Genomic DNA, 115,343 nt, shown 5'->3' with positions numbered 1-115,343 from the left:
TCAACGGCGTCGTCTTCCTGGTCACCGCCGTGCTGGCGCTCACCCTGATCCGCAACCGGCCGCACCAGCAGTAGCTACGAAGCCAAGGCGTCCAGCTTCTCGATGGCGTCGGTAGGCAGTTTCAGGTCGGCCGCCGCCATGTTCTCCCGCAGGTGCGCCAGGCTGGAGGTGCCGGGGATCAGCACCGTGGTGGGGGAGCGCTGGAGCAGCCAGGCGAGGGCGACCTGCTGCGGCGAGGCGCCCAGTCGGAGGGCCACGTCGTCGAGCGTGTCGGACTGCAATGGCGTGAACCCGCCGAGCGGGAAGAACGACGCGAACGCGATGTTCTCGGCCGCGCACCTGTCGACCAGGGCGTCGTCCTGCCGGTTGGCGAGGTTGTAGAGGTTCTGTACGGTGACCACCGGCGCGATGGCCTGGGCCTCGGTGAGCTGGTCGAGCGTGACGTTGCTGAGCCCGAGGTGCCGGATCAGGCCCTCCTGCCGCAGCTCCGCCAGGGCGGTGAACTGCGCACCGAGCGGCGCGTCGCCCGTGCCCTCCGCCACGCCTACCCGCAGGTTGACCACGTCGAGCACGTCCAGGCCGAGGTGTTCCAGGTTCTCCCGTACCTGGGCCTTGAGGTCGTCCGGCTCCAGAGCCGGGATCCAGGAGCGGTCGGCGCCGCGGCGCGCGCCGACCTTGGTGACCAGGTGCAAACCCTGGGGGTACGGGTGGAGCGCCTCGCGGATCAGCTCGTTGACCACGACGGGCCCGTAGAAGTCGCTGGTGTCGATGTGCCGGACGCCCAGCTCGACGGCCTCCCGGAGCACGGCGAGCGCCTGCTCGCGGTCGCGGGGCGGGCCGAAGACACCCGGGCCGGCCAACTGCATCGCCCCGTAGCCCATCCGGCTCAGGGTAAGGCCGTCAGCGGGGGTGAGGGCACCGCCGGGAAGGTTCTCGCTCATCTCATCCTCTTGTCAGTCGTCGTTGTGACATCTGGGCCGCTTGGAACCGGCCCTGCGACGACTGTCCGCCGGGAGCGGGCCGGGCGGCAGGGCGAGCTGTTCCTGGTAGTGACACAGCCAGTCACCGGGCCGCCCGGCGATCTACCGTCGGTGGCATGGACGCAACGAACCCGCTCGGCGACTTCCTGCGCGCCCGCCGGGAGCAGACCCGGCCCGAGGACGTCGGGCTCGGCCCGGGCGTTGGCCTGCGCCGGGTGCCGGGGCTGCGGCGCGAAGAGGTGGCGATGCTGGCCGGCATCAGCGCCGATTACTACCTCCGGCTGGAGCAGGGTCGCGAGCGGCACCCTTCGGTGCAGGTCCTCGACGCCCTCGCCGGAGTGCTGCGACTGGATCCGGAGGCGACCGCGTACATGATCGGGTTGAGCCGTGCGCGGTCGCGGCGGGCGGCCCGACCGGCCGCCGAGCGAGTGCCGGCCAGCATCTTGCACCTGCTGCGGCAGCTCTCCATGCCGGCCTTCGTGCAGAATCGCTACCTCGACATCCTGGCCTCGAACCCGATGGCGAGGGCGCTGTCGCCGAATCTCGCCCCGGGCGCCAACCGACTCCTCGCGGTGTTCCTGGACCAGGCCGAGCGGGAGCTGTTCCGCGACTGGCGGCAGGCGATGCAGAGCGTGGTGGGGCAGATGCGTGCCGACTCGGGCGGGGCCACCGACGACCCACGGTTGACAGCGCTGGTGGGGGAGCTGTCACTCAAGAGCGACTGCTTTCGGCAGCTGTGGGCGCGCCACGAGGTCCGTCGACGGGAGGGCATCGTCAGTCGGCTGCACCACCCCGAGGTGGGCGACCTCGACCTGTACTGCGACAAGCTCGCCGTGGCTGGCGCCGACGGGCAGTTGCTGGTGATCTACCACGCCGAGCCCGGTACGGAGTCCGCCCGCTCGTTGGCGCTGCTCGGCTCGATCGCCGCCAGCAGCGCCGACGACGTGCCGGACAGCCTCCGACCCGGCGACCCGGCCCGCCTCTATCCGCTGGAGTGAGCCGGTCACTGTCGCTGCGGGGCCACCTGGGTGGGGATGTGCTCGTAGCGTTTGCGCATGGTCTCGCTGGCGGCCGGGCCGGTGGCGAACACGAAGGCGGCGTCGTTACCCCAGGCGGCGAGGGATGACAGGGTGGCGGACTTGACGACACTTGTTTGTGAGTGCACACTTACAAACATGCGATCCACCGCCGAGGCCCGCCGGGTCACCGTTCTGAACACCGCGGTGTCGGTGTTCGCCCGCGCGGGCTTCCACGCCACACCGGTCACCGCCGTGGCCGCCGCCGCCGGCATCTCCGAGGCGTACGTCTTCCGGCTCTTCTCCGGGAAGCTCGGCTTGTTCGCGGCGGCAGCCGGGGCGTGTTTCGACCGGATCGCCGACGCGATCGAGGCGGGCGCGGAGCGCGCCGCGGGTGACAGCCCCGAGGAGATCCTCGACGCCATGGGCGGCGCCTACGCGGAGCTGATCGCCGATCGCGATCTGCTGCTCTTCCAGGTGCAGGCGCAGGCCGTCACGGACATCCCGGAGGTCGCCGAGGCGGTGCGGGCCGGCTACCGGCGGGTCGCGACCTTCGTGCAGAGTCGGGCACAGGCCAGCGACGCGCAGGTGCAGCAGTTCTTCGCGTACGGCCAGTTGTGCCACCTGATCGTGACCGCCGGCCTGGAGCAGGTCCCGGAGCCCTGGGCTCGCGCCCTGACCGCCGGCATTCGCCACCCCTGACCGACCCGATGCTGGGCCGCTTCGGCGGCCCACTCTTTTAGGCCGATAAGTGTGTGAGTGCACACTTACAAACAAAGGAGAACTCCGATGACCACCGAAACGACGATCACCGAAGTGGTACTGCCCGGCGTGGTGGAGCCCGACGGCCTCCTGCTGCACCGACGCGCGATGCCCGCCCCCGCCCGAGGGCAGGCGCTCGTCCAGGTCGAGGCCACCGGCATCTCGTTCGCCGAGCAGCAGATGCGCCACGCGCTCTACCCCGGCCAGCCGAAGTTCCCGTTCGTGCCCGGCTACGACCTCGTCGGCACCGTCCGGGCGGTCGGTCCCGGCGGCGACGACGCGCTGGTCGGCACCCGGGTGGCGGCGGTCACCAAGACCGGCGCCTGGGCCACACACGCGCTCGTCGACATCGACGCCCTGGCCGCGGTGCCCGTGGGTCTGGACCCCGCCGCGGCCGAGACCGTCGTCGTCAACGGCGTGACCGCCTGGCAGATGCTGCGGGACGCCGACCTGACGACCGGACAGACGATCCTCGTGCACGGCGCGAACGGCGGGGTCGGGAGTGTGCTCGTCCAACTCGGCCGACACCTCGGCCTGCGGGTCATCGGCACCGCCGCCGAACGACACCACGTCGGCCTGCGCGAACTCGGCGTCGAACCGCTCGACTACCGCGACCCGGACATGGCCGCGCGGGTCCGCGAGCTGTCGCCGGGCGGCGTCGACGCCGTCTTCGATCCGGTCGCCGGCCCGGGCGTACGCACCTCGTACGCCCTGCTCGCCCCCGGCGGCAAGCTGGTCGTCTACGGCAACGCCGCCGCCGTGGGCACCGGGCAGTCGGTCGCGTGGGTCTTCGTGAAGCTGCTGACCCGCCTCTACACCTGGAACGCGCTGCCAAACGGCCACCGGGCCGGCTTCTACAACTTCTGGGCCGGTCAGCTCACCAGGCGTGCCGCGTTCCGCCGTCGCCTGCGTACCGACCTCGGCATCGTGCTCGACCTGCTGCGGCAGGGAGTGATAGTGCCGCAGATCGCCGCCCGCTACCCGCTCAGCGAGGTCTCCGCGGCGCTGGTGTTCGCCGAGAACCGCAGCCGGGCCGGCAAGGTAGTGCTGGAGCCCTGACCTCCGGCCCGTCCAGGGCGCTGGTGCGGCGGGACGCCGCGAGGGCGTACGGTGAACATGTCGCCCGGGGGACCCCGGTGGTCGCCAGACGCCGTCGCCACCAGCCCGCCAGGGGCGTTACCGCTCATCTTCTCCATCGCCGCGACGTAACGGTCGTGTCGGCTGATCGCAGACCGCGTCCCGACCGACCGGCGCCGCGTCGCCGGTGTCCGGCGGTCGGTTGCCCGACGCGCGCACTTGGGTACACCCTCCGTGCGAATTGTTCCGAACGCCTTAACTAGGGAGTACCAGATGAGGATCGCCAGGGATCGGATCGTCACCGCACTTCGCGACCGGGGCCAGCAGGCCCGGGCCGACTGGGTCGAGCGCGAGCTGCCGGAGCGCGTGGACCCGGCCAAGCACTCGGGGCTGCTCGCCACCCTGAACCTCAACCCAGCTGATCTCGTCGACGCGTCCTCCCCTTGAGGGTTGCGCTGCTCGGACCGGTCGCCTGGCGTACGCCCCCACACCACTACGGCCCGTGGGAGCAGGTGACCGGCTTGCTCGCCGAGGGGCTGGTCAGCCGCGGGATCGACGTGACGCTCTTCGCGACACTGGACTCCGTCACGTCCGCCCAGCTCGACGGAGTCTGCCCACGGGGGTACGCGGACGACCCGGACCTGGACGGGCGGGTGTGGGAGGCGATGCACGTCTCCCACGCGATGGCCCGCTCGGCGCAGTTCGACCTGGTGCACAGTCACCTGGACTGGCTGCCGTTGGCGTTCGCGGAACACTGCCGCGCGCCGCTGCTGACCACAGTGCACGGTTTCTCCGGCGCGGGGATCCTGCCCGCCTATGGCCGAGCCCGCTCGTCGTACGTGTCGATCTCCGACGCCGACCGGGCGCCGGAGCTGGACTACGTGGCCACGGTCTACCACGGCGTCGATGTCGCCGGACTGCCGTTCACCAACGAAGCCGGTCCTGGGCTGGCCGCCTTCGGCCGGATCCACCCGGACAAGGGCACCCATACCGCTATCGAGATCGCCCGCCGCGCCGGCCGGCCCCTCACCATCTGCGGGATCGTGCAGGACGAGCGGTACTTCGCCGAACAGGTTGCCCCTCACATCGACGGCGACCAGGTCGTCTTCCTCGGGTCGGTGGGTCCGCGGCGGCGTGCCGAGGTACTGGGTGACAGCACCGCACTGCTGCACCCGATCGCCTTCGACGAGCCGTTCGGGCTGTCGGTAGTGGAATCGATGGTCTGTGGCACCCCGGTCGTCGCCTACAAGCGAGGGTCCATGCCCGAGGTCGTCGACGAGGGGATGACGGGTCTCCTCGTCTCCACCGTCGACCAGGCCGTCGAGGCGATCACCCGGGTCGCCGGCCTCGATCGGGTGCAGTGTCGGGCGCAGGCGTTGAAGCGCTTCAGCGCGGACCGGATGGTCACCGACTATCTCGCCGTCTACGACAACCTCGTCCGCAACTGACTGAACTGCACAGCTCTCCGTTCCGCCGGTCACACACGCTGACCGGCGTGCGCCGTCCCCGCGTGAGGCTCACCCGTACTCCTGCGGTGGCCGACAACCGGAAGGCCCGACGTTCATGCTCAGCTACGGATTCCTCAGCACCCACCCACCGACCCGGTGCGGACTGGCCACCTTCAACGCGGCCCTCGCCGCCCAGTTGACCGCCGACGGCACCCGCGGCGGCATCGTCCGGGTCACCGACCACGGCGACGACCAGCGGCCCGTACCCGGGGTGGTGCACACCTGGTCGGCGCGTGACCCGGCCGGCTGGCGGGAGGCGGCGGCCGCTCTGAACGCGTACGACGTGGCGATCGTCCAGCACGAGTACGGCATCTACCCCGGCACCGACGGCGAGGAGGTCCTGCCGTTGCTGCGGCGGCTCAGCGTGCCGAGCATCGTGGTGCTGCACACAGTGCTCAGCCAGCCCTCGGCCCGGCAGAAGTCCCTGTTGGAGCAGATCGTGGCGACTGCCGGGGCGGTCGTCACGATGACCGACACGGCCCGCGACCGGCTGCTCGTCGGGTACGCCGTGCCAGCGGGCAAGGTGACAGTGATCCCGCACGGCGTGGCCGAGCTTGCCGGTGTACCAGTCGACCGGCGTACCCGCCCGCACCTGTTGACCTGGGGGCTGCTCGGGCCGGGCAAGGGCATCGAGTGGTCGTTGCGGGCCCTCGCGCGTTTGCAGGATCTGGAACCGACTCCGACCTACACCGTGGCGGGGCGGACCCACCCGAAGGTGATCGAGCACCACGGTGAGGCGTACCGGGCGGGGCTGCACCAGCTCGGTGCCCAGTTGGGCGTCGCGCACGCCGTCGACTACCAGGACGTCTACCACGACCAGGAGGCGCTGGGCCGGTTGATCCGCTCCGCCGACGTGGTCGTCCTGCCCTACGACTCCCGCGAACAGGTCACCTCAGGGGTGCTCATCGAAGCGGTGGCCGCCGGAGTGCCCGTCGTGGCGACGGCGTTTCCGCACGCCGTCGAGCTGCTGACCGGTGGGCCCGGCCTGGTCGTACCCCACCAGAACCCGGCGGCACTGGCCAAGGCGATCCGGCGGGTCCTGATCGAACCGGGCCTGACCGCCCGGTTGGCCGGACGGGTTCGTCCGCTGGCCGCGCACCTGCGTTGGCCTGCGGTGGCGGCCCGCTACGGCGCTCTCGCCGAAGAGCTCGTCGACGCCCGTAAACCCGCCGTCAGCGCCGTGCCGGCGTGACGGCGACCACCGGACGCCCCCGGACGTCGACGGGTGGGCGCTGGGTGACGGCACCCGCGCCGAGCTTCGCGCACCTGGCTCGGCTCAGCGATGACACCGGTCTGTTCGAGCACGCACGGCACGCCATCGTCCGGCGTGAGCACGGTTACTGCACCGACGACGTGGCCCGTGGCCTGCTGGTCGTTAGCCGCGAGCCGGAGCCGAGCGAGGAACTGCTCCGGCTGGCGGAGGGGTACCTGGCGTTCCTGACCCACGCGCAGGACGCCGGCGGAGCGTTCCACAACCGGCTCGGGCACGACCGGCGCTGGGGCGACGAGCCGGGGCTCGGCGACTGGTGGGGTCGAGCTCTGTGGGGCCTGGGCACTGCCGTCGCCCGCAGCCCCGCCCCATGGGTACGCGAGGAGGCGCTGGTCGCCTTCAGCCGAGGCGCCACCCGCCGGGCCAAGGCCCCGCACACGATGGCCTTCGCCGGTTTGGGCGCGGCCGAGGTGCTTCGCCGTCACCCGGGCCACGTCGCCGCCGCGTCCCTGCTGGCGGACGCGGCCAGCACGATCGGCCCGCCGGCCTCCGACGCGGGCTGGCAGTGGCCACGGCAGGAGCTGACGTACGCCAGTGCCGCCCTCGCCGAAGTGGTCATCGCCGCGAGTCAGCTTCGCGAGGGTGGCCCACCTCTCGACGATGGCCTACGCATGTTGACCTGGCTGCGCGATGTCCAGCTCCGTGACGGGCACTTGTCGGTCGTACCGACCGGGGGTTGGCGGCGCGGCGCCGTACGGCTGCACCACGACCAGCAACCGATCGAGGTCGCCGCCCTCGCCGATGCCTGCGCCACGGCGGCCACCGTCACCGGTGACCCGGAGTGGGACAACGGGGTACGGCAGGCGGTCGGGTGGTTCCTCGGCGACAACGACCTCGGCACGCCGATGTGGGATCCGGCGACCGGCGGTGGCTACGACGGGCTGACCGCGCACGGGCCCAACCTCAACCAGGGCGCCGAGTCCACCCTTGCGCTCATCTCCACGCTGCAGCACGCCAGGCGGTGGTCGTGACATTGAGTCTGGCCGTCCGGCAGGACGTCACTCTCACCCCGGATCCGCGCCGCGTCATCGTCAAGCTCTTCGTACCGGGTGAGGACGCCGCCGTGGTACGGACCCGCGCGCAGGCGCTGATCGACCGGGTCGGGCACCTCGACGACGAGGAGACCGCACGGCTGCTGCGGGAAACCCTCGACCGGTTCGGCGCCCGGCACCGCGACCTGATCGGCACCTTCCACCACCACTACGAGCTGGTCCGGCACCGCGCCGCGCGGGCCCGGGACCTCTCACCGAACAGCCGGCTACTTGTCGGTGCCTACTTCAGCCACGAGTACGCCGTCGAGGCCGCCGCCCTGTGCAACCCGTCGATGGTGGTCCACCCGGACCAGAGCGGTCTCGGCCCGGGGCAGCTGCGCGTCGCCCTCAGCCTGCGCCAGGTCGGGGAGGGCCACGTGTCCTCGATCGGTTTCGCCACCGGAATCGTCGGACCAGGGGAACAGCTCACGATCGCCGACCGGGCCGGACCGTTGGCCGTCGGGCAGCGGATGGGTGTCCGGCATCGTCGGGACCTGCTCGTTGCCGGCCTGGCCGAGGAGGGCTGCGACAACGAGGTAGCGGCCACGGTGCTGGACGCGTTGCCCGAGTGGTACGACGGGGCCGCCTTCGAGCGGGTGCTCGGGAACCTTCCACACGATCTGCTCTCGCGCAGCACCGGGTTGGCGACAGTCGAACAACTGCGTCGTACCAACGCCGGTAGCTACGCCACTGCCTTCCCCGCCGACACGGTCCTGCACCAACGGGTGCTGTGGCCGGCGACCCCGGCGGAGAGCAACGGCATGGAGGACGCCCGGTTCGTCCGCTTCGTCGACGATTCCGGGCCGGTGTACCGGGCCACCTACACCGCCTACGACGGCCGGAACATCGCCACCCGCGCGCTGGCCAGCGACGACCTGCGCCGGTTCGAGATGACCCCGATGCGCGGACCGGGTGCCCGCAACAAGGGGCTCGCGCTGTTCCCGCGTACCGTCGGCGGCCGGCACCTGGCACTGTGCCGCGCCGACGGCGAGACCATCGGCCTGACCGCCCTGGACGGCGAGAGTCGCTGGCAGGCCCCGACCCCGCTGCACGCGCCGGGCGAGAGCTGGGAACTGATCCAGGTCGGCAACTGCGGATCACCGATCGAGACCGACGCCGGCTGGCTCGTGCTCACCCACGGCGTCGGGCCGATGCGCCGGTACGCGATCGGTGCGCTCCTGCTCGACCTGCACACACCGGAGCGGGTGGTCGCCCACCTGCCTGGTGCGCTTCTCGCACCCGACGAGGACGATCGGGACGGGTACGTGCCGAACGTCGTCTACTCCTGCGGTGCGCTCGTGCACGACGGTGCGCTGTGGGTGCCGTACGGGGCGAGTGACGCGCGAGTGGGATTCGCCACCGTGCCGTTGTCCGCGCTCCTCAGCGCGATGGTCGAGGCGGGCGGAGAATGCGCTGGGGCGAGGTAGCCTCACGCTCGCACTACGTGCTCCTGCGATCGGGGAGGACAGGGGGAGGTGGAGCATGGCCGATATCGGCGAGGTGGTGCGTTGGTTGCAGCTCAACGCGCCTCGGGGCGGCCCGGACGAGGTGTCGCAACTGGTTGCCCGTGCGGCGCCCGGTATCGATGCCAGCGAGATCGTGATCTATCTGGCCGACTACACGCAGACCCTTCTCGTGCCGCTGCTCGGCGCGGGACTCGACCGGGACCAGTTGCCGATCGAGACGACGCTCGCCGGCCGAGCCTTCACCACCCTCGACATCCAGCGCGCGCCCGACAACCCGGACCGGCTGTGGGTGCCACTGCTGCTCGGGTGTGAGCGGATGGGCGTACTGGAGATCGTCTCCCCGGCCGCCGCCGACGAGACGATGGACGCCCCGGCCTGGGAGGTGGCGGTCAACGTCGCCCAGATCCTGGTCAACCGCCGGCTCTACGGTGACGTGGTCGAGCGGATGCGGCGGCGGATGCCGATGCAGGTCGCGGCCGAGATCGTGTGGGGCCTGCTCCCGCCGCTGACCTTCGCCACCGACGACCTGGTGGTCACCGCAATCCTCGAACCGTGTTACGACGTCGGCGGAGACATCTTCGACTACGCGTTGAACGACGACGTGCTCAGCGTCGGGCTCTTCGACACCTGCGGGCACGGCATCAAGGCGAGCACCCTGGCCTCGCTGGTGGTCAGCGCGTACCGCAATGCCCGTCGGTGTGGCCTCGACCTGGTCGACACGGCGATCAGCATCGACCGGTGGGTGCGCTCCGAGCACCCGAACTTCTTCGCCACCGGGTTGCTCATCGAGTTGGACCGCCAGACCGGCCAGCTCAGCATGATCAACGCGGGGCATCCCGGTGCGATGTTGCTGCGTGACGGCAAGGCCGTCCGGGAGCTGCCCGGGCCGACCATGTTGCCGCTCGGGCTGGGCCACATGTCACCTCGTCGACCGCAGGTGCACGTGGAGAATCTGCACCCGGGCGACCGCATCCTCGCCTACACCGACGGCATCACCGACGCCCGTAGCGCGGAGGGGGAGCAGTTCGGGCTGGACCGGCTCGTCGACTTCGTCAACCGCGCCCTGAACGACGGGTTGCCCAGCCCGGAGACGATGCGTCGCCTGGTCCGCGCGGTCGTCGGCTACCAGGACGACCAGCTCGAGGACGACGCTACTGCCCTCTTCGTGGAGTGGCAGCCACCGCACCTGCCGCTCGCGCACCTCCGCGACCTCGCCGCGCTCCGACACTGAGTGCGTGCAGTGGGATTTTGCACTCCCAGTGCACTTGTCTCCGGTTGCGAGGCTGTCTAGCGTCACCTCATGGCTGACTCATGGACCTTCGCCGTGGCGCGTGACGACCTCGGGCAGACCACGCTCGTCGATGGCTCCACCCCCGCCCTGGCCGACGGCGAGGCCCTGCTGCGCGTGGACCGCGTCGGCCTCACCGCCAACAACGTGACCTACGCGGTGCTCGGCGACTCGATGCGGTACTGGCAGTTCTTTCCGCCGGCGGCCCAGGGCCTCGGGCCGCAGTGGGGCCTACCGCCGCTCTGGGGCTTCGCGGAGGTGGTCGGTTCGGCGGTGGCCGGTGTCGAGGTGGGGCAACGGGTCTACGGCTACCTCCCGCCCGCCGGTCACCTCCTGGTGCGGCCGGACCGGGTGGACGCGTCCGGGTTCCGCGAGGCGAGCCCGCACCGGGCCGAGCTGCCGTCGCCGTACAACGCCTACCGGTCGACCACCGGCGACCCGGCGTACCAGCGCGACCAGGAGGATCTGCTGATCCTGTTCCGTCCGCTGTTCTTCACCTCGTTCATGCTGGCCGATCAGGTCGTCGACAACGACTTCTACGGTGCCGAGACGCTGCTGGTGTCATCGGCGTCGAGCAAGACCGCGTACGCCGCCGCGTTCGAGCTGTACCGGCGCGGGCCGCGCCTGGTCGGTCTCACCTCACCGGGCAACGTGGAGTTCACCCGGTCGCTCGGCTGCTACGACGAGGTCGTGTCGTACGACGACATCGACGCCCTCGACGTGGTCCCGACCGTCTACCTCGACCTGTCCGGGGCGCCCTCGACCCGTGCCGCAGTGCGTCGACGCCTCGGCGATCGGCTCGTCCGGGACATAGCGGTCGGGCTCACCAACCAGACGCCGAACGCCGACGCCGCCGAGGAGGTGTTCTTCGCGCCGGTGCAGATGCGCAAGCGCGGCCACGACTGGGGCCGAGACGGCCTCGACGAGCGATTCACCGAGGCCTGGCAACGCTTCGCCGCAGTGGTGAGCGGGTGGCTGGACGTTCGGGTGGGTGCCGGGCCGGAGGCGCTGCAACACGCGTGGCTGGATGTTCTCGCCGGTCGTACGCCGCCACGGGTGGGCCACGTCATCCAACTCTGATCGGGCTCAGGCTGCGATGTCCGGGTTGAGCTGGTGACGCAGCGCGGCCAGCGAGCGGGTGATCAGCCGGGACACGTGCATCTGTGAGACGCCGATCCGGTCGGCGATCTGCGCCTGGGTCAGGTTGCCGTGGAAGCGCAGGCTCAGGATCTCGCGCTCGCGTGCAGGCAGCGTGGCGAGGGCCGGGCCGAGGGCGACGCGGATCTCCACGAGGTCGAACGCGACGTCGTCACCGCCGAGGGTGTCCCCGAGCTCGCGGCTGCCGTCAGCGCCGGTCGGGGTGGACAGCGACGTGGCCCGGTAGGCGCGCGCACCCTCCAGCCCCTCCAGGACGGTCTCCTCGGTCACGTCGAGGTGGGTCGCGATGTCGGCGACGGTCGGCGAGCGGCCGAGGGTCTGGGTCAGGGCGCTGTTCGCCGCGCTGATCGACAGGCGCAGTTCCTGGAGGCGGCGGGGTACGCGCACCGCCCAGGTGCGGTCCCGGAAGTACCGCTTGATCTCGCCGATGATGGTGGGAATGGCGTACCCGCTGAAGTCGACACCTCGGTCGTGGTCGAAGTTGTCAACGGCCTTGATGAGCCCGACGAAGGCGGTCTGGGCCAGGTCGTCGTCGGGTGCGCCGCGCCCGCCGTAGCGGCGCGCCAGGTGCCGGGCCAGCGGCAGCCACGCCTCGATGGCGCGGTCCCGCACTGCCGGGCGGCGGGGATCGTCCGCCGGGGTCGCCGCCAGGGCGGCGAGGAGGTCGTCCGGGCTTCGCTCGCTGCTCCGCTGATCGGCGGTGGTGGTGTTGTCGACAATGGTGGCCATGTGGGTGGTCCTTCCCGCAGGCCCGTCGATCGAGTCGACCGGAAGAGTCTCCGAACCGGCTACCGCCGGGGCGCACGTACGGGCGAAGGTGCGCTGTCGCAAGGCCACGAGCACGGGCCTCGCCACCGCGTCATGTCGTTCACTTGATGACCCGGACACTACCCGAAAGACCGACTATTTTCTAGCCGAAAGTATGAGGCTAGGCGTTTAAAGGGGGAGCAGGCGGGAATCAGCCGCGCTGATCCGAGGCGTCGACAGCGGCCGCGGCCGGCTGGGCCGGCTTCACAGCGAACGGGTGGCGCAGTCGCCGCATGGCCTCCTCACTGCTGTCGAAGGTCACCGCCGGTCCGTCCAGCACGTCACCGTGCGACGTGGCGAGGAACAGGGCGGGTCGACCGTTGTCGTTCGATGTCATGCAGGGATCCTGTCTCTACGAGAGGGGTGCGTCTGGGCCTCGGCAACGTCGGCCGTGCGACCTGGTGACGCTTCGGCGCACACGCTGGCGCCCGAATGCTGGTGTCCTGTGCACGGGCGAGCGCCCGGCGACACCGACACCCCGCACCATACCCGGCGCCGCCACCACATATGCGCCGCCGACGGACCCGTCTCGCTTGTGGCGAACCGGCCGCCCGGGAATTCTGTAATCCCACCCGCTGCCGCGAGTCTCCGATCTTGAGGGCGGTCAGCACACCCAGCGTGGGCGCCGCGCGGAGATGAGCACCCAAGGAGTGAGACCCATGTCGTCAGCCGGTCGAGCACTGCCCGATGTCGGGTTGGTCGTCGCGGCCCGGCAGGGCGACCAGCGCGCTCTCGACGACGTCGTGGCGGCCTCGCTCCCGCTGGTCTACAACATCGTCGGGCGTGCGCTGCGCGGGCACGCCGACGTCGACGACGTGGTCCAGGAGACGTTGGTACGGGTGATCCGGTACCTGCCCGCGCTCAACGACCCGGCGGCATACCGGTCCTGGCTGGTGGCGATCACCATCCGCCAGGTGCGTGACTGGGAGACGCGTCGGCGCGTCGCGCTCAACCGCGATGCCGGGCTGGACGCGATCCACAACGTGCCCGACCCGGCCTCCGACTTCGCGGGGATGACCATCCTCCGGCTCGGCCTCACCGACCAACGACGGGAGGTCGCCGAGGCGACCCGCTGGCTCGACCCGGACGACCAGGAACTGCTCTCGCTGTGGTGGCTGGAGGAGACCGGCGAGATCACCCGCAACGAGGTCGCCGACGCGCTCGGGTTGTCACCCGGGCACGTCGCGGTGCGGATCCACCGGATGAAGGATCAGATCCAGAGCGCCCGTGGCGTCGTACGCGCGCTCCGCGCCCGCCCTGGCTGCCCGGACCTGGGCGCCGTGACCGCCGAGTGGGACGGCACGCCCAGCTCGCTGTGGCGCAAGCGACTGGCTCGCCACGTCCGCGACTGCGCGTACTGCGGGCGGCTGGGTACCACCCTCCTGCCGATCGATCGGCTGCTCGCCGGTATGCCGTTGCTGCCGCTGCCGGCGGGTCTCGGCGCGCACCTGCCGAGCGCTGCCGCCCCGGCAGCCGCCGCGCAGGCCCTCGCGCCGCCCGGCCCGACGGCCGGACCCGCCGCCGGGCCGACCCCACAGGGCGCGGTGCCCACCGATGCGGGCGGCGGCCCGAGCGTCGTCGACCTCGCGGTGAACCGGCCCCGTGGCCTCGTGCCGTCCCTCGCCGCCGGTGTGGCCGCCGCCGTCCTGGCCATCACCATGGCGGTGGTGATCCTGCCGGACGATCCATCCGCGCCCTCGTGGGCGGCGCCGCCGTCTGCCGCGCCCACCGCCGTCGCCACCCCGAGCGTCGCGCCCTCGCCGAGCGCACGCCCCTCGTCGAAAGCTCCGGTCGCGCCGGCGGTCAGCTCCGCCCGCAAGGGCGTCGGGGTGTGGAACTTCACCGGGGCGAGTCAGGCGTTGGCGAACTCCAAGGCCGGCTGGTACTACACCTGGGGCACCCAGCACCCGGGGATCAGCACGCCGCGCGGTGCGACGTTCGTGCCGATGATCCGCAGCGCGGAGAACGTCACCGCCGCGGAGCTGGCTCGGGCCAAGGCCGCCGGGCCGTACCTGCTCACCTTCAACGAGCCGGACATGCCCGAGCAGGCGAACATGACAGTCGAGCAGGCGTTGGACCTGTGGCCGCAACTGATGGCGACGGGCAGCAAACTGGGCAGCCCGGCGGTCGCCTGGGGTGGGCCGGACCCGCAGGGTTGGCTGGACAGGTTCATGACCGGCGCCCAGGCCCGCGGCCACCGGGTGGACTTCATCACGCTGCACTGGTTCGGCGCCGACTTCACGACCGCTACCGCGGTGGCCCAACTCCGGCAGTACCTCCAGGCCGTCTACCAGCGGTACCGGAAGCCGATCTGGCTGACCGAGTTCGCGCTGATCCGCTTCGCCGGTGGCGGTCCGCAGTTTCCCAGTCAGCAGCAGCAGGCAGCCTTCCTCACGGCGGCCACCGCAATGCTCGGCCAACTCCCCTACCTCCAGCGCTACGCCTGGTTCGGGCTACCCGCCACGGACAAGGACCGGTCCGGGTTGTTCAGCGACGGGACCGAGGCGACAGTGGTCGGCCGCGCGTTCCAAGCCGCCCGTTGAGCACCGGCGAACGGATGGACGAGCAGATCATGGTGGAGCGCCGAGGGCTTCGCGTACGGGCCGGGCGGCTGGTCGGCGTCGTCGCGACAGTGGTCGCCACGGCGGTGGCCGTCGGGCTCACCCAGGGCTGGGGCCGCACCGACCAGGCACCAGCAGCGTCGTCGGTGGCAGCGTCGTCGGCCGCTGCGGCGCCGACCGCCTCGGTGGTGCTCAACGGCACCGACGACGCCTTCATCCAACTGCTGATCCCGATGAACGAGGGCGCGCTCGCGCTGATCGACCAGCTCGACACCCGTCCGGCGGATCCGTCGCTGCGGACCCTCCTCGGCGAGGTCCGGAAGGCCCATCAGGCGGAGTTGCGGGACCTGCGTGGGCTCCTGGCCGCTGGCAACGTGCCGGAGCTGAACATCCACGAGGGGCATCAGATGCCCGGCATGGTCACCCAGGCCAGCCTCGCCGAGCTCCGTGCCGCGTCCGACGCGGAGGTGTCGTCCCGGGCGGCCGACCTGATCCGGGCGCACCTCGCGCAGACGGTGGTGCTGTGCCGGGGCGAGCAGACCGCCGGGGGAAGCCCGGAGCTGAAGGCGCTCGCCGGCCGGATCCAGCAGGCGCGGGCCGCCGAGCTGAACACGCTGGACAACCGGCCCGGCGCGCCTCCCGCGGCTCCAGGCGGCTGAGCGTGCGGCCCAGAGGACCGGTCGATGCGGACGTCTGATCTGCACGCCGACGTCCATCCCCCGTCCCGGGCGTCCCGTCCCGCCCATCGTGCCGTCACGTCGGCCGCCGTCCGCCCGGTGCGACGCGCGACGCACCGGACCCGCAGCGCGTCACCGCCCGAGGCGGTCGCCCCGGTGCCGGCGGCCGGCTGGCGCGGCGGCCACCGTCGCGCCGCCGGCCGGGCCACCACCGTCGCCGCGGTTCTGACGGTCAGTCTCGGGTGGCTGATCGCGATCTTGGTCGCGCCGCACGTCACCCTCTCACCGGGTGCGCGGATGGTCGCCCTCTTCTGCCACCTGACCTGCCTCGTGGTGGGCTTCGGTGCGGTGCTGACCGTGGACTGGTTCAGCCTGCGCTGGTTGCTGCGCCGGGAACCGCTCGGCACCGTACTGACCGCCGCCCGCGGCGCGCACCTGCTCATCTGGCTGGGTCTGGTGGGTCTGCTCGCCAGTGGGGCCGCCCTCGGACCGGACACGTCGTCCGGGCTGGTCTGGGTCAAGTTGCTCGCGGTGCTGGTGGTCGGCATCAACGGGCTGTTCCTCGGCCGGGTCCGGGATCGACTCGTGGCCGTGCAGGGCCGCCCACCCTGGTCCGCCCTGCTTCCCGGTGTCGCCGCCGCCACGATCTCGCAGCTCGCCTGGTGGACAGCGACAGTCGTCGGCTTCTGGAACGCCAACGGCTGACGGTCGCAGGCCGACGGCCGAGTTGGTGGTCAGGCCGGAGTCGGGTGCCTCTCGGCGAACCGGGCGCGGGTCAGGAACGCGAGCTGGGCCCGCTTGTCCGGCATGTCGATCTCGGAATCGAAGGTGAAGCCCTCGATCTCCAGTCGGCGTAGGGCGAGGTGGTTGCGGACGTCCGGCTCCACCACGATCCGCTGCGCGGCCGGGTCGCGGAACAGGAAGCGGGCGATGGCCGGACCGACAGCGTTGGTGAGGCTGCGGGCGAGGCGTCGGTCGGGGCTGAGCAGCAGGTGCATCCCCACGTCGCCGGGCTGGACGGCATAGCGTTCGCCGACCGGGTCCGCCTCGGGCTGATAGCTCTGGAAGAGGCCGACCGGCTCCCCGTCGACAGTGATCAGGTACGCGTGGTGCGTCGGCAGACTGTCCACAAAGGCGTAAATCTCGCGGACCTCTTCGAGGGTGTGCGAACCCATGCCCCAGAAGGAGTTGCGGGGCAGGGTCACCCAACCGTGCAGGAGTGTGGCGTCCCGGTCCGGGTCCACGGTCACCAACGACAGCTCGCCGAGACCGGCGATCTTCTCCTGGTACGTCATCGGGCGCTGTCCTCTGTTCCGTCCGGGGCGCTACTTAGGTTAACCTCCCCTAACCAAGGATGACCTTACCTGGAGGGGTGCGTGAAACGGAACTGGGAGGCCCTGGTCCTCAAGGCCATGGGAGGGCGGGACTTTCAGTTGACCGTCCTGAGCACCGAGTCAATCGACGGGCACTACCAGCGGCTCCTCCTGGACGGGGGCGGCCTGCTGGAGACGTGCGGGGTGCACCCCACGATGTGGATCCGGCTGTGGTTCGACAACGACGGCCGAGTCCACCAGCGCGCGTACACGCTGGTGGACCCCGACCCGGCCACCGGCCGATTCACACTCGAATTCGCCCTCCACGACGGCTGTGCGGCCCGGTGGGCCACCACGGCCAAGGTCGGCGACACCATCAGCGCGACAGTGCAGGGCAGCGCCTTCGAGCTGCCCGACCCCGCGCCCGAGCACCTCTACCTCGTCGGCGACGCGGCCTCCCTGCCCGCGGTGAACAGCCTGCTCGACGCCGGCGCCGACATTCCGGCGACGGTCTGGCTGGAGTACGCCCACGAGGGCGAGAAGGCGCTCGCGCTGCGGGCCCGGGCGCACCACGACGTCACCTGGGTGCCGCGGCGTGACGCGGGTCAGCATCTCGTCGACACGGTCTGCGCGGCACTGCCGACCAGCGGCGCGGGCCACTACTGGGTGGCCTGCGAGGCGGCCACCACCCGGGGCATCACCCGACACCTGCGCAAGACGCTGGGCGTCGACAAGGACCGGTTGACCTCCCTCGGCTACTGGAAAGCGGCATGAAGGGCCGTCTCGGCACCCTGACCGCGCTGTACGTCACCCAGTACCTCGGCGTCGGCTTCATCACCGTCGGACTCACCGCCATCCTGCGCGACGGCGGCACGTCGCTGGACACGCTGGCGATGTTGCAGATCGTCGGCCTGATCTGGCCCATCAAGTTCCTCTGGGCGCCGATCCTCGACCGGTACGGATCACGGCACCGCGGCCACTACCGCTCCTGGCTGCTCGTGCTCCAGACCGCCCTGGTGCTCGCCCTGCTGGCGCTGCTGCCGTTCGCCAGCCCGGCCGACGCGCTCGGCCCGATCATCGCGATCTGCGCCGCGTACGTGTTCTTCTCGGCCACCCAGGACATCGCCGTGGACGCCGTCGCGGTCCGGATGCTGGCCGACTCGGCCCGGGGCACCGGCAACGGCATCCAGGTCGCCGCGAGCTACCTCGGCAACCTGCTCGGCGGCGGAGCCTGCGTCTTGGTCTACGACCAGTTCGGCTGGGTGCCGGCCATCGGCCTGCTGGCCGCGATGACGGCGGTCGGCCTGCTGGTGGTGTGGCGGTTCCGGGAGCCTCCCCGTACCGATCGGGTGGAACGGGTCGGCGCGGCCTACCGGGCGTTGCTGTCGGTGTTCGGCCAGCCGGGCTGCCGGTGGTGGACCTTCGGCGTGGTGCCGCTCGTCTACGTCGGTGCGGGCATGGCGTACGCCCTGGTCACCCCGGCCCTGGTCGACGCCGGGTGGTCGTTGGGTCGGATCGGCGTCGTCACCGGCGTGGTGATCAGCGCCCCGGCCATCGTGGCGGGCCTTGTCGCGGGGCTCGGGATCGGGCGGTTCGGGCGCAGTGGCGTGCTGGTGGTCGGCGGCGTGGCGCTCACCGTGTCGACGTTGCTGCTGCTGCCGCTGATGAACGGCAACGCTCCGCTGGGCGGGACGGTCGCCGCGCTCTGCTGCTTCATGGTGGCCTACACCATCGCCAACGTCGTGCTCTACACCGTCAACATGGACTACTCCCGGCCCGACACCGGCGGCACCGACTTCACTGTGCTGTCGTCGTTCGGCCTGGTCTGCTCGTTCGTGGCCGCGTCCATCGGTCTCGCGGCGGCCGACCGGGTCGGCTATCCGGCGGTAGCGGTAGCGGCCATCGTGCTGGTGGCCGCCGGGGTCGCCCTCGGCCTCTCTCACCAGCGGCGATTCCCGCACCGGCCTGGCCCCGCCGTCGGCCCGACGGCCGAGCAACCCACCGAGCAGCCCGCAGTGGATGGCGTCAAGGCGGTGGCGTGACCACAGTTCAGCCGGCCACCGACACCGCGACACCGGCACGACTGCCGCAGCGATGGCTCATCCTGGCCGTGCTGTGCGTCGCGCAACTGGTAGTGGTGTTGGACAACACGGTGCTGACCGTGGCGGTGCCGGTGCTCACCACCGAGCTGGGTGCCAGCACCGCCGAGGTGCAGTGGATGATCAACGCGTACGCGTTGGTGCTGTCCGGGTTGCTGCTCACCGCCGGTAGCGCCGCCGACCGGTACGGCCGTCGTCGGATGCTGCTCGCCGGGCTGGTCCTGTTCGGGGTCGGCTCGCTGGCCGCCGGTCTGGCCAGCACCAGTGGGCAGCTGATCGCCGCGCGGGCCGGGATGGGCGTCGGTGGCGCGTTGCTGGTCACCGCGACGCTAGCGGTGGCGATGCAGGTCTTCGACGCCGCCGAGCGGTCCCGGGCGATCGGCATCTGGGCCGCCACCAGCGCGTTGGGGTTCGCCATCGGGCCGCCGATCGGCGGCACGATCCTCGCGCATCTGCCGTGGGGCGCGATCTTCCTGATGAACGTGCCGATCGTGCTGGTCTGCCTGCTTGTCGGTCGCGCGCTGGTCCCCGAGTCCCGCGGGCCGGCCGGCGGCCGACTCGACGTGCTCGGCGCGGTGCTCTCCACCGCCGGCCTGACCGCTGTCGTCTGGGCGATCATCTCCGGGCCGGAGCACGGGTGGGCGTCGCCCGCTGTGCTCGGCGCGGGGGTCGTCGGCGTACTCCTGCTCGGGATCTTCGTGCGGTGGGAGCGACGGATCGCGCACCCGATGCTGGACATGCGCTTCTTCCGGGACCGGCGCTTCGTCGGTGCGATCAGCGGCGTCGTGCTGATCACGTTCGGCGCCACCGGCGCGCTGTTCCTGCTCACCCAGCACCTCCAGTTCGTCAGGGGTTATCCCGCCTGGGAGGCCGGTCTGCGGATGGCGCCCTTCGCGCTGTCCATCGTGCTGCTCAACGTCAGCGGCGTCGTCGCGAGCGTGATCCGTCGGCTCGGCCTGGCGGTCGCCATCGCCGTTGGCATGACGCTGCTCGCTGCCGGTCTCGCGCTGGTCACCCTCTTCCCGTCGGACGGGTACGCGGTGCTGCTTGTCGGGCTGCTCGTCATGGGTGTCGGTTGCGCGCTCGCCAATCCGGCCATCGTCGAGGCGGTGATGAGCGCGATCCCGGCGGCGAAGGCCGGCGCGGGCGCGGGTGTCGACGGCACCATGACCGAGGTCGGCAGCAGCCTCGGCATCGCGGTGCTGGGCGCCGTGCTGAACGCCCGGTTCGCGGCGCTGCTGCCGGCGGCCCTGGCCGGCGCCGGGTCGTTTCCCGCAGCTCTCGCCGCCGCCAGTGAAGGAGCCGAACGGGAGGCCGTGACCGTCGCCTTCGCCTCGGCGCTGGAGACGGGGCAGTTGGTGGGTGCGGCTGCGGTGTTGATCGGTGGCCTGGTGGCCGCCCTGTTGCTACACCGGGCAGATCGCACCAAAACCGCCCAATAAGGGTAGGCTACCCTAATAGTCACATCGTGGTAGTCGACGGAGGCGGTATGCGGCTCTACCTGACCGCGCTCAATCCCACCGACGCTGTCCTGGACGGGTTCCTCCCGGCGGCGGCGTCGCTCGGGCTGTCGGCCACCGTGCTGACCGACCGGCCGGCGGAATGGCCGGCGGACGTGCCTGTGGCGCGCTGCGCGGTCCGCGACCCGGCCGCAGTGGTCGCGGCGGCGGCACCCGCCCGAGCGGTGGCGCTACTGTCCAATAGCGACCATCTCCAGGAGGCCACCGCGATCGCCGCCCGAAAGCTCGGCCTGCCCGGCAAGGACCCGGACGCCGCCCGTCTCTGCAAGGACAAGGCCGCGGCCCGCCGGGCGATCGCCGCTGCGGGCCTCGATCTGGTACGCACCGTCACCGTCGACCCCGGTGCCACGCCGGACGTGCCGACCGGGATGTTCCCGGCGGTGGTCAAACCCCGCGAGGGGGTGGCCAGTGAGGACGCGTACCTGGTGGCCGACCACACCGAGCTGGTCGCCCGGGTCGCCGAGATCCGTGGTCGGCGGCCGGACGTGGCACTGGTGGTCGAGGAGTACCTCGCCGGCGAGCTGCGGACCTTCGAGACCCTCGGCGACGGCACCGAGCTGGCCTCCCTCGGCGGATGGCGCACCGGGCTCGGTCCGCCGCCGACCTTCACCGAGGAGAGCCTCGCCTGGTCGCCCCCGGCGGAGCAGGCGCGCACCCAACTGCGGGCACGGCTCGACGCGCTCGGGGTCGGCCTCGGGGCCTGCCACACCGAGTACGTCGTCTCCGACGGCCGGGTCCGGCTGATCGAGGTGAACTACCGCCTCATCGGCGACCGGATGGACCTGATCCTCGCCGAACTGCTCGGTGTGCCGTTGTTCGAGTACGTCATCCGGTTGCACCTCGGCGAGCCGCTGGCCGCCCTCGGCCTGCCCGACACCGTCGACCGCTACGCGCAGGTCGAGTACGTCTGCGCGGATCGCTCCGGTCGTCTCGTCGCCGCACCGGGCCCACTCGACACCGTCCACGGCGACCTGCGGCTGGGCTGCCGTCCGCTGCGCGAGGTGGGCCGCACCGCCGAGCACACCGGCACGAACCGCGACTACCTCGCCGTGTTGCACGGAATCGGCCCCGACGAGGGCACCGTCCGGCAGTCGCTGGCCGCCCTCCGCAACGATCTCCAGTGGACCATCGTCGAGTGAGCGACGACTGTGAGCGGGAGGTCTTCGCCCGGGTGCTCGATGCCCTGCTGCGCGAGGATCACCTCGGTCTGCGCAGCGCCGGCCGACCGGACGGGCCCGACTGGTGGCAGGTGCCCCACCCCGCCGGCCTGCTGCGCATACCGGTCCGGGCGGACGGGTTCCAGCAGGCCCTGCGCAGCGCAGCGCCGATGGTGCTGCTGGTGACCCGCGCGGGCGGAACGCAGCGTACGGAGACGCTGAACGGACTGTTGACGTTGCTCGCCCCGCGCGACAACGCCGAGGCCGAGGCCGGCTGGCGGGACTTCGGCGTCGAGTGCCGGGCCGACCTGCGGGCCCGACGGCTCGCCGCCCACAGCCGGGCGCGGGTGCTCACCGAGGTGGCCGCCGAACGCGCGCTCACCCCGACCGGCCTGCCGGCGGCGCTCCTGGACGACGTGCTCGCCGCCCACCACGGCCACCCCGTCTACCCCACCGACAGGTGCCGGCACGGTCTTCGCGACGACGAACTGCTCCGGTACGCCCCGGAGCACGCCCCACGGTTCGCGCTGCGCTGGTACGCCGTTCCGGCCCAGGACGTCCGACTGGCCGGCGAGCTGCCGTCGTGGTGGCCGCGGGCACCGCTACCGGATCAGCTGCTTCTGCCGGCACATCCGATCACAGTGGCCCGCGACGCGCTCCCGGCGGTCGACCTGCCGGTGACTCCGGTGCGACCCACCCTCTCCATGCGGACGGTGGCGCTCGACCACGACCCGTACCTGCACCTCAAACTGCCGCTGCCGACCGCGAGTCTCGGCGCGCGCAACCGACGCACGCTGCAACCGGGCTCGCTCGCCGACGGCGCGGCCGTCGCCGCACTGCTCGACCGGATCGCCACCGCCGAACCCAGCTTCGCCGGTCGGATCCGGCACGCCGACGAGAGCACCTGGGCGCACGTCGACGGCGACGAGCGGCGCGGTTTCCTGCTGCGCCGATTTCCGCGCGACCTGGCCGGCGTCCTGGTGGTGCCGGTAGCGGCCCTCGCCGCCGCCGACCCGGTGGCGGGCACGGTCCTCGAACGGATCAGCCCACAGCAGCCCGTCGCACTGCTGGAGTCCTATCTGGACCTGCTGCTCGACTGGCACGTCTTCCTCTGGCTACGCCACGGGATCGCACTGGAGGCGCACCCGCAGAACATCCACCTGCTGGTGCACCCGGACGGCTCTGTCGGCCTGCTCTACAAGGACAACGACGGCGCCCGGCTCGACAGGCGACACGACGGCACGAACGGGCTCGCCCTGCACGACGACCGGATGTGGGCGCGCGACCCGCACGAGTTGACCGACGTGTTCATCACCATCACCCTGCACCTGGCCGCCGCCGCGCCCCTTGTCGCCCTGGCCGCCCGAGGGCTGCCCGTGCCGACACCCGCCGAGGCGCTGGTGCCCCGGCTCGCCGCCGCCCGCGACCGGTGGGGCGACGGACCGGCGGTGCGGACCTTCACCGAGCGGGTCCTGCACGCCACCCAACTGCCCATCAAGGCGATGCTCACCGCCGGCACCCTGCTGCCCAAACAGCGGCTCGGCTGCGCCGACATCAACAAGTACTACCTGCGTACCGGCCCGAACTACCTCCGGGAGACACGATGACGAGCGCCCAGTTGCGCTCCCGGCCGGCCAGCGACACCGGTCAGCGCGCCGACCTGGCCGCCGCCCACGCCGTCTTCGGCTGCCTGTTGCGCGAGCTGGCCCCGCCGGACGGCACCCCGACCGTTGTCGACGGTGCCGTCCGGCTGCTACTGCGGCACCTCGACGTCACAGTGCGCTGCGAGGTCGCGCGAACCTCGCCGCTCGGCGCGCACCGCTACACCGGCCCGGTCCAACGCACCACCGGCGGCGGGCGGTGGGAAGACCTGGACGCGGACGGGTTGGCCGCCCTGGTCGCGGCGGAGCTCACCACACGTACCGGCCTGGTCAACGACGAGTTCGCCGAGCAGGTCCGGGCCAGCCGGGACACAGTGGCCCGACTGCTGGCGGACCGACCCGCCCAGGATCCGACCCCCACCGGTGAGCCCGCCATCGACGCGTACGTCGACTCCGAGCAGTCGCTGGTCTTCGGCCACCCGCACCATCCCACCCCGAAGTGGCGCAGCGGTGACCCGGACAGTTGGCGGGCGTACGCGCCGGAGCTGCGCACGGCGTTCCGGCTGCACTGGCTTGCCGTACCGGACGATCTGACCGCCGACGCCGGGCCGTTCGATCCGCTGGTGGCCGCGCTCGACCCGCCTCGGCCCCCGCGCGGGCACCACGTCCTACCGGTGCACCCCTGGCAGCTGTCGCTGATCCCACCCACCCACCCACGGCTGCGCGACCTGGGGGCGGCCGGCGTGCCGGTACGACCCACGGCGAGCGTCCGTACCCTCTACGCCCCCGAGGCCGACCTGTTCGTGAAGACCAGTCTGCACGTGCGCATCACCAACTGCCTGCGCAAGAACGCCCGCTACGAACTCACCGGCGCGGTGGCGCTGACCGACCTGCTGGCCCGGGTGCCGCTGCCGGACGGGGTGGGGCTGCTCGCCGAGCCCGCCTATCGCACTGTCGACGTTCCCGGCCCGGACGAGGCGTACGGAACGATCCTGCGCGACGGCCTGCGTCCGCACCTGCGTCCGGGCGACACCCCGGTGCTCGCGGCGGCGCTGGCCGCGACGCCGCTGGTGACACCGGATCCGGTGGCCTGGTGGCGCGCGTACGTCGGCCTGCTGGTGCCGGCGGTGCTGAGCAGCTGGCTCAGCCACGGCGTCGTGCACGAGGCGCACCTCCAGAACGTCGTCGTCGTGCTCGACCGGGATCGCCGTCCGGTACGCATGCTGCTGCGCGACCTGGAGGGCGTGAAGCTGGACGCCGACCGGTGGGGCACCTGGCCGGACGGCGTCCCGGGGCAGGCCCGCTACGGTCCCCGGGCCGCGTACCGCCGGATCGTCTACTGCCTGTTCGTCAACCACCTCGGTGGAATCAGCGGGGCCCTCGCCGACGCGCGGCCGGGCATCGAACGGCGGCTGTGGCAGGAGCTGCGCGCCGTCGTCGAGGCGGTGGCCGCCGACCTCGGTGAGCCAGCGGAGCTGAGCGCGCTGCTGACCGGGGAGCCGCTGCTGGCCAAGGCGAACCTGCTGGTCCGGTGGCGGCGTGACGCCGACCGGGCCGCACCGTTCGTGCCGGTGCCGAACCCGATGGGTGGGCCACGATGACCAGACCGGTCTACGTCCACGACCTAGACGCCCTGACCGGGCAGGCCCGAGCCATCCGGGCGGCGCTGCCCCAGCCGGTCGAGCTGCTCTACGCGGTCAAGGCCAACCCGGATCCCGGTGTGCTGCGAACCCTCGCCCCGATCGTCGACGGGTTCGAGGCCGCCAGCCGGGGCGAGCTGCGCAGGCTGGCCGAGGTGCTGCCGGGACGGGCGCCGGCCGCGTACGCCGGGCCGGGCAAGACCGACGCGGACCTCGCCGCCGCTCTCGCCGCCGGGGTGCACCGCATCCACGTCGAGTCACCCAGCGAGCTGGCGCGACTCGGCGCGCTGGCCGCCGAGGCGGGCCAGTCGGCCCAGGTGCTGCTGCGGGTGAACCTACCGGTCGACGCGCCGGGCGCGAGCCTGGTCATGGGCGGTGGACCGAGCCCGTTCGGCATGGACCCGGCCGACGCGATCGCGTGCGCCCATCGCCCGCCGGCCGGCATCGACGTACGCGGAATCCACGCCCACCTGGCCAGCGGACTGGACGCACCGCTCGCCGCGACTGTCGCCGCGGCCGTGGTCGGCTGGGCGGTGGCCGAGGTCGACGCGGCCGAGGTCGACGTCGGCGGCGGCATGACAGTCGACTACACCGACCCGGGCGCGCGGTTCGACTGGGAGGGCTACGGCCAGGCCCTGACGGAGGTCCTCGACAGGCACCCGGGCGTGCGGCTGCGCATCGAGCCGGGCCGGTCGGTCACCGCCCACTGCGGGGCGTACCTCACCGAGGTCGTCGACGTGAAGCGCTCCTACGGCGAGTGGTTCGTGGTGGTGGCCGGCGGGACGCACCACCTGCGGACTCCGGCGGCGAAGGGGCACGCGCAGCCGTTCACGGTGCACCCGCGACAGGGTGCCGGCGGCCCCCGCACCGACGGCGGGCCGGTCACAGTGGTCGGGCAACTCTGCACCCCGAAGGACGTGCTGTCCCGGTCGGCCACCGCGGGGCCGATCGGCGTGGGTGACGTGCTGGCCTTCGCCATGGCCGGGGCGTACGCCTGGAACATCAGCCACCGTGACTTCCTGCTGCACGAGCCCCCGCATTTCCGCACCGGTGACCTGCACGAAGTGGCCGCCGAGTGGGCGGCCCGGCCGCTCGGGACGTGAGCGCGGGAGGCTCGATCGGCTCGGTGTGTTATCGATAACATGCTATCTTTCACCCGGGAGTGAAGGGCACGCTCCCGGTCACCCGAGCCAGCCGGCGAAGACGCGCCGAGGGGCCCCGCCCCTTCCGCCTTTCCGGTCGGTGACCAGTCCGGGCCCCCGTCGATGCCTGGCGACCATTGTTGGTCGTCGAACGGCAAGGAGCCCCAGCAATGCTCAGACGTAGGTTCTTCCTCCCATCCATCGCGGCCGCGGCGCTTCTCCTCGCGGCCACCACCGGCGGCGCGTTGAGCGGCGGTTTCGGTGCGAGCGCGGTGGCCGCCACCAACGGCACCCTCGCGGCGACCGCCGGCTGCGGCAAGGCCCCCACGCTCGCCACCGGGACGCGCACGATTCAGAGCAGCGGCCAGAGCCGCACGTACAACCTGCGGATCCCGGACGGGTACGACCGGAACCGCCAGTACCGGCTGATTTTCGGCTTCCACTGGTTGAACGGCTCGGCCAACAACGTCACCTCGGCCGGTTACTACGGGCTCCAGCCACTGTCGAACAACAGCACGATCTTCGTTGCTCCACAGGGTCTCAACGCCGGCTGGGCCAACACCAACGGTCGGGACCTGACCCTCTTCGACGACATCTCCCGGCAGATCGAGAACGACCTCTGCGTGGACACCACCCAGCGCTTCGCCCTGGGTTGGAGCTACGGCGGGGCGATGAGTTACGCCGTGGCCTGTGCCCGGCCCACGATCATCCGCGCGGTCACCGTCATCTCCGGCGCGAACCTCAGCGGATGCAACGGGGGCACGCAGCCGGTCGCCTACTTCGGCATCCACGGCATCTACGACAGCGTGCTGAACATCTCCCAGGGTCGGCAGCTGCGCGACACGTTCGTGCGCAACAACGGCTGCACCGCGCAGAGTCCGCGCGAGCCGAGCCGGGGCAGCCTCACCCACATCACCACGACGTACGCGGGTTGCCGGGCCGGCTACCCGGTGCAGTGGGCGGCGTTCGACGGTGACCACACGCCCAGCCCGGTGGACGGGTCGGGCAGCCCCAACGACTCGCGGACCTGGACGTCGGGGGAGATCTGGAGGTTCTTCAGCCAGTTCGAGTCGACCACACCGCCGACGACCCCACCGCCTACCGATCCGCCGCCCACCGATCCGCCGCCGACGACCCCGCCGCCGACCGGGGAGCCCGGCACCTGCACTGCCACCTACCGGACGCTCAACACCTGGCCCGGCGGCTTCCAGGCTGAGGTGACAGTGGCCAACAACTCCACAGCGCCCCTGAACGGCTGGACGGTGGGCCTGACCCTGGCCAGTGGTCAGGCCATCAGCAGTCTCTGGAGCGGCACCAACACGGGCACCACCGGCAGCGTCACCGTCAAGAACGCCGCCTACAACGGCACTGTTGGCCCGAGCGCCTCCACCACCTTCGGGTTCACCGCCACTGGCAACGGTGCCACGGCACCCAGCAACGTCACCTGCACCAGCCCCTGAGTTCGACAGGAGGCGGGCCCGGAGCCGCCTGGCTCCGGGCCCATGGGTGACGCGGGTGTCGAGCGGCCTCGTGAGATCGTCATGGATACCGAAGTGCTGCTTCGTGTAGAAGAGATGATGGATCGTCGCACCGGCAGGCAGTTGCGGCGTTGCAGGAAATGAGCGCCGCCAACGGCTGCGGGGAGGTATCGGGCAGCTGGCCTGCGCGTTCAGCCGACGGACCCATTGACCGCTCACGAAGGTCGTTGCCTGCGATGATACAAGCGAATGGATTGACGAAATCCTATGGCCGCGTACAGGCGGTGAACGGGGTCAGTTTCGAAGCGCGGCCCGGTCGGGTCACCGGCTTCCTCGGGCTCAACGGGTCTGGGAAGACGACGACCCTCCGGATGCTGCTCGGGCTGACACGTCCGACGGCTGGTGTGATCAGCGGCGGTTGTGGCATGTGTTGGTGAGTCAGGGCCGTACAAGGACCTGCTGACGGTGGTGCCGATCGTGGCGATCCTCGCTGCCTCCTGCGCGTCCATCGTTCGGCGGTCGACATGGCTCCTGCTCGGTAGTGCGGGCTGGTTCGTCTTCGTCGAGGGTCTGATCGGCAGGTTGCAGCTGCCACTGCCGTTCACGTCGCTCATCAGTGCCGGCGCCGGCGACACACGTGGCCTCCTGATCGCCTCCCTGTGGGCCGGCGTGGCCTTCGTCGTGGCAAGCCTCAGCATCGGTCGGGACCTGACGGGCGACTAGGCCGATAATCAACCACGGGTGGTTCGCACGAGGCCTTGACCAGCGGTGAGCTGGTCAAGGCCTCGATCCTCATTGCGCCGTGCGTCGCCCCGCGCGACTAGCTTTCGCCCTCGAGCAGGTCGCGAAGGGTGTCGAGGGCGGCGATCTCCTCCTCGAACGTCTTGCCGACGACCGGGCCGAGGAAGCGCGACAGCCCGCTCGGCTGCCACGCCAGCTTCAGGGTGAGCTGGGTCCCCCCGCCGTCGGCCGGGGTGAGCGTGTATTCGCCCTGGGTGCGTACCACGCTGCCGGTTGCCTGGAATGCCAGACGGCGACCCGGCTCGAACCCGGTCACCTCGTAGTCGGCCGGGATGCGGCTCCCACCGGGGCCCTTGAGTCCCTGCTTGTAGCGAGCGCCGACCCCCTCGCCGGAGACGCGCGCGACGTCGAGCACGTTGGGGCGCCAGCGCGCGTCGTTCTCGCCGCGGGCGAGAAAGGCGAAGACGACCTCAGGGGTCCGTCCGATCTGCACAGTCTTCTCTGCCGAGGGCACAAGAAACCTTTCTCAGGGGTCAGGGAACGATCTTCATCTGTGCCATCATCCCACTCGCGGAATGGTCGATCATGTGGCAATGGTAGACATATCGGCCAAGATACGGCCCGAATGTCGCCTGGAGTCGGACCGTCTCGCCCGGCCCCACCGAGATGGTGTCCTTCACCCCGGCCTCGCCCGGTGCGGGCGGCTGACCGTTGCGATCCAGCACCCGGAACTGGACCAGGTGGGGGTGGAAGTTGTGCGGGATGCCGAAGAGCGTGTCGCCGTTCGTCACCGTCCACACCTCTGTCGTGTTGCGTTTGATCTCGGTATCAACCCGTTCGGCATCGAACTGTTGCCCGTTGATGAGGAACTGGCCGGTCGACGGGTTGAAGTTGAGCGTGAACGCCCGCTCCTTCGTGGCCGCCGGCAGCGCGGGGATGGTGCTCAGCCGGTCGGGCAACCGGCTGGTGTCGGCGGCGGCCCGGTTGACGTCGAAGCGCAGCACCGGCCCGGCCACCGCGTCGTCGAGGAAGACCTGGCTGCCGACCGGGAACGCGCCGAAGTCGACGACGATCTCGACCCGCTCGCCGGGCGTCAGGCTCCACGAGCGGATCGGCGTCGGCCCGGCGAGCAGCCCGCCGTCACTCGCGATCTGGGCGACCTCGGCGTCGTTGCCGAGCCGCAGGGTGAACGTGCGGAGGTTGGACGCGTTGACGAAGCGCAGCCGGTACTTGCGGGCGGCCACCGGGAAGTAGGGCTGCGGCTTGCCGTTGACGAGGATCGTGTTGCGGAACTGGAAGTCGTCGTGTTCGAAGATCAGGCTCGCGTCGTCGGCGAACCGCGCGTCGCGCAACATGATCGGGATGTCGTGGTTGCCGGTGGGCAACCGCAGTTCGGCCTGGGCTGGGTCGTCGATCAGGAAGAAGCCGGCGAGCCCGCGGAACACGTGCTCGGCCTCCATGTGATGGGCATGGTCGTGGTACCAGAGCGTGGCCGCCCGCTGCTTGTTGGGATAGCTGTAGATCCGGCTCTTCCCCGGGTCCAGCACGTCGGTCGGGAACCCGTCGCTGCTCGACGGCGTGTGGCCTCCGTGCACGTGCACCGCGGTCGGCATGTCGAGGTGGTTGCTGTGGGCGATGACCGCGAGCCGGCCCGTCTTGACCCGGAACGTCGGGCCGGGAAAGAGGCCGTCGTAGGTCAGCACTTCGGTACGCGTCCCGGGCAGGATCTCCGCTTGAGCCTTACGAGTGGAAACGACGTAGAAGTCGGTGTTGGCTACCGAGGCGATCGGCTGCTGCACGGGCGGTATCGGCATCCGGACAGCGAACGGGGCGGTGACGGCCGCGACGTGTGCCGTCTTCCCGTGGCCGGTGTGGGTGCCGTGGGCCGGTGTCGCGGACGGGGTGGAACCGCGCGCCGCTGCCGCCGCGGTGGCCGTGACCAGCGCGGCTGCTCCCGCGGTGGCACCGGCCTTCATGACGTTGCGTCTGCTCACCATTGGTCGCTCCACTCCTGGTGGTCGAGGTCTCGGGTGAACTGTCAGGGAGGCCCCTCGACGCGCCGTCGAAAACTGGTCGCGGCCAAATATGGATTTCACCTTAAGTTTTGGTGTGACTACCAAAAGCTAAGCTTCGATGCTTCCAACGACGCGCGATGAGACCGTAGACTCGTGCGAGTAGTCGGCCGTGACAACTCGTAGAAGGCCGATCCGATCTGAGTGCTTTTGTCGCCCACGACGGGGGGAGTCGGCGACACGGCGGGCAGCCGGCGCTGGGGAGAGCCGTTCGTGCCCGCACCTGGGGAGCAATAGGGCACACACCGGGGGATCCGCAATGGTTGTTGGAAACGATGCGCTGCGGAGGACCGCTGCCGAGGTTCTCGATCGCAGGCATCAACCGATTCTTGCCGCCTACCGTCAGCGTCTTGCCGCTGCGAGTGACGACTTCGAAGGGGCCGCTGGCCTGATCGACAGCTACACGGCACAGGCCGACGTCCTGCTGCGGGAGACGATGGCCGAGATCCGTCGTGAGACGACCGACCCGCTGTCGACACCGCCGCCAGCCGTGTCCACCGAGGACGCCGAGCTTCACCCACGCGAGTGCTTTCGCGCGGCCGTCGCCCTGGTCGACATCGTGTTGGCCGATGCGCTGAAGCAGTTGGCGGGCCAGCCCGACCAGGGTGCGGCCCTGGCGCTGGTCGCCGACGCACTCACCCGTACGACACTGACCCGGCTGGTCGACGCGAGTTCGCGCTATGCCGCCGGCCTGATGAACGAGGTCCACCAGGCGCAGATCGCCGAGCGTTCGTTGATCGCGCGCGAGCTGCACGACCGGCTGGGCCACAGCCTCAGCGCGGCGTACCGCAACCTGGAGGCCCACGAGCTCGCCCAGGAACGACGCCACGACGACGTGGACCGCCGAGTGGTCATCGCCCGGGAGTCGCTCCACGACGCGGTCGGCTATCTGCGCGTGCTCATCGCCGACCTTCGGCTTTCTCAGCCCCTCGGATCACTCGACGAGGCGCTGGCCAACTTCCTGTCGACTGTCGAGACGGGCGAGACACGTCTGCACACCGAGATCAACGGCGACGAGTCGTGGGTACCGCCCGAGGTGCTCGACGAGGTGTTCCTGGTCGTCCGCGAAGCGTTGCGCAACGCGGTGGCCCACGCCGGTGCTCGGGTGATCCATGCGGTCATCGACATCACCCCGCACGAGCTGCGGGCCACCGTCGCCGACGACGGGGTGGGCTTCGACCTCGCGACGGTGCGCGACGGCTCCGGCCTGCGCGCGATGGCTGAGCGCGCGGCGGTCGTCGGCGGCCGCCTCGCGGTGCGCGCGGCGGGCCACCAGGGCGCTTCGGTCGAGCTCGTCGTGCCGCTGCTCGCCGTCGGGGCGGGGGCTGGCCGGTGACCGTCACGATGATCGAGCCGACCCGCATCGTGCTGGTCGACGACCACGTAGTGGTGCGCGACGGCCTCCGGGAGATCCTCGACGCCCAGCGCGACCTCGTGGTCGTCGGCGAGGCCGGCGACAGCGGCGCCGCGATCAACGAGATCCGAATCCGCCAGCCCGACATCGTGCTGCTCGACGTGCAGATCCCCGGGGACGGGGTGACCACCACGGTCCGCCGGATCCGTGACGTCGCGCCTGCGAGCCGGGTCATCATCCTCAGCATGTTCGACGGCCCGACGCTGCTGCGTGAGTTGTTGACCCTTGGCATCTGCGGCTATCTGCTGAAGAACTCGACGCGCCAGGAGTTGGTGGCGGCGATCCGCAGCGCCCGCGCCGATGACGCCCCGGTGATGCTGGCGGTGTCGCGAGAGAGCCTGACCCAGGTGCAAGGGCCGGTTCACAGCACGCTGTCGGACCGAGAGCGCGAGGTCCTGCAACTGGTTGGTCAGGCGATGAGCAACGCTCAGATCGCCGGCCGGCTCTGCCTGTCGGAGGCGACGGTCAAGCGCCACCTGCGCAACATCTTCGCCAAACTCGGTGCGGTATCCCGGATCGACGCGGTCAACAGGGCCATCGCGGCCTCGCTGATCGTCCTGCCGAGGCTCTGCGACCCGACGTTTCACGGATAGCAGGCTGCTCAAGGATTGCTCTGGGTAACTTGCCCGCAAACGGGCACTCGTGTTGGACTAATGCCGTGAATAGCACTCGCCTGTTCGTACTCGGAGCGCTCGCGCGCGGGGGCCCCATGCACGGGCACCAGATCCGCCGGGCGGCCCAGGTCGACCGTACCGAGCTGTGGAGCGACGTCAAGCCGGGGTCGCTCTACGGCGCGCTGCACCGAATGCAGGTCGAGGGCGTCATCGAGGCGATCCGGACCGAGCAGGAGGGCAACCGGCCCGCCCGCACGATCTACGCGCTCACCTCGGCCGGCGCGGCGGAGCTGATCGATCACCGCGACGAGGCGCTGCGCGACACCAAGCTCCGTCACGACCCGGTCGACCTGGCCCTGCAGAACGTGATCGACCTCGGAGAAGACGCGCTGCGCGCGATCATCGTGGCGCGCCGGAAGGCCCTCGCCGAGCAGCTCGACTCGTGGCTCGCGCTCCGAGAGCTGGCGGCGCCACACATCCGCGGTCTGGAGTGGACGACCTTCCGTCATACCGAGCTCCGACTCCGTACCGAGCTCGCCTGGCACGACGAGCTGCTCGACCAGTTGCCCAAGCTGATGGCCAACCAACCGACATCGATGACCACATCGTGACGGTGCCAGCCCCGGCCCCGGTGGCATCTCCGGGGCCGGGGCTGGCGGCCTGTCACTGAGCGGGCTCGGGCTGGGTGGTCACGTTCCAATCGGGCTTGCTCGCCTCGGCCCAGGGCTCTTCGGGCCGGCGGGGCAGCAGGTAGACGAGAAGGAACGTGAGGATCACCCCGACCAGGACGGCGCCGACGGTCCACTGGACCGCGCGGTTGAAGTTGGTCTCCAGCGCCGACGTGGCAGCGCTGTCGAAGGCCTCGCCGACCGGACCTGGCGCCGAGTCCGCGCAGCCGGGCGGCGCGGCCGTCGGATCCGACGCGCGCGACTGGCGGATGAAACAGTCGGCGAAGGTGGTCGTCGCCGCGCTCGCCTCGGCCGGCGGCAGGCCCGCCGCCACGAGCGACGCCTGAAGCTCCGGGCTCGCCTTCTCAGCGGCCGTCCCCGAGTACGAACCGAGCGTTCCGAAGAGGACCACGCCGGCCACCGCGACGCCGATCGCCTGGCCGAGACGCTGGGCGGTGCCGAGCACACCGCTGGCCGCGCCCGCATCCTGCCAGGGCACGCCGGCCAGCACGATCTCGACGCTCGGCGCGATCACCAGGCCCGATCCGAAGCCGGCGAAGAGCAGGGCCGGCAGTAGCTCCAGGCCGGAACCCCACCAGTGGATCGTGGCGATGATGCCCACCATGCCGACGATCACAATGCCGGCGCCGAGCATCAGGACGCCGCGGCCGAGCGCTCGGGCGACGTTGTCGGAGATGGCCGCGCCGACCAGTGTGCCGAACGAGAACGGCAGCAGGATCAGGCCCGTCGTCAGGGCGGACTTCTCCAGGCCGATCTGAAGGTGCAGCGAGAGTGCGAAGAGCAGGCCGATGAAGCCCGCGAAGTAGCAGAGGCTGATGCCGACGCCGGCGGAGAACGAGCGGTGAGCGAACAGCCGCATGCTCACGAGCGGGACCTGGGCGCGTCGGGCGCGGCGCAACTCCCACACCGCGAAGACGGCCAGCGCGGGCAGCGCCGCTGCCATCGAGACGAACGTCCATGCCGGCCAACCCAGGCGCTGGCCCTCGACCAGGGGTACGGCCAGCAGTAGGACGGCGGCCGAGACGAGCAGCATGCCGATCACGTCGAGCCCACCGCGGCGGCCTCGCGACTCGGGCACCAGGATCAGCGCGGCGACGAACGTGGCCAGGCCGATCGGCACGTTGAGCAGGAACACCGGTCGCCAGTCCCAGCCGTTGAGGTCCCACGCGATCAGGAGGCCGCCGAGGAGTGGGCCGCTGGCGGTCGCGATGCCGCCGATCGCGCCGTAGATCCCGTACGCCTTGCCGGTCTCCTTCGCCGGGAACGTGGTCTGGATCAGCGCCAGCACCGGCGGGTTGAGGATGCCGGCCATCATGCCCTGCACCACCTGGAACGCGATCAGCTGGCCGGGTGTGGCCGCGAGCGCCGACGCCGCCGACGCGAGCGTGAACCCGGCGACGCCGATGAGGAACAGCTTGCGGTGGCCGAAGCGGTCGCCGATCCGGCCGGCGGGGATGAGTAACAGGCCGTAGCCGAGCGCGTAGCCGGCGATGACCCACTCCATGGCCGTGTAGGTCGACCGCAGGTCGCGCTGGATCGGCGCGACAGCCACATTGACGATCGTCGTGGCCAGCAGAATCATGAATGCCCCGGCCAGAATGACGGCCAGGATCAGCCATCGGCGCGGATTGGGTGGGGCGGTGCTGCGTTCGTCGGTCCAGCTCTCCGTCATCGCGTTCCTCCTGAAGTCGGACGGGGTCGACAGCGGACCCACCCTTCGACTACACGCCGTCGCGTACGATTAGTCAAGTACGGCTATTTGCGTATGACCTGTACGGCACATGAGGAGGGCCCGGGTCAGGAGCTGACCCGGGCCCGGTGACGCAGAGGTGGCTACGACCAGTCGGAGGAACCCGAACCCCACTCGGAGGAGCCGGAGCCCCACGCGGACGTCGCCGGCCACGCCAGGTCGAAGGGGAAGTCGTTGGCGCGAAGCTCCAGCGTGCTCTCCAGCACGGCATCGGTCAGCCGGTCGACGTCGGCGTCGCTGTGAGCGCCGCCGGCGAAGAACATCGGCATACCGAGCGTGTAGATGCCGCGCTTGCGCAGCAGCAGCGTGAGGATGAACGTCGCCGGGTTGAGTGCCCGCGAGTAGTCCCGGTAGTCGGTGTAGGAGTCTTCCGGAAGGAACTGGAAGCACCCGATGTAGTCGCCGAACCCCACCATGCGCAGCGGGATCCCCTCGGCCGCCCGGAACGCGGCCAGCCGCGCCTGGACCCGGTCGACCTTGGCCCGCAGGTCGGTGTAGTAGGCGGGCCCCTTGTCGCGGAGCAGCTGGAGCGTGGCCAGCGACGCCGCCACCGACAGGTAGTTACCGGTGTGGCTGCCCTGCAGGCCGGTCTTCTGGCCGAAGTCGGTCCAGGACTGCCCACTGGTCTGCGAGATGTCGAGGATGTCGGCCCGACCGCCGATCGCCGACAGCGGCAGCCCGAGCCCGCTGATCACCTTGCCGTAGGTGACGAGGTCGGTCGGGATGTCGAACTTCTGCGCGGCGCCGGCGAGCCCTGAACGGAAGCCCGTCAGCACTTCGTCGAGGATGAACGGCACCCCGAGTCGCTGGGCGGCGACCGCCACCTCGCGGATCATCGGGATCGTCGTCTCCTCGAACGGGAACGACGAGGCGGCCGGCTCGGCCAGGATGCAGGCCAACTCGCCAGCGTGGCGCTCGATCAACTCGACGGCGAGCGCCGTGTCGTTGGGCAGGATCAGCAGGTCGCGCGGCTCGGCCGGTGTGACGCCGGCAAACGCCGAGACCAGCGGAATGCCGTCCTTGCCGATCTCCGGGAACGGCACCGCGGGATGCCCGTGATACCAGGGCGCGGTGTTGTGGACGGCCAGATCGTGGGACCCGTGCAGGGTGCCCTCGAACTTGGCGACCATCCGCCGCCCGGTGTGCGCACGGCAGAGCCGGATCGCCGACTGGGTGGCGCCCGTACCCGAGTGTTGGAAGGCGAACTTCTCGTTGTGCGGGAGGATCTCGCGCAGCAACGTCGCGAGTTCCAGCTCCAACGCGTTGGTGTAGCCGTTGCCGGTGCCCTTGCCGAGGTGCTCGCGGACGAAGTCGACTACCGGCGCCGGATTGTGCCCGTGCAGCGCCTGAGCGCCGTACCCCATGTGACAGTCGAGGTAGTTGTTGCCGTCGATGTCGGTCAACGTCGATCCGCTGGCGGTTGCCGCGATCACCGGAAATGGCGGTGCCTGGAACGGCCAGAACACGTGCGCGGCGGAATCGACCGCCCTCAGTTGCTCGACGTGCGCGGCCGAGGCACCCTGGCGCGCGCCGATCTCGCCGAACAGCTCGTAGACCCACTTCTGCTGCATGAGGTCCTGAATGACCTCGATCGCTCCGCGCTCCTGGTGGCTGGCGCCCATCGTGTCCCCTTCGCATGGCGGCCGTGACAGGCGCAGCCTGCGCCCGCCCACTCGAACCCGGCTGGAGAACCGGTCGATCGACGCGGCTTCGAGCCGGTCTCGAGCGCCGTCGTCGAAGCTCGCCGCCATGACGGAAAATCGGGTCAATCTCTACTCGCTGACCGACACGATCACGCCGTGGGCAGTGCGGGCCGCGGCGACGCTCGGCCTCGCCGACCTGATCGCCGCGGGCACCACCACGCTCGACGAGCTCGCCGCGGCGACGAAGGCCAATCCCGACGCGCTGCACCGGCTGCTGCGCTACCTCTCGGTCCGCGGCGTCTTCAAGGAGACCGAACCGCGGGTGTACGCCCTGACGGAAGCCGCCGAGTTCCTCAAGACCGACCACCCCGCCGCCCAACGTCCCTGGCTCGACGTCGACTCGATGGCCGGCCGGATCGAGGGCACGTTCAGCTCGCTGACCCACTCGATCCGCACCGGCGACGCGGCGTACCCGGTGCGTTACGGCATCGAGTTCTGGGACGATCTGGCCACCAACCCCGACCGGGCCACGTCGTTCGGTGCGCTGATGGCCACCCACGCGAGCTACTTCGACCAGGTCGTCCAGGGCTTCGACTGGAGCACCGTCAACCACGTCATCGACGTCGGCGGCGGCACCGGTGCCCTGCTCACCGAGATCCTCAAGGCCCAGCCGCACCTGCGCGGCACAGTGGTCGACCTGCCGGGCGTCGTCGAGCAGGGCCGGGCCCGGTTCGAGGCGGCGGGCATCGCCGACCGCGCCGAGGTGGTCAGCGGCAGCATCTTCGACCCGCTCCCGGCCGGCGCCGACGTCTACATCCTGTCGAACGTCCTGCACGACTGGAACGACAGCGCCGCCGAGAAGATCCTCCAGCGGGCGGCGGACGCGATCGGCACGACCGGAAAGGTGCTGATCGTGCAGATCCTGGTCAAGGACGAGAACGACAACTTCCCCGATGACCCGGCCCGGCTGATGTTCATCACCCAGATGGACCTGCGCCTCCTCTCGCTCATGGCGGGCAAGGCGAGGACCTGGCGCGAGTACGCCGAACTGGGCGAGAAGGCCGGGCTCCAGGTGGACGCCAGCACTGTGATCCCCACCGGGCAGACCCTGCTCTCGCTCCGCCGCGGCTGAGCCGACGGGCCCCTTGCTGACGGTTTCCGGTTGGGAAGGGGCCCTCGCTAACGGACCGTGCGCGCGTCGTACCGTTGCGGACATGAACCCGGCCGTCAGGCGAGTCGCGATCGATGCCCTCATCGCTGTCGTCGTCGCGGCCGTCGTGGCGGTGGCGATCCGGGTCGCCGACGAGCCCGGCGCCCGGCCGCCGGACGCGCGCGCCTACGCGATCGGCGCGGTGATCGGGCTGCTGCTGGTCTTCCGGCGCCGCTGGCCGCTGCTGGTGCTGGTCGGCTCGGTCACCGCGCTGATGATCTACTACGCGCTCGAATACCCGGGCATCCCGCCCGCCCTCCCGCTGGCCGCCGCCCTCTTCTCCGTGGCGGCCGCCGGCCGGTTCACCTGGGCGCTCGTCGTCGCCGGGTTCTTCGTCGTCCTTGAGCTGATCATGCGGTACACGCTGCTCGGCGAGGGCTTCTTTCCCGCCCTCTCGGCCACCCTCGAAGAGGGTTCGCTGCTCGCGGCAGTGGTGCTGCTCGCCGAGACGATCCGCACTCGCCGGGACCGGCTGGCCGAGGCGCAGCAGCGTCTCGCCGTGATGCGCCAGGAGCGTCAGCACGAGGTCGCCCAGGAGCGGCTCCGCATCGCCCGCGAGGTCCACGACGTACTCGGTCACACGATCGCCGCGATCAGTGTGCAGGCGAGCCTCGCCGACGACATCTTCGACAGCAAGCCGGCCGAGGCGCGGGCCGCGCTGCGGAGCATCCGGGGCGCGGCACGCGACGCCATGCACGAGGTCCGCTCGGCGATCGGCATGCTCCGCGACGCCGGGGAGGTGCCCGACCTGGCGCGCGTCTTCGCAGTCGCCGAACAGGCCGGCGTGAAGGTGCGGTCGGGGATCGCGGGCACCCCGCGCCCGATCCCGCCGGAGGTGGCGCTCTCGGTCTACCGGATCGTGCAGGAGTCGATCACCAACACGGTCAAGCACGCCGAAGCCACGACCGTCGACGTCACCATCGCCTACGCGGGTGACGCCGTCACTGTGGAGATCGTCGACGACGGGGTCGGGTCCGGGGCGGGCCGACGAGGGCACGGGGTGGCCGGCATGCGGGAACGGGCTACGGCGGCCGGCGGGTCGCTCGAGGCCGGGCCCCGGCCGCAGGGCGGGGGGTTCCGAGTGGCCGCGCGGCTGCCGGTCGAGGTGGAGGAGACAGCGTGACGATCCGGATGGTGCTGGCGGACGACCAGACACTCGTGCGGGCCGGCTTCCGGGGCCTGCTCGACCACAGCGACGACCTGGAGGTGGTCGGTGAGGCGTCCAACGGCGCCCAGGCTGTCGAGATGGTCGCCGCCACCCGGCCGGACATCGTGCTGATGGACGTGCGAATGCCGGTGCTCGACGGCGTACGGGCAACGGCCGCGATCGTCGAGCGGTTCCCGGCCGTGCGGGTCATCGTCCTGACCACCTTCGAGCTCGACGAGTACGTCTTCGAGGCGCTGCGCGCCGGCGCGAGCGGGTTCCTGCTCAAGGACATCGAGCCCGACGAGCTGCGCCAGGCGGTGCGGGTGGTGGCCGGCGGCGACATGTTGATCTCGCCGCGGGTGACGAGCCGGCTGGTGAGCGCGTTCGTCAGCAAGGTCGCGCCCACGCCGGTCGACGGCGGCCGGCTGGCGGTGTTGACCGACCGCGAGCGCGAGGTGATGAGCCTGGTGGCCAGCGGGCTGACGAACGAGGAGATCGGGCGCCGGCTGTCGATGAGCCCGGCCACGGCCCGTACCCACGTCCACCGAGCCATGGTCAAGCTCCGCGTCCGCGACCGCGCGCAACTCGTCGTCCTCGCCTACCAGACGGGGCTCGTCGCGCCCGGCAGCTGACTACGGCAGTTGTTTCGCGGGCGGTGCCGGCTACGGCGATCGCCGTATCAACCGGGCGTTCCTCAACGGATGCCGGGCGGTGCGCATCCTTCGTATGTTGGCGTCATGTTTGAGGTCGGAGAGAACGCCGATGGGATCCTGGCCGGGGTCCTGTTCCTGATCTGGCTGTCCGCGGCGATCCTCGCCACGCGGCTGGCCTGGCGGCCGACGCCCGAGGCGCTGCGCAAGAGTGCCCGTCGGCTGCTGCGTCTGCTCGTCGCCGCGCTGGTGGTGCTGGTCGTCAAGTGCGTCGCGATCGGGCTGATGCTCGCCGTCGACTGGATCTTTGCCGACAACCGCGTGATCGTGCAGATGCCGCTCCTGCTGCTGCCGATGCTGGCCGTCGTCATCTGGACCGTGCCGGGCCTACGCGCCCTGGCCAACCGCGACGACGCGCCGGTCGACGTCGAGACGCGCTCCGCCGCCGCCCATCCCCGATTCGTCGTGCCGGTCCAGGTGACGGCCGTGGCGACGGTGGTCGGCGTCTACTTCGCGTACGTGTCCCGTCCGGTCCCGTCCTACCTCGACGACATCGCGACCCACGCCGCGCCGATCCTGCTGTCGGTGGTGGTGCTGTGGTTCTGGCAGGGGCATCGTCTGCGGGTCGTCACCGCTACCGATTTCGCCCGTCGTGGCCGTCGTGCCAGCGCCCTGCGCGCCACCGCGCAGGCCGCCGTCGTGGTGCTGGTCGTCGCCGCCGGCATCACCTACGTGGCGCAGAGCAGCAGGCTGCCCGACCGCATGACAATGACGTCCCACGACAACGTCGACTACGGCGGCGGCCCGTCGATCGGTCACGGTGGCCACGGCGGGACCTCCGTCGACGACCTGCGCGGGCCGCGGACCGGCAAGCCCAACAAGGCATTCACCCTGACCGCGAAGAACGCCACGGTACGGCTCTCGTCGGGCACCGAGATCAAGGCGCTGACGTACAACGGACAGTCGCCCGGGCCGGAGCTGCGGGTCCGCGAGGGAGACCTCGTCGAGGTGACGCTGCACAACGAGATTCCCGACGAGAACGTGACCATCCACTGGCACGGCCTCGACGTCCCCAACGGTGAGGACGGCGTCGCCGGTGCGACGCAGAACGCCGTGGAGCCGGGCGGCAGCTTCACCTACCGGTTCATCGCCGAGCAGGTCGGCACCTTCTGGTACCACACCCATCAGAACCCGCTCGAGGCGATCAGGCGGGGTCTGTTCGGCGCGCTGATCGTCGAGCCGCGCGACGGCCCACCACCCGGCGAGCGGGACTTCGTCGTGCAGGCCCACGAGTGGCGTACGCCGGACGACAACATCGTGTCGTTCGGCACGAGTGACACGCTGCAACGCCAGGAGGTCGCTCCGGGCACGCCGGTGCGTCTGCGCCTGATCAACACCGACAACAACCCGTCCACCGACAGCCGTCCGCGGGCTCTGACCGTCAACGGCACGCCGGTGCGGGTGGCGGCGATCGACGGGGTCGACGTCAACGGCCCGACCCCGCTGACCGACCCGCGGTTCGGGCTGGCTACCGGTGGACGCTACGACGTGACGTTCACGATGCCGGCGGGCCCGGTACGCCTGACCGACCTCGCCAACCTCGACGGCGGGCTGGTCCTGGCGCCACCGGGTGACGCCTCGACGCCGAAGATCGTCGACGACGGGGACCACTTCGACCCGCTCTCGTACGGCTCCGGCGGATCCCGGCCCTTCGACGCCGGCTCGTCGTACGACCGCTCGTTCACCCAGCTCCTCGACGACCGGCTGTCCTTCTACAACGGGGGCCTGCACCTGGTGCCGATCATCAACGGGCACAGCTTCCCCGACACGCCGACGCTCATGGTCCGGATGGACGACGTGGTCAAGGTGCGGATCGTCAACCGCAGCCACCAGAACCACCCGATGCATCTGCACGGCCACCACGCGTTGGTGCTGTCCCGCAACGGGGTCCGCGCGACCGGGTCACCGTGGTGGATCGACAGCCTCGACGTGATTCCCGGTGAGATCTACGAAATCGGCTTCAAGGCGGACAATCCGGGGCTCTGGATGGACCACTGCCACAACCTCGACCACGCGGCCAACGGCATGGTGATGCACCTCGCCTACGAGGGCGTCACATCCCCCTATGAGCTGGGGCGGGGCACTCCCAATCAGCCTGAGTAGGCGGACCTGTCGAGCCTTCCTCCACCGGGCCTCGAGGCAACGCCGGCAGCGTCGTTCGCATCCGAACCCCGCTTGCTGAGGAGAACCCATGCTCGACGCGATGCGACGAACGTTGTCGCTGGCTGTGCCGCTGGTACTGGTGGCCGGCATTGCCGCGCCCGCCACAGCGGCCACCTCGACCACTGGGCGACTGACCGTCGTCGCCCGCAACCTCGACAACCCTCGCGGTGTCGCCATCGACCGGGCCGGCATCGTCTACGTCGCCGAGGCCGGGCTCGGCGGCGACGACGTGTGCATCCCCGGCACGTTCGGCACCAACCTCTGCTACGGCTCGACCGGTGCGATCACGGCGGTCCGTCACGGCTGGCAGAAGCGAGTCGTGACGGGCCTGCCGTCGCTGCGGAGCACTGGCGCCGGCTTCTCCGTCTACGGCGCCCACGACCTGGCCTTCGATCGGCAGGGCAAGCTCCTGGTGGCGATGGGCTACAGCACCGACCCGGTCTCGCGCGACCTGCTCGGCGCGGCCGGGGCCACGATGGGAACCATCCTCCGGGTCGAGGGGAAGCGCCGCTGGTCGGTCGTCGGCGACCTCTCCGCCTACGAGGGGCAGAACAACCCCGACGGGGTCATTCCGGAGAGCCAGCCGTACGCGGTCGTCGCCGACGGGCGTGACGTCTACGCGCTCGACGCGGCCGCCAACGACGTGCTCCGGATCGACCGTCGTGGCGTGGTCACCGCCGAACACGTGTGGCCACAGGAGCAGGTGCCGGCGCCGCCGGAGTGGGGCCTGCCGCCCGGCTCGACGACGCCGATCCAGTTCGTACCGGTCACCATCACCCGCGGGCCGGACGGCGCCTTCTACATCGGACAGCTGACCGGGCACCCCTTCCCGAACGGCGGCGCCCGGGTGTGGCGGCTGGTGCCCGGCCAGGAACCAACGATCTTCGCGACCGGTTTCACCAACATCATCGACATCGCCTTCGACAAGCGGGGTCGACTGGTCGTGCTGGAGATCGCGAAGAACGGGCTCAGCTCCGGGGATTCCACAGGTGCGTTGATCCGGGTGGAGCGCGACGGCAGCCACCGGGAGCTGGCGAGCACCGGCCTGGACTCCCCGATGTCGTTCGCCATCGCCAAGGACGGCAGCTTCTACATCGCCAACAAGGGCCTCGGCATCGGCGAGTTGGTCCGTCTGTCCACACGAGACTGACAGAATCGCGCGGCGATCGTGGCGTTCTTCGTGTCGGGAGGACGCCACGATAGCTGTGGCGTCACACGGCCGCGATACGGTGCCAATCGTGTGCACGCTGGCGGCGGGGGATGGGGTCTGGGGGTTAGGTTGACGCGGTCCGACGGCGGGTCTCCCGCCGGCGCCACCACCATCCTCATAGTCGACGACCACGCTCTCGTCCGCGAGGGGCTGCGCTGGGTGCTCGAGGTGCACGCCGACCTCGACGTGGTCGACGAGGCGGGCGACTCGGCCACCGCTGTCGCCAAGGCGGCGTCGGAGCGCCCCGACGTGGTGCTGCTCGACGTCGAGATTCCCGGCGACGACCCGGTGGTCACGGTGCGCCGCATCCGTGAGGTGTCGCCCGACAGCGCGGTCGTCATCCTCAGCATGTATGACAGCCCTGACCTGCTGCGCCGACTGATCGCCGCGGGGGTGCGCGCGTACCTGCTCAAGAGCGTGGGTCGTGAGGAGCTGGTCGCCGCGATCCGCAAGGCCCGCGACGGCAGCGGCTCGGTGCTGCTCTCGGTCTCCGGTCAGAGCCTGGTGCAGGTGCAGAACGCCGAGTCCGCCATTCTGTCCTCCGTCGAGCTGGAGATCCTGCAACTCGCGGCCGAGGCGATGACCAACGCCCAGATCGCGCGGCGACTCGACCTGACCGAGGCCACTGTGAAGAGCCACCTGCGTCGCATCTTCGCGAAGCTCGGCGCGGTCTCCCGCATCGACGCGGTCAACAAGGCGGTGGCAGCGTCACTGGTGACGCTGCCACACGACCGGTTGGTGCCACGCCAGCGCCGCCCGCCGTTCTAGCGACCGGCGACGTTCCTCAACGACCGGCGACGTTCCTCAACACGCGGCCTTGAGGTCGGCGGCGCGGTCCGTGCGCTCCCAGGTCAGGTCCGGGAGTTCACGGCCGAAGTGGCCGTAGGCGGCCGTCTGCTGGTAGATCGGACGCAGGAGGTCCAGGTCGCGGATGATCGCCGCCGGGCGCAGGTCGAAGACCTCACCGATCGCCTTCTCGATCCGGTCGAGCGGCACCGTCTCCGTGCCGAACGTCTCCACGAAGAGGCTCACCGGGTGGGCCTTGCCGATCGCGTAGGCCACCTGCGCCTCACACCGCTCGGCCAGGCCGGCGGCGACCACGTTCTTCGCCACCCACCGCATCGCGTACGCCGCCGAGCGGTCGACCTTCGACGGATCCTTGCCCGAGAACGCGCCACCACCGTGTCGGGCGTACCCGCCGTAGGTGTCGACGATGATCTTCCGTCCGGTCAGGCCGGCGTCGCCCATCGGGCCACCGATCTCGAACCGACCCGTCGGGTTGACCAACAGCCGGTAACCCTCGGTGTCGAGGTCGAGCGCCTCCAACTCCGGCGTGATCACGTGGTCCCGGATGTCGGGGGCGAGCAGTTCGTCGAGGGAGATGTGGGCGGCGTGCTGCGTGGAGACCACTACGGTGTCGAGCCGGACCGGGCGTAGGCCGTCGTACTCGACGGTGACCTGGGTCTTGCCGTCCGGCCGCAGGTAGGGCACCGTGCCGTCCTTGCGGACGGCGGCCAGACGGCGGGCCAGCCGGTGGGCCAGCGCGATCGGCAGCGGCATCAGCTCCGGCGTCTCCGAGCAGGCGAAGCCGAACATCATGCCCTGGTCACCGGCACCCTGGGCGTCGAGCCCACCGCCTGACGAACCGTCGCGCAGCTCGATCGCCGTGTCGACGCCCTGCGCGATGTCGGGCGACTGGGCACCGATCGAGATGCTGACGCCGCAGGAGGCGCCGTCGAAGCCCTTCTTCGACGAGTCGTACCCGATGCCCAGGACCGTTTCCCGCACGATGCGTGGGATGTCGGCGTAGGCCTGCGTGGTGACCTCGCCGGCGACGTGGACCTGGCCGGTGGTGATCAGGCTTTCGACGGCGACCCGGCTGTGCGGGTCCTGGGCCAGTAACGCGTCGAGGATCCCGTCGCTGATCTGATCGGCGATCTTGTCGGGATGACCTTCGGTGACCGACTCGGAGGTGAAGAGGCGGCGCGACATGTGTGACTCCTAACCCGAGGGGCGTGGGGGCCCGGCGAGTCTTCCCGCCGCTGGTGGAGCTTGCCTGGAGGAAGCATCGAGCGATCAAAGGGGTACGCGCCGTACAACTTTCGACACGCATCGATCCTCGGAAGAACCCGCGATGTCGCTACCTGCGGTCGTTCCGACACGCCCCGCTCATCCATAGCTTGAGAACGTCTCGACGAGTGCTATGGGGAATGGGGGGACCACTGTGGTCAGGTACGAGATCCTCGGGTCGCTGGAAGTGATCCACGAGGGCCGGATCTGTACGCCGACGCCGCCGAAGGTGCGGACCGTGTTGGCGCTGCTGGTGATGCGGGCCAATCGGGTCGTCCTGGTCGACTCGATAATCCGGGAGCTGTGGGGTGACGATCCGGCGCGCAGCGCCGTCACCACAGTGCAGACCTACATCTACCACCTGCGCAAGCTCTTCGCGAAGGAGGGCATAGAGACCCCGGACCGGACCGTGCTGGAAAGCCGTGCCCGCGGCTACCTGCTCAGGGTGGAGCCGGGCCAGCTCGACGCCGAGGTGTTCGAGACGATGCTCGACCAGGGTCGCTCGCACATCGAGTCGGACCGGCCCGAGGAGGGCGCCGAGGTGCTGCGGCGGGCGCTGGCCATGTGGACGGGGCCGGTGGGCGCCAACGTGACGTTCGGGCCGGCGTTGGAGGCACACGCGATCCACCTCCAGGAGCAGTGGATCCGCGCGTTGGAACTACGCATCCAGGCCGACATCACGCTCGGCCGCCACCGCGAGTTGATCGGCGAGCTGCGCTATCTCGTGGGCACGTACCCGCTCAACGAGTGGTTCCACCGCCAGCTCATCGTGGCGCTCAGCCGCTCCGGGCGCCGTGGCGAGGCGTTGCAGGCGTACCACCACCTGCGCCGGGTGCTCAGTGAGGAGTTGGGCCTGGACCCTTCGCCTGACCTCCAGCGGCTCCAGCGGGAGGTGTTGGCCGCCGGCGGGCCACTGCGCCCAGGGCTCGCCAGGGCCTCGTGACAGGCCCTCGACCGACGCTCCAGCGCCGTTCGACCGGCCGTCCCTAGCTTTCACACGGATATCGCGGCCAGGAGGTCTTCCATGACGAGCACATCCGACCGTCGGGTGGTCATCACCGGGATTGGCGTCATCGCCCCCGGTGGACTGGGCACCAAGGCGTTCTGGGAACTGTTGACCGCTGGCCGCACGGCCACCCGTACCCTGTCGTTCTTCGACGCCACCCCCTTCCGGTCGCGGGTGGCCGCGGAGGCCGATTTCGACCCGGTGGCCGAGGGCCTGTCGCCGCAGGAGGTCCGCCGGATGGACCGGGCGGCCCAGATGGCAGTGGTCTGCACCAGGGAGGCGCTGGCCGACAGCGGCTTCGAGGTCGCCGACCCGACCCGGGTCGGCGTGAGCGTCGGCACTGCGGTCGGGGCCACGATGAGCCTCGAAGAGGAATACGTCGTGGTCAGCGACGGCGGTCGGAAATGGCTGACCGACCACCGGTACGCCACCCCGCACCTCTACGACTATCTGGTGCCGAGTTCGTTCGCCCGCGAGGTGGCGTGGTCGGTCGGGGCGGAAGGTCCGGCGACCGTGGTCTCCACCGGCTGCACGTCGGGCCTCGACTCGGTCGGCCACGCCCGGGAGCTGATCCGGGAGGGCTCGGCCGACGTGATGATCGCCGGCGCGACCGACGCCCCGATCTCGCCGATCACTGTGGCCTGCTTCGACGCGATCAAGGCGACCACGGCCCGCAACGACGACCCGACGCACGCCTCGCGGCCGTTCGACAACAGTCGCGACGGGTTCGTTCTCGGCGAGGGTGCGGCGATGTTCGTCCTCGAAGAGCTCGAGCACGCCCGCCGGCGCGGTGCGCAGATCTACGCCGAGCTGGTCGGGTTCGCCTCGCGCTCCAACGCCTTCCACATGACCGGCCTGCGGCCCGACGGGCGGGAGATGGCCGAGGCGATCCGGGTCGCGCTCGCCGACGCCCGGCTGCCCGGCGACGCCGTCGACTACATCAACGCGCACGGCTCGGGTACGAAGCAGAACGACAGGCACGAGACGGCGGCGTTCAAGCGGAGCCTCGGCGACCACGCGTACCGCACCCCGGTCAGTTCGATCAAGTCGATGATCGGCCACTCGCTCGGTGCCATCGGCTCGATCGAGATCGCGGCGTCGGCCCTGGCGATCAAGCACGGGGCGGTGCCGCCGACGGCCAACCTGCACGAACGCGACCCGGAGTGCGACCTCGACTACGTGCCGCTCACCGCCCGCGAACAGCAGACCGACGTGGTGTTGAGCGTGGGCAGCGGGTTCGGCGGCTTCCAGAGCGCGATGCTCCTGGCGCGTGTGGCATGACCACCGTCGTCACCGGGGTAGGGGTGGCCGCGCCCAACGGGTTGGGCCGCGACGCCTTCTGGGCGGCCACCGTCGCCGGGGTGGGTGGCATCGGGCCGATCAGCCGTTTCGACAGCTCGGGATACCCCGCCCAGTTGGCCGGCGAGGTTCCCGGGTACGAGGCGGCCGATCACATCCCGAGCCGGCTGATGGCGCAGACCGACCACATGACCCGGCTGTCGTTGACGGCGGCGCAGTGGGCGCTCGCCGATGCGTCGGTCGACCCGTCGGCGTTGCCCGAGTTCGGCATGGGTGTCGTCACGGCCAGCGCGTCCGGCGGCTTCGAGTTCGGCCATCGTGAGCTGGAGAAGCTCTGGAGCAAGGGGTCCGAGCACGTCAGCGCCTACCAGTCGTTCGCCTGGTTCTACGCTGTCAACACCGGCCAGATCTCGATCCGCCACGGGATGCGTGGGCCGACCGGGGTGCTCGTCACCGAGCAGGCGGGTGGGCTCGACGCGGTTGCGCAGGCCCGACGCCAGGTGCGCAAGGGCGTACAACTCGTGATGACCGGCGGTGTCGACGCGTCGCTCTGCCCGTGGGGCTGGACGGCCCAGCTCGCCAACGGCCTGCTCAGCACGGGGCGCGATCCGGCCACGGCGTACCTGCCGTTCGACACCAACGCGTCGGGTTACGTGCCGGGCGAAGGCGGCGCGATCCTCGTGTTGGAGGACGAACACGCCGCTGCCCGGCGCGGTGCCGCCGTCTACGGGGTGATCGCCGGATACGGCGCGACGTTCGACCCCCGGCCCGGCTCCGGCCGCCCGCCGGGTCTGCGTCGGGCGGCCGAGATGGCAGTGTCCGACGCCGGTCTCACACCGGCCGACATCGACGTCGTCTTCGCCGACGGCGCCGGTGTCGCGGAGCTCGACCGCGTCGAGGCCGAGGCGATCACAGCGGTCTTCGGCCCACATGGGGTGCCGGTGACAGCGCCCAAGACGATGACCGGCCGGCTCTACTCGGGCGGGGCGGCGCTCGACCTCGTCTCCGCGCTGCTGTCGATCCGGCACGGCGTCATCCCGCCCACCACCAACATCCGCCAGCCGGCCGAGGGCCTGCACCTCGACCTGGTGCGCGACGTCGCGCGGGAGACACCCGTACGCGCGGCGCTCGTCCTCGCCAGGGGCTACGGCGGGTTCAACGCGGCCATGGTCGTGACCGACGAAAGGAATGGACGATGACCGACGCCAGCCTCGCCGCCGTCGCGAACTTCGACGAGCAGCAGGCACTCGACCTGCGTGAACGGCAGATCGCGGTGCTGGGAAGCGCCAAACAGATCGCCAACGTGATCTACGTGGTCACCGAGCTCGGCGTCGCCGACCTGCTCGTCGACGGACCGGTGCCGGTCGCCCAACTGGCGGCGGCGACCGAGTCGCACGAGGACGCGCTGCGACGGATCCTGCGCGCGGCCTCCGCGGTCGGCATCTTCGACGAGCAGGAGGACGGGTCGTTCGCGCTGACGCCGCTCGGCGAGGGGCTGACGTCGGCCCGGATCGGCGGTCTGCGGCCGATGGTGCAGTTCAGCGGTGCCGACTTCAACCGCCTCCCGTACGCGGAGATCCTGCACAGCGTCCGCACCGGCGAGCCGGCCTTCAACAAGGTCTTCGGCATGGGCTTCTACGACTACCTCCAGGCCCACCCGGAGGCCAATCGGTTCTTCGAGGGCTTCATGGCCCACTGGAGCCGGCGGCTCGCCGACCGGTTCGCTGCGGAGTTGGCACCCGAGCGGTTCGGCCGGATCGCCGACATCGGCGGCAGCAACGGCTACTTCCTGGCCAAGATGCTCCAGCGTCATCCCGAGGGCACCGGTGTCCTCTTCGACCTGCCCGAGGTCGTGGCCGATGCCGAACCGCTGCTCAAGGAGCACGGTGTCACCGAGCGCGTCGAGGTGCGGGGCGGCGACTTCTTCACCGACGAGCTGCCGGCCGGCGCCGACGCGTACATCCTGAAGTCGATCGTCCACAACTGGCCGGACGACACCTGCGTCACGTTGCTGCGTCGGATCCGCGCGGCGATCGGCGACGCCGACTCCCGCCTCATCGCGATCGACCAGATCGTGCCGCCGCGCAACCAGTGGGACCACGCCAAGATCATCGACATCGACATGCTGGTGCTCTTCGGCGGCAAGGAGCGCGACCTCCGCGAATGGCAGGCGCTGTTCAGTGCGTCCGGTTTCGAGCTGGTCAACACACCCGCGTCCCGCGGCTGGGCCCTGCTCGAAGCGCGTCCGATCTAGGAAAGGAAGCCCGCAATGGCACACATCGGCATCGACCAGCCGGTCGTGACGATGGTCAACGTCTTCACCGTCGAGCCGGCCAACCAGCAGAGGCTCGTCGACATCCTGATCGAGGCGACCGACGCGGTGATGTCCAAGGTCGACGGGTTCGTGTCGGCGAACATCCACGCCAGCCTCGACGGAACCCGGGTCGTCAACTACGCGCAGTGGAAGAGCGAAGAGCACTTCACAGCGATGCTCCAGAACCCCGAGGTCCACCCCCACTTCGGCGAGGTACGCGCGATCGCCACGCCGGAACGCCACCTCTACAAAGTCGTCTACACGGAGGACGCTCATGTCTGACGGAAGCACCGACGTCCTGATCGTCGGCGGCGGCCCGGTCGGCCTGTCGACCGCGCTCTTCCTGGCCCGCAAGGGGATCCGGCCGATCCTTGTCGAACGTCGACCCCGGTTGTCGACGATCCCCCGCGCGACAGGTCTGCACGCCCGCACCGTGGAGATCTTCCGCACCGTCGGCCTGGAGCCGGCCGTGCAGCAGGCCGGCATGAAGATCGTCGGGCCGGGCGCCGAACTCGACCTCGTCCGCGCCGGCCGCGCCACGCCACTGGTAATGCTCGGCGCCCAGTCGCTGGCCGACCTCCACAAGTCGTTCGTCATGGAGGCGCACGACGTCGACTACGACAAGTTCACGCCGAGCTGGCCGATCTGGTGCGGCCAGGACCACTACGAGCCGCTGCTCTACGACGCCGCCGTCGAGGCGGGCGCGGAGATCCGCTTCCAGAACGAGCTGATCGGGCTGACCCAGGACCAGGACGGGGTCACCGCGACAGTCAACGACAACGGCACGACACGCACCATCCGGGCGCGCTACGTCGTCGCGGCCGACGGCGTGAAGAGCCCCGTCCGGAACATGCTCCAGATCGGAGATCGCAGCAACGGGGTCGCCGGGAACTTCGTCAGCATCATCTTCCGCGCCAAGGTCGACCTGCCCGAGTCGGCACCCCGGTTCACGCTGATCTACCTGATGAACCAGCTTGCCCAGGGTCTGCTGCTCTTCATCGAGCCGGGGCGGTGGATGTTCGGCGTCAACTACTACCCGGAGCGGGGCCAGTCGCCGGCCGACTTCACCCCCGAACGCTGCGTCGAGCTGGCCCGGATCGCGGCCGGTGACCCCGAGCTGGAGGTCGAGGTCGAGTCGGCCCAGCCCTGGGACGCGCGGCACATGGTCGCCGACGCGTACCAGCAAGGGCGGGTCTTCCTCGCCGGCGACGCCTGTCACGCCCACCCGCCGGCCGGCGGCTTCGGCGTCAACGCCGGCATCCAGGACGCGCACAACCTGGCGTGGAAGCTCGCCGACGTCCTTGCGGGGCGGGCCGACGAGAGCCTGCTCGACTCCTACGAGGCCGAGCGTCGTCCGGTCGGCGCGGCGACCGCCGACCAGGCGTGGATGCTGTTCCGCACCCGGGGTCAGCTCGCCGACGAGGACAAGGCCGCCTACCGGGACTTCGTCATCGTGACGATGGGCTACCGGTACACCTCCAACGCGATCGTCGGCGCGCCCGCCGACACCGAGCTGCTGCCCCGCGAGCTGACCTTCACCGGCCAACCCGGATCGCGTGCCCCGCACGGCTGGGTCGACCACGACGGCGCTCGGGTCTCCACGATCGACGTGCTGACCGAGGGCTGGACGTTGGCCACGGCTCCAGGCGACGATGCCTGGCTCGCGGCGGCCGAGGCGGTCTCGGCGGAGACCGGTCTCCCGATCAAGGCGCTCACCGCCGGCCCCGACGGTGACCTCGCCGACGACGGTTCGTGGCTCGCGAGCTGCGGAGTCGGCCCCGGCGGAGCGCTGCTGGTACGCCCCGACGGCATCGTCGCCTGGCGCAGCGCCGGGCCGGTCGACGACCAGGCGCAGAGCCTTGCCGCCGCCCTGGCAACGATCCTGCGGGGAGCGTGAGCACATGTCCTACCGCGCCCTCATGGTCATGCGGATGGCCCCCGGTCACGCCGACGCTGTCGCCGAGCTCTTCGCCGAGCACGACAAGGGCGACATGCCCTACGTCGTCGGCATCTCGCGGCGCACGCTCTTCCAATACCAGGACCTCTACATGCACCTGCTCGAGGCCGACACCGACGTCTTCGACAAGCTTCTCGCGGCCCGAGCCCGCGCGGACTTCCAGGAGGTCAACCGGCGCCTCTCGGCCTACCTGCAGCGCTACGCGCCGGACAGCATGACCGAGTTGCAGGACTCGAAGGCCACGCCCTTCTACACCTGGAGCCCCGAGACAGGGAGCATCACGTGACGCTGACCCGCCGCGACATCAACGACATGATGCAGGCATACAAGAAGACGAGCCTGCTGCGTACCGCTGTCGAGCTGGGTGTGTTCGACGCGCTCGCCGCGGGCCCGGCCACGGCCAGCGGGCTCGCCCCGAAGCTCGGCATCCACCCGCGGGGCGCGCGCATCCTGCTCGACGCGCTCACAGCGATCCGCCTCACCGACCGGACCGGCGAGCACTTCTCGCTCACCCCGGCGGCCGCCGACCACCTGGTCAGCACCCGTCCGGACTACCTGGGCGGCATGGTCAAGGTGATGTCGAGCGACTGGGAGTGGGACGCGCTGCGCGACCTCAGCGCCGCCGTACGGGCCGGCGGGACCGTGCTCGACGTGCACGCCGAGACCCCGGAGTACACCTACTGGGAGGACTTCGCCGCGTACGCGACGAAGGTCGCCCAGCCGACCGCCGAGGTGATGGCCGAGGCGCTCGCGCCGTGGACGAAGGAGCGCGCCGAACTCGACATCCTCGACGTCGCCTGCGGCCACGGCGTCTACGGCTACACGCTCGCGCAGCACAACCCGCAGGCGGCGGTGACCTCGCTGGACTGGCCCAACGTTCTCGCCGTGACGGAGAAGCACGCCGAGCGGCTCGGCGTACGCGACCGGGCGTCGTTCCTGCCGGGTGACATGTTCACCACCGATCTCGGCGGTCCCTACGACGTCGTGCTGCTCACCAACGTCACCCACCACTTCTCCGAGGAGCGGGTGCACGAGTTGGTGACCCGGCTCGGTTCCGTGGTCAAGCCGGGTGGGCGGCTGGTCATCGTCGGTTTCACCACCGGCGACGAGTCGCCGGCACTGGACCCGGCGCCGTACCTCTTCTCGGTGTTGATGTTGGTCTGGACCTTCGAGGGGGAGTCGCACTCCGTCGCCGCCTACAACCGGGCCCTCGCCGCGGCGGGCTTCGGCCCGGCCACCGTCCACCCGACGGACCTGCCGTTCCGAGTGCTCGTCGCAGAGAAGGGATGACCATGCATCGGCAACCGATCGTGAAGGTCGCCGCCACCGATGTGCCCGGCATCAACCGGATCGGCGGCGAGGTGCGGATCCTGCTCAGCCCGAAGACCGTCGACGCGACGGAGGGCTTCATGGGCACTGTCCGCCTGGAGCCGGGCGAGTTCCTGGCGGAGCAGTACAACCCGTACTCGGACAAGTTCTGTTATCTGGTGCGTGGCGAGGTCGTGATCCGGGTCGACGGCGCGGAGGTCAAGCTCGCGGCCGACGAGGCTCTCATGGTCCGTCGCGGCCAGCGGCACCGCATCGTCAACGCCGGTGGCGAGACCGCGCTGATCGTGTTTCAGATCAGCCCGCTCGCGCCGCGCCCCGAGCTGGGCCACGTCGACACCGAGGAGGTCCCGCATCCCGAGTCGCCGGTGCCGCAGGTCGGCGGCGTGCGCGACGGGTGGCAGCGACCGACGGGAGGAAACTCATGAGCCAGCTGACCCTCGACGACCTGCGTCGGATCCTGGAGACCAGTTCCGGTGTGGTCGAGCAGACCGACTGGGCCGATCCGGCGACGCTCGACGCGCCGTTCGACGACCTCGGCTATGACTCACTCGCGCTGTTGGAGCTGGCGGCGCGGGTGCAGCAGGAGTACGAGGTGCGCATCCCCGACGACGCCGTGTCGATCATGAAGACGCCGCGGCTGGCCGTCGACTACGTCAACCAACGACTCGCGGATCGGTGACCCCATGGCCGGACACACTGACAACGAGGTCGTCATCAACGCACCGTTCGACCTCGTCTGGGACCTGACCAACGACATCCCCAACTGGCCCTCCCTGTTCAGCGAGTACGCCAGCACCGAAGTGCTCTCGACGTCCGCCGACGGGGCCGTCGTCTTCCGCCTGACCATGCACCCCGACCCGGCCGGCCGGGTCTGGAGCTGGGTCTCCGAGCGGGTGCCCGACCGCAGCGACCGGGTGGTGCGGGCACGGCGGCTGGAGACCGGCGCCTTCAAGTACATGAACCTGTTCTGGGAATACACCGAGATTCCGGACGGCGGCGTGCGGATGCGATGGGTACAGGACTTCGAGATGCGGCCGGGCGGGCACGCCGACGACGAGGGCATGACCGCCCACCTCAACCGGACCACACGTGAGCAGCAGGCACGCATCCGGGAGATCGTGGAGAAGGCCGCGGCCGAACGCGGGCAGTCATGACCGCCACCGTCAACACGCCAGTCGGCAAGAGCTGGCTGATCTGCCCGGGCTGCCGGGCGCTGCTCTACCAGCGCCGGGTCGAGCGCAACCTGGGAGTCTGCCCGGAGTGCGACCACCACGACCAGGTCACCGCACACCAGCGGATCGAGCAGCTCTTCGATCTCGACTCGGTCGAGGAGCTGCCACCGGTCGGCGCCTTCGGCGATCCGCTCGGGTTCGTCGACACGAAGCCGTACCCGCAACGGATCGAGGCGGCCCGTCGGCGTACCGGGCTCGACGAGGCGGTGGTCTGCGTCCGGGGCACTGTCGAGGGGCAGCCGTTGATAGCGGCGGTCATGGACTTCCGCTTCCTCGGCGGCAGCCTCGGCACGGGCGTCGGCGAGCGGATCACCAGGGCGGCCGAGTTGGCGCTCGATACCCGTACGCCACTGCTGATCGTCAGCGCCTCCGGCGGCGCCCGGATGCAGGAGGGCGTGCTGTCGCTCATGCAGATGGCCAAGACGAGCGCGGCGCTCGGGGCCCTCGACGAGGCCGGGGTGTTGACGATCTCGTTGGTCAGCGACCCGACCTACGGTGGCGTCGCGGCATCGTTCGCGACGCTCTGCGACGTCATCCTCGCCGAGCCGGGGGCGCGCCTCGGCTTCGCCGGGCCGAGGGTCATCCAGCAGACGCTGCGTCAGCCGCTGCCGGCCGGCTTCCAGACCGCCGAGTACCTCTTCGCCCGCGGCATGCTGGACGACCTGGTGCCCCGGTCGAACCTGCGGCCGACCATCGGCCGGCTGCTGGCCTTCGCGGGGGCCGACCGGTCCGCGCCGGATCCCTACCCGGTACGGGCCACCACGCCCACCGAGTCGGCGGACCCGTGGGCTGTCGTGGCGCTGTCCCGCGATCTTGGTCGACCATCCACGCTCGACTACATCGGCCACTTCGTTGACGGTTTCGTGGAGTTGCACGGCGACCGGCTGGCGAGTGACTGTCCGGCGATCGTCGGCGGTGTCGGTCTGATCGACGGCCGGCCCACAGTGGTGATCGGCCACCAGAAGGGCCACACTGTCGCCGAGGTGGCCAGCCGCAACTTCGGTATGGCGACACCGGCGGGCTATCGCAAGGCGGCCCGGCTGATGCGCCTGGCCGAGAAGCTCGGCACGCCGATCGTGACGCTGATCGACACCCCCGGGGCCTACCACGGCATCTCGGCGGAGGAGAACGGGCAGGCCATCGCCATCGCCGACAGCATCCGGCTGATGGCCGGGTTGACGGTTCCGGTAGTCGCGATCGTGACCGGCGAGGGTGGCAGCGGAGGCGCGCTCGCCCTCGGCGTCGGCAACCGGGTGCTGATGCTCGCCAACGCGACGTACTCGGTGATCAGCCCGGAAGGCTGCGCCGCGATCCTCTGGAACGACTCCGGTCGGGCCGACGAGGCCGCCGCGCAGCTCAAGCTCCAGGCCGGCGACCTGCTGGCGCTTGGCGTCGTCGACGGGGTGGTTCCCGAACCACTCGGCGGGGCACCGGCCGATCCCGGGGCGACCGCGTCGGCCGTACACCGGGCGATTGTCGACGCGTTCGCTGAGTTGGCCGGTCTCAACCGCGAGGAGGTGCGGGCCCAGCGCCGGGCCCGCTTCCGACAGATCGGAGGTTTGACGAATGCCGGAGGGTAACGCCGACCCGCTGGATGCCGCGGTCCGCAGTCTCGCGCGGCTGATCGGGTCGACGCCTGGTCCGGTCCGCCGCGCCCGGCTCCAGCACGGCGACCTGGTGGTCGAGGTGGAGTGGCCGGACGGCGCACACGGGGTGGCGGCGGTCCCGGCGGTCCCGCCGGTGGAGGCCGACGCCGGTCTGCACTACGTGTGCGCGCCGATGGTCGCGACGCTCTACCTCGCGCCGTCGCCCGGTGCTGACCCGTTCGTCAGTGAGGGCGACCAGGTCGTTCCGGGCCAGCAGGTCGCGATCCTCGAAGCGATGAAGATGATGATCCCGGTCGAAGCCGACCGCGCGGGCGAGGTAGTGAAGGTGCTGGTGCCCAACGCGACCCCGGTCGAGTACGGCGAACGGTTGATCGCCTTAGCTGTGTCGGAGGGCTGACCCAGTGTTCGAGTCGGTGCTGATCGCCAACCGGGGCGAGATCGCGGTCCGGATCGCCCGGACCTGCCGGGAGATGGGGCTGCGTACCGTGGCGGTCTACTCGACAGTCGACCGTGACTCGGCTGTGGTGCGGCTGGCCGACGAAGCCGTCCAGATCGGGCCGGGTCCCAGCCGGCGTAGCTACCTGAGCGCCCCGGCCATCATCGAGGCGGCCCGTCGCACGGGGGCCGACGCCATCCACCCGGGCTACGGATTCCTCTCCGAGGACCCGGACTTCGCCGAGATCTGCGAGGCCGACGGGATCACGTTCATCGGGCCGCCGCCCGCCGTGATGGCCGCGCTGGGCGACAAGGCCCGGACGCGAGGCATCATGGCGGGCCTCGGCCTGCCCGTACTCCCCGGCACTACCGACGCCGTCGAGTCCGCGGCCCACGCCCGCGCGGTCGCCGACGAGATCGGTTTCCCGCTGATCATCAAGGCGGTCGCCGGTGGCGGCGGTCGGGGCGTACGGGTAGTCCGCGACCCGGCCTCGTTCCTGGGCGAGTTCGCCTCCGCGCGGGCCGAGGCGCAGCTGCTCTTCGGCGACAACCGGGTCTACATCGAGCGTTACCTCGAGTCGGCCCGCCACGTCGAGGTGCAGGTGCTCACCGACCGCTACGGCAACGGCATCCACCTCGGCGAGCGCGACTGCTCGGTGCAGCGGCGTCACCAGAAGCTGATCGAGGAGTCACCCGCGCCCGGGTTGCCGCAACACATGGTCGACCGGATGACCGCCGCCGCGGTCACCGGCGCGCTCGGTGTCGGTTACGTGGGCGCGGGCACCTTCGAGTTCCTGGTCGGCGGTGGGGACGACTTCCACCTCATGGAGGTCAACTGCCGGCTCCAGGTCGAACACCCGGTCTCCGAGTTGGTGACCGGCGTCGACCTGGTGCGGCAACAGATCCTCGTCGCGGCCGGCGAACGGCTGGCGCTGACCCAGGCCGACGTGACCCCGCGCGGCACGGCGATCGAGTGTCGCCTCAACGTCGAGGACCCGGCGCGCGGCTTCGTACCGACGCCGGGTGAGCTGACCCGCTTCGACCTGCCCGCCGGCCCGTTCGTCCGTGTCGACACGCACGGGTACGCCGGCTACCGGGTTCCGGCCGACTACGACTCCCTCCTCGCGAAGGTGGTCGTCTGGGCGCCCGACCGCACCCAGGCCCTGGCCCGGATGGCCCGCGCGCTCGACGAGTGCGCAGTCGAAGGGCCAGGTGTGGCCACCACCCGCGACTTCCTCCGATCGACGCTCGACCACCCGTTGTTCCGCGCGGCGAAACACGACACCTCGCTGGTCGACACCATGCTCACCGGCCTCCAGCCGGACACCACCGAAGCTCCAGGGCGCCACTAACCGAAGGGTTCACACTGCTGCCGGTTCGCGGGTTTGCGGCCCGTGCGTCCACGCGGGCGCCTGCGGACGGAAGGTGGCCGACATGGCAATTGACAACGCTTCTCGAGGTGTCAGCCGACGGCGATTATTGGCCGGAGTCGGCGCGGGGGCGCTCGTGGCCGGCACCGGGGGAGTCCTGCTCGACGCGACGCCGGCGGCGGCCGCGTTCTCCAACCGGTTCGGTCGGATGTTCCCGTCGCTGCCGGCGTTCGGGTCCGCGACGACCCAGATGCGCAACGCGCTGATCGACCTGTCGCGCGTCGGTGGCCCGATGGACGCCCGCGACCCGCTCAGCGTCGGCGCGGAGGCGCTCGCCGACCAGCAGCAGCACAGCATCAACAACCCCGACAACTTCTCGATCCCGCAGGGCATGACGTACTTCGGGCAGTTCATCGACCACGACCTGGCCTTCGAGACGACGGCGCCGCTGGGTACGCCTGTCGACCCGACCACGGTGCCCAACCCCCGGACGCCGGCTCTCGACCTCGACTCGCTCTACGGTGGCGGGCCGACCGGAAACCCAGAGCTGTACAACTCGACCGATCCCGCCAAACTCAAGATCGAGTCGGGCGGGCGCTTCGAGGACCTGCCGCGCAACTCCAGTGGCAGGGCGATCGTCTTCGACGTCCGCAACGACGAGAATCTGCCGATCGCGCAGATCACGGCCGCGTTCATCCTCTTCCACAACCGGGTGGTCGACCTGGTGCGCGCACAGGGCACACCGGCGGCACAGGTCTTCGGCGCCGCCCGACAACTCGTCACCTGGCACTACCAGTGGATCGTGCTCAACGAGTTCCTTCCGCTGATCGCCGGCCCGGGCACTGTCTTCACAGTGCTCAACGGCGGCCGCCGCTTCTACAAGCCGGAGCCGAACGCGACGTTCATCCCGGTCGAGTTCACAGCGGCGGCGTTCCGCTTCGGCCACAGCCAGCCCCGACCGGCCTACCTGGTCAACCGCACCGGCAACGGTGGCGACGAGTTCTACGCCATGCTCTTCGACCCGGCGCTGAGCGGCTCCGACCCGGCCGACCTGCGCGGCGGGAAGCGGGCCGCCCGTCGCTACCTCGACCACCAGTTCTGGTTCCAGTTCTTCGACGGCCAGGTGCGCTGGAGCAAGTGGATCGACGTCCGCAACTCGACGCCGCTGTTCGGCTTCCCGCTGCCACCGCCGCCGTCCGGCTCGCCGTCGGCCAACCTGCTCGGACGCGACCTGCTCCGTCAGCTCACCTTCGGCATCCCGTCGGGCCAGCGGATCGCCGCGCACATCGGCGCGCCCGCACTCGGCAGCTTCAACTTCCCGGAGCTCAGTGGGTACGGCCTCGGCCTGGACTCGAACACCCCGCTCTTCTACTACATCCTCAAGGAGGCACAGCTCCAGGCCGGCGGAGGCTCGTTGGGCGCGGTAGGTGGGCGAATCGTGGCAGAGGTGCTCATCGGCATCGCCCAGCTCGACCCGGCGAGCTACCTGAAGGTGCAGCCCAACTGGCGTCCGACCCTGCCCGCCCGCTTCTCGGGCCAGTTCACGATGGCCGACCTGCTCACGTACGCCCGGGTCGACCCGGCCAGCCGCAACTCCTGACGGCGCTTGCTCCGCACCCGGGCCCGGGGTGGCCCGGGTGCGGAGCATGGTCCCGGTTGAACGGGACTCCAACGGTCCTCGACGCGGGTGGGGGAGGGTGCGGGCATGACTGGCGACTTCAGCGATTTCAAGGTGGCGGATCTGTCGTTGGCGGCCTTCGGGCGTAAGGAGATCGAGCTGGCCGAGCATGAGATGCCGGGTCTGATGTCGATCCGGAGGGAGTTCGCCGAGCGCCAGCCGTTGAAGGGTGCGCGGATCACCGGCTCCCTGCACATGACGATCCAGACGGCGGTGTTGATCGAGACGCTGGTGGCGCTCGGCGCGCAGGTCCGGTGGGCGTCCTGCAACATCTTCTCCACCCAGGACCACGCGGCGGCGGCGATCGCGGTCGGCCCGACCGGCACCCCGGAAGCCCCGGCGGGTGTCCCGGTCTACGCCTGGAAGGGCGAGTCCCTCGACGAGTACTGGTGGTGCACCCAGCAGGTGCTGCTCTGGCCGGACGGGCAGGGCCCGAACATGATCCTCGACGATGGTGGTGACGCCACACTGCTGGTGCACAAGGGCGCTGAGTTCGAGGCGATCGGGGCGGTCCCGTCGCCGGAGAGCGCCGACTCGGAGGAGTACGAGGTCATCCTCGGTGTGTTGACGCGGTCGCTGCGGGAGGACAACCGCCGCTGGACGCGGGTCGCCGCCGGGATCAAGGGAGTGACCGAGGAGACCACGACAGGCGTGCACCGGCTGTACGAGATGCAGCAGGCAGGGAACCTGCTGTTCCCGGCGATCAACGTGAACGACTCGGTGACCAAGAGCAAGTTCGACAACAAGTACGGCTGTCGGCACTCGCTGATCGACGGCATCAACCGGGCCACCGACGTGCTGATCGGCGGGAAGGTCGCAGTGGTGTTCGGCTACGGCGACGTCGGAAAGGGCTGCGCCGAGAGTCTGCGTGGTCAGGGTGCGCGGGTCATCGTGACCGAGGTGGACCCGATCTGCGCCCTCCAGGCGGCGATGGACGGCTACCAGGTCGCGACCATCGACGACGTTGTCGAGACCGCTGACATCTTCGTGACCGCCACCGGCTGCTTCAGCGTGATCACCAACGAGCACATGGTGCGGATGAAGCACCAGGCGATCGTGGGAAACATCGGTCACTTCGACAACGAGATCGACATGGCCGGCCTCGCGAAACGCGGCGACGTCGAGCGGATCACAGTGAAGCCGCAGGTGGACGAGTGGCGGTTCGCGGACGGCCACTCGATCATCGTGCTGTCCGAGGGGCGGCTGTTGAACCTGGGCAACGCCACCGGGCACCCGAGCTTCGTGATGTCGAACAGCTTCGCCAACCAGACCATCGCGCAGATCGAGCTGTTCACCAGCACCGACCAGTACGCGATCGGTGTCCACACCCTTCCCAAGCACCTTGACGAGAAGGTCGCCCGACTCCACCTCTCCGCGCTGGGTGTCCGCCTCACCGAACTGACGAAGGAACAAGCCAACTACCTCGGCGTCCCGGTCGAAGGGCCCTACAAGCCCGACCACTACCGCTACTGAGAGGGCCCGTCCGCATGATCGCCGTATCCGGTTCGATCGCGACCGACCATCTGATGCGTTTCCCGGGGCGGTTCGCCGAGCAGCTCATCGCCGGCAGCCTCGACACCGTCTCACTCTCGTTCCTCGTCGACGACCTGGTCGTCCGGCGCGGCGGGGTCGCGGCCAACATCGCCTTCGGGCTCGCCCAACTCGGGCACCGGCCGGTGCTGCTCGGCGCGGTCGGCGGCGACTTCGGCGACTACCGCAGCTGGCTGGAGCGGCACGGGGTCGACTGCTCGGAGGTGCAGGTCAGCTCCGTCGCACACACCGCCCGGTTCATCTGCACCACCGACACCGACCTCTGCCAGATCGCGTCGTTCTATCCCGGCGCGATGGGCGAGCCCGACCGGATCAGCCTCGACGGCGTCGCCGCGCGGGTCGGCGGGCTCGGGCTCGTGATCGTCGCCGCGGAGAACCCGGACACGATGCTCGCCCGCGCCGCCGCCTGCCGCCGGCTGGGCCTGCCCTTCGCCGCCGACCCGTCACAGCAGCTGGCCCGGATGCCGTCGGCCGACATCGAGGCGATGATCAACGGCGCTCGCTACCTGTTGACAAACGAGTACGAGGCGGCGTTGCTGGAGTCGAAGACCGGGCTGAGTGAGGACGACATCCTGCGCCGCGTGGGCGTGCGGGTCGTGACCCTGGGCGCCAACGGGGTACGCGTCACCGGGCAGGACTGTGACTTCCTGGTCCCGGCGGCGCGGGTGGGCCGCATCGTCGACCCGACCGGCGTCGGCGACGGCTTCCGGGCCGGCTTCTTCGCCGCGCTCGCCGCCGACCTGCCCATCGAGCGCGCGGCACAGGTGGGCTGCGTCCTGGCGGCGCACGTGCTGGAGGTTGAGGGCCCGCAGGAATACACGGTCGACGCCGACGCTTTCGAGCGCCGCATCGCCGACTCCTACGGCCCGGACGTCGCTGTCGACGTGCGGGCGCTGGGGCTGGCTCGGGTCTGATCGGGGCCGAGCCGGGCCCGTCTCCCCGGGGCGGTCTTCAGACGATTTACGACGACTAGCGAAGCTCGATCTTGACACAGTGATACCGGATGACTACCCTACGGGCCGATCTGCACATCGGGGGTGTCATCGTGGCGGTGCCGATCGACTTCATGGTGCTCGGGCCCCTTGAGGTTCGCGCTGGCGACCAACGCGTTGAGCTGGGCGGCGAGCGGCAGAGAAGGCTGCTGGCCGGTCTGCTTCTCCGCCACGGTCAGCTGGTGTCCGCCGCGGACCTGATCGCCACCGCCTGGAGCGGGGACCCGCCCGCGACAGCTCGCAACCAGATCCACAGCGGAATTTGGCAGCTGCGTCGCACACTTGATCGCCACGGTGCGGCGCACCTGCTGGATGGCGAGCGCGCCAACTACCGGCTTCGGGTCGACGCGAGTCAGCTGGACCTCGCCCGATTCAAGGACGCCGTGTCCGAGGGGCGACGCCTCATAGCGCTCGATGACAAGCGTGAGGCTGCCGTCGTCCTGCGTCAGGCGGTGTCGATGTGGCGGGGTCCCGCGCTCGCGGATCTGAACGGCATCGTGCTGGAGCGCGAGGCGGCCGTGTTGGAGGAGATGCGCATCGCGGTTCTCGAAGAGTGCCTGGAGTGCGAGCTGACCTTCGGCGGCGGGGCCGCAGTGGTCGCCGAACTGACTGATCTGGTGGCGAAACATCCGCTGCGCGAGCGGCTCGCGGCCATGCTGATGACCGGCCTCTACCAGGCCGGGCGGCAGGCCGAGGCGATCGAGGCGTACCAGCGCGTCGCTTCCACGCTCGCCGACGAGCTGGGCGTCGATCCGGGTGACGAGCTGCGTAAGAGGTACGAGGCGATTCTTCGGCAAGACCGAGTCCTCGACCCGTCGGGCCGTCCAGAGGGCGTCGCCGTTGCGTCCGGCGCCGGTGCGACACCTGTTCGCCCGGCTCAACTTCCTATGCAAGGGGCCCTGTTCGTCGGCCGTTCCGCCAGTCTGGCCGAGTTGGACGCGGCTCTGGCAACCGGTCCCATTGCCCAGCCGCACCCGACGGTCCTGTCCATCGTGGGCCATGCTGGTGTCGGCAAGACGGCGCTGACCGTCCGTTGGGCACATCGGGTCCGCGAGCGTTTCCCGGACGGCCAGCTCTTCGTGAACCTGGACGGGTTCGGCCCGGACGGAACGGCGGCCCTCAAGCCCACCGACGTCCTCCGAGACTTCCTGGAAGCGTTGAACGTCCCGCCGGACCGGATACCTCCCGGGCTCAACGCTCAGGTTGGCCTCTACCGCAGCGTCCTGGCCGACCGGCGGGTGCTGGTCGTGCTGGACAACGCCCGCGACGCGGCACAGGTGCGCCCGCTGCTCCCGGGCACCCCGTCCTGCCTGGTCGTGGTCACCAGCCGAAACCGGCTCACCGGACTCGTCGTGAACGAAGGGGCTCACCCCGTCCCGCTCGGCATGCTGACCGAGGTGGAAGCGCACGAGTTGCTCACCCGTCGACTTGGCGTCGCCCGGGTGGTGCAGGACGCGGGAGCCGTCGACCAGATCATTCGCCGGTGCGCAGGTCTGCCCCTGGCGCTGGCAATCGTCGCGGCGCGTGCGGCCACCGACGCCCAGCTCTCGATCGAGGTCCTCGCCGGTCGCCTCGGGAGCGGTGGAGATCTGGACGTCCTGGCCGGAGACGATCCGCGGTCCGACCTCCGGACGGTTCTCTCCGGCTCCTACAGAGCTCTCAGCCCCGAACACGCCCGACTGTTTCGCCTGCTCGGCCTGCATCACGGCCTGGAGATGGCCGTCTCGACCTGCGCCAGCCTGGCCGGCCTGCCGCTGGAGCAGACCAGCCGACTGCTGGCCGACCTGGTAGCCGTGCACATGGTGGAGCGGCGTTCGACCGACCGGTACGCGCTCCACGATCTCCTGCGCGAGTACGCGCGCGAACTCGTCAATGTCCACGAGACCGAGCGCGATCTGCGCGCCGCGCGGCATCGGATGCTCGACCACTACCTGCACACCGCCCATGTCGCCGATCGCCTGATCTATCCGCACCGGCGTGACTCGATCGACCTCGCAGCGCCGCAGCCCGGCGTGACCACTGAGTTCCTCACCGACAGCGACGCGGCGTTCGCCTGGTACACGCACGAACGGCGCGCACTCGTCACGGCGGTCGACATGGCAGCCTCGAACGGGTTCGACTCGCACGCATGGCAGCTTGGCTGGACACTGACCACCTTCCTGAACCGATGCGGGTGGTGGCACGAGTGGGCTGCGGTCGAGGCCACGGGTCTCGTCGCTGCGCAGCGGCTGAGGGACCGCAGGGCCGAGGCCGGCTGTCATCGCGGCCTCGCCAACGCCCACACCCGCCTGGGGCACTACGAACGTGCCCGCCAGCACCACGGGTCTGCCTTGAAGCTGTACGTCGAGATCAGGGACCGAACCGGCCAGGCGCAGGTCCACAGCAATCTGTCCTGGTTGGCCGAGCGTCAGGGAAGTTACCGCGACGCGCTGTCGCACGCTCAACAGATGCTGCACCTCCATCGGCACACGGGCCTCGAATCGGGCGAGGCAAGCGCACTCAACGCGGTCGGGTGGTATCACAGTCTGCTGGGGGACCACACCCGCGCTCTTGACTACTGCGGACGCGCCGTTGCTCTCACGCAACGCCTGGGCGACCTCCACGGTGAGGCGTACGTGTGGGACAGCCTGGCCCATGTTCACCACCAAAGAGGCGACCACGCGCAAGCGCTCTCCTGTGGACGGCGCGCGGTCAACCTGGCTGCGGAGGTCGGTGAAACCACTCTCCACGCGAGCGCGTTGGCCCGCCTCGGCGACACCTATGAGGCCGCGGGTGACCTGGCCACCGCGTGGAAGGTGTGGCATCAAGCCTTGGATGTCTATGACGGACGTGACGAGGTGCAGGCGGCAGCCATTCGAGAAAAGCTGAAGGTCAGCATCTACGGCTCCTGACCGCCCGCCAGTTGCGACACCCAGACACGCCCCCAAACTCGGGCATCCAACCCATCGACGAGCGTTCACACCTTGGCAGCGATGCGCGCCTCCGCTAACGTCCATGGGAACGCTCCCATGAACTTGGATACATCTATGTGATCTGGAGGCAACACGTCGTGGCTATCCTCTCCTCGCTCCGCCGCAGATCGGCGGCCATCAGCGTGGCGGCTGTCGCGGGCGCCACCGCCGTCGGCGTCTGCCTCGCCGTCAGCAGCGCCTCCGCCGGCACGCTGTCCGGGTCGCTCTACCGTGACCCGAGTTCGGCAGTCGTCCGCTGGGTCGCCGCCAACCCCGGCGACTCCCGTACGGCCGTCATCCGCGACAAGATCGCGAGCCAGCCGCAGGCGCGCTGGTTCGCCAACTTCAACCCCTCGACAGTGCAGTCCGAGGTCTCCGGGTTCATCGGTGCCGCCAACGCAGCGCAGCAGATCCCGGTCCTGGCCGTCTACGAGATCACCAACCGGGACTGCGGCGGGGCCAGCGCCGGTGGGGCGCCGGACCTCAACCAGTACCAGACGTGGGTGTCCAACTTCGCCAGGGGACTGGGCAACCAGACCGTCATCATCATCCTGGAAACCGACTCGCTCGCTCTGCTGACGTGCCTGAGTGGCGCCGAGATCAACGCGCGCAACGAGGCGATCTCGACGGCCACCCGGACCATCAAGTCAGGTAACCCCAACGCCAAGGTCTACCTCGACGGCGGCCACTCCACCTGGAACAGCGCCGGTGAGACGGCCAACCGGCTCCGGGCAGCCGGCGTGCAGTACGCCGACGGCTTCTTCACCAACGTGTCGAACTACAACTCCACCTCCAGCGAGGCGAACTTCGGTCGGGCCGTCATCTCCGCTCTCAACGGCATGGGGGTCTCGGGCAAGCGCCAGGTCATCGACACCAGCCGTAACGGGGGCGCCAGTGGGGACTGGTGCGGCGACGACAACACCGACCGGCGCATCGGGCAATACCCGACGACCAACACGGGTGACGGCAACATCGACGCGTACCTGTGGGTGAAGCCGCCGGGGGAGGCGGACGGCTGCCGCTTCACGGCCGGTTCGTTCCAGCCCGACCTGGCCTTCAGTCTGGCCAACGGCGCGCCCAACCCGCCCACCACCACCCCGCCGACGACGCCGCCGCCGACGACCACTCCGCCGACCACGACCCCGCCGACGACCCCGCCGCCGAGCACCACGCCGCCGGCCGGTGACGGCTGCTACGCGTCGATCGCGGTCAACCAGTGGGCTGGCGGTTTCACAGCGAGCGTGACGGTCACCGCCGGCAAGTCGGACATCAACGGCTGGACCGTGAGCGTCGCGCTGCCCGGCGGCGCGGTCACCAGCGCCTGGAACGCGCAGGTCAGCGGCACCAGCGGGACCGTAGGGTTCACCAACGTGAGCTACAACGGACGGGTCCTCGGCCGGCAGTCGACCAACTTCGGCTTCCAGGGCACCGGCACCGGCCCCGGCGTGTTGGCCGACTGCGTCACCAGCTGATCTCAGCGGATGCTGCGGCCCGGCGCGAAGGACCACTCTCCGCGCCGGGCCGCTCTGCGCCACCCAGGTGAAGGCCCAGGCCGCGCTCGCGCCCGTAGCTCAGGGGACACCGCGCCATCTATGTCCGCACGCTGGTGGCCTGCGGCTCCTCGGCATCGCGACTGCGGCTCGGTCGTACCGACCAACTGCTGCGGTCAGGCCTGTGGTTCCCCCCTCTCCGGCGGGACAACTCGTGGCCGGCGAGCATCGCGATCGCCACGGCCGTCAGCAGGCCACCGAACAGTGGGATGACGCGCACCCCAGCCGTCGCCAGCAGACCCGCGCCGATCAACGAGCCGGCCGCGAGCCCGAAGTTGAACGCGACACTGAGGCTGGCCGACGCCATGTCGGTGGTCGACGGGGCCACCTGCATGACGCGGTGCTGGACTCCCGCGATCAGCGAACTGAACGACATCCCCGCCACGGCGAGCAACGGGATCGTCAATACCTTGCTCGCGCCAACTCCGTAGAGGCCGAGCATCGCGGCGCTGAGGAGCCCGAGCAGAACCAGCACGACACCGAGCGGAAATCGGTCCAGCACCCGGCCGACCGCCCAGGTGCCGGCGACGCCGAACGAGCCCTGGACGAAGAGCAGCAGGCCGAGAGACGCCGCGGCGAACCCGCTGACGTCCAGGAGGAAGACGGTCATGTAGGTGAACGCGCCCATGGCGCCGGTGACCGCGAGGACTGTGGCGAGGAGGAGCACTACGAAGCGTGGCCGGTCCGGCATCGGCCCGATGTCCCCCGCACTCTCTTGCGGTGTGACGCTCGGTAGGAGCAGGGCGACCGCGACGCAGGTGACGAAGCCGAAGACGGCCATCGCGACGAAGGCCGCCCGCCACCCGGCCTGCCCGCCCAACCAGGTGCTCAGCGGTACGCCGAGGACCGGGCCGAGAGCGTTACCGATCGACAGCCGAGCCACGATGCGGCCTCGGATGTTCGCGGGGAACATCGAGATCGCCACCGGGAACACCACAGCCCAGAAGACGCCGTTTGTGGTGGCGGACACCAGCCGCGCGGCGAGCAACACCTCGTAGGAGGTTGCGAAGGCCGACACCGTCGTCGCCGCGGCGAACACACCGAGGGCACCGGCGAGCAGCGGGCGCCGGGGCACACGCCGAGTGACCCGGGTCAGGGGGAGCGCCACAATCATGACCACTGCGGCGTACCCGGTCACCAGCAGACCGGCCTCGGACCTGGAGCGTCCCAGGTCTGGCGCGATCAGCGTGAGCAACCCGATCGGAAGCACCTCGGTGGTGACGTAACAGAAAGTGGCTGCGGACAACGCGGCGAGGGCATAGACCGCGCGTCGTCGGTGCACCATTGGCGACCTCCCAGATTCCGGACAAGGTGTAGCAGTCATCCGTCACGCACGGAGCGCGGTGATTCCGTCTAACTAGGTTTAGACGGTAGCATAGGCAGCCATGTATCCCTCGACGTTGTGCGCTTCGAGGCCGTATTCGCCTGCCAGTCGGGGGTGCGGGGCGGCGCAGTGGACGCGAGCCCAGCCAGGCGAGTCGCCACTGCCTGCCGTCCTCACAAGAAGTTGGCGCGGCACATGTGGATCGAATCGCGGGTCGAGAGCGGGTGAGAGATGTGGGTGCCGAGGTTAACCGTCTTAGACGGTTTAGGTGGTAGCATCGCTAGATGCCTCTCGACGTATGCCAGCTACCGTTGGTCGGCGGGCACCCCGCACTCGATCTGGTCAACACGCTGGAGCGAGGGGGTGGGTCGCCGCACGACTTCCTGTCCGACAGTCCCGCCCTGCTGCGCTGGTCTGCTCGGGTGGGCCTGATCAGCGACGCCGAGGCCGACCAGGTGGGCCGGGCGTGGCGCGACGAGCCTGCGGCCGCGCACGCGGGGCTGGCCGCCGTGCGGGACATCCGTGAGGGGCTGAATCTCGTGATGCTCGCGGCGATCACCGACGCGGACGATGGCACGGCGGGCGACCCCGTCGCGGCCGGTGCCGCACTTGTCGGACTGCAGCAGCGCTGGTCCGGCGCGGCCGTCCGAGCGAGACTCGTGCTCGACTCGTCGCAGGTGCGACTGGTCTACGGCACGGTGCCGGCCATGCTGGTGCCCGACCGGATCGCCGAGGCCGCCTTCGACGTCATGCTGACGGCCGACCTGACCCGGGTGCGCCGCTGCCCGGTGCTCGAGGGTGGCTGTGGCTGGCTGTTCCTCGATCAGAGCCGCAACGGTTCCCGCCGGTGGTGTCGCATGGCCGACTGCGGCAACGCGGTGAAGGCGCGACGACTCACCGAGCGCCGCCGTGCCGCCCGGCCCTCCCGCGCCCAAAAGGTGCGCCGAAATCGATGACGGGCCGGATCGACCAGCGCCAGGCACGGCGGCGGGCTGATTGGACCGACCACCGGCTATGGCAGCGCAAAGATGGCGTGCGGGCCGGTCATCAGGAGCTTGAGCAGCGAAGATCCGAGGTTGCCCTTTGGCGAAGCGTGCCCGCTTTGGCATTAATTCAAAATGACGAGCAGTATCCCCAGATCACGTTGCGTTTCTTGCGAATTAGCCCCATGCTAGCCCCATGACAGCCGCAGCCCGCGTCATGGATGAGCAGACTATCCTGCCCGATGCCGCCAACAGTGCGGAAGTCGTAGACCTTCTTCAGGTCCTACGCGACCGTGGCCACAACGTGCCCGAGGCGCGAGCACGCCTGGTAAGCGCAGACGGGACTAGCACCAAGCCCCTACCCGACGGCCTGCACGACATCTTGGTCAAAGCGCTTGAAGCCTTAGCCAGTGGCTACGCCGTCACAATCGCTCCGCAACACACGACCCTCACTACCCAGCAAGCCGCAGACATGCTCGGCGTATCACGGCCAACCCTCACGAAGCTGCTGGACGAAGGGAAGATTCCGCACGAGCGGCCCAACAGCCACCGCCGCATCAAGCTGGCCGACGTGCTCAAGTACCAAGAACAGCGGCGGCAGGAGCGGCGGCAGCTGCTTCAGAGCATGACGACAGAGAGTCTTGACATGGGGCTCTATGACTTGCCAGTCAGCAACCTTGAGGAAGGCATCGACGACAGAACGTGAAGCCGAGCTTCCGCCAGGCGTCTGCGCCGCCTAGGCTCACTTGGTGCCGTTCTCTGTCCTACTCGATGCGAACGTCCTAGTTCCAAACGCGCTCCGCGACACTCTATCTACGCATCGCAGAGGCGGACTTTTACCGTCCGCTTTGGAGCCAGGACATCCTCGTCGAGACTAGGCGGACAATCTTGCGACTATGCCCGGCGTTGACACAACCCGGCTCGACAAGATGTTTATGTGCATGAACGCAGCGTTCATTGACGCCCTGGTGACAGGCTACGAGTCCCTCATTGCGGGAATGACGAATGACACGGGTGACCGTCACGTCCTAGCTGCGGCCGTCGCAGGCCGGGCGGACGTCATCGTAACCAACAACGTGAAACACTTCCCCCAGGATGCGGTAGGTCCCCTGCACATCGAAGTCATGAGGCCCGACCAGTTTCTGTGCCTGCAGTACGACCTGACCCCAGTCCCGATTGTGGAGATCATCAAGAGGCAAAGCGCCGATACTGGCCTCGCCGCCGGCAAGCCCCAACTGAACGTTGACGAGTTGCTTGATTGTCTCAGCAGGGGCGGTACGCCTAGGTTTGTCGAACACATCCGAGGTCACCTGGCAGCAGCGAGGCGCCGACCGCGCGCCCCGAAAGCGCCCACGCCTCGCCTCGTCGAGTCGACGCACACCCTGGACAGGTCCCCCGCTCCCGATCGGGACGGCCAGTAGTCGCAGAGCCAGTTCTGGCCGATCTTCACGGTGCCCCCGGCAGGATTCGAACCTGCGACACACGGTTTAGGAAACCGATGCTCTATCCCCTGAGCTACGGGGGCGCGAGTGGTCAGTGTAACGACCTGCGGGTTCACCTGGGGTGGCAGGGAGTGGCCCACGTTCGCCCACGTTCCCGGTACCCCTGTTCTCCCAGCCCAGGACCACACCTGGAGCACACGAACCCCGGTTTGCGACCGGCGGTCGGCCGCGGTGATCCGCGTTGGCACCGGTTGACCCCGGTTGGCATCCGCTGGAGAGCACACACCGTGCACATCATCGATGATCATGATGCGCGCATCCCCAGCCCGGGCCCGCCGGCCGTAGACCGGGCAACGGACGGCGGTGACCGACGCGCTGTCAGCCCTCGGCCTCACCCGCGCCGAAGGCGAGGCCCGCCGAGCACGTCGGCGGACGCTTGGTCCATGGGGTTGTGCTTCCGGCCTTTGAAGACGACCCCACCCTGATGCCTACGGCGACGGCCTCCATCAGGTGTTCGCGCATAGCCGAGTTAAGTGCGACCCTCATGTGCTGCTAGCGATTGATACACCTACGCGACCTTGCGCGAGCCGCTGGCCTACTCCTCAGTGGCAGTCGCGCCGGCTTGCGTGGACGGCGACGACTGGCCGAGGATCAACGCCTTCAGGTCGGGGTCGTCCAACTGGCCGGCGACGACCCGTCGTTCGAGTTCCATGAAGTCCTCGTTGCCCGGCGAACACTTCACCGCCCTGTCGATCGCTGCAAGGGCCAACGTGGGCGCGCCGTCACTCAGCAGGCGGTGCGCGACGAGCGCCCAGAGCGCCGAGTCCACTCGTGGCGGCAGCTCGACGTGCTGGCGCCGCTTGAGTTCCTCATATCGCTGTTCGGCGAGTTCGCACAGATCGTCCAGTGACCAGGGCGGAGTGTAGCCGAGCAGCGCCCCGACGGTGAACGAGCACATGCTCGGCACTTGAAGCTCCGCGAGCGCTGCCTTCATCACGGCGTCGGGCGCGGGGCGGTGCAGCTCGGTCGCCATCACGCGGTGCCATAGCAGATATATGGCCAGCATCGGTTCGCGGCTCGCAGGACCACGGTGCGTGGCCAGCATGTCCTCGATACGTTCGAGCGCCGGCCGCATATCGACTCGCATGTGCTTGTCGCGTCCGGCTAAGACTTCGATGACGTAGCCAAAGAATTCGCCGGCCCTGGCCGCCACGGTGGACTTCGTCATCGACTCGGGATTGCCGAGGTAGAACTCCGCTGCCAGCCGGACGTGGATGACGTTGGGCAAATTCTCACGCCACCGAAACGTTCTGTCGAGATCGGTCGGACTGCGGTAGACGAAGGTCCTGATCACGTGCCGGGCCAGCCGGTTAAGGCCTTCATGGGTGAGCATCGGCCCGGCCCTCGGCACGTCGATGGTGTGGGCGCCACCGGCGTGGAGCCAGGTTTCCCTGCGGAGTTCCCGCAGCTCGTGAATGCTCTTGGATCGGGTGGTGTAAGACTGGGTCACGAGTAGTTGCAGGGCGGGCTCGGTCACGGGCCGGATCACTCCGGCGGCTTCCTGACGGAAGAAGCTAGGACGGACGTGGCTGAACATGAACGCCCTGTACCGGGCGGCAATGCCAACCTTGTCCGCCGCCAGGATCGCCGACCGCACCTGTTCGGCATGGTCCTCGCTCAACTCCGCGAGGACGGGGCTGAGGATTCGCTTCTTCTCGTGCGGGTAGCGGTCCCAACCCGTATCCAGGACGCGCGTGCCGGCCGACATCGATTCCAGGGCCGCGACGTAGTCGGTGTAGGCGAGCGTGGGGTCTTCGGCGACTCGCTCACTGGCGGTGACGATGCGGCGCATCGCTTTGATGGCTCGCTCGTACGCCTCGCGGTGCAGGGCGAGCAGGCGCGTCATGAAGGCGAGCAGGTCCTCGATGTCGGCGGGACTCAGCACCAGGTGCGGCGTGAACGTGCGAGGCAGGACGTCGGCGGGAACCAACCGTCGGGTCGATGCCGACGGTTCATTGATGAGCCGGTCCGCCTTTTCCCGAATTAGGGTGAACGTGGCGTTCAGCGCGAAGGACAGCACCACGGCAAGGTCTTCGGCGATCTCGTCCCCGCCGGTTGAGATCATGAAATCCTCGGTGCCGTCAGGCAGGACTGCTTCCAGACACTCGGTGAACTCCAGCAAGACTGTGTTGACCCGCTGACGATCGGTCGCCGGGGCCAGATCGCCCACCGGCATAGCGACCAGCCCGACCACGGAGAAGTCCGCGTTGGTGTAGAGAGTTCGCCGATGCTTGGTCTCGTTCAGCGCGACGTCACCGAAGTACATCCCCGTGATGACCTGAAGCACGTCACGATGATCGCACGGCGTTCGTTCCGAGCATCACTCCGACGAGTGAAGCTGACGGACGCCGGCCCATAAGACCCTCAGCGGCCGGCGCCGGGGATTCCTCGGCGGCAGACCTAACTGAGGGCGCAATTCCTCCCACGCCTGCGGCGTCCACTTCGCCTCCGATGCGCGAAGCCCGGCACTGGCCCGTGCCATGCCCCTAACGGTGACATTGAGGACCGACGGCTCCTGTTCAGGCTTCTGGCTCTCTGCCTGGCATCCCCGCACGTCACAGCCAGCTGCTCGACCGTCTGGTTCCCCGCCCGGATCACCCGATTGGACGTGTCCGGATCGTCAGGTAGGCTGTGTCAGCAACATCACTTCGTGTGATCACGAATCCAGTTCGGTCGCTGCTTTCGAGCCCGGCCGGGCCAAGGCTCCATCCGTCATGAATCGGCGGGTGTCCTGAAGGACCACGTGAGTCGGCGATGTGAGCCACGCACCCTGGACGGCCATCCGGCCGGGAGGGACAGGTGGGGGGCACGCGCTGAGTCTGGCCATGGCCCTCGCCCTCTGCTGATCACAGTGATGAGCAGGTCGAGAGCCCTAGGAGGACTCCCGTGACCACAATTTCGACGCCTGCCGCTACGCAGGGCGACTTCTTCGAAGCGGCAGAGCACGTCGATCACCGGTTGGTCGGTGCTCGACTGCGTCCCCTCGCGTCGGCGGCAGTGTTGGCCAAGAGTGTCGCTGCTGCCGTCACGGCCGGTCTCAGCGAGGAACTCGCCGAGACGCTGGCGAACTCCGCCGCCGACCAGCAGCAGTTGCGCGCGGCGCTGCGGATGCCGAAGATCCAGCGGTTCGGGGTTGAGCAGTTTACCTACATCGAATTCGACGTGCTGACCTGGCGCATCCTGCCGTCCCCGGACAACATCCGGTTCGAGGGGGAGCACGCCCGCGGCATGGTGGGAATGCCGCGGTTCGGTGCGCGGGACGGGCAACCGCTGCTGACCTTCGAGATGCGGTCGGCCCAGAAGCTCATCGATGCAATGGGGCCGCGGATCACCGACATGGCGGAGAACAACCCGCACGTCGCCTCGATCATGGACCGGGGCATTGAGACGCCCGGTTGGCTCAGCTTCTTGGAGTTGACCACTGACGTCGGCACCGTGATCAGACTGGAGTCCACGGACGGGTTCGGGCGCACCGTTGCTGCCCACAAAGGTCTGGGAATCGCGTTCAAGGACGCGGCATGGAACCTGCGACCCGGCAGCCGCCGCGCGGCGACGCTACACAACAACCTGGTCGAGTGGGCCGACAGTGACGTCGTCACCGACGAGCAGGCGCGCATGGTTCGCTGCGCGATCATGCCTCACGCCCGGGTGATCATCGGCTACTCGGCCCCCCGCGGTTTCGACCGGGCCCGGCGCAGGCTGGTGGCCCACCTGCACATGGCGCCACCGATGAACTTCTCCATCGCGACGACCCTCAACGCCAAGGCCAACGCTGCGATCGACAAGCTTCACGAGCGAGGGCTGCTTCCCGTCCCTGACGACATGACCGCGGATGAAGTCCGAGACATCCTCGACGGCAGCAACCGCGCGCACAACCTCTACGAGGACCAGGTTGCCGTTCTCGCCTGCGGAGCGCTCAACCCGCCTCACAACAGGCGTGCGGCGCGCGTGGTCAACGAGGCGGTAGCAGACCTCACCGGCGCGAAGCCCAGGCTTGAGGAACGCACCCAGCTAGCCGCCGAGGTCGCATTACGCGGGTTTCCCGCGGACAAGCGACTCACTGCCCTGCGCTCGTCTCTCGAACGCGCCTGGCGCTGGTCGGCGTTGCGCGGGGTCGAACTGACCTGGCGTGAGCCACTCGAGCTGCTCCTCGAGGCGATCCGCGAACTCGTTCGAGGGGACGACACCGGCCCGGCCATTACCGAACTCGCCGTCATTGCCAGCTACCACATGGTTGGCGGGCGTACTCAACTGCTGACCCGCTCCGAATTCGGCGGACGGGGGAGCAGCACCGAGCCGGCGCAGATCTTGACCCAAATGACCCGAACTGACAGCGGGCTGCGTCAGCTCTGCCAAATCGTGCTGGACGGCCGAGCCGAACGCGCACCGCAAGAACTGCCCGACGGGGTTCAGCCGAGGAACAAGCGCATCCCCGACGCCGAGACCCTGACCGCGGCACGGCTGCGACAGTTGGCGAAGCTCTCTGATGAGCAGGGCATCACGCACGACAGCCCCGAAGACCTCTTCGCTGCCGCCATCCAACAGTTCCAGGACTGCCTCGAGCAACTGCACTGCGCGGCACAGGAGATCGAGTCCATCGTCGATGACACCGGCGTCACCCTCGTGGACAAGTTGGGATACGACAACCCCACTGTCAAGGACACGCTGACCACCGTCGCCGACATGGCCTCCGAGTGGCGCGGTGCGCGACGACGCGCCGAGCGGATGCGGGGCGACCTCGACAGCAACGGCGGCGACCGGTGAAGCACCCCGCCTACAAGCTCACCCCGGAGAACTACGGCACCGCTTGTGATCTTGCCGGAACAGCGTTGCTGCGCCGCGTTGCGGCGGCCGCAACGATCCTGGCCGTCACGGAGGACAAGGTCTGGTCAAACTTCTCGGCGGGGGTCTACATCGCGGCGGACTACGAGAACACGATCCGCTACGTCGGAAGCGCAAGGCGCGGGGAGGGGTCCGAGGTCGGCGACCGGATCCAGGAGCACGTCCTGACTGGCCGCGCCGCGCGCTGGACCCGGCTGATGGTGGTGCCGCTGATCCCAAGCACGGACGAACTGCTTGTTCGCCGGATCGAGGGACGCGTCGGCGCCGTGTTGCGACCCCAGGACGCCATCCGACTGCCGAGTATGCGGTGCCCGACCCGGAGCCGGGCACCTCGATAAGCCGTCGGCGATGCGGCCCCTCCGGGTTGCCGCATCGCCTCTCGGGCTCGCCACGAGGGAACTGCGCACCCACCCGATGCCTGCGCCGAGGGCTGGAACGCCTAACACGGCATTCTGGTCCTCGTCGGAGGCCGGATCGTCCTGAACTCCTCAAGTTTCATTAGCCGGACTTCCCGATACCGGGGCTGCCGGTTTGGGGGCACGTCGTTCACGGCGGCGGTCCTCCGGGCCGATGGTTCGGTATGGCTGCGGCATCGGTGTCGCGTTGGCTGGCAGCTTGGTGGCCGGGAGTGTCAGCCGGGATCCCAGGCGGCGAACCGCCGCTGGTGATAGAGGCGTCCCGGCCGAAAGCTATCCAGACGCCGTGGCGTAGGGCAACGATCCGGTCGGCGTGGCGGTCATGGATGCCACTGGTCGGTCAGTTGTCGCCGATGCGCAACAGCGGCACGTCGTAGAGGCTCGCCTCGGGGATACGACGCATGACGGGCGCAGCGACCTCGATGATCAGCATCTCGGTGAGGAACTGGACCGTGGCGGCGAGCAGGTGACTGGTGTGGCCGGTCGCGCTGTGCTCCTTGAGCCCGACGCTGATGTGGATGTGCGGCGCGATCCGGTCGTGGGCGTCGTCGTAGGCGATGGTGCCGCCGCCGAGCGCTTCGACGTTGGTCAGGTGCACCCGGTCCCAGACCGGGGCTTGGGGGTCGTCCAGACGCTGGCAGGTGCCGACGATCTCGACCGTGCTGAACCCGGCGATGAAGACGGGGATGTAGCCGTGCCGGATGCCGTTGGCGCGGCAGGCGTCAGAGAGGGCGGTGAGGAAGTCCTCGCCATGATCGAAGGTGACGTCGATCATCGCCCCGGGCGTGAGGTCATGGCTGCGCATACTGAGGCACTTCCGGTCGGGTTGGTCGGGGGAAGTGGCTGTGGTGGGTCCAGCCGAGGACATACGCCCGTCAGAGGTGAAGAATCCTGTCGTAATCCTCGTCGTACCAGCCGTCGGTGTTGTGCTTCTGGATGGTCCCCGCAACGCGGGTCAGCATCAGCACGTCGCCGTTGAGGGTTAGGGCCGCGTCCTCGGCCCTGCCGGTGAGGATCCTGGCCACGGTTGCCAGCATGTGGGGCTTGCCCTTGTCGACCAGGGTGTCCTTGCGCATGTAGAAGCTGACGTCGACGTAGGCCTCCGGCTCCCACTGCCACAGAGCGCCACCGTCGTCCTCGGCACTGTAGTAGCCGTGCCGGCCGCCGGTGATGTCCACGACGTACCCATGCTCGTCGTTCAGGTCGGCGCTGAGCATCCTGCCGCCGGACGCCGTGGACGTCTCGACCGCTCCGGGAGCAGCCAGTTCCGCCACCTGCTCCAGTGGAATGTCGCCCGCCAGCGTCAACCGGTACTCGACAGCCATTTGCACCCCTTCGTCAGTCTCGCCGGATGATCTGAATAATCGCACCGTCGCGCGTTACCGCCGCCAGTTCCTTCAGCCCTGCTACGGGCCAATCGTCGAACTGCTTGTGCAGGGCGGCGAGGTCTCCTCGCCAGTCGTGGAGGTTCAACATCACGCGTTGGGTCTGCTCCGCGTCGACCTTCCTGGACACAGCGCTCCAGACGGCGCGGGGTGGCACAGGAGCAGTGGGCGCGTAGCAGTCGAAGACATGCCCCTCGATGAGGAAGTCGGGTGCCTTCTCCGGCCTCCCAGAATCCCCAGTCTCGCGTCGCGCGTCCGCGACCTCCTGCCTCGTGGGGTTCTGGTGAACCCGGTACCCCTTGCCGGCGACCCTGTCGGCACACTCGTTCTCCAACTCCAGGGCACGCCGCTCCCGTGGCTTCTCGTTCGCGTAGATCCGGGTTCGACGTCCGGCAGGTGACCTGCCGAGCAAGCCGGTGGGACGCCTGGTCCACGGGGTTCCTGCGTCAGTGTCCGTGGAGACGGTGCCGCCCGGGGTGGGGGTCGTCGGGGATGGGCTGCCGGTGGTAGCAGGGGCAGGGCTGGCCGGTGGATGACCGCCAGCCCTTGTCAGTTTCCCGACGAGCCCAGCTGGCGGGCCTGTGCGATCGCCGCTTCGACGGCCTGCCGGGCCCCGCCCGTTCGCTGAACCATCAGCACCAGGACCTGCTTGATGGCCTCCAGGGCCTGCAACAGCGGCCCGGGCTGCCCACCCTGCAGGACCACGGCGACGAGCTGCTGTGCCTCACCGACTCCAGTGATGGCCCCAGCCGCTGCGTCACGGGCGGCGTCCATGGCGCTCTGCACGGGCGCCAGGCCGGCGATCGTCTGCTGCGGGGTGGCCTCGTTCGGCACCGCCGCGGTTGCCTTCGCCGCCTCACCGATCGAACCGGCGAGACTTCCCAGGCCGCCCTGGATGCCGGTGATCGCGTTGCGCACCCGCGCCACACCCGCCGCCACGGCGACGAAGCCCGCGCCCGCGGCCCGCAACGCCACCTCCTGCGCCTGGCTGTCGGCGGCGGCTGCCAACCCCTGCGCGCGTTCGACCCCGGTCATCAACGCGCGGAGTTCACCGGTGATCTTCTCGATCTGCGACACGTGGGCGGCACCTCCAATCGATGAAAGCGAAAATGGTCGACAGCTGAAACTACCGGGCTCCTTGCGAGGCCACTAGACACCGACGAGGTCGTCGACACCACAGACAGATTCCCTAACTTTCGGTCATCTCTGCATCTGCGAACAGATGCAGGGTGTCGTTGTGGCTGGTCAGAGTTGGATCATGCTGACCTCGCTGCAATGAGCCGTTGTACGCGGGTGCCGGCCGAGGTCCAGGCAGCCTCAATGATCGGCAGACAGCGCCTCCGGGCCGGGTCGTCCTCGGGCAGTTCGTGGTGCAGGTGCAGCTCGCGGGTCAAGACCATAGCGAGGTTGAGCGCGAATGCGGCCTCGATGCCCGTCTCACTCACGATCGCCTCGATGCGCTCGCGGATCAATGGTGTACCTGCGCCGACCTGGGTGTGGAGCATCGCAAGGTCGAAGCCAGGAAGGAACAGCCCGGTGAACTCCCAGTCGATTAGCACCGCCGTGGTCTCGGCCTCGTCATCGCTGTCGGAACGACCGGCATTGAGGAGGAGGATGTTGCTGGCCAGCGGGTCGCCGTGATTGAGCTGTGCCGGCGCGTCGCAGCGGGCCAGCAGACTGTCCAGAGCCTCTCGTTGGCCCTCAGTGAGGTATCCCTTGGCCTGGTACCGAGCCAGGCGGTCGGAGTAGTCGAAGCTGGGCGAGAACCGGACGGCCGGGTAGGTCCACTCATTCAACGCGGTGATGCAGTCCAGGACGGCGTCGACCTCCCGGGTATCGAGCTCTCGCTGGGGGTAGCGTTCGACCGCGAGGGGCGATGCGTCGACCCATTCCAGGACCAGCAGCTGGTCACGGTCGGTATGGAGCAGCCGAGGAACGCGGACAGGCGGTGTGGTGTCACCGAAGACCTCGTACACGTCCAGCTCGTGCCGCCACTTGGCCGCCCAGAACGGGTCCGGGTCGATCAGATATTTCACCGTTGCCGGTTCGCCGCGGAACGAGCCTCGCGCCAGCAGGGTCTTGTCCGTGCGCCGTAGTACCGTGTCGATGCTCAGCCCGATCGTTACTGCTGAGCCAGCCAGATCAGGCGGCGTGTGCGACATCGGCGGTCTCCTTGATCGAGTCGATGAGCCGTTGGCGAAGGCTGATCTCGAAGCGCTCCCCGTGCTGGACCACGGTGATCTGCCGACCCGTTGCCCATTTTGGGCTTTTCTGTGTCCGTCTGATTAGTGGAATGTTGATCGTCGAAGATGGTCGAGCTTCTGGGAGTACGAATGCTTAAGTGGAGCCCGAGCCGAGATACAGCCATCGACGTAGTAATCAAGAAGCTTGATAAAAGCGGGGTAGCTCACATCAAGCCCGGCTGACAACGGCCAGCCAGGGGCCCCGTGTCGGATCGGGACGCTTGAGAACCACCGACGTTGTAATGGTGGCAGTCGGTCAATCGGGCCGTCGTCGATAGTGCAGCCCTGGTGCGCGATCGAGATCAAGAACAAAGCCATTGGGCACTGGCAGATCCTCATCCGCCGAGGAGGTATCGAGTGTCAGCGTGTAGCCGTCCGCAACGTACGTGGGCCCGGTGCAGGTGAGTCGGTCGAGGGTTCCCCGACGCCACAAGTACAGCGAGCCTGCACTGCCGGTCAGGCGTACGGCGCCAGGAACCTCGTCGCAGACAAAGGTGCCGAGCGACGTGTGAGCCGTTTCGGTGTCGGCGCTGCCCGTGGAGGTGGTGGTCTTGGGCGCAGGAAGGCTTGCCAACGCGCGAGACAGCAGTTCGCCCGGATCAGCGCCGGATTCATGGGTGGGGTCGGCGAGGACCGCGGCGAGCACCTGGTCGGCGGTGATTCCGGCGTGGTTTGACAGGCAGATAACGCGGAGCCCTGAGTTGGTGAGGTGGGCGGCGGCGGAGAACCCCTGTTCGTGGCCGTAGTGGAAGACGGCGGTGCGGCCGGGGCGCGGATCGGCGTACAGCCCAGCGCCGTATTTGAACGGCGCGTGATCGCTGGGCTGGTAGCTGAGGTGCTGTTCGAACGGGAGCGCGTCGTCGACCGAGGGGTGCCATTCGTGCCAGAGGTGGGCGAGCCAGCGGTCCAGGTCCGCGGCGGCGCACCACAGGGAGCCGGGGCCGGGCAGGGTGACCGGGCGCTGCTGGTGCTGCCATCCGCCGGCGACGGCCTGGTAGCTGGCGGCGGCACCGGGGATCACCTCACGTGGATCGGTCTTGAAGCGGGCCGAGGCCATGCCGAGCGGGATGAAGACCTGCTGGCTGGCGATCTCGTGAAGTCCGGCGCCGTATGCGTGCGTGAGCGCTTCAGCGAGGAGGAGGTAACCGGTGTTGCTGTAGAGGAAGCGGCTCGGCTCGACGGCGCGGTGCTGCTGACGGTAGGCGAGTTGCAGCAGGTCGTCGGCGGTGTAGTGGTCGAGTTCGCGGAAGCCGGCCAGGGACAGCAGGGACTCGGCGTCCCGGATGCCGCTGCGGTGCTGCATGAGGTCGCCGACGGTGACGTCGGGGATGTGGAAGCGGGGCAGGATGTCGCCAACGGGCCGGTCCAGGGTGAGAAGGCGGTCGCGGGCGGCGCGGATGCACAGGTACGCGGTGATCTGTTTGGCGACGGAGCCGATGTTGAAGGCGGTGTTCTCCCCGATGGGCGCGGCGAGTTCGAGACTGGCCAATCCAGTGTGCGCCTGCGCCGTCGGATGGCCGGCCTGGCCGACGCGCAGGATGACGCCGGGCTCGCCCAGCCGGACCGCGAGGGCGGTCTCGGTAGCGGGGACCGAGGTGTCGGTGGAGTTCACAGGCTGAGGGCTTCGCGGTGGACAGAGCGCAGGCGTTCCCGCAATGTGGGGTCGGTGATCAGGGCGAGTGCTCGGTCGTGGTCGGCGGCGGTGGTGGCAAGCAGTCCGCGCTGCTGCTCCAAGTAGGCGGTCATGAACCGGTACAGGTCGCCGCTGGTTCCGGGCAGGACACGAGCGGTGTAGATCATGGTGAGGGGGAAGGCGAAGCAGGCGTGCAGGAAGCCGAAGGCGGGCCTGTTCGTCTTCTTCCAGGGGGAGTAGAACCTGACTTCGTCGCTGATCTCGCAGGCGGTGGCGCCAAGGGCGTCGTTGAGCCAGTTGTGGCCCGCCTCGTGAATCAGGTCGCGAGCCAGGACGACGGGCTCGTCGACGTGGTCGCAGTAGATGGTGCCGGGTAGCCGGCTGAGGGTCCAGCTGTCGAGGGTGTCGCCGAGCTTCTTGTGGCGCAGCAGGCAGACGACGACTGCGTGGCCGGCGAGAAGGCCGGCGAAACCGTTCTTCGCGCCGGTGGCGTATGCGGTGGCGGCCAGGTCCCGCAGGCCCGGCGGGGCAGGGGTGGTGTCCGGGCCCAGTACGTAGTAGGGCGTATCGGAGATCGCCGAGCGGGGCAGGCGGTCCAGCTCGGGGGCGAGGACGATGCGCGGACCGACGGCGGTGGGGGCCGATAGCGCTGAGGCGTTCGCGTCCGGGTGGGCGCCGTACCAGTTGAAGGTGGCGGTCTCGCGGGAGCGGGCGGCGGCCTCGGCACCTTCGAGGACGTGGTGGGTCAAGCAGTAGTCGGCGGCGTCCGACCCCGAAGAGTCGGGGATGTTGGCGGTCGGCTGGGCGGCGGGCTTGAGGGCGGCGCGTATCCGGCGAGTGCGGTCGCGGTGGTGGGCCTGAATGGGGGCGAACGAGAAGGAGATGGCGGGCGCGTCCACGGGGTGGGTCCTTCCGACGGGCTGGGCCTGGGGCCGGCCCCGTGAGGGTCCGGCCCCAGGAGGTACTCAACGACGGCGCGCCGTCGGTGTGATGCGGGGCGTTCAGACGTCGGTGCCCTCGGGTGCCGCGGTGCTCGCCGGGGCCTCAGCGGTCGGCCAGCCCTCGGCGGAGACGCTGGAGGTGTGACGGGTGCTGCGGACGGTCTCGTCGTCGCCGCGAAGGTCGTCCACGGCGGCGAGGAAGTCGCTGATCCGGTCGTTGTCCATGAGTGCGCTCGTCCTTTCCGAAAAGGGGTTTAGGTCGTGCACCTTCTGGAGCCGATTCCTGTGGCGGCGAGCGGGCGGTGGGCACCGCGTCTCCTTCCGATGGGTGGTGGGTCAACTGCTGCGCTGGGCCGGCGTGGCGGCGGGAGTGGCCGCCTGGCGCAGGGCGTCGCGCAGCTCTCTCATGGCGGGCCGGTCCTCGGGTGTTTGGGCGAGCGCCGCGGTGATGATCGGGCGGAGTCCGGCGGGCGCGGTGTGCAGCAGGGAAGGGCCGTAGCGGGGGATGTCGGCGCACAGGTAGCGGTAGGTCAGGACTCCGAGGCTGAAGGTGTCCGCCGCTGGGGTGGCGCGGTCGTAGGAGGTGGCGTACTCCGGCGGCCAGTGCACCTCCGGGCCCCGAGCGGCGGGGCCGCGCGAGGTTTCTGTGCGGCGCGCGGCGCCAAGGTCGGTGATCAGCCCGTGGCCGTCGTGGATGAGGATGTTCTCCTGGTAGACGTCGCGGTGCACGATCCCGCGTTCGTGCAGGGTGCGCAGACCCTCGGCGACGTCGGCCAAGATACTGAGCCCAGCCGTCCCCTGGTCTCGGTTGAGGGCGGTGGTGAGGTACCGCCCGAAGTTGCCGCCGACGCAGTGGGGCATCGTGTACCAGTCGAACCGGTCAGTGTTGCCCTGCTCCAGCAGCGGCACGACGTGCTCGGCACCCCGGGCGACGCGGGTGACGGCGATCTCGTGGCGGAAGTCCTCACGGGTCAAGGCCCTTTCGGCCTCGGTCATCTCCGCGTACCAGTAGAAGCCGTAGGCGGCCTTGCGGGTGGCCTCGTCGAGTTCGGCCAGAACGTGGTTGCTGCCGAAGCCGGCCTTGAGAACCACCGGAGGCGTCCCGTTGCGGCTGGCGAGCACGAGCGTGCTGGCGCGAGTGAAGCAGAGGAGGTCGTGGACGTGCCAGCCGGCGTAGCGAAGCTGGTCAAGGACCCAGGCGGCTGGGTGCATCGGGTGCAGGTGCATGGGCTGCCTTCTCATGTTCGCGCCGCATCCGGTGCGGTGTGGCGTAGCCGCTCCAGGCAGGCGGCGGCCAGCCGGTCGAGGTCGGGCTTGGTGGTGCACGGGCGGCGCAGCACGGGCAGGCCGGTTGCCTCGGTCCACGCGTTGACTGCCTGCTCGTACAGGTCGGCATACCGAGCGGCGGTCGGGCGGTCCTCCCCGAAGCGACGCGTTGTGGGCCGCTCGGACAGCCGGGCATGGCACAGCTCGGGCTCGGTGGTGAGCAGGACGATCAGGTCCGCCCGCGCGGCCGTGACCTCGGCGAGCTGCTGAACGTAGTGGGCGACAGGACGGTCGTGCAGCAGGGCGATCAGGCAGGCGGTCGACAAGGTGAGCCGGTCGGCGATGACCGGGCCGAGGGACAGCGCGGGGGCGAGGTTATGGCGGGCATGGAGTTCCAGGTCGCGGCGGACCGCGGCCACCGCCCGCACGCCGTCTGCTGCTGGACGGCCGGCCCGCAGGCTGACGATGGAGCGGGTCGCTTCCAGCGACAGCCAGGAGAATTGGCCGATGTGCCCGAGGCGGATGTTCTCGCAGGCGGCGTTGGCCAGGATCCGGTCGCGTAGCGTGCTCTTCCCGGCTCCGGCGATTCCTTCCAAGGCCAGCAGCATGCCTCGCTCCTAGTTCTTCTCGGCGATCAGCCAGCTGATGAACTTCGCGACGCGGCCGAGAGAGACCGGTTTGGTGCCGTGGGTGAGCTGGGAGCCGTAGAGCAGGGCGGTGCCGGGGGCGGGGCTCACGCTCCATCGGGTTCGAGGCATGGCGGCATACCAGTCAGCGGAGTGGTCGGCGCCGTCGTGGGCCAGCCACATACCGCCCGCGTATCCCTGTTCCTGGGCGTCGTGCTCCAGCCGGGTGTTCCACAGGCGGTCGCTGGACGTGCTTTCGACGTAGAACGCGCCGCCGGCCTCGGCCTCACGGATCACGACGCTGATGCCGGCGATCTGTCGCGGCCAAGCGAACGGGTCGGGGGCAATGCCGTCGAGGTGGCCGGTGATGTGCTGGCCGGGGCCGTACTCGACGTAGGTCCAGGGCCGGCAAGCGGTGATCGACGGCATGACGCGGGACAGAGCGGGGCAGGCGCGGTCGAAGGCCTGCTGAAGCAGGGCCTCGGCTCTGTCCGGGATCCTTGGGACCTCGATCCGTCCGGCCGGCTCGTAGACGGCCATGGCCTGCTCCTTGGAGCGACCGGGAATCTCATGGATGGAGGTGGCCCGCCTCGCGCCGAAGCGGAGCCGGGCCTCATCGCTGAGGAAGTCGTTCATCATGGCTGCGAGCTGGTCCCGCTCCTCGGTGTCGACGAATCCCTCGACGCTGCCGACCGCGACGGTCTCGGCGATGTGAATCACGAGTAGGTCCTCCTCGTCTCGAGCACGCGGCGGACGTCGTCCAGGCCGGTGCAGTGATTGAGCCAACTGGCCACAGGGTGGTGAGGGTTAGCGGCCGGATTGGCCCACAGGGCCAGCAGCTCGCCGGTCAACGGCAGCTCCTCCGCGCCGGGCAGCGGCTCCCACACCGTCAACTGGTCCAACGCCGGGCACCAAGCGACGTGCTGTGTGGCGAAGGCCCGCCCCAGCCGTGCCGCCGCCATGAGCCGGCAGGAGCGCAGGAGCGTTTCGGCAGGCTCAGCCCGCTGGTAGCTGCGGTGCTCGGTCTGCGCCCATCCAGCTCCGACCGCTGCGGCTGCGACCACAACGCGGCAGGTGGCACAGCACGCGCCGTTGGCCATCGGGCACGGATGATCATGGGTGGGGAGGGTGGCTGCGACCTCAACGAGGGCCGCCCAGGCGGAGTCCGTCAACAACTCACTGACGGTGCTGCGGCGCGAGTCCGGGCCATGGTTGCAGCACACCGGACCAGGCCGGCGCGCGGCGCTGGGAAGGAGTGCGGGCTCGATGAACAGGGCGTGGAAGTACACGATCCGCCCCAGCAACTGATGGATCGTCAGCGAGGCCGTGACGCTACCCACGTCGCCTCCTCGCTGTTCGAAGCAGTGCTCTGAGGTGCTGGGCAATAGCAGCCGTCCTCGGTGGGCCGCTCGCCGCGTAGCGCGTCGGTGACGGCGCGGGTGGCCGCGTCAACGGCATCGAAGTACGCCGGCCAGCCGTGCCTGGTGCCCCGGCGCAGCACCATGTCGAGTACAGGGCTCGCACGTCCGGTGGTCTCGCACCTCAGCTCCGCACGCCCGACGGCCACCTGCACGGCGGCGGGTAGGTCGGTGGTCACAGCGGTGATCGCGCGGCACAGGGCGGCAGCAGCTCGCGCGTACTCGGTTCGGTCACGCGGAAGGATGCCGACCCGGCGCTCGGCGGGCGGCAGATCAAGGCCTGGATAGAGATGTCCCTGGCAGCTGTCGTACGTGATCAGGCGCCAGTCCTGGGTGACGGCGTCGACCAGGGAGCGGACGCCGGGCTCGATCGCCCCTCGCCACTGGGGGTGGGCCGGGTCGAGGTCCTCGGCCTCGTGCACGCCGGGCAGGCCAACGGTGTTGATGTTGCCGTGCGAGCTGGTGCGCAGCCGTACAGGTGGGCGGTTCGCCTCGGGGTGGTCCCAGTGGGCGAGGAAGGAGGCGACGTCACGCATGCTGTTCGGCATACGCGGGTGCGAGCGCACCTTGCGGCACCAGACCCCTGCCGGGTGGGCGGGCTGGGCGAGGAGTGCGGCGATGCCGTCGATCAACCGCATCCGGTAGTCGCAGTAGGCGTCCTGGTCACCGGCCTGGTCGTGACGCCAGCGGGTGGCCACGCAGCCGCCGCCGCACGTTGACTGGTACGTGCAGGTGGTGCACCGCTCCATCAGGGCCTTGCCCTGGTTCAGCAGCGGCAGCCGCCGCTGAGCCGCGACGATCGCCTTCTGTCCGGAGGGCTGGTCCAAGAGGGTGAGCTGGGCCTGCGGCCAGGGCAGTTCGTCACAACTGCCGAGCCGTCCGTCCGGATAGAGCGTGAAGACGTGGTCGCACTTCAGGTTGGAGAAGTGACAGAAGCCGGTATCCAGCCCGCGCAACCGTCGAATGGTGGATACGGACGGTTCTAGCTTCAGCCGGGAGAAGTGGCCAGCGCCGATCCAGCGAACGGTGGCGGCGAGTACAAATTCGGCGTACTGGTCCGGGGTGGTCGCCCACCCGGGCCCTTGCGAGCCGCGCAGAGCCGCGCGCTGAAGGATCCGGCTCGCGGGAACGCGCTGCCCTTGGGCAGCGGTAGGGCCTTGAACGGAGGAATCGAAGCAGGGTACGAAGCTGACGGCGTTGACCGCCTCGAAGCCGGCGAGGTGCTCCAGGACGGCCTCGGCACGGCCGAGCACGGTCGGAGTGACCGCGGCGATCACGCCCACCTTCCGGCCGCGCCCTGCCAGCAGCCGCAGGGCGTTGGCCACGCGCGGGTAGACCGGCTGGCCGTCGTATCCAACCCGCCAGGCGTTGCCCGCCGCGTCCCCGTCGAGGGAGATGCCGATCTGGAGGCGCGGGTATAGGGCGTCAAACAGATCCAGCCACTGCTCATCGAGCAGCATGCCGTTGGTTTGCATCGATACCCGCACGACGCTGGGCTGGGATGCCAGTTCGCGCAGGACCTCGGCGACATGGTCGCGTCCGGCCGTCAGCGGCTCGCCGCCATGCAGTTCCACGGCGAGCGGACGCCCCGAGAAGAGCTCGGTGAGTCGACGCACTTGACTCGCGTCGATCCGGGCTCCGCCCGGGGCCTCCTTGCGTTTCTCGTAGCAGTACAGGCAGTCGATGTCGCAGGTCTCACCCCGCAGCTTCAAGATCACCGATACGGCACTGTCGGCGTCTTCGACGTCGAGGCCGCGGTACAGATGGGCCATCGGGTGATCGGTGGTGCCGTACATCGGCTGCCTCCCAGGGGTGGCCGTGACCGGACGGGGATCAGTCGTACAGGCGTCCCAACAGGGCACCCTGGCCGGACTGGAGGATGTGGGCGGCCTCCAGCGGAATCCAGAAGCATTCGAAGTGCGTCGGCTCCTGCTCTCCGTCGTGGTCCTCCTGGCTCATCCACCGCTCCGACGTCGGCTCGGTCAGTTCCAGGTGGAAGACGTGGCGGCGTTGGAGCTCGAACCGGTACGGGCTGATGTCGTACTCGGTCTCGCCGAGCTTCCGCACGATCTTGAAGTCCTTCAGGCCGGTTTCCTCGCCGGCCTCGCGCAGCGCCGCAGCCTCCGGCGTCTCGCCGGCGCGGATGCTGCCGGCCGGAACCTGGATGCCGACTTCCTCGTAGCTGTAATCGGTGTGCCGGAAGACCAGCAGCTTGCCGTCACGTACGACGTAACAGAGAACCTTTTCCTTGGTGACCCGCTCCGGCATGGGAGAACCCCTCTTCATTCGTTGACTTCAGAAGCTCGTAGGCCCGGAGGTATTAACGGAACCGCATGCGGTACTGAGCAGCGCCCGCCGACCTGCTAGGCAAACGACCTTGAGTCTAGGTTTGGTAACCGAACGTCATGAGGAGCCAAGTGATCCATCAGGAGGGGCGTTGCACTGGGCTCATCGCCTGATGCCCGAGCTGCGGGCTCTATCTCAATCCCAGCACCCGTCAGGACCACGGAGGATGGCTTCGTCTCGTGCGCCATAACCACCTCCGAGGGTTCCTCAAGATTCGAAGCGGATTTGACGAGTGGTCGGTATCCCGTCCTCCACACCCTCGCCCTTCGAGCCGCAGTCGTGAACACCGAGCATGCGGACGGAGTGGTTGTCCGCATGGCGCTCACCCCGTGAGCGGGGTCGGATCGACACCCTTTCGTCGTTCCTGGTTGCGCCGCGCCGAACGCTGAGTGACCCTATGTGCGCGATGTCTACGCTGCTCAATGCCATCCGGAAGTGGGCAGCCTGAAAGGCGGTGTCATGGGCCAGACCCCGCGGGCGCTTCAACCGTCCATGTCTGAGCGACACTTCTTCGGCGCCGAGTTGCGTCGGCTGCGGGAGCACGCCGGCTTTTCGCAGGCGCGGCTGGGTGCCATGATTCGATTCAGTGCCGACCTGGTGCGTCGAATCGAGACGGCGGACCGGTTCCCCTCGCGGGACTTCGTCGAGGCATGCGACAAGGCGTTGACGACCGGTGGCGCCTTGATGCGCCTGCTACCGCTGCTCGAGAAGAATCGGGTCAACGCGGCCAAGCTAGCGACGGCGCCGACGGGCGCCATCACCCTGCTCTCCACTCAGCCGGCGGATACCTCGGGGTTGACCGACATGGTCGTCCGGGTTCCGTTCCAGCCAGGTGTCCTCGATCGCGCCGCTCTGGACTGGCTGAACGCTGCTGCGGGGCCCCGACTGTCTGCGGCCGGCCGGCCCGGCTCACCTGATCAGGTTCGCGAGGAGGACCTCAGCTCCGCTGAGACCGCTCTGGCGATGTTCCGGCAGCTGGACCACACCCACGGTGCCGGACGAGTCCATGCCCAGGTGCAGCGGTACGTCGAAGGCGAGCTAAACCGATTGCTGGCAAACAGCCCCGCCTCGGAAGCGATCGGTCGGCGCCTGTACAGGCTGGCGGCGGGCTTCTTCGAACTGTGCGGGTATCAGGCAGTCGACACCGGAGCCCACGGTCTCGCGCAGCGCCGCTACTTGCGCGCTCTGCGGCTGACGCAGGCCGCCGACGACTGCCTCTACGGCAGCTACCTGCTCGCCGTGAACATCGGCCACCTGGCACTGCACTGCGGTCATCCCGAGCCGGCGCTGCGGATGGCGCTCACGGCGGTGAGGGGTAGTGAGACTCAGGCGACGCCCGCCGTGGAAGCCGCGCTACACGCCGTGGTGGCGCGGACGTACGCCCGCCTCGGACGCGAAAGCGACTGCATGGCCCACCTCGAAGTCGCAGAGAGGCAACTGAATCGCAGCAGGACCGAGGACGAGCCGCTGTGGATCCAGTACTTCGATCCGGCCTATCTCGCCGACGAGCTTGCCCACTGTTTCCATGATCTGGGCCGGCCGCAGCAGACCCAACGGCACCTGGGCGATGCCCTTGCCGCGCTGAGTCCCACACATGTCCGCCGACTGGCCATCGACACCGCGCTCCTGGCCTCATCGTTGGCTGCCGCTGGCCGCATCGACGAAGCCTGCGCCGCCGGCCGAATGGCGGTGGATCATGCCGCGCGGACCACCTCGCACCGCTGTTTAGAGCGCATCGTTGAGGTGCAAGCCGATCTTGAGCCCTACCGGTGTGAGCCGGAGGTCCGTGAGTTCGGCGAGTACGTGCGTTCTCAACTACCGCTGGCTGCGGTGTAGTTCCCTTAATCGGCAGCCGCAGCCGTCATCACGAAACGGTAGTGCGCGAGTTCCGCTTCCAGCGCCGTGCCCGCCTGGGTGGAGGTCGCGACGTAGTGGCCGACGTCGGGGAGAAGCAGCATGTCGTGGGGCACGCTGTGAGCTGTCAGCTGATCGGCGAGTTCCCGCACATCCTCGACCACCGCCACGTCATCGGCGGTGCCGTGGACGAGCAGCACCGGCCGCTGAACGGTTGCGGCGTTGACCCGCCCGGCACCGCCTCGCAGCCGTCTGGCGTGCGCGCGCTGGAAGCGGGGCACGGTTTCCGCCCAACGGTCGGGATCCACGATCGCTGACACGGCCGTGGCGGCAGCGAACGGACCGCTCTGCGCCACGGCGTGCAGGGCTGTGTATCCGCCGGCGCTGGCTCCGCGAATGAAGACTTGACCCGGTACGGCTCGTCCTGTTGCGAGCAGGTGGTCCGCCACCGCCGCGCAGTCATCAACGTCGTCGAGGCCCCACCGGCCGTACAGCGCTTCCCGGAAGACCCGGCCGTACCCGGTGCTGCCGAGATAGTCGACGTCCACGACGGCGAACCCCCGACTGGTGAAGAACTGCGCCTGCCAGTCCAAGCGCAGGAGGCACGAGGCGGTCGGCCCAGGATGCGCCCTCACGATCACCGGTGCCCGCCAGTCCGCCGCCGAGGCCGTTGGCGGATACACCAAGGCAATTACCTCTCGATCACCCGCGACATGAACCCGCAGTTCCGTCGGCGTCGATACTTGCGCCCCGTCGAGTTTGGCGTGCTCCGACCGGGCAAGCACCTCCACCTGAGGATCGGCGGCCGTGAGGTGCACGAGCGCGACCTGTGGGGCCGCAGTCGGCGACGCCCCGATCAATGCCACCGTCGTTCCTTGAACGGCCAGATAGGGCTTGATGGACGTATATGGAAGGTCGACCGGGCGAACAGTGCCGTCAGGGTCGATGACGACGAGGCGGTGCCGCGGTCCGTCCTGCACCGCCACGACGATCCGGCCGTCGTCAAGGAAGTCGTACGACGCGTAGCCCAGCTCCCACGGCTCTGCGGCGCACTCACCCGCGATCGGTGCCACCCGCTTCACCTGGTGGCCGTCCCACCGGTAAAGGTTCCACCAGCCACTGCGGTCTGACACGAAGTACAACGCCCCGTCGGGACCCCACCTAGGCTCGACCGCCGACTCTTCCGAACCGCCGGCGAGCATTACCGGGTTCCCGACCTGGCCACGCGGCGAGTAGGAGGCGACCCATATCTCACACCTATCCCAAGGCATGTCGGGCTCGCTCCAAGTGGTCCAGGCCAACATGCCTGAACCCGGCCGCGGTGCGCCGAGAAATCCCCGGCATGTTGCGAGAGCCCGTATGTCCGGGACGCCTGTGAGCGACACCGCGATGAGGTCGTCACCATGCTCTGACTCCCGCACAGCCAGTAACTCGCCGTCGCCAATCGTCAGGTCGCCGAAGGATCCCAGACTGACCAACTCGAGTTGATCGTCGTGAAGACGGCTCCGGTAAAGGCCGTCTCCGCCGACGCACCACAACGTCCCGTCAATGACAGCGAACGCCCCGCCTCCGTACGCGTGAACGCCGCTGGTGACGTCGAAGCCCTCCGGACTGACGTCTCGCGCACCCTCGCCGGGCCGCCAACATGTCACCGTCGCGACCCCGCCGACTTCGGGGCGGGTCTCCAACCAGTACAGCGCGCCATCCCCGGCACGCAGCTGGTCATAGCTCACAGAGGCGCGAACCGCGTCCTCCGTCGAGACCACAGCGATCCTGTCCGCCAGCCTCACGGGTCCTCCTCGAACAACTTCCGTACGCGACCGTAAGACAGCGCCCTCGTCGACCGGCCTCGGGTGCACCGGCGACGGCGTAGAAGAAGTTGTCGTGCCGCCGAGCCGGCGCGAGTGCTCCCCAGGCACGGTCGACTCTACGCGCAAGCACTTCGTCCCTGCCGCTGGACGGTACGGCTCGAACTGCCGCTGGGCAGCTCAAGTTCGAAGCGACAAATTCGATGCGGACAACATCCTTTGTCCGCATTTTCGGTATCGACCGCGCCATTCGAATCGAGCGATCATTCGGAGCGTGAAGCAATTCATGCGCGGCCCAACATTGGACGTTTCGCCGCTGCCGACGAGCTCTTCGGAAGGGTGCAATGCAGCTACAAGACGAATTGACACGCTACGGCTACCGCCAGGAGTTGGCCCGGAGGCTGCGGTTCCGGGACCTGGTCGCGTACGGGTTGGTGTACATGGTGCCGATCGCGCCGATGGCGATCTTCGGCAGCGTCTATGCCGGCTCCGGTGGGATGGTGGCCCTGGCGTACGCGATCGGCGTGGTGGCGCTGGTGTTCACCGCGTTCTCCTACGCGCAGATGGTCAAGGCGTTCCCCATGAGCGGCAGCGTCTACAACTACGCCGGTCGGGGCATCAGCCCGCCGGTGGGTTTCTTGGCCGGCTGGGTGATCCTCCTCGATTACGTGCTCGTGCCTGGCCTGCTGTACCTGGTGGCGTCGATGGCGATGCACGCCACGGTCCCGTCGGTGCCGGTGTGGCTGTGGCTGCTCGGGTTCGTGGCGGTCAACACGGTCGTCAACTCGGTCGGGATCCGGATGACCGCGGCGGTCACTCGGGTCATGCTCGTCGGCGAGTTGATCGTCCTGGCGATCTTCTTGGCCATTGCCGGCTGGGCCCTCGCCTCGGGCAGGGGCCGGTTCAGCTGGGAGGCGTTTTACAACGCCGACACCTTCACCTGGTCGCTCGTCGCGGGCGCGGTGTCGATCGCTGTGCTGTCGTTCCTCGGCTTCGACGGCATCAGCATGCTGGCCGAGGAGACCAAGGGCGGTTCCCGGCAGATCGGCCGCGCCATGGCCGCCGTCCTGATCCTGGCCGGGGTGCTGTTCATCGTCCAGACGTGGCTGGCCGCGATGCTCGTGCCCGACCCGGCCGGTCTCCTGGCGAACGGTGACCCGAACGGGACCGCGTTCTACGACGCCGCCGCCGTGGCCGGCGGGAGTTGGCTGGCGACCGTGTGCGCAGTGGCGACGGCCATCGCCTGGGGGCTGCCGAACTCGATGGTCGCGCAGGTCGCCACCTCGCGGCTGCTGTACGCGATGGCCCGCGATCGGCAACTGCCCGCGTTCCTGGCGAAGGTGTCGATCCGCCGCAACGTGCCGATCAACGCCACCCTGCTCACCGGTGCCGTGTCCCTCGCCCTCGGCCTCTACATGGCCACCCGCGCCGACGGGATCACCCTTTTGTCGTCGCTGATCAACTTCGGGGCGATGGTCGCCTTCCTCGTGCTGCACGTCTCCGTGGTCGTGCACCACCTCATCCGCCAGCGCAGCGGCAACTGGTGGGCGCACCTGGTCATGCCCGGGATCGGGTTCGCGATCCTCGCCTACGTGGTGGTCAACGCCAATATCGCCGCGCAGCGCCTCGGCCTGGCCTGGCTCGCCCTCGGCATGGTCGTTCTCGCCGGCCTGTACCTGGTCGGCCGCCGGCCCGCGCTGTCGGGTTTGGCGCCCGCGCAGCCGCAGGCCCGTCACGTGGAACGGGTGTGACCGGCATGGACACGATCGCTTACCGTCCGGCTCGCGATGAGTTGGCCTACACCTTCGGTGGCCGGATGCCGGTGGCCCACGTCCGCTCCGGCGATGTGCTGCGGGTGTTCACGGAGGACTGCTTCGGCGGTCTCGTGCGCGGGCCGGCGGATTTGCCGTCGCGGGTGTGCCGGATGCCGTACCTGAACCCGGTGTCGGGGCCGTTCTTCGTCGAGGACGCTGAGCCCGGCGACACCCTCGCGATCTACCTCGCTGCCATCGAGCCCGCCCGGGACTGGGGAGTCTCGTCGACGTTCCCGCACTTCGGAGCACTCACTTCGACCTCGCACACCGCTACGCTGCAGCCGCCGCTGGAGGAGCGGGTGTGGGTGTACGACATCGACCGGCAGGCCGGGACGATCCGCTTCCACGCCACGGGCAGCGACCACAGCGTCGACCTGCCGCTGGATCCGATGATCGGCACGATCGGGGTCGCGCCCGGCGGGTTCGAGGCCCGCTCCACGATCGTCCCCGATTCCCACGGCGGGAACCTGGACAGCCCGGAGCTGCGCGCCGGGGCCACTCTGTACCTGGGGGTGAACGTGCACGGGGCGATGCTCGCCCTCGGCGACGGGCACGCCCGCCAGGGCGAGGGTGAGGCCTGCGGGGTCGGGGTGGAGATCGCCACGACCACCACCCTGATCATCGAGGTCATCAAGGGCGTCCCGACGGTGTGGCCCCGCCTGGAGACAGATACGTCGATCATGTCCGTTGGTTGCGCCCGTCCCCTGGAAGACGCGTACCGGGTCGCGCACCGCGACCTGGTCGGCTGGGTGGGTGACCTCACCGGCCTGGAGCAGCTCGACGCCTACCAGCTGGTGTCGCAGGCGGGGCGGGCGCCGATCGGCAACGTCTGCGACCCGAACTACACGGTCCTCGCCGCCGTCGACAAGTTGCTGCTTCCGCAGCCGCAGGCCGCCTACGGCGGGATGCACGCCCGCCTCCGACAGCACGCCGGCGGGCCGCGGTAGAGGGGACTGGACCAAATGACCTCCTCGATCCCCCAGTTGCCGTTGCGCGACGAGTTGTTCCTGCTCGGTCACGACGACGACACCGGTCAGCCGCACATTCACCGCCGGGCCCTCGCCCTTGGCCTGGCTGGTGCGGTTCTCATCGACCTGTTCCTCGCCGGGCGGATCGCTCTCGACACCACGGACGACACCCCATCGGGCGAGGAGCAGCGTCTCTGGCTGCACCTGGACCGCCCGGTCGGGGACCTGATCGCCGACACCGCCCTGGCCACCATCCGCTACGCCCACCCGACCCCGCCCCTGCGGGGGTGGCTGCGCGGGTTCGCCGACGATCTGTACGACCGCACCCGCGCCGGCCTGCACGCTGGCGGGATCCTGCGCCACGACGTGCGCCGCCGCCTCGGCGGGCTGGCCCGCACCGACCGTTATCTGCCCGCCGACCTCAAGTGGCCGGTCGTCGCCCGCGCCCGGCTGCACTACATCGCCGCCGGCCGTGATCAGCCCGACAACCACACCGCCGCCCTGGGCGGCCTCGTTGCGACCCTCGGCCTGACCCACCACCTGTACCTCGCCGACGACATCGCCGCCCTCACCGTGCAGCTGCGCACCATCGCCGCGCAGCACCACCGGCAGGTCCGCGACATTACCGCCGCGGTGGACGCCGTCGTCGGTGACCTCGCCACCGCCGCCTACCGGTGAGCCCCGCGCCATCCCACCCGATCCGCTGCCCTTGGAGGCATCTCATGGACGTCATTCCGCGTATCCGTGCCGCCCGGTGGGCGGACAAGGAACCGGTCGCCGCGATCGTCGCCGACGCCCTGCACTCCGGCCCGCTCGCCCAGTGGCTAGTGCCGGATCCGACCTGCCGGCGGCGGATCCTGGCCGATGTGGCAGTGATCTGGGTGGAGCACGCCATGTTCTTCGGCGACATTCAGATCACCGACGACCTGAGCGCCGCCGCGATGGGGTTTCACCGCTACCGCAGCATCCCGCCACCGTCGAACTACCGCAGCCGACTGGCCGACGCCGCCGGCCCGCACGCGCGGCAGTTTGAACTCCTCGACCAGCTGCTCACCCAAGTCCGACCCACCGAGCCTCACTACCACCTGGCAGTGCTCGCCGTCCTTCCCGCCGCCCAGCGGCGCGGCATCGGCGCGGCAATGCTCACCCACCACGAGAGCCGCCTCGACCGCATCGACATGCCCTCCTGGACCGAGACCATCCACGGCAGCCAGGACGTGTACCGCCGGCACGGCTACCTCCCGAGACCCGCGCTCATCCTGCCCGACGGGCCGCTCATCGCCCCAATGCGCCGCAACCCTCACCCGGCTCGCGGAGCCTGGCCCGTGAACACCGCCAGGCCGGCAACCGTCACCGCGCCGACGCGCCCCCAGTCCGACGCGCAACGCTAGGCCGGGTGCAGACGCCCAGGTCCAGGTCACAGCCCTGACTGAGTTTATCGATCACCGTCCCCGCCTCACCGCCCCCCAGCTGTGCTCGGCCCACGAAGGGGGCGTACAAGCCGGTCGCCCGCCCGTAGAGGGACGGCAGGGGCGACCGACGTGGCCGGCGACGACGGTCCCCCGCTGTCGCCGCCGGCCACACCCTCCGCCCAGATCGGCAGCAGCCTTGGGCCGTGACCGCCTGCGCCACCCCAGCGGCTCTACCCGCACCCACCACCCGAACACGAACAGCAGGAAGGAACGCCGATGCCGACGCGGACGCCAGTCCTCGCCGCGTGGACACCCGCCTTTGTCGCCGAAGTCGTCGCCGCGAGCATCGAGCACGCCGCAGTCAACGGCCTGCACCGAGCGTTCCGAGACGTGGCCCGCGGCCATGGCCTGTCGCCCGCGACGGTCGAGGAATGGGTCTCGCGGGCCCGCGCCGTACAGGCCGCGCCCGTGCCACCCGACCTCCTGGCCTGCCACACCTGCGCGCGATCCATGGTCCTCATCCAGCTGCCCGGCTGCGGCAGGGTCTACCTGTGCTCGCCGTCCTGCGGGCGCAGACCGGTTCTGGCCGACGAGATCCGCGACGCCGTCGCCGCAGTGATCCTGCACCGCACCCCACACCTTGTCCCAGCCGGCAAGACGACCCAGGCCGCCTCCTACGCGCTCGGCCCGATCCACCGCGTCGCCGTCGGCGCGACCGGCACAGACCTGCACATCACCTGGAGGGCCATCTCACGCCAGATCACCGGCCCGATGATGGGCATGGCTCAGCGTCTGCACGTGGCCCAGCGCCACGCCGCCGACAACACGCTCGAACGTGCCATCGACGTCCTGCACAGCGGGCTCCTGCACATCAATCCCACCAGCGGCAGGCTCGCCCTGGACACCGCGACCGCCCGCGCCGCCGCGCTCCTGGCCACCCTCACCCTCACCAGCGGCGAGCCAGCCGCCGCGCTGCCCTGGGCCCAGTGGGGACACCGCAGCCTGCGCCACCTCCTCCGAGACCCCACCAACCCGGAGGTCCGCGCCGCCCTGCGCGTCCTGGCCGCCACCCACCGCGCCGCCGGGAACCTCACCGCCGCCAGCGACTGCTACAGCGACCTCATCCGCCACCACACCCAAGCCGACGGACCCTACGCACTACCCACCCTCGCCGCCCAAGCCACCCTCGCCGTCGTCCTACACGAACACGGCAGCCAGGAACCGGCGCGGCAACTCCTCGCCCGGACCATCGCCGACCACCGCCGCGCCCATCCCCACCACCCCGCCGTCGCCCGCATGGCAGCCGCCCTGTACCGCATGCACACCACAGCCACCAACCCGCCGGGTCACCCCACGCGCTTCGCTATGACCGCGACGCCCGGCACCAGCTAGACCGCCCGCACCTGACCACCCACCACCGGGACAGCCTGCCTGGGCGCACCCGCACCAGACTCGCATCGGAAGGACACGAGACACCGTGCTCCGCACCACCCCCACCACGCGCCGACGGCCGGCAGGGCTAATCGCCGGCCTCATCCTCGCCGGCTGCCACCCCGGACCCTCCGCCCCGACACCGGCCACACCAACCCCCGCGACGCCACCAGCGTCCACATCCCCGGCGCTCGCGGCGACCGCGCCGGGCCTCACCCCACAGCAGCGCCTGCGCCTGCTCGCCGACACCATCACGGCCGCCCCCGCCGATCAAACCGTCGGCCTGCCCTACACCTACCTGCACACCCAATCCTGGACCCGCGCCACCAATGTCATCACCCGCTCGGACCTACAGCGCTGGCGCCGCGACACAGACGACTCCGGCCGCGAGGTGACGCGCCGGCTCCCCGACGTGCGTGGCCTCGCTCACCGCCCGACATCCGACGAGCGCCGCCAGTTCGCCGCTGCCGGGACGAAGTCGACGCGATACGTCAGCGGCGATCTCGAGCCGTACCTTCCCGAACCGCTGACCACCGACATCGCCGAGCTCGCTGGTGCGCTGGCCCCACGCGAGCTGGCCGGCGAGCCCGCATACCCGCGCATGCTCGTCCACGGCGTCATCGGCGTCGCCACCAGCCAATACCTCAACCGAGCACAGCGCGCAGCCACACTGCGCGTCCTCGCGGACGTGCCGACCATCGCCTACCAGGGCGAGCGGACTGACCTCACCGGACGAACCGGCCTCGGCTTCACCGTGACGGCCGACAACTCCCAGACGCAGCTCATCGTCCACCCCCGCACGGGCGAAATCCTCTCCGCCCACGAACAGGTGCACGGTGCGAAGTCCGGTCTGTTCTCCTACCTGCTGATCCTCGAACGCGGCCACACCGCCACCGACACCGGAACACCCTCCGGGCGGCCCTGAGCTGCCCCGTCCACTGGGAGGGGCGCATCGGCTTGCAGGTGGTGTCCGGCTCCGGCAGTCCCGGCTGGCCCAGTCCCTGTTGAAGGCGTGGATCGCTGGCGGCCTTCAGTCGTCCGCTGCCCGCTTTCAAGAACCGGCCGGAAGGGCGGAGCTGTCTCGCCGCGACGCCGTGTACAGCGCGGTGACGTAGTGGTCGATCGCCGTCGCCCCGGGTTGGCGGGCGATTACCTCGGCGACGCCGTCGAGGAACGCCTCGCGCTGGTCAGTGCTCAACTCGCGGACGTTCGGGAAGGTCCCCCACAGCCCGCGCGCGCCGTGCGGGGTCAGCTGGTGCTTCCAGCGGATCATCTCGACCTGAACGGGGCCGAACCAGTCACCTGCCCGCAGTTCCGCCATGCGCTCGGCGACCCGCAGCGGCGCTGGCACACCGGCGGGGCCGCGCCCCTGCCCCGGTAGCCATCGTCGGTACACCGCGTCCAGCTCCGTACGCCAGGGCGGGCTGCGGTCGAGGTCGCCGAAGACCGTCCACCACACCGCCAGCCCTCCGCCCGGCCGCACCAGGCGGGCCAGCCGTCGCACCGCTGCGCCCGCGTCCAGCCAGTGGAACGCGGTGGCGCAGACCGCCAGGTCGAAGGTGTCGTCGGGCAGCGCCACGGTGGCGAAGTCGCCCTCTACGACGGTCACGTCGTGGCCGGTCAGGTTCGTTCGCAGCCGAGTTGCCAGCCGGCCACCGAGTTCCACCGCCAGCACCGACGCGCCGGCGTCCACGAGAGGACGGGTCACCTGCCCGGTGCCGGGTCCGATCTCCAGGACGCGCGCACCCGGTCGCAGCCCGCACTCGGCAAGCACCTCGTACACCCGCCGCGGGTATCCCGGCCGGGCCGCCTGGTAGTTGTCCGGGTCTTCGTCGAAGCTGCCCCGCCGGCTCAGCCGATGGTCGTCACCGCCCATGTCGCGAGCGTATTCGCTCGGGCGGCCGGGGCCGGCCCGGCCCGCGGTCGTCCGCTGCCGCTTCAGTGAGGGTGGGTTCACCCCGCCTTGCGGCGCTTCTGGTTGATCTTCTTCGCGACGGCGTCGGCGGCGTCCTGGTGCAGCTGTTTGGTGACGCTCTGGTAGGTGTCGCGGGTCAGGGTCGTGGTGGAGTGGCCGAGTTGGTCGGAGAGGACCTTGATGTCTACGCCGGCGTCCAGGGCGATGGTGGCGGCGCTGTGGCGTAGGTCGTGCAGCCGGATCGGTGGTAGACCGGCCTTGCGTACAAGCCGGCGGAAGCGTTGGGTGACGGCGTTGGGGTGCCACGGCTTGCCGTCGGGGCGGACGAAGAACAGTCCGGTGTCGGGCCACACCGGGCCGGCGGCGAGTTGCCACTGGGCGCGGCGTGCCTTGTAGGCGGTGAGGACCTTGACGGTGTCGGCGTCGAGGGCGACGTCGCGGTTGCCGGCTCTGCTCTTCGGCGGTTTCTGCACCGGGGTGTAGCCGTGGGTGGCGATCTGGTTGTTGATGGTGGTCTCCCGTCGGTGCAGGCGGACCTCGCTGTCACGCAGGCCGCACGCCTCGCCGCGGCGGGGTCCGCGGTAGGCCATGTAGTGCCACATCGGGTGCAGGTCGGGAGCGTGTTGGGCGGCGTGGTCGAGAAAGTCGACGACCTGGTTGTCGGTCCACACCATCACCGGTCCGGGCACCTTTCCGGTGTCCTTCCAGCGCTGCACGCGTTCGTCCTCCCACACGATCGGCTGCGGCCGATCACCCGGGGTCTTGACCAGCGCGGCAGGGTTGGAGCCGACGATCAGTTCGTCGGCGAGGGCATCGTTGATGGCCTTGCGCAGGCAGGCGCGGATGCGCTGCCGCGTCGTGGGGCCGGTGGGCCGCACCCCGGCGACGGACCTGCGCACCGCCGGGTCGGGGCTGATCTTCGCGGCGCGGATGTCGTCGTTGCCGCGTTCGATCGCGGCGAGCATGGCACGGACGTGGCTGGTGCGCAGCTTGTCCAGCGGGACCTCGCCGAGGTGCGGGATCAAGTGCACCCGCACGATGGATTCGTAGCCGTGCAGGGTGTTGTCGTCCACGCTGAGGTGAGTCAGCCAGACGGTGAGATAGTCCGCGACGGTGGGCGCGTCAGCGAGGGGGCCGTCGCCGCGCAGCCGCTGGCGGATCCGGTCGACCTCAGGCAGGGGTCGTTTGGTGCGTGCGGCGTTCTGGAGCAGGTCGCCGATCTCGGTCCGGCGGCGCCGGTCGCCCTTGGCGAGGGCGAGCAGGTCGCGGGCGTGGTCGAGTTCGTCGGCGGCGGCCCGCCGGGAGGGTAGGCCGGAGCGGCGTAGTTGCCGGCGCGCGCCGTCGGCGGTGGGTGGGAGTTCGAGCTGGTAGGTCCAATGGCCGTGCTCGGAACTCCAGGCGCGGTTGGGGCGACGCAGCTTGGGGCAGTCGTTGCCGAGTGGCTTGCCGGTGTCGGGGTGGCGGCAGCCGCAGCGTTTGAAAATGCTTCCGTCAGGCATGGCAGGTGGTGCTCCTCGATCAGGTGGGGGTGCATCGGTTTCGTCGATCGACATCCACGCGTGATCCGCGGGCACGATCAAGTCGCCGGGACCGTCAGACGACGGTCCCGGCGCAAGGTCGGTGCTGGAAGAGGGCCGCGCGTTGGCGCGGCGTGGGGGTTTGACGGGTGGGCCCCGGTCGGCGCGCAAGGCGCCTAGGGTGGGGCACTCGTGGCACCGGCGGCGCGCTCCGGCGTGGTGCCGGGGTCCTCCAGGTGCAGGGCGGCGAGTAGCGGCGCCGTCGGTATCCGGTAGTGCGCGCCGACGTGGAAGTGCGGCACGGGGAACGCGTCGCGGCGGATCAGCTTGTAGGCGGCAGAGCGGGACATGCCGAGCACTGCCGCGGCGGTGGCCAGGTCTGTGCTGGCGCCCAGGGCGCGTATCCGCTCGGCGGTCCACGTCGGCTCCCGCTCACCCGCGGCCGCCTCTTTCCCAGACTGCGGTGGCACGGGTCGAGTGCGTCTGGACGATCTCATGGTCATCTCCTCGACGGTGGGTACGGGCGTACGGCGTCAGGCGCGGGGGCGCGCGGCGGGTTAGGCCGGATGCCCGGGTGCGGACTCGCCCCTCGCGGCCGGACCGCAGGAGCAGATCCGACAGGTGCTCGACCTGGCTCGGCGACGTCCAGCACGGCCGGCCGGGACGACTCAAGCGGTGCTTACGTCGGTGCTCGCTCATCTCGATGTCGGCGCCGCGCCGCGCCGGTCAGGGCGCTGACATCTGTAAACCCGCGCCTGTGTGCTCTGGCGAACGCCTGCCTGACTCACCGCCGCTCACAGGGGCTCACAGGGCTGCCCGTCCGACCGACCGCTCACACGGGGCCGGCGCCGACACCACGCCGATGGCCGCCGCCTCGACGCCAACCCACCCGGACAGTGGCAGAAGCCGATGACACGGTGGGCGGTGTGGCGGTTGACGAAGCTCCGGCAGCCTGTCCGCCGACGGCTCCGCCACGGTGCCAACGTGTCACACGGCGAAGTGGCGACGACCGGTCGGGCACTCATGAAAGTCGATGACAAGCTGTCCGCGAACATGTCCGTCACCGACGAGCGCGGACACCGCTGGCGAGCGGTTGACACACCCGCCCACGCGGCGCGTTGATGTCATGCCGGTTGGCCATCGCCGCCACGGGACGGACCTCCGCCAACCTGCGCCATTGTCGCTCCAGGCCGGTGACACGCGCGGCAGAGTTGTCCCGGGCCTGATCAGCAACCCCGCCGGACAAGTTGTCAACGACGAGCATCGATGACACGCGCGACGTCACGGACATCGGTCCAGGCATGGAGGACATGCTGTGCCCACCTTGAGGCCATGGCCGCGCGCACGATACCCATCGGCACTTCTCGACGTCATGTGACCGCCCGTGAACACGTGTCCGGACAAAGTGACACAGCGCCCATGCCGACGTTCCTGCCCTCTCGGACGCGGTCGCCAACGCCCGCACGGACAACCTGTCAATCGACCGCCCTCGTTGACACCGGATCGCCCGCTTCACGGGCGAGGCAGCCGGGACCGAGGGTTCTCCCACTGGTGCGCACACCTCGGCGGTCGACATGGGTGAGGCGCCGGGCATGACGCCCAGGGACGAGGACGCGGCATTTGGTCGGGGTTCGCGCCACGCCGGCGTCGTCCGCTGGCCTACCGGGCGTGCCGGCAGCGGATGCCACGCCGCTGTGAGTCGCTGTGAGTCTGTGTGAGCGGCTGTGAGTCGCTGTGAGTGGGAGGGTGTATAGGGCCCCGGAGACTCTCTTGTCGGACACTTCTCGCACCCGCCCCTACGCTCACAGCCCTGCTCAGCACCCCTAGCGCGAGTGACCAGCGGCGGTGCGACTTCAGCGGCGGTGCGACTTCAGCGGTGAAATGGCTACGGCGCCTTCGACGGCACGGAGTTCATCGGCGCTGTCATTCCGACGCCAGCCAAGGTGGTTCGGGTGCCAACGAGAGTGATCCGACCGCCGATGACGGACGAGATTCGCTGACCAAACGGGCGTGGCCAGCGGCTGTGAGTGACTGTGAGCCGCTGTGAGTGACTGTGAGCGGTGGGCGCGGCTCGACGATCGTGACCTCTTCGCTGAGCCGTCCGGGTGCCGCCCACGGTGCGCCTCGGTGGCTCACAGCCCTGCTCAGCCGTACCGCGGCCCGTCCGCGTCGCCCGCTAGGCGCCGGACTGACGCCCGGAGTTCGGGTGGGGCGCTACGGCGGTCCGGTGGGGGCAAAAGCGGGCCTGACCTGCGCTGTGAGCGGTTGTGAGTGGGTCGTGGCGTAATCGGCATCCCAGCGTCGCCGAAAAGACGGCGACCCCTCGATGGTCTCTGACCGAGGAGTACTGATCATGAGTGTGTCCAACACGATCTGGCCCGCCGCACCCCTGGACGCCGTCGACGTCGCGTTCGCGGCGCTGACCAGCGACCCGGCGCCCCTGTCCCTCGACCTCGACATGTTCGGTCCGGATGACGGCCTGCCAAGGGGTTTCGTGGCGCTGCCGGCGCTGCGGGACTGGCTGCTGGCGAACCCGCGCGCCTACACGGCCCGCGACGCGGTGTGGCGGGAGTTGATCCGTCGTGCCCGCCTGGACGGGCCGCAGTGGGTCATCGCTGCGGTCGGCATGGCGATGCCGGCGCTGCGCCGCTACGCGAGGCGGTTGTCCGACGGCTACCGCGGTGACCCCGATGACATCAGCGCGGAGGTCCTCGCGGGTTTCCTGGCGGCGCTGCGTGACCACGTGGACGTGGCCCGCCGGGCGCCGTACGCGTCGTTGTGCAGGGCCGGGTGGCGCGCCGGGCACGCGCTGCGCCAACAGGCCAGCGAGTTCGTTCCGGTCGAGGACGTGGAGCGCGTCACGGGACCGCGGACCCCGCAGGTGCCCTACGGGCATCCGGACGTGCTGGTACGCCGCGCGGTGCGCCTGGGGATCCTCGACGCCGACGACGAGCAGCCCTACATCGACGTGCGACTGGGACGGCGGGCCATGGATCCGATCGCGGCCCGGATGGGCATCAGCACCGACGCCCTGCGCATGCGGTTGGGTCGCATCGACACCCGCCTCGCCGAAGCCCTCGCCAACGGCATGCTGACCGGCGCGGCGTCCCCGCAGGCCGCCGAGGCGTTGGCGGCGCAAGCCGAACGCCGGGCCAGTCTGCGCGCCGCCAGCCGCCGTCGCCTCTCCACCACCACCGCCACGTCGACGGCAGTCGCGTAGGTCGGCTCCCTCTTCTCGCGGCGCCGTCACTTCCCCCGGTGAGGCCTCCTGGGACGGATCACCTCAACTGAGAAAACCCCTCGTTGTGAGTGGCTGTGAGTGGCTGTGAGTGGGGCAGGCGTTCGCCAGAGCACACAAGCGGCGGTTTGTTAATGACGGCGCCAGAAGTCGCGCTCGGATTCTCGCCGTACCGCATGAGCGGCCGGTGATCCGGCCGCGCGGACCAGCCGGTTCCGTGCCCGGGCTGCCGTCCGGACACGGAATCGGCGATCTGGCACCGCCCTGTCACCCACTGCGACGCACGACCGCGGTGGCGTGATCCGCCCGAGGTGTGCCGCACCGACCCGGTCACACAGGCATTCATCCGCCCCTGCCACCCCCAATCCGGGAGTGGCACCACCTTGGAGGTACCGGTCATGTCGACCACCTACCATCCCCAGTTCACTGTCCCGTCCACCCGACCGATCCCGACGGAGCTGCTCTTGGCCGAGAGCGGCCGCATGCGCCTGCCCGACTGGTGGGCCGTCGAGATGCTCGCCGAGCACCGCGTCCTGACCACCGCGCAGCTCACCGCACTCGGCTTCGCCACCACCACGGCGTCTGCCACCCGACGTCTGGCGATCCTCGCCCGCCGCGGCTGGATCGACCGCCTCTGGAACACCGGCACCGCGGCCACCGCCGACACCTCGTGGTGCCTCGGCCCGATCGGCGCCCAACTCACCCCACTCGGCGAAGACCGCGATGTCACACCGGCGCAGGTGTACCGGGCCCGCGACCGGCTCCGCGAACACGCGGAGCTGCCCGGCCTGCTGCAGGCCAACGACTTCTTCGTCGACCTGGCCACCCACGCGCTCACCGAACCCGGGAGTGACCTACGCACCTGGTGGTCACCGCGCACCTGCCGACACGTCACCGCGGCGCGACATGCCGCCTGGCACGGCGAGTACATCCACGACCGCGACCGCCACGCGTTCTGGTACCAGCCCGACCCCGGCGAGATCCGTCCCGCCGACCTCGCCGACCGCGTCCACGCCTACCGGCGGCTGGCCGAACAAACCGGCCTGGCGACCCTGCTGTTCCACGCTGCCGACCCGCAGCGCGAGCAGGACCTGCGCCGCTACCTCGAGCGCCGCAACACGCGGCACCTCACCGTCGTCACCAGCAACCCCGAGCACGGCCAACCTGCAGACCCGGTTTGGCAGCCAATCGGCGAGACACACCGCCTCGCTCTGATCGACCTTCCCCCCACCCCCGATCAGTGGCCGCCGGACACCGTGACCTTCAGGGAGGTACGGCCCCGAGCCCCACACCCCATCTACGACCCCGAACGCCCCTACGAAGAATCCGTGGCCAACGGCGAGTACCACTACCCGCCACGCCACTGACCAACCGACCACTTCTCCTCGACCGGCCCACCCGGGCCGGTCGAGGAGCAGACCGGGGCGGCCAACGAAGCGCTTACACGGTCGCTGTCAGGGGACTGGTGAGGTTGCCGTTCGCTTCGAACCCGAACGGCAACGCCGACGGCTCTCACACCGCAGGTCGCAGCCGCTACACCAACTTCGACCTTCAGGCGACTGGCTGCCCGTGTCACCGGAAGTTCGCCAAACGCGCGAGACCAGGCAGGTTGGCATCTCCAACCAGGCTTTCGGACAGCGACCGCGGACCTCCGCCGGCTCCCGCCCGCTGCGGCCGCGGGGCGCACCAACCTCACACCCGCTCGCACCTCTGACCTTGGAGCAACAACGATGATCGCCCCGCACCGCGAACCTCACCAGCGTCACCGGCCCGATTCACACCCACCCTCACCGCACCGTCTGGCCGAACCCGTTGTGCCCGGCGCTTCAGCGGTCAGTGCCGATCTCCGTTCTACCGTCCGTCTTGATCCTGACCCCCAACCTGACCCCGCACGGCCGCTCACAGCCCAGGTCAACCCCGCTGTCAGGAGTCCGGGACCGCTCCAGACAGACCCTCCAGTCTCGGGTCTCTCCCCCAGGGCTTGTGCCCATGGCTAAACACCTACCCGCCGCGGACCCACTGCTGCGCCTGCAGGCCAGCATCACCGCCCGCGACGACCGGCTCCTGGGCTGGCTCTACGACCACGGCGTGCTCACCACAGACCAGATCGCCGCCGCCCTGTTCCCATCCCTGGACTTCACCCAACGCCGGTTACGCCGCCTCACCGCCCTGCGGGCAGTCGACCGGTTCCGGCCCAACAAAGCCGACGGAGGCTCGCACCCCTACCACTACGTCCTGGACCAACTCGGCTACGACCACGTCCACGCCCAACGCGGACTCCCACGAGGCCGCCGAGACCAAGCCCGCCGACGCAAACACTCCCTCACCCGCCGGCCGGACCTGCCGCACCTGCTCGGCGGCAACCAGGTCTTCATCGACCTCGCCGCCCACGCCCGCACCCACCCCGACAGCGACCTCGTCCGCTGGCAGCCCGCGTCGGCCTACCACGAACCCGGCACCCTCTACCGCAAAGGCGCCAACCCGCACCTCATCCTTGCCGGAGCGACGGGCCTCCCTCGCCCGGACGGCGCCGGGATATGGACAGAGCGCGATCGGTCCGTGCCGTTCTTCCTCGAGTACGACACCAGCGGTGAGAACCTGCAGGTCCTCATCGACAAAGTCATCAAATACGAGCGGCTCTACCTCCTGAGCACCTGGGTGTGGCCGGTGCTGTTGCACCTACCCTCCGCACGACGCGAGGCGAACCTGCACCACCGCCTCGCCGGCACCGACCCGAAGGCGGTCATCGCCACCACCACCGCCGAACTACGCACCGCCCTCGCCGCCAGCCCCGCCCACCAGATCTGGCAACTACCCGGCCGTACCGGCCGTCACCGCCTCATCGACCTGCCCTACACCGACACCCACCACGACGACCAATACCCCACCCACCACCAGCCCACCCCGGACGAGCGGGCCGGCCAATGAGGGGAGCGGAACACACGGCGGCGTGCGGCGGCCTGCAGGCCGCAAACGCCGCCGAACCACCCCCACCCGCCAGCTCGCCAGGCCGGTAACCGTCACCCGCCCGTACGGGCGCGCACCGAGGCGACCGGAAGCGAACTGCGCCCCGATCGAGAACTGTCAAAGTCTGTCAGCCACGCTGTCCGGCGACAGCGCCCGCGCCCGCACTGGCGGCACGCCGCTCTGAGTTGCTGTGAGTGGCGAACGTCTTCACGCGACCGCCGCCGACTCCGGCCGGTGGAACCCGGCGATCAATCTTCAGCGAATTCCTACCACCGCCCGGAGCGGCGGATCAGCCGCGGTGACAACCATCGCTGAAAAGTGGCAGTTGTAGCTGACCGTCACAACAACCTTCGCGCCGCCAGCCGGGTCCGAAGATACCGGGCGACTTGATCTTTGGGAAAAGGTGAGCGTCGATCGTGTCCACCGTCCGTCCGGTAGTCCGTGCCGGACGACGTGACCGTCGACGAAAGGGACCTCACCATGCCTCGTGAACGCCTCAGCCTGCTCGCCGTGATCCCCGGCGATGTGATCGACCCACTCCTGTGGCGGCTCGCCCTCGACGTCACCGCCGCCCACCAACCCGACAACCACGGCAACTGCCGCAACCTGCAGTGCACTGGCCAGCGCGGCATGTGCGCCGCCGCCCGCACCGCCCGCCGAGCCATGAACCTCGCCCGGCCAGCCCGGCCAGCCGCCACCTCGCATCCGCCCCAGCGGACGCACGGACGCGCCGCCGCGGCTACAAACCGGCCGGGCGGATTTCGTGGCTGGTTCGCTTCCTCGTCCACACGGCCAGTGGCCGGCGCGCTGCTACGGCAGCCGCGCGAGCCATTCTCGTCAGCGGCCTCGGCCGCATAGGCGGTGGGGGCCATCGGTGACCGCCGGTGGAGTTGCTGCACGCCTACGCGCGAGGCTGTGGGCCATGACACGCAGCCGGGTTCTTGCCCATCTCGCCCGCCGGTTCACCGTCAGCGAGGAAAACCTCGCCACAGAGGCCCTGACCTATCTGCTACAGGCCTCGCCAATAGCCCGAGCCGCGATGAACGACCTCGCCCGCGACTTGGGCGCCGACTTGCCGCCGAATCTGCAGTACGTTGGCCAGGTCGGTGCTGACGGAGTTGGACGTCCCGACATCGTTGGTATCGACATGGCGGACCGAGAACGGCTGATCCTGGAAGCAAAGTTCGGCGCCGGGCTCACGGAGCAGCAGCCCGGAGGTTACCTGGCCCGGATCACCCACGGTGCCAGTGGCATGGTGCTGGTTGTAGCACCGAGCGTTCGCCTCCCTTCGCTGTGGCGCGAACTACTTGCCGAGGTGGCGCTTCCCTACCAGCCGGAAGCTGTCCAACTGCGGCATGTCAAAGTCGGCGTGCTCACGACGCTGGCCCTCGTCAGCTGGCGCGATGTCGTCACCCGAGTCCGGGACGCCCTGCGCGCAAAGAACGAGGTGGATCTGTCGGAGGACGCTGAACAGCTGTTGGCTCTGACCGAAGTCATGGACAGTGGGGCATATCTGCCAGCGCGACACGGCGAATTCAGTCAGCGGGCCGGCCAGTTGGCACACCAAAACCACCACCGATGTTGGATTCGTCCTGCATTGCCCGCACGCTGGGTCGGCATCCCCGCGCTACCGCACATGTGCCTGAACGCCGCGTTATCCACAGACCGCCGAGTTGTCCACAGCAAGGTCTTCCGGGGCAGCGTGTACGACGCGGTTGCTGGTGAGGTACTCCCGAGCGTCATCGAGGCGTGCCGCAAAGCCGAGAGGACAAGAGCATGACCAGGCGGTACCTCTCGAGCGAAAAGGCCGGCAGGCCTGGAACAACTTGGTCGGCTTGCTGGCGTGGTCGCCGCAGTCGCGAGCCTCGTCACGGCGATCGGGACCACGAGGGGCGGCCGGTGATGCCCGCCGTAGAGGTCTGGTTCTTTCCTAGGCGGTCCGGTCGACGGCTGGTTCGCACCAGTCGAGATTTGTGAGCGAGCAGCACTTCCACAGGGGGTGCTGCTCCTGCAAGCCGGCTAGTACATCTGTGCGTCTGACCATCCGACCGAGCCGGTGGAGCACCAGTACGTCCGCGACGACGCGGAGACCCGTCCGCCGGTGTACCGGTATATCCGGACCTACGTAGGATTGAGGACAGCGGCCGACGCGTTGCTAGACAGAGGCGGCACGATGGCGCGGGACGTCAAGCGGCACCGTACGTTCGCACCGGCCCTACTCAACGACGGCTGCAACGTCCGCAATCTGGTGGCGCACGGACTCGCCCACGACCTCGGCCCGGTCGAGGCCGCCCTGGCGATCCGGGCTGGCACTCTGCTGATCCTGCTTACCGCCGAGCGTGACGCCCCGCCTGTCCACTCCGCGCTTGCCACTTGCTACCGGCGCGGCGCCCCGCCGCTCGTGGGCCAGCACCTCTGCGCGGCCTTCTTGGCTGCCCGTCACGAACTACGACGGTGAGCAGCCGCTGCGGCGGCAAGCACGATCGCAGGCGCTCGCCCGCAGTTCTCAAGGTCACCCGGCGCGGACGAGAAGTTGCTTGCTGCTTGCCGGTCTTCGTCAACCGGGACCGGGCAGGCAGTGCGCAACGTCGTCGGCGGCTTCGTAGCTGCCGGCCGCTCGTTCGGCATGCGGACACTGACAACGCGCGGGGCCCGTCTACCTCGCGACAGTGGCTTGGTGAGCCACACCGGCGGTGCGGGCGCCGGCACCGACTCCCGATTACCGTCGGCGCCCATCTTTTGCCGCTGCTCACATCCAACCTGGGTAGCATCTGCGACGCCAAGGCGCTGCGCTACACGTCGAGTAGTGACCGCACCACGCCTCGTAACTCGATGCACGTTGCTACGCGACCGAAACATCACCGTCTCGCTCTACCACTCGGCAGAGAAGTCACGGATGGTCTGCGCGAGCTGCGCCAGGAAGGCGCTCCAACTCCCCTGCCGCCGGAGGTCGCCAGGCGTTGGGAACGGCAAGCGCACCAGCCAGAGCGGGTAGTCCCGATCGCGCAGACGCTCGAGTTTCAGTTGCTGAGGACTCCCTCCGCCTCGCGTCGGGTAGAGCACCAGGGCGAGGTCAGAGGCCTGACCAGCTAAGGACGCGAGGTGGCTGTAGCTGAAGAGCTGGTAGCCGTCGTCCGAGCTCGGCGTACCCCCTGTGTGCAACTTGTACTTTGCATCGGCTACGACCACGCGCCGAGACGATCTGAACATGAAGTCCGGAAATGCGTCGGCCCCAAGCTCCGGCAGCGGGCTTGCGGCGGCAGCCCGTGGTGCCCATGGTGCAGGCACACTCACCCCCTCGCCCGGGGCATTGCGGCCGACCACCAGGCCTGGGAACGCACTCACGAGAGCGAGCTCCAGACACTGCTCCCAGAACTTCTCGGTCGAGATGTGGACCAGAAGTGATTCGCTGTCGTCCGATCCATCCTTAGGAATTACGGCATGATCGCGAAGCACCGGCATCGCCGCCTCCATGGCTGGTTCCCAGATCCGGTCAAGCGGGTTGAGCCAGAGACGTTCCGCCGTGACCAGGGCTCGCTCACGGCTGACCAAACTTACGCCGGACAGGTAGCGCAGCAGGTGGACGGCGCGGGTCTGGAGGCCCGGACGGAGAGCGACGATCTTCTGCGGCAGGCGTTCGCTCGCGACGACCCGGAGAGCCGAGGCGACCACCTGTAGCAACGGTGTATCTATGGTGAGTTCGTCGAAAGTCGACTCGACGCGGGGTGTGCCGGTCGCGATCGAGAACAGCAGGCTGCGTTCACTGAGCCGACCGCGCGGCAGCTCCAGCGTCTCGGTCCGTTCGGCGTACCGGGGACGGGCACGGAAGATGAGGCTCTCGACCAGCTGCAGTAGGCGTTCGTGGGTGATTAGCCGCAGCAGGGACGGCGCGAACACGCCCTCGAACTCGAGCGGGCTGGTTGTGAGCCGGCCGCGTTCGGCCAGCAGCATCAGGTCGATGAGGTTGATGAAGGGATCATCCGAGACAGCGGAAGCCAGAACTGGATTTTTCGGTGGAGCACCGAGCGCAAGCAGATCCGCCTGGCTGCGTCCGAGGTCAGCTAGGCTCATGGCCAGGGCACCCATCGCCGATGCCGTGGTACTCAGCGCGGCGTACTCCGTTTCGTAGATCACTACGTGCGTCGTTGCCCCCCGGACGTGGTCGTACTCGCGCACCGCAGCGGCCCGTGACGACCAAGGCTTCGGTAGGACGGTGACAGTCACCCGTCCCGCGCCACCATCCGGGAGAACCGCGAAGCCTGAACGCTTGCCGCGTGGGCTGGCCTTGATCCAGAAGCGAGGCTTGCTGCTACTCGGTGTCGTCGTCACTGTCATCCTCGACGTCGTCTGGCTTGTCCGGCGTCTCGGCGACGTACTCGGCCTCAGCGCCGACCGGGATGTCAACGACCGTCAGGCCCCGAGTGAGTCCGTAGCCCTCTTCGGCGATTGCGAGCGACAGGCTGGCGAGGAACTGGTCGAACGTGGCCCAACGATCGGCCACGTCGCTGACGTTGGCGGCTTCGAGCCAGGCGTTCCTAGTGTCCGGCGCGAGTAGCTCGGTAGCACCGACCTGGGTAGCCGTATCGATAAGCTGCGGCAGGATTGCGTAGCGCCAGATCATCCATTCGGCATCTTCGTCGACGCTGGGCGGAGTGCTACCCGAGCCGGTAAGGGCTGCGAGGTTGATCTCGCCATATGCGCGGCCTCCCGTACCAGGAGTCCGCGTATGCCAGCCCGTCGGAGCCGTGCTAACAGACTGGAGCGCAAGACCGACGCTCGCAGTCCTGTCGAGCAGGAACAGCTTAAAGGTGTCGTCGTCGCGACGCAGCCAGACATGGACGTGCTGCTCCATGCCGCCGACCGGAACTTCCGACAGGATCCCCTCGTCAAGCGATGTGCGGCCCTGGTACTTCAACCGCACATTGCTGCCGCCCTTGTTGTACTCGATGGTGTTGCCCACGAACAGGCTGCCACCTACTTCGATGTCCAGCGCGTCCTGCGTACCGGCGCCGGAGCGAACCGACGTGATGTGCCCCGACGAGGCCATCGGATAGAACCGGTCGACAAGTCCCCGGCGGGAACTTGCCTCATCGGGCAGGTCGAGTTGGTTGTGGTTGCGGCCCCACATCTTGCTGACTTCAAGCCAGATGCCCCCGACGACGTTCGGCTCTTCCGCTGCGACGCGAACCTCTGCCAGCGGATCGTTTGGGTCGGCGACGGCACCTTCGGTGGCGTGGACCCCGAACAGGTAGCTGTGACCGAGCATGGCGTTCGGACCGAGGCAGTGACGAAGCGCCTCGTTCAGGTTGGTCAGCTGGTCGATCGAACGTGCGACGCGCTCAGCGGCTTCGTCACCGTCGGCCTTGATGATCTGGCTACGCAGCTCATCGCCTACAAGGGGCTCGACTCGGACGAAACCGAAGCGGCGCCGCAGTGCCGAGTCCAGCGGAGCGATCGAGCGGTCCGAGGTATTCATTGTGCCGAGCAGGTAGACGTTGTTCGGTACAGAGAACAAGGAGGCAGAGTACGGCAGCGTCACCTGCATGCCGCCGGTCCAACCGGTGCCGTCCCAGGTAGCGCGCTTGCTCGGCTCCATGGTGAGCAGGAGATCGCCGAAGACCTTCGGTACGTTGGCCCGGTTGAGCTCGTCGATAAGGACGAGATAGTCAGCCTCGGGGTGCTTCTCGGCTTCCTTGATGATCAGACGCAGGAAGCCGTCACGACGGACGAACGAATTACTCTCGTCGTCGTAGCGCAGACCTTCGACGAACTCTTCGTAGGTCGTGTTCGGGTGAAGGGTGATGGCGAACTTGCCCCGGCCGTTGCCAGCGAGCCGACGACCGGTCTCGGCCTGCCAGGCCGCAGCCACCGCCTCAATGACGTGGCTCTTACCCGTCCCTGGTGGTCCTTCGAGCACCGCGTTCTTGAATCGACGCAGCACCCGGATCGCCTCGATCGCCAGTTCCATTCAGTCCACCTCTCCATCCCTACACCTGACTCTATGGGAGGGCACTGACAGAGCCTTGGCTGCTAGCGACGAGAACGGCGCTTCATCGCCTCCCCGGCGAACGTACGTAGACCCGCCGAATGGCCGGTGCTGCTGACCGCCAGTGCGACAGCGTCATCGATCGCGCGCGCGACCTCGCTGCTCCGTTTGGTCAGCAGCTGGCGCCCCAGCACCTGAAGCCGCTCGATGTCCGCCGCTGCGACATCCGGTAGAGCGAGTCGCCGGAGGTCCGTCGCCTCGACCTTGAGCGCGCCGCCGCCGAGCACGGTGCAGGTCGCTTCGAGGTTGGCCCAGACCCAGCTGGAGTGCAAGAGGGCTAGCAGGGCGTCAGCCGGCAGAGCACCCGATGCTGTGGGCCACAACGTCGAGAAGTTCGCGTCGACGACCGCTCCCGCACTGTTGGCGTAGGGTGTTGGCTGCCCAGCACAGACCCGGCCTAGGAACAGCTCTGGGCGGTGCCGCGGTGCCAACTCCGGCAGCTGATACCAGAAGGCGGTCGGGTGACCCGATCGGTCGACTTTGCTGTTCGGCGCTACTGCCGCCAGATCCGGGAAGAGCTTGGTCGGATCCTTGTCGGAGAACGGGGTCTGACTAACCTCGGTGATCCACCGTGTGACGGCTGCGGGCAGGGCCAGAACACCGCCCCCCGCTGCACCCATCCGGCGCTTGTCCTGTGCCGTAGCCCAGCCGCGGAGGTAGAGGATACGTGACGGCAGCGGCTCGCCTGTCGCGATGTCGAGGTCGCCGCCTAGATCGCTCTGTCGGCGAACGGCCGGCAGCAGGCACTCCGACGGAATCGGCAGGGCCTTAGTACTCCAGCGGCTGGCGGGGCGCGCCAAGCCGCCGACGATGGTCACGTAGAAGAAGTCGTTGGCCCCGGTACGGAGCCCCTGCCCTACCCGCCATCCGTACGACTCAAGAGTTCGAGTCGCGACGTCCGCCGTGCTGACGCCGAGCGCGGCCGCAACCAGCATCGGGACATTACCCGCCTGGCCGGCGGCAGCTACCACCAGATCACGCTCGATGTGGGCAGTGAGACCTGTAGTGACATCGACCGAGTGGGTCGCAGTGACCCGGCCAAGAGCCACTGCAACCGCCGCCTCGGAGCGCAGCGAACCCCGCAAATCACCCTGGGTGTCGAGCTGCGCTGTGGCTCGAGCGTGTACGACCGAACTGCTGCCCGAGGGAAGACCGAGTGCTCGCCGTCGCGCCACCACCAGGTGCGTTCGTACCTGGGCATCTGGGAACCAGGACGCATCGCCGTCCTCAACGATGAACTCGACATCGAAGATCTCGTCCAGAAGTTCACGGACAGGCTGAGCGTAGTTGCGGCTCAGCCAGGCCTGTGGCGCTACAACCGCCAGTACACCGTCCTCTCGAACCAACGAAGCGCTCAGGATCCAAGCCGGCACAGCGATATCCGCCGTACCCGGGTAGGCGTGTGCGGCTTGAAGTAGCCGAGCCTGGATGTCCGTCGGAAGGCCCTGCCTCGACAGGATCGCTCGCACCAGTCCGTCGCGGACGTCGCTGCCTGACGGAATCCGAATGCCCTCGACCTCCCCTTTGGACTGGTAGCGGATGTAGGGCGGGTTTGTGATGACGAGATCGAACTGCTCCGGCGGCAGCGTCGCCGAAAATGCGTCACCTAGAACCAGCTCGGCGCCAGGGACATCCTCTAGTGCTGCCTTGGCTTCGGCCAGCGCCAGAGGATCGAGTTCCAGGCCGACTAGCCGATGATTAGCAGCCCCGACCTGAATGCACGAGACCAGCAGGTCTGCCGACCCGACCATTGGATCGATAATCGTTTTCGCTGAGCCGGCATCGGCGAGCGCGGCGAGCAGCCGGCCCACTCGTCGACCAGTAAAGTACTGACCCAGTTGCTTCTTGCGGGCTGCGTCCTGCAGTTCCAAGGCGGTCAAGCCAACCCCTGGACTTGATAGACGGCCCGAGCATCCATGGTGATGGGAACGCCATTGACGAGCGCCCTGCCGATGAGTTCCGAGTAGTTGTGATGCTGCTCACGAGTCGTGGGCGGCGTCGCAGATGACTGGCTGCTGTGAGCGACCAGGATCAGCTCGTCCATGGTGGCCGTCGACGGCGGAAGCTCCGCGGAAGGCAGCCGCTTGGAGACTCGAAGCAGCGGGTCGCCACTGACCGCGATGTGGCCGTTCACCTGTTTGAAGCTGGCCTGCGTCTTGTCCAGGATGCTGGCCGCCGTGACTGCCAGACCGGCGTCGGACAGACTGGCTTCGAGTGCCCGCCACACCGCCGCCTGCGACGAGTGGAACACCAGCGTGGCGTCAGCGGTCGGCTTCATGACACGGGAGACTTCGGAGAACACTGCGGTCAGCAGAGCTTGGTACTCGCTAACCCCCTTGCCCTGTGCAGGCGAGATGATCGCCTCGTCTTCGGTCTGCGTCGTCTGACCTAGCCAGAGCTCGTTGAGCTGGTTGATCTCCGAATACGGGATGTAGGCGCCGAAAGGCGGATCCGTGAAGACGTAGTCCACCGATTCACCCGCCAGGTGCAGATCGGCGCTGCTCCCGGTCACGATCTCCACCTGGCCCGACAGGCCGTGCAGGAGTTCGAAGGCTGCGGCGAAAGTGGTGATTTTGCGGCGTACGCCGATGAAGACGTTCTTCTCGACCGGCAGCCCACTGACGTACATGACACCGGACTGTGCGCCTGTGACGACGAAGTCCGACGAGTTCTTCTTGAGCACAACCCGAGTCATGAGCGTCGAGTGAGCGGCGTTGTACGAAAGCAGCAGCAGGCGCAGTGCTTCACGCAGCTCTTCGGGCTCATCCTCGATCAGCTGCCATAAGGTCGCGAGGGCGCGGAAGTTGCGTGATGTGTAAAGGTGATGCAGGTGCGTCATGCCTTGGTGGTATCCGCTGCGGTGCAGATCCCCCCACTGCAGCTTTACGATCGGCGCACACTCGGGCAACGGACGTTGCAGCGAGTCCGCCTCTGCCGCGCTGTCGGCCGCTTCTGCTTCTCGGCTCCAATTGCCCGCCGAGGACTTGCCATATACCTTCCAAGGCACCCGGCGACGCCGTTTCGTCATCTTGCCGGTCCACGGGTCGCGCACCGATTCCAGCACACGCACCCAGTCGTCCGGCGAACCCTTGTGCCCGCAAACGCAGGTGAATCGGTCATCGAAACGCAGGGGCTTGTAGCGCACGCGCGTGGCGGCGTAGGTCGTCTCGGCGCCGCATCTTGGGCAGGTGAC

General features: G+C 69.4%; 103 protein-coding genes, 1 tRNA gene and 1 pseudogene (2 of these 105 cut by a window edge). 69 read left to right on the top strand and 36 right to left on the bottom strand.

The window, feature by feature from the left end; all coding sequences use genetic code 11:
* Positions 1-74: the 3' portion of an MFS transporter gene (locus AB0C19_RS18075; RefSeq protein ID WP_357186375.1), read on the top strand. The gene continues 1,504 nt to the left of window position 1, outside the view; the window shows 74 of its 1,578 coding nt (coding positions 1,505-1,578); the start codon falls outside the window, past its left edge; it ends in the stop codon at positions 72-74.
* On the opposite strand, the gene AB0C19_RS18070 is transcribed toward AB0C19_RS18075, so the two are convergent.
* Positions 75-941: an oxidoreductase gene (locus AB0C19_RS18070; RefSeq protein ID WP_357186372.1), complete on the bottom strand. Its 867-nt coding sequence runs from the start codon at positions 939-941 to the stop codon at positions 75-77.
* 155 nt (positions 942-1,096) lie between these two features.
* Here AB0C19_RS18070 and AB0C19_RS18065 point away from each other — a divergent pair, with 155 nt between their 5' ends.
* Positions 1,097-1,978, top strand: a complete 882-nt coding sequence (locus AB0C19_RS18065) for a helix-turn-helix transcriptional regulator (protein ID WP_357186369.1) — start codon at positions 1,097-1,099, stop codon at positions 1,976-1,978.
* Positions 1,979-1,983: 5 nt separating this feature from the next.
* On the opposite strand, the gene AB0C19_RS18060 is transcribed toward AB0C19_RS18065, so the two are convergent.
* Positions 1,984-2,145: a hypothetical protein gene (locus AB0C19_RS18060; RefSeq protein ID WP_357186366.1), complete on the bottom strand. Its 162-nt coding sequence runs from the start codon at positions 2,143-2,145 to the stop codon at positions 1,984-1,986.
* 10 nt (positions 2,146-2,155) lie between these two features.
* On the opposite strand from AB0C19_RS18060, the gene AB0C19_RS18055 reads away from it, so the two are divergent.
* The 9 genes from AB0C19_RS18055 (at position 2,156) to AB0C19_RS18015 (ending at position 11,478) form a co-directional block, all read left to right on the top strand.
* Positions 2,156-2,698 carry a TetR family transcriptional regulator gene (locus AB0C19_RS18055; protein ID WP_357186363.1) on the top strand — a complete coding sequence of 181 codons (543 nt, stop codon included), beginning with the start codon at positions 2,156-2,158 and terminating at the stop codon, positions 2,696-2,698.
* A gap of 87 nt (positions 2,699-2,785) precedes the next feature.
* On the top strand, positions 2,786-3,817 hold the full coding sequence (locus AB0C19_RS18050) for a medium chain dehydrogenase/reductase family protein (RefSeq protein WP_357186360.1): 1,032 nt from the start codon (positions 2,786-2,788) through the stop codon (positions 3,815-3,817).
* A 291-nt stretch (positions 3,818-4,108) separates the two neighbouring features.
* A complete protein-coding gene (locus AB0C19_RS18045) occupies positions 4,109-4,282 on the top strand; it encodes a hypothetical protein (RefSeq protein ID WP_238661919.1) in 174 nt (57 codons plus the stop codon).
* The gene (locus AB0C19_RS18040; RefSeq protein ID WP_357186356.1) at positions 4,279-5,283 is read left to right on the top strand and encodes a glycosyltransferase family 4 protein; all 1,005 of its coding nucleotides are present in this window, start codon (positions 4,279-4,281) and stop codon (positions 5,281-5,283) included. Before AB0C19_RS18045 ends, AB0C19_RS18040 begins: the two co-directional genes overlap by 4 nt.
* A gap of 115 nt (positions 5,284-5,398) precedes the next feature.
* Positions 5,399-6,535 (top strand): glycosyltransferase, encoded by a 1,137-nt coding sequence (locus AB0C19_RS18035; RefSeq protein WP_357186353.1) that lies wholly within the window; start codon positions 5,399-5,401, stop codon positions 6,533-6,535.
* 44 nt (positions 6,536-6,579) lie between these two features.
* Positions 6,580-7,584, top strand: a complete 1,005-nt coding sequence (locus AB0C19_RS18030) for a glycosyltransferase (RefSeq protein WP_357186350.1) — start codon at positions 6,580-6,582, stop codon at positions 7,582-7,584.
* Positions 7,581-9,071 carry a glycoside hydrolase family 130 protein gene (locus AB0C19_RS18025; protein WP_357186347.1) on the top strand — a complete coding sequence of 497 codons (1,491 nt, stop codon included), beginning with the start codon at positions 7,581-7,583 and terminating at the stop codon, positions 9,069-9,071. The genes AB0C19_RS18030 and AB0C19_RS18025 overlap by 4 nt, the downstream gene beginning before the upstream one ends.
* A 55-nt stretch (positions 9,072-9,126) precedes the next feature.
* A complete protein-coding gene (locus AB0C19_RS18020; protein ID WP_357186344.1) occupies positions 9,127-10,341 on the top strand; it encodes a PP2C family protein-serine/threonine phosphatase in 1,215 nt (404 codons plus the stop codon).
* A 69-nt stretch (positions 10,342-10,410) separates the two neighbouring features.
* Positions 10,411-11,478: a DUF2855 family protein gene (locus AB0C19_RS18015; protein ID WP_357186341.1), complete on the top strand. Its 1,068-nt coding sequence runs from the start codon at positions 10,411-10,413 to the stop codon at positions 11,476-11,478.
* Between the two features lie 6 nt (positions 11,479-11,484).
* Here AB0C19_RS18015 and AB0C19_RS18010 read toward each other — a convergent pair whose 3' ends face one another.
* Positions 11,485-12,285 carry a SigB/SigF/SigG family RNA polymerase sigma factor gene (locus AB0C19_RS18010; RefSeq protein ID WP_357186338.1) on the bottom strand — a complete coding sequence of 267 codons (801 nt, stop codon included), beginning with the start codon at positions 12,283-12,285 and terminating at the stop codon, positions 11,485-11,487.
* A 229-nt stretch (positions 12,286-12,514) separates the two neighbouring features.
* Positions 12,515-12,700 carry a hypothetical protein gene (locus AB0C19_RS18005; protein WP_357186335.1) on the bottom strand — a complete coding sequence of 62 codons (186 nt, stop codon included), beginning with the start codon at positions 12,698-12,700 and terminating at the stop codon, positions 12,515-12,517.
* Positions 12,701-13,022: 322 nt separating this feature from the next.
* On the opposite strand from AB0C19_RS18005, the gene AB0C19_RS18000 reads away from it, so the two are divergent.
* From AB0C19_RS18000 to AB0C19_RS17990, 3 genes are read left to right on the top strand one after another with little or no spacing between them, the layout of a single operon-like run.
* Positions 13,023-14,906, top strand: coding sequence for a sigma-70 family RNA polymerase sigma factor (locus tag AB0C19_RS18000; RefSeq protein WP_357186332.1), 1,884 nt, complete (start codon positions 13,023-13,025; stop codon positions 14,904-14,906).
* 14 nt (positions 14,907-14,920) lie between these two features.
* A complete protein-coding gene (locus AB0C19_RS17995; RefSeq protein ID WP_357186329.1) occupies positions 14,921-15,583 on the top strand; it encodes a DUF305 domain-containing protein in 663 nt (220 codons plus the stop codon).
* A gap of 24 nt (positions 15,584-15,607) precedes the next feature.
* A complete protein-coding gene (locus AB0C19_RS17990) occupies positions 15,608-16,306 on the top strand; it encodes a hypothetical protein (RefSeq protein WP_357186326.1) in 699 nt (232 codons plus the stop codon).
* 29 nt (positions 16,307-16,335) lie between these two features.
* Here the strand turns inward: AB0C19_RS17990 and AB0C19_RS17985 are convergent, their stop codons facing one another.
* On the bottom strand, positions 16,336-16,896 hold the full coding sequence (locus tag AB0C19_RS17985) for a GNAT family N-acetyltransferase (protein ID WP_357186323.1): 561 nt from the start codon (positions 16,894-16,896) through the stop codon (positions 16,336-16,338).
* Between the two features lie 81 nt (positions 16,897-16,977).
* Here AB0C19_RS17985 and AB0C19_RS17980 point away from each other — a divergent pair, with 81 nt between their 5' ends.
* The 10 genes and pseudogenes from AB0C19_RS17980 to AB0C19_RS17935 all read left to right on the top strand — a co-directional run bounded on the left by AB0C19_RS17980 (position 16,978) and on the right by AB0C19_RS17935 (position 28,274).
* On the top strand, positions 16,978-17,688 hold the full coding sequence (locus tag AB0C19_RS17980) for a siderophore-interacting protein (RefSeq protein ID WP_357186320.1): 711 nt from the start codon (positions 16,978-16,980) through the stop codon (positions 17,686-17,688).
* Positions 17,685-18,956 (top strand): MFS transporter, encoded by a 1,272-nt coding sequence (locus tag AB0C19_RS17975; RefSeq protein ID WP_357186317.1) that lies wholly within the window; start codon positions 17,685-17,687, stop codon positions 18,954-18,956. The genes AB0C19_RS17980 and AB0C19_RS17975 overlap by 4 nt, the downstream gene beginning before the upstream one ends.
* Positions 18,953-20,455: an MFS transporter gene (locus tag AB0C19_RS17970; protein WP_357186314.1), complete on the top strand. Its 1,503-nt coding sequence runs from the start codon at positions 18,953-18,955 to the stop codon at positions 20,453-20,455. Before AB0C19_RS17975 ends, AB0C19_RS17970 begins: the two co-directional genes overlap by 4 nt.
* Positions 20,456-20,502: 47 nt before the next feature.
* Positions 20,503-21,672 (top strand): siderophore biosynthesis protein, encoded by a 1,170-nt coding sequence (locus tag AB0C19_RS17965; protein ID WP_357186494.1) that lies wholly within the window; start codon positions 20,503-20,505, stop codon positions 21,670-21,672.
* Positions 21,669-23,297 (top strand): IucA/IucC family protein, encoded by a 1,629-nt coding sequence (locus AB0C19_RS17960; RefSeq protein WP_357186311.1) that lies wholly within the window; start codon positions 21,669-21,671, stop codon positions 23,295-23,297. The genes AB0C19_RS17965 and AB0C19_RS17960 overlap by 4 nt, the downstream gene beginning before the upstream one ends.
* On the top strand, positions 23,294-24,892 hold the full coding sequence (locus tag AB0C19_RS17955) for an IucA/IucC family protein (protein WP_357186308.1): 1,599 nt from the start codon (positions 23,294-23,296) through the stop codon (positions 24,890-24,892). Before AB0C19_RS17960 ends, AB0C19_RS17955 begins: the two co-directional genes overlap by 4 nt.
* Positions 24,889-26,034 carry an alanine racemase gene (locus AB0C19_RS17950; RefSeq protein ID WP_357186304.1) on the top strand — a complete coding sequence of 382 codons (1,146 nt, stop codon included), beginning with the start codon at positions 24,889-24,891 and terminating at the stop codon, positions 26,032-26,034. The genes AB0C19_RS17955 and AB0C19_RS17950 overlap by 4 nt, the downstream gene beginning before the upstream one ends.
* A gap of 209 nt (positions 26,035-26,243) precedes the next feature.
* Entirely contained in the window at positions 26,244-27,533 is a 1,290-nt protein-coding gene (locus tag AB0C19_RS17945) for a cellulose binding domain-containing protein (RefSeq protein WP_357186301.1), read from the top strand.
* Positions 27,534-27,787: 254 nt separating this feature from the next.
* Positions 27,788-27,955 (top strand): annotated as a pseudogene (locus tag AB0C19_RS17940) (ATP-binding cassette domain-containing protein); the annotation flags it as partial.
* A gap of 73 nt (positions 27,956-28,028) precedes the next feature.
* Positions 28,029-28,274, top strand: coding sequence for a hypothetical protein (locus AB0C19_RS17935; RefSeq protein ID WP_357186298.1), 246 nt, complete (start codon positions 28,029-28,031; stop codon positions 28,272-28,274).
* Positions 28,275-28,371: 97 nt separating this feature from the next.
* On the opposite strand, the gene AB0C19_RS17930 is transcribed toward AB0C19_RS17935, so the two are convergent.
* Entirely contained in the window at positions 28,372-28,806 is a 435-nt protein-coding gene (locus AB0C19_RS17930; RefSeq protein WP_357186291.1) for an SRPBCC family protein, read from the bottom strand.
* Between the two features lie 19 nt (positions 28,807-28,825).
* A complete protein-coding gene (locus AB0C19_RS17925; protein WP_357186288.1) occupies positions 28,826-30,289 on the bottom strand; it encodes a multicopper oxidase domain-containing protein in 1,464 nt (487 codons plus the stop codon).
* 334 nt (positions 30,290-30,623) lie between these two features.
* On the opposite strand from AB0C19_RS17925, the gene AB0C19_RS17920 reads away from it, so the two are divergent.
* The 3 genes from AB0C19_RS17920 to AB0C19_RS17910 all read left to right on the top strand — a co-directional run bounded on the left by AB0C19_RS17920 (position 30,624) and on the right by AB0C19_RS17910 (position 33,003).
* Entirely contained in the window at positions 30,624-31,700 is a 1,077-nt protein-coding gene (locus AB0C19_RS17920; RefSeq protein WP_357186286.1) for a histidine kinase, read from the top strand.
* Positions 31,697-32,371: a response regulator transcription factor gene (locus AB0C19_RS17915; RefSeq protein WP_357186283.1), complete on the top strand. Its 675-nt coding sequence runs from the start codon at positions 31,697-31,699 to the stop codon at positions 32,369-32,371. Before AB0C19_RS17920 ends, AB0C19_RS17915 begins: the two co-directional genes overlap by 4 nt.
* A 65-nt stretch (positions 32,372-32,436) precedes the next feature.
* The gene (locus AB0C19_RS17910) at positions 32,437-33,003 is read left to right on the top strand and encodes a PadR family transcriptional regulator (RefSeq protein WP_357186279.1); all 567 of its coding nucleotides are present in this window, start codon (positions 32,437-32,439) and stop codon (positions 33,001-33,003) included.
* Between the two features lie 52 nt (positions 33,004-33,055).
* Here the strand turns inward: AB0C19_RS17910 and AB0C19_RS17905 are convergent, their stop codons facing one another.
* Entirely contained in the window at positions 33,056-34,753 is a 1,698-nt protein-coding gene (locus AB0C19_RS17905) for an MFS transporter (protein WP_357186276.1), read from the bottom strand.
* 161 nt (positions 34,754-34,914) lie between these two features.
* The gene (locus AB0C19_RS17900) at positions 34,915-36,453 is read right to left on the bottom strand and encodes an aminotransferase class III-fold pyridoxal phosphate-dependent enzyme (protein ID WP_357186273.1); all 1,539 of its coding nucleotides are present in this window, start codon (positions 36,451-36,453) and stop codon (positions 34,915-34,917) included.
* Positions 36,454-36,580: 127 nt separating this feature from the next.
* Here AB0C19_RS17900 and AB0C19_RS17895 point away from each other — a divergent pair, with 127 nt between their 5' ends.
* The 6 genes from AB0C19_RS17895 (at position 36,581) to AB0C19_RS17870 (ending at position 43,682) form a co-directional block, all read left to right on the top strand.
* Positions 36,581-37,606, top strand: a complete 1,026-nt coding sequence (locus AB0C19_RS17895) for a methyltransferase (RefSeq protein ID WP_357186270.1) — start codon at positions 36,581-36,583, stop codon at positions 37,604-37,606.
* Positions 37,607-37,688: 82 nt separating this feature from the next.
* Entirely contained in the window at positions 37,689-38,807 is a 1,119-nt protein-coding gene (locus AB0C19_RS17890) for a sensor histidine kinase (RefSeq protein ID WP_357186267.1), read from the top strand.
* Positions 38,804-39,463 carry a response regulator transcription factor gene (locus tag AB0C19_RS17885; protein ID WP_112581714.1) on the top strand — a complete coding sequence of 220 codons (660 nt, stop codon included), beginning with the start codon at positions 38,804-38,806 and terminating at the stop codon, positions 39,461-39,463. The genes AB0C19_RS17890 and AB0C19_RS17885 overlap by 4 nt, the downstream gene beginning before the upstream one ends.
* A gap of 105 nt (positions 39,464-39,568) precedes the next feature.
* On the top strand, positions 39,569-41,644 hold the full coding sequence (locus AB0C19_RS17880; protein WP_357186263.1) for a multicopper oxidase family protein: 2,076 nt from the start codon (positions 39,569-39,571) through the stop codon (positions 41,642-41,644).
* A gap of 88 nt (positions 41,645-41,732) precedes the next feature.
* The gene (locus AB0C19_RS17875; RefSeq protein ID WP_357186260.1) at positions 41,733-42,854 is read left to right on the top strand and encodes a ScyD/ScyE family protein; all 1,122 of its coding nucleotides are present in this window, start codon (positions 41,733-41,735) and stop codon (positions 42,852-42,854) included.
* Positions 42,855-42,983: 129 nt separating this feature from the next.
* Complete coding sequence (locus AB0C19_RS17870; protein WP_357186257.1) at positions 42,984-43,682, top strand: response regulator transcription factor; 699 nt, start codon at positions 42,984-42,986, stop codon at positions 43,680-43,682.
* 36 nt (positions 43,683-43,718) lie between these two features.
* Here the strand turns inward: AB0C19_RS17870 and metK are convergent, their stop codons facing one another.
* Positions 43,719-44,906 carry a methionine adenosyltransferase gene (metK, locus tag AB0C19_RS17865; protein ID WP_091394940.1) on the bottom strand — a complete coding sequence of 396 codons (1,188 nt, stop codon included), beginning with the start codon at positions 44,904-44,906 and terminating at the stop codon, positions 43,719-43,721.
* Positions 44,907-45,117: 211 nt separating this feature from the next.
* On the opposite strand from metK, the gene AB0C19_RS17860 reads away from it, so the two are divergent.
* The 19 genes from AB0C19_RS17860 (at position 45,118) to AB0C19_RS17770 (ending at position 66,177) form a co-directional block, all read left to right on the top strand.
* The gene (locus AB0C19_RS17860) at positions 45,118-45,927 is read left to right on the top strand and encodes an AfsR/SARP family transcriptional regulator (RefSeq protein ID WP_196920881.1); all 810 of its coding nucleotides are present in this window, start codon (positions 45,118-45,120) and stop codon (positions 45,925-45,927) included.
* A gap of 81 nt (positions 45,928-46,008) precedes the next feature.
* Positions 46,009-47,271 (top strand): beta-ketoacyl-[acyl-carrier-protein] synthase family protein, encoded by a 1,263-nt coding sequence (locus AB0C19_RS17855; protein ID WP_357186252.1) that lies wholly within the window; start codon positions 46,009-46,011, stop codon positions 47,269-47,271.
* Positions 47,268-48,488: a ketosynthase chain-length factor gene (locus AB0C19_RS17850; RefSeq protein WP_357186249.1), complete on the top strand. Its 1,221-nt coding sequence runs from the start codon at positions 47,268-47,270 to the stop codon at positions 48,486-48,488. Before AB0C19_RS17855 ends, AB0C19_RS17850 begins: the two co-directional genes overlap by 4 nt.
* Positions 48,485-49,543, top strand: a complete 1,059-nt coding sequence (locus tag AB0C19_RS17845) for a methyltransferase (RefSeq protein ID WP_357186246.1) — start codon at positions 48,485-48,487, stop codon at positions 49,541-49,543. The genes AB0C19_RS17850 and AB0C19_RS17845 overlap by 4 nt, the downstream gene beginning before the upstream one ends.
* A 15-nt stretch (positions 49,544-49,558) precedes the next feature.
* The gene (locus AB0C19_RS17840) at positions 49,559-49,885 is read left to right on the top strand and encodes an antibiotic biosynthesis monooxygenase family protein (RefSeq protein WP_357186243.1); all 327 of its coding nucleotides are present in this window, start codon (positions 49,559-49,561) and stop codon (positions 49,883-49,885) included.
* Positions 49,878-51,500 (top strand): FAD-dependent oxidoreductase, encoded by a 1,623-nt coding sequence (locus tag AB0C19_RS17835; protein ID WP_357186240.1) that lies wholly within the window; start codon positions 49,878-49,880, stop codon positions 51,498-51,500. The genes AB0C19_RS17840 and AB0C19_RS17835 overlap by 8 nt, the downstream gene beginning before the upstream one ends.
* A gap of 4 nt (positions 51,501-51,504) precedes the next feature.
* Positions 51,505-51,846 (top strand): TcmI family type II polyketide cyclase, encoded by a 342-nt coding sequence (locus AB0C19_RS17830; RefSeq protein ID WP_112581708.1) that lies wholly within the window; start codon positions 51,505-51,507, stop codon positions 51,844-51,846.
* Entirely contained in the window at positions 51,843-52,850 is a 1,008-nt protein-coding gene (locus tag AB0C19_RS17825) for a methyltransferase (protein ID WP_357186237.1), read from the top strand. The genes AB0C19_RS17830 and AB0C19_RS17825 overlap by 4 nt, the downstream gene beginning before the upstream one ends.
* A gap of 2 nt (positions 52,851-52,852) precedes the next feature.
* Entirely contained in the window at positions 52,853-53,314 is a 462-nt protein-coding gene (locus AB0C19_RS17820) for a cupin domain-containing protein (protein ID WP_091394919.1), read from the top strand.
* Positions 53,311-53,568 (top strand): phosphopantetheine-binding protein, encoded by a 258-nt coding sequence (locus AB0C19_RS17815; RefSeq protein WP_091394916.1) that lies wholly within the window; start codon positions 53,311-53,313, stop codon positions 53,566-53,568. The genes AB0C19_RS17820 and AB0C19_RS17815 overlap by 4 nt, the downstream gene beginning before the upstream one ends.
* Before the next feature lie 4 nt (positions 53,569-53,572).
* On the top strand, positions 53,573-54,043 hold the full coding sequence (locus tag AB0C19_RS17810) for an SRPBCC family protein (RefSeq protein WP_357186233.1): 471 nt from the start codon (positions 53,573-53,575) through the stop codon (positions 54,041-54,043).
* On the top strand, positions 54,040-55,701 hold the full coding sequence (locus AB0C19_RS17805; RefSeq protein ID WP_357186230.1) for an acetyl-CoA carboxylase carboxyltransferase subunit alpha: 1,662 nt from the start codon (positions 54,040-54,042) through the stop codon (positions 55,699-55,701). Before AB0C19_RS17810 ends, AB0C19_RS17805 begins: the two co-directional genes overlap by 4 nt.
* Positions 55,688-56,125 (top strand): biotin/lipoyl-containing protein, encoded by a 438-nt coding sequence (locus AB0C19_RS17800; RefSeq protein WP_357186228.1) that lies wholly within the window; start codon positions 55,688-55,690, stop codon positions 56,123-56,125. The genes AB0C19_RS17805 and AB0C19_RS17800 overlap by 14 nt, the downstream gene beginning before the upstream one ends.
* A 4-nt stretch (positions 56,126-56,129) precedes the next feature.
* Positions 56,130-57,515: an acetyl-CoA carboxylase biotin carboxylase subunit gene (locus AB0C19_RS17795; protein ID WP_357186225.1), complete on the top strand. Its 1,386-nt coding sequence runs from the start codon at positions 56,130-56,132 to the stop codon at positions 57,513-57,515.
* Positions 57,516-57,597: 82 nt separating this feature from the next.
* Positions 57,598-59,133, top strand: coding sequence for a peroxidase family protein (locus tag AB0C19_RS17790; RefSeq protein WP_357186222.1), 1,536 nt, complete (start codon positions 57,598-57,600; stop codon positions 59,131-59,133).
* A gap of 105 nt (positions 59,134-59,238) precedes the next feature.
* Positions 59,239-60,684, top strand: a complete 1,446-nt coding sequence (ahcY, locus tag AB0C19_RS17785) for an adenosylhomocysteinase (protein ID WP_357186219.1) — start codon at positions 59,239-59,241, stop codon at positions 60,682-60,684.
* 14 nt (positions 60,685-60,698) lie between these two features.
* Entirely contained in the window at positions 60,699-61,676 is a 978-nt protein-coding gene (locus AB0C19_RS17780; RefSeq protein ID WP_357186216.1) for a carbohydrate kinase family protein, read from the top strand.
* 131 nt (positions 61,677-61,807) lie between these two features.
* Positions 61,808-64,645 (top strand): BTAD domain-containing putative transcriptional regulator, encoded by a 2,838-nt coding sequence (locus AB0C19_RS17775; RefSeq protein WP_357186213.1) that lies wholly within the window; start codon positions 61,808-61,810, stop codon positions 64,643-64,645.
* A gap of 158 nt (positions 64,646-64,803) precedes the next feature.
* Complete coding sequence (locus AB0C19_RS17770) at positions 64,804-66,177, top strand: glycoside hydrolase family 6 protein (protein ID WP_357186210.1); 1,374 nt, start codon at positions 64,804-64,806, stop codon at positions 66,175-66,177.
* 118 nt (positions 66,178-66,295) lie between these two features.
* On the opposite strand, the gene AB0C19_RS17765 is transcribed toward AB0C19_RS17770, so the two are convergent.
* Entirely contained in the window at positions 66,296-67,540 is a 1,245-nt protein-coding gene (locus AB0C19_RS17765; RefSeq protein WP_357186207.1) for an MFS transporter, read from the bottom strand.
* A 323-nt stretch (positions 67,541-67,863) separates the two neighbouring features.
* Between AB0C19_RS17765 and AB0C19_RS17760 the strand changes: the two genes are divergently transcribed.
* Both AB0C19_RS17760 and AB0C19_RS17755 read left to right on the top strand, forming a co-directional pair.
* A complete protein-coding gene (locus AB0C19_RS17760; protein WP_357186204.1) occupies positions 67,864-68,535 on the top strand; it encodes a CGNR zinc finger domain-containing protein in 672 nt (223 codons plus the stop codon).
* Positions 68,536-68,758: 223 nt separating this feature from the next.
* Positions 68,759-69,268, top strand: coding sequence for a helix-turn-helix domain-containing protein (locus AB0C19_RS17755; protein ID WP_238683669.1), 510 nt, complete (start codon positions 68,759-68,761; stop codon positions 69,266-69,268).
* Between the two features lie 322 nt (positions 69,269-69,590).
* Here AB0C19_RS17755 and AB0C19_RS17750 read toward each other — a convergent pair whose 3' ends face one another.
* From AB0C19_RS17750 to AB0C19_RS17740, 3 genes are all read right to left on the bottom strand, one after another.
* Positions 69,591-69,872, bottom strand: coding sequence for a hypothetical protein (locus AB0C19_RS17750; protein ID WP_357186200.1), 282 nt, complete (start codon positions 69,870-69,872; stop codon positions 69,591-69,593).
* 142 nt (positions 69,873-70,014) lie between these two features.
* Positions 70,015-70,087 (bottom strand) — tRNA-Arg (locus AB0C19_RS17745).
* Between the two features lie 512 nt (positions 70,088-70,599).
* Positions 70,600-72,351, bottom strand: coding sequence for a hypothetical protein (locus tag AB0C19_RS17740; RefSeq protein WP_357186197.1), 1,752 nt, complete (start codon positions 72,349-72,351; stop codon positions 70,600-70,602).
* Between the two features lie 599 nt (positions 72,352-72,950).
* Here AB0C19_RS17740 and AB0C19_RS17735 point away from each other — a divergent pair.
* Together AB0C19_RS17735 and AB0C19_RS17730 are read left to right on the top strand one after the other, a co-directional pair.
* Positions 72,951-74,828 (top strand): hypothetical protein, encoded by a 1,878-nt coding sequence (locus tag AB0C19_RS17735; protein WP_357186194.1) that lies wholly within the window; start codon positions 72,951-72,953, stop codon positions 74,826-74,828.
* Positions 74,825-75,244, top strand: a complete 420-nt coding sequence (locus AB0C19_RS17730) for a hypothetical protein (protein ID WP_357186191.1) — start codon at positions 74,825-74,827, stop codon at positions 75,242-75,244. Before AB0C19_RS17735 ends, AB0C19_RS17730 begins: the two co-directional genes overlap by 4 nt.
* A gap of 418 nt (positions 75,245-75,662) precedes the next feature.
* Here the strand turns inward: AB0C19_RS17730 and AB0C19_RS17725 are convergent, their stop codons facing one another.
* The 14 genes from AB0C19_RS17725 to AB0C19_RS17660 form a co-directional block, all read right to left on the bottom strand.
* Positions 75,663-76,127 (bottom strand): DUF296 domain-containing protein, encoded by a 465-nt coding sequence (locus tag AB0C19_RS17725; RefSeq protein WP_357186188.1) that lies wholly within the window; start codon positions 76,125-76,127, stop codon positions 75,663-75,665.
* 70 nt (positions 76,128-76,197) lie between these two features.
* Complete coding sequence (locus AB0C19_RS17720; RefSeq protein WP_357186185.1) at positions 76,198-76,647, bottom strand: SitI3 family protein; 450 nt, start codon at positions 76,645-76,647, stop codon at positions 76,198-76,200.
* 13 nt (positions 76,648-76,660) lie between these two features.
* The gene (locus tag AB0C19_RS17715) at positions 76,661-77,083 is read right to left on the bottom strand and encodes a hypothetical protein (protein WP_357186491.1); all 423 of its coding nucleotides are present in this window, start codon (positions 77,081-77,083) and stop codon (positions 76,661-76,663) included.
* Between the two features lie 173 nt (positions 77,084-77,256).
* Positions 77,257-77,784 carry a DUF6244 family protein gene (locus tag AB0C19_RS17710; RefSeq protein ID WP_357186182.1) on the bottom strand — a complete coding sequence of 176 codons (528 nt, stop codon included), beginning with the start codon at positions 77,782-77,784 and terminating at the stop codon, positions 77,257-77,259.
* A 179-nt stretch (positions 77,785-77,963) separates the two neighbouring features.
* A complete protein-coding gene (locus tag AB0C19_RS17705) occupies positions 77,964-78,869 on the bottom strand; it encodes a phosphotransferase (protein ID WP_357186179.1) in 906 nt (301 codons plus the stop codon).
* 337 nt (positions 78,870-79,206) lie between these two features.
* Complete coding sequence (locus tag AB0C19_RS17700) at positions 79,207-80,562, bottom strand: serine hydrolase domain-containing protein (protein ID WP_357186175.1); 1,356 nt, start codon at positions 80,560-80,562, stop codon at positions 79,207-79,209.
* The gene (locus tag AB0C19_RS17695; protein WP_357186172.1) at positions 80,559-81,482 is read right to left on the bottom strand and encodes an HEXXH motif-containing putative peptide modification protein; all 924 of its coding nucleotides are present in this window, start codon (positions 81,480-81,482) and stop codon (positions 80,559-80,561) included. Before AB0C19_RS17695 ends, AB0C19_RS17700 begins: the two co-directional genes overlap by 4 nt.
* 102 nt (positions 81,483-81,584) lie before the next feature.
* On the bottom strand, positions 81,585-81,749 hold the full coding sequence (locus AB0C19_RS17690; protein WP_357186169.1) for a hypothetical protein: 165 nt from the start codon (positions 81,747-81,749) through the stop codon (positions 81,585-81,587).
* Between the two features lie 111 nt (positions 81,750-81,860).
* Positions 81,861-82,751, bottom strand: coding sequence for a protein kinase (locus AB0C19_RS17685; RefSeq protein WP_357186167.1), 891 nt, complete (start codon positions 82,749-82,751; stop codon positions 81,861-81,863).
* A gap of 11 nt (positions 82,752-82,762) precedes the next feature.
* A complete protein-coding gene (locus tag AB0C19_RS17680) occupies positions 82,763-83,398 on the bottom strand; it encodes a hypothetical protein (protein ID WP_357186163.1) in 636 nt (211 codons plus the stop codon).
* A 9-nt stretch (positions 83,399-83,407) separates the two neighbouring features.
* Positions 83,408-84,136, bottom strand: a complete 729-nt coding sequence (locus AB0C19_RS17675) for a hypothetical protein (RefSeq protein ID WP_357186160.1) — start codon at positions 84,134-84,136, stop codon at positions 83,408-83,410.
* Complete coding sequence (locus AB0C19_RS17670; RefSeq protein ID WP_357186157.1) at positions 84,133-84,756, bottom strand: hypothetical protein; 624 nt, start codon at positions 84,754-84,756, stop codon at positions 84,133-84,135. Before AB0C19_RS17670 ends, AB0C19_RS17675 begins: the two co-directional genes overlap by 4 nt.
* Positions 84,732-86,630, bottom strand: coding sequence for a radical SAM protein (locus AB0C19_RS17665; protein ID WP_357186154.1), 1,899 nt, complete (start codon positions 86,628-86,630; stop codon positions 84,732-84,734). The genes AB0C19_RS17670 and AB0C19_RS17665 overlap by 25 nt, the downstream gene beginning before the upstream one ends.
* A 37-nt stretch (positions 86,631-86,667) precedes the next feature.
* Positions 86,668-87,102 (bottom strand): NUDIX domain-containing protein, encoded by a 435-nt coding sequence (locus AB0C19_RS17660; protein WP_357186150.1) that lies wholly within the window; start codon positions 87,100-87,102, stop codon positions 86,668-86,670.
* Between the two features lie 537 nt (positions 87,103-87,639).
* Between AB0C19_RS17660 and AB0C19_RS17655 the strand changes: the two genes are divergently transcribed.
* Positions 87,640-89,016 carry a helix-turn-helix transcriptional regulator gene (locus tag AB0C19_RS17655; RefSeq protein WP_357186488.1) on the top strand — a complete coding sequence of 459 codons (1,377 nt, stop codon included), beginning with the start codon at positions 87,640-87,642 and terminating at the stop codon, positions 89,014-89,016.
* A 5-nt stretch (positions 89,017-89,021) separates the two neighbouring features.
* On the opposite strand, the gene AB0C19_RS17650 is transcribed toward AB0C19_RS17655, so the two are convergent.
* On the bottom strand, positions 89,022-90,824 hold the full coding sequence (locus AB0C19_RS17650) for a prolyl oligopeptidase family serine peptidase (protein WP_357186147.1): 1,803 nt from the start codon (positions 90,822-90,824) through the stop codon (positions 89,022-89,024).
* A gap of 362 nt (positions 90,825-91,186) precedes the next feature.
* Between AB0C19_RS17650 and AB0C19_RS17645 the strand changes: the two genes are divergently transcribed.
* From AB0C19_RS17645 to AB0C19_RS17620, 6 genes are all read left to right on the top strand, one after another.
* Positions 91,187-92,593, top strand: coding sequence for an APC family permease (locus tag AB0C19_RS17645; protein WP_357186144.1), 1,407 nt, complete (start codon positions 91,187-91,189; stop codon positions 92,591-92,593).
* A complete protein-coding gene (locus AB0C19_RS17640) occupies positions 92,590-93,603 on the top strand; it encodes an acetamidase/formamidase family protein (RefSeq protein ID WP_357186140.1) in 1,014 nt (337 codons plus the stop codon). The genes AB0C19_RS17645 and AB0C19_RS17640 overlap by 4 nt, the downstream gene beginning before the upstream one ends.
* 15 nt (positions 93,604-93,618) lie before the next feature.
* Positions 93,619-94,302, top strand: a complete 684-nt coding sequence (locus AB0C19_RS17635) for a GPP34 family phosphoprotein (RefSeq protein ID WP_357186137.1) — start codon at positions 93,619-93,621, stop codon at positions 94,300-94,302.
* A 44-nt stretch (positions 94,303-94,346) separates the two neighbouring features.
* Positions 94,347-95,015, top strand: a complete 669-nt coding sequence (locus tag AB0C19_RS17630; protein ID WP_357186133.1) for a GNAT family N-acetyltransferase — start codon at positions 94,347-94,349, stop codon at positions 95,013-95,015.
* 297 nt (positions 95,016-95,312) lie between these two features.
* Positions 95,313-96,428: a tetratricopeptide repeat protein gene (locus tag AB0C19_RS17625; RefSeq protein ID WP_357186130.1), complete on the top strand. Its 1,116-nt coding sequence runs from the start codon at positions 95,313-95,315 to the stop codon at positions 96,426-96,428.
* An 85-nt stretch (positions 96,429-96,513) separates the two neighbouring features.
* On the top strand, positions 96,514-97,392 hold the full coding sequence (locus AB0C19_RS17620; protein WP_357186127.1) for a hypothetical protein: 879 nt from the start codon (positions 96,514-96,516) through the stop codon (positions 97,390-97,392).
* Positions 97,393-97,518: 126 nt separating this feature from the next.
* Here AB0C19_RS17620 and AB0C19_RS17615 read toward each other — a convergent pair whose 3' ends face one another.
* From AB0C19_RS17615 to AB0C19_RS17605, 3 genes are all read right to left on the bottom strand, one after another.
* On the bottom strand, positions 97,519-98,343 hold the full coding sequence (locus AB0C19_RS17615) for a methyltransferase domain-containing protein (RefSeq protein ID WP_357186124.1): 825 nt from the start codon (positions 98,341-98,343) through the stop codon (positions 97,519-97,521).
* 77 nt (positions 98,344-98,420) lie between these two features.
* Complete coding sequence (locus AB0C19_RS17610) at positions 98,421-99,881, bottom strand: tyrosine-type recombinase/integrase (protein ID WP_357186121.1); 1,461 nt, start codon at positions 99,879-99,881, stop codon at positions 98,421-98,423.
* Between the two features lie 194 nt (positions 99,882-100,075).
* Positions 100,076-100,396: a helix-turn-helix domain-containing protein gene (locus tag AB0C19_RS17605; protein WP_357186118.1), complete on the bottom strand. Its 321-nt coding sequence runs from the start codon at positions 100,394-100,396 to the stop codon at positions 100,076-100,078.
* 1,856 nt (positions 100,397-102,252) lie between these two features.
* Here AB0C19_RS17605 and AB0C19_RS17600 point away from each other — a divergent pair.
* The 6 genes from AB0C19_RS17600 to AB0C19_RS17575 all read left to right on the top strand — a co-directional run bounded on the left by AB0C19_RS17600 (position 102,253) and on the right by AB0C19_RS17575 (position 108,562).
* Positions 102,253-103,119, top strand: a complete 867-nt coding sequence (locus AB0C19_RS17600) for a hypothetical protein (protein ID WP_357186115.1) — start codon at positions 102,253-102,255, stop codon at positions 103,117-103,119.
* Positions 103,120-103,535: 416 nt separating this feature from the next.
* Complete coding sequence (locus AB0C19_RS17595) at positions 103,536-104,504, top strand: replication-relaxation family protein (RefSeq protein WP_357186112.1); 969 nt, start codon at positions 103,536-103,538, stop codon at positions 104,502-104,504.
* A gap of 622 nt (positions 104,505-105,126) precedes the next feature.
* Complete coding sequence (locus AB0C19_RS17590; RefSeq protein ID WP_357186110.1) at positions 105,127-106,065, top strand: replication-relaxation family protein; 939 nt, start codon at positions 105,127-105,129, stop codon at positions 106,063-106,065.
* Between the two features lie 480 nt (positions 106,066-106,545).
* A complete protein-coding gene (locus AB0C19_RS17585; RefSeq protein ID WP_357186107.1) occupies positions 106,546-106,962 on the top strand; it encodes a hypothetical protein in 417 nt (138 codons plus the stop codon).
* Positions 106,963-107,026: 64 nt separating this feature from the next.
* Positions 107,027-107,884 (top strand): hypothetical protein, encoded by an 858-nt coding sequence (locus tag AB0C19_RS17580; RefSeq protein ID WP_357186103.1) that lies wholly within the window; start codon positions 107,027-107,029, stop codon positions 107,882-107,884.
* 393 nt (positions 107,885-108,277) lie between these two features.
* On the top strand, positions 108,278-108,562 hold the full coding sequence (locus AB0C19_RS17575; RefSeq protein ID WP_357186100.1) for a hypothetical protein: 285 nt from the start codon (positions 108,278-108,280) through the stop codon (positions 108,560-108,562).
* 413 nt (positions 108,563-108,975) lie between these two features.
* Here AB0C19_RS17575 and AB0C19_RS17570 read toward each other — a convergent pair whose 3' ends face one another.
* From AB0C19_RS17570 to AB0C19_RS17555, 4 genes are all read right to left on the bottom strand, one after another.
* Positions 108,976-110,433: a hypothetical protein gene (locus tag AB0C19_RS17570; RefSeq protein WP_357186098.1), complete on the bottom strand. Its 1,458-nt coding sequence runs from the start codon at positions 110,431-110,433 to the stop codon at positions 108,976-108,978.
* On the bottom strand, positions 110,414-112,072 hold the full coding sequence (locus AB0C19_RS17565; RefSeq protein ID WP_357186095.1) for an AAA family ATPase: 1,659 nt from the start codon (positions 112,070-112,072) through the stop codon (positions 110,414-110,416). Before AB0C19_RS17565 ends, AB0C19_RS17570 begins: the two co-directional genes overlap by 20 nt.
* A gap of 62 nt (positions 112,073-112,134) precedes the next feature.
* Positions 112,135-114,030, bottom strand: a complete 1,896-nt coding sequence (locus AB0C19_RS17560) for an N-6 DNA methylase (RefSeq protein ID WP_357186092.1) — start codon at positions 114,028-114,030, stop codon at positions 112,135-112,137.
* Positions 114,027-115,343: the 3' portion of a DNA methyltransferase gene (locus AB0C19_RS17555; RefSeq protein WP_357186089.1), read on the bottom strand. 471 nt of this gene lie beyond the right edge of the window; 1,317 of the gene's 1,788 nt are visible here — the last part of the coding sequence; its start codon lies beyond the right edge, outside the window; it ends in the stop codon at positions 114,027-114,029. Before AB0C19_RS17555 ends, AB0C19_RS17560 begins: the two co-directional genes overlap by 4 nt.

It is taken from the genome of Micromonospora sp. NPDC048842 (assembly GCF_040649935.1).
Classification (GTDB): Bacteria; Actinomycetota; Actinomycetes; order Mycobacteriales; family Micromonosporaceae; genus Micromonospora; species Micromonospora hortensis.
This window is presented reverse-complemented; position numbering and strand designations above follow the sequence as displayed.

Excerpts from the sequence above, each read along its gene's own strand:
- AB0C19_RS18070 (WP_357186372.1), bottom strand. The coding sequence starts at position 941 with ATGAGCGAGAACCTTCCCGGCGGTGCCCTCACCCCCGCTGACGGCCTT.
- AB0C19_RS18065 (WP_357186369.1), top strand. The coding sequence starts at position 1,097 with ATGGACGCAACGAACCCGCTCGGCGACTTCCTGCGCGCCCGCCGGGAG.
- AB0C19_RS18055 (WP_357186363.1), top strand. The coding sequence starts at position 2,156 with ATGCGATCCACCGCCGAGGCCCGCCGGGTCACCGTTCTGAACACCGCG.
- AB0C19_RS18050 (WP_357186360.1), top strand. The coding sequence starts at position 2,786 with ATGACCACCGAAACGACGATCACCGAAGTGGTACTGCCCGGCGTGGTG.
- AB0C19_RS18045 (WP_238661919.1), top strand. The coding sequence starts at position 4,109 with ATGAGGATCGCCAGGGATCGGATCGTCACCGCACTTCGCGACCGGGGC.
- AB0C19_RS18035 (WP_357186353.1), top strand. The coding sequence starts at position 5,399 with ATGCTCAGCTACGGATTCCTCAGCACCCACCCACCGACCCGGTGCGGA.
- AB0C19_RS18020 (WP_357186344.1), top strand. The coding sequence starts at position 9,127 with ATGGCCGATATCGGCGAGGTGGTGCGTTGGTTGCAGCTCAACGCGCCT.
- AB0C19_RS18015 (WP_357186341.1), top strand. The coding sequence starts at position 10,411 with ATGGCTGACTCATGGACCTTCGCCGTGGCGCGTGACGACCTCGGGCAG.
- AB0C19_RS18010 (WP_357186338.1), bottom strand. The coding sequence starts at position 12,285 with ATGGCCACCATTGTCGACAACACCACCACCGCCGATCAGCGGAGCAGC.
- AB0C19_RS18005 (WP_357186335.1), bottom strand. The coding sequence starts at position 12,700 with ATGACATCGAACGACAACGGTCGACCCGCCCTGTTCCTCGCCACGTCG.
- AB0C19_RS18000 (WP_357186332.1), top strand. The coding sequence starts at position 13,023 with ATGTCGTCAGCCGGTCGAGCACTGCCCGATGTCGGGTTGGTCGTCGCG.
- AB0C19_RS17995 (WP_357186329.1), top strand. The coding sequence starts at position 14,921 with ATGGACGAGCAGATCATGGTGGAGCGCCGAGGGCTTCGCGTACGGGCC.
- AB0C19_RS17990 (WP_357186326.1), top strand. The coding sequence starts at position 15,608 with ATGCGGACGTCTGATCTGCACGCCGACGTCCATCCCCCGTCCCGGGCG.
- AB0C19_RS17985 (WP_357186323.1), bottom strand. The coding sequence starts at position 16,896 with ATGACGTACCAGGAGAAGATCGCCGGTCTCGGCGAGCTGTCGTTGGTG.
- AB0C19_RS17975 (WP_357186317.1), top strand. The coding sequence starts at position 17,685 with ATGAAGGGCCGTCTCGGCACCCTGACCGCGCTGTACGTCACCCAGTAC.
- AB0C19_RS17965 (WP_357186494.1), top strand. The coding sequence starts at position 20,503 with ATGCGGCTCTACCTGACCGCGCTCAATCCCACCGACGCTGTCCTGGAC.
- AB0C19_RS17955 (WP_357186308.1), top strand. The coding sequence starts at position 23,294 with ATGACGAGCGCCCAGTTGCGCTCCCGGCCGGCCAGCGACACCGGTCAG.
- AB0C19_RS17950 (WP_357186304.1), top strand. The coding sequence starts at position 24,889 with ATGACCAGACCGGTCTACGTCCACGACCTAGACGCCCTGACCGGGCAG.
- AB0C19_RS17945 (WP_357186301.1), top strand. The coding sequence starts at position 26,244 with ATGCTCAGACGTAGGTTCTTCCTCCCATCCATCGCGGCCGCGGCGCTT.
- AB0C19_RS17925 (WP_357186288.1), bottom strand. The coding sequence starts at position 30,289 with ATGGTGAGCAGACGCAACGTCATGAAGGCCGGTGCCACCGCGGGAGCA.
- AB0C19_RS17920 (WP_357186286.1), top strand. The coding sequence starts at position 30,624 with ATGGTTGTTGGAAACGATGCGCTGCGGAGGACCGCTGCCGAGGTTCTC.
- AB0C19_RS17905 (WP_357186276.1), bottom strand. The coding sequence starts at position 34,753 with ATGACGGAGAGCTGGACCGACGAACGCAGCACCGCCCCACCCAATCCG.
- AB0C19_RS17900 (WP_357186273.1), bottom strand. The coding sequence starts at position 36,453 with ATGGGCGCCAGCCACCAGGAGCGCGGAGCGATCGAGGTCATTCAGGAC.
- AB0C19_RS17895 (WP_357186270.1), top strand. The coding sequence starts at position 36,581 with ATGACGGAAAATCGGGTCAATCTCTACTCGCTGACCGACACGATCACG.
- AB0C19_RS17890 (WP_357186267.1), top strand. The coding sequence starts at position 37,689 with ATGAACCCGGCCGTCAGGCGAGTCGCGATCGATGCCCTCATCGCTGTC.
- AB0C19_RS17880 (WP_357186263.1), top strand. The coding sequence starts at position 39,569 with ATGTTTGAGGTCGGAGAGAACGCCGATGGGATCCTGGCCGGGGTCCTG.
- AB0C19_RS17875 (WP_357186260.1), top strand. The coding sequence starts at position 41,733 with ATGCTCGACGCGATGCGACGAACGTTGTCGCTGGCTGTGCCGCTGGTA.
- metK (WP_091394940.1), bottom strand. The coding sequence starts at position 44,906 with ATGTCGCGCCGCCTCTTCACCTCCGAGTCGGTCACCGAAGGTCATCCC.
- AB0C19_RS17860 (WP_196920881.1), top strand. The coding sequence starts at position 45,118 with ATGGGGAATGGGGGGACCACTGTGGTCAGGTACGAGATCCTCGGGTCG.
- AB0C19_RS17855 (WP_357186252.1), top strand. The coding sequence starts at position 46,009 with ATGACGAGCACATCCGACCGTCGGGTGGTCATCACCGGGATTGGCGTC.
- AB0C19_RS17850 (WP_357186249.1), top strand. The coding sequence starts at position 47,268 with ATGACCACCGTCGTCACCGGGGTAGGGGTGGCCGCGCCCAACGGGTTG.
- AB0C19_RS17845 (WP_357186246.1), top strand. The coding sequence starts at position 48,485 with ATGACCGACGCCAGCCTCGCCGCCGTCGCGAACTTCGACGAGCAGCAG.
- AB0C19_RS17840 (WP_357186243.1), top strand. The coding sequence starts at position 49,559 with ATGGCACACATCGGCATCGACCAGCCGGTCGTGACGATGGTCAACGTC.
- AB0C19_RS17835 (WP_357186240.1), top strand. The coding sequence starts at position 49,878 with ATGTCTGACGGAAGCACCGACGTCCTGATCGTCGGCGGCGGCCCGGTC.
- AB0C19_RS17830 (WP_112581708.1), top strand. The coding sequence starts at position 51,505 with ATGTCCTACCGCGCCCTCATGGTCATGCGGATGGCCCCCGGTCACGCC.
- AB0C19_RS17820 (WP_091394919.1), top strand. The coding sequence starts at position 52,853 with ATGCATCGGCAACCGATCGTGAAGGTCGCCGCCACCGATGTGCCCGGC.
- AB0C19_RS17815 (WP_091394916.1), top strand. The coding sequence starts at position 53,311 with ATGAGCCAGCTGACCCTCGACGACCTGCGTCGGATCCTGGAGACCAGT.
- AB0C19_RS17810 (WP_357186233.1), top strand. The coding sequence starts at position 53,573 with ATGGCCGGACACACTGACAACGAGGTCGTCATCAACGCACCGTTCGAC.
- AB0C19_RS17805 (WP_357186230.1), top strand. The coding sequence starts at position 54,040 with ATGACCGCCACCGTCAACACGCCAGTCGGCAAGAGCTGGCTGATCTGC.
- AB0C19_RS17800 (WP_357186228.1), top strand. The coding sequence starts at position 55,688 with ATGCCGGAGGGTAACGCCGACCCGCTGGATGCCGCGGTCCGCAGTCTC.
- AB0C19_RS17790 (WP_357186222.1), top strand. The coding sequence starts at position 57,598 with ATGGCAATTGACAACGCTTCTCGAGGTGTCAGCCGACGGCGATTATTG.
- ahcY (WP_357186219.1), top strand. The coding sequence starts at position 59,239 with ATGACTGGCGACTTCAGCGATTTCAAGGTGGCGGATCTGTCGTTGGCG.
- AB0C19_RS17780 (WP_357186216.1), top strand. The coding sequence starts at position 60,699 with ATGATCGCCGTATCCGGTTCGATCGCGACCGACCATCTGATGCGTTTC.
- AB0C19_RS17765 (WP_357186207.1), bottom strand. The coding sequence starts at position 67,540 with ATGGTGCACCGACGACGCGCGGTCTATGCCCTCGCCGCGTTGTCCGCA.
- AB0C19_RS17760 (WP_357186204.1), top strand. The coding sequence starts at position 67,864 with ATGCCTCTCGACGTATGCCAGCTACCGTTGGTCGGCGGGCACCCCGCA.
- AB0C19_RS17755 (WP_238683669.1), top strand. The coding sequence starts at position 68,759 with ATGACAGCCGCAGCCCGCGTCATGGATGAGCAGACTATCCTGCCCGAT.
- AB0C19_RS17725 (WP_357186188.1), bottom strand. The coding sequence starts at position 76,127 with ATGCGCAGCCATGACCTCACGCCCGGGGCGATGATCGACGTCACCTTC.
- AB0C19_RS17720 (WP_357186185.1), bottom strand. The coding sequence starts at position 76,647 with ATGGCTGTCGAGTACCGGTTGACGCTGGCGGGCGACATTCCACTGGAG.
- AB0C19_RS17705 (WP_357186179.1), bottom strand. The coding sequence starts at position 78,869 with ATGTCGCACACGCCGCCTGATCTGGCTGGCTCAGCAGTAACGATCGGG.
- AB0C19_RS17690 (WP_357186169.1), bottom strand. The coding sequence starts at position 81,749 with ATGGACAACGACCGGATCAGCGACTTCCTCGCCGCCGTGGACGACCTT.
- AB0C19_RS17685 (WP_357186167.1), bottom strand. The coding sequence starts at position 82,751 with ATGCACCTGCACCCGATGCACCCAGCCGCCTGGGTCCTTGACCAGCTT.
- AB0C19_RS17680 (WP_357186163.1), bottom strand. The coding sequence starts at position 83,398 with ATGCTGCTGGCCTTGGAAGGAATCGCCGGAGCCGGGAAGAGCACGCTA.
- AB0C19_RS17665 (WP_357186154.1), bottom strand. The coding sequence starts at position 86,630 with ATGTACGGCACCACCGATCACCCGATGGCCCATCTGTACCGCGGCCTC.
- AB0C19_RS17660 (WP_357186150.1), bottom strand. The coding sequence starts at position 87,102 with ATGCCGGAGCGGGTCACCAAGGAAAAGGTTCTCTGTTACGTCGTACGT.
- AB0C19_RS17655 (WP_357186488.1), top strand. The coding sequence starts at position 87,640 with ATGGGCCAGACCCCGCGGGCGCTTCAACCGTCCATGTCTGAGCGACAC.
- AB0C19_RS17645 (WP_357186144.1), top strand. The coding sequence starts at position 91,187 with ATGCAGCTACAAGACGAATTGACACGCTACGGCTACCGCCAGGAGTTG.
- AB0C19_RS17635 (WP_357186137.1), top strand. The coding sequence starts at position 93,619 with ATGACCTCCTCGATCCCCCAGTTGCCGTTGCGCGACGAGTTGTTCCTG.
- AB0C19_RS17630 (WP_357186133.1), top strand. The coding sequence starts at position 94,347 with ATGGACGTCATTCCGCGTATCCGTGCCGCCCGGTGGGCGGACAAGGAA.
- AB0C19_RS17625 (WP_357186130.1), top strand. The coding sequence starts at position 95,313 with ATGCCGACGCGGACGCCAGTCCTCGCCGCGTGGACACCCGCCTTTGTC.
- AB0C19_RS17615 (WP_357186124.1), bottom strand. The coding sequence starts at position 98,343 with ATGGGCGGTGACGACCATCGGCTGAGCCGGCGGGGCAGCTTCGACGAA.
- AB0C19_RS17610 (WP_357186121.1), bottom strand. The coding sequence starts at position 99,881 with ATGCCTGACGGAAGCATTTTCAAACGCTGCGGCTGCCGCCACCCCGAC.
- AB0C19_RS17605 (WP_357186118.1), bottom strand. The coding sequence starts at position 100,396 with ATGAGATCGTCCAGACGCACTCGACCCGTGCCACCGCAGTCTGGGAAA.
- AB0C19_RS17600 (WP_357186115.1), top strand. The coding sequence starts at position 102,253 with ATGAGTGTGTCCAACACGATCTGGCCCGCCGCACCCCTGGACGCCGTC.
- AB0C19_RS17595 (WP_357186112.1), top strand. The coding sequence starts at position 103,536 with ATGTCGACCACCTACCATCCCCAGTTCACTGTCCCGTCCACCCGACCG.
- AB0C19_RS17590 (WP_357186110.1), top strand. The coding sequence starts at position 105,127 with ATGGCTAAACACCTACCCGCCGCGGACCCACTGCTGCGCCTGCAGGCC.
- AB0C19_RS17580 (WP_357186103.1), top strand. The coding sequence starts at position 107,027 with ATGACACGCAGCCGGGTTCTTGCCCATCTCGCCCGCCGGTTCACCGTC.
- AB0C19_RS17575 (WP_357186100.1), top strand. The coding sequence starts at position 108,278 with ATGGCGCGGGACGTCAAGCGGCACCGTACGTTCGCACCGGCCCTACTC.
- AB0C19_RS17565 (WP_357186095.1), bottom strand. The coding sequence starts at position 112,072 with ATGGAACTGGCGATCGAGGCGATCCGGGTGCTGCGTCGATTCAAGAAC.